The following is a 115,343-nucleotide window of genomic DNA, read 5'->3' as shown; positions in this document are numbered from 1 at the left end:
ACGCAAATAAATTATACTTTTGTTTAAAATTTAGCCTTTTCAAAACGTTCAAAAAACCGTAACATAGCGCCCGTTTTGACTAGCCGAACATTTATTGTTCAACAAAAGGGCCTATTAACTCATGCAGATTGGTCAATATGTATTAGACAATAATCTCATGTTAGCACCTATGGCAGGTGTTACTGATAGACCCTTCAGACAAATGTGTAAACATTTGGGTGCTGGGCTTGTGGTGTCAGAAATGCTGTCATCCAATCCTAAGGTTTGGAATACAGACAAATCAAAGCAACGGATGGATCATACGGGTGAATCAGGCATTCGCTCTGTACAGATCGCCGGCGCAGATCCACAGCTTATGGCTCAAGCGGCACAACTAAATGTTAGTAATGGCGCTCAGATTATTGATATCAATATGGGGTGCCCTGCTAAAAAAGTGAATAAAAAGATGGCTGGGTCTGCTTTATTGCAATACCCCAAATTGGTTGAAGAAATTATTCAATCAGTGGTTAATGCTGTCGATGTGCCTGTTACGCTGAAAATTAGAACGGGTTGGAACCAAGATAATCGGAACGGTGTAGAAATCGCGAAGATTGCCGAAAACAATGGTATCCAATCTTTGGCAGTGCATGGACGTACTAAAGCCTGCATGTACAAAGGCAATGCGGAATTCGAAACGATTGCTAAAATAAAACAATCAGTTTCAATACCTGTTGTTGCAAACGGTGATATCACCAGTGCTTTGAAAGCAAAAGAAGTACTGGATATGACCAATGCGGATGCATTGATGATAGGTCGTGGAGCCCAAGGTAACCCTTGGATATTTCGCGAAATATTACATTATCTGAACACCGGCGCAGAGCTTCCCGCGCCAACTATTGATGAGGTTCGTAGCGTCATGCTTGAACACGTCAGTAATGTTCACCAGTTTTATGGTGATTTTATGGGAGCCAGAATAGCCCGCAAGCATGTGGGGTGGTATTTAGCAGATCACGACAAGGAACGCGTATTTCGAGCTAAATTCAATGTAATCGAAGATGCTCAAGAGCAACTCGACCAATTGAATACGTATTTTGAAAAACTGGCAGAGTGTCATTCAATGTCACCTGCTGCTTAATTTTTTATCAACTAAAGAGCACGATGTTTATGTTCGATCAAAATGTGACTTCACCTTTCACTACTACAGTGACAACTCCATCTCAAACTCAAGCTCAAAAGCCTTTGAGAGATTCTGTTAAACAAGCTGTTAATAAGTATTTAAGACAGTTAGATAACACTGACGTCGAAAATGTTTATGAATTAGTTTTAGCTGAGGTGGAAGCGCCTTTATTGGAAGAAATAATGACTTTCACTCGCGGTAACCAAACTCGCGCAGCTATCATGATGGGTATCAACCGTGGTACGCTTCGTAAAAAGTTAAAGCAATACGGAATGAACTAATGATTGGGTTTACCCACATCATGTTTCAAGTAACAATTTAATCTAAAGAGCACCTCAGGGTGCTCTTTTTGTTTTCGCTATACCTGACTATTTGGTCAATTTAATCTTCACACAATCAAGAGTAAAAGAATGACATCTGCTAAACCCATCCGCCGCGCACTATTAAGTGTTTCAGATAAAACCGGCATAGTTGAATTTGCCACCTCTCTAGTTGAACAAGGAGTTGAACTACTATCCACTGGTGGTACAGCCAAATTACTTGCTGATGCAGGTTTAAACGTAACAGAAGTATCTGATTACACAGGTCATCCAGAAATTATGGCCGGCAGGGTTAAAACACTACATCCAAAAGTACATGGCGGCATTTTAGCCCGTCGTGGTATTGATGAAGCGGTTATGCAAGAAAATGACATTCAAGCGATTGATTTAGTTGTCGTCAATTTATATCCCTTTGCAGCAACTGTAGCCAATGAAGGATGCTCTTTAGAAGATGCCATCGAAAACATCGATATCGGCGGCCCTACAATGGTTCGCGCAGCGGCAAAAAATCACAAAGACGTTACTATAGTGGTAAATGCTAAAGATTATCAGCGTGTGTTATCTGAAATGGCTGAAAATGAAGGTTCACTGACCTACAAAACACGTTTTGATTTAGCCATTGCAGCATTCGAGCACACTGCAGAATACGACGGCATGATTGCTAACTATTTTGGTGCGCGTATCGATTCCAATGAATGTGGTGATGATTGTGAACATCAACACAGTGAATTTCCTCGTACGTTCAATATGCAACTAAGCAAAAAACAAGATCTTCGTTATGGCGAGAACAGCCATCAATCGGCGGCGTTTTATGTAGAAAATCAGATTCAAGAAGCATCCGTTGCCACAGCAAAACAACTTCAAGGTAAAGAATTGTCGTTTAATAACATTGCCGATACTGATTCTGCCCTTGAATGTGTCAAAGAATTTTCAGAACCCGCGTGTGTCATTGTCAAACATGCGAATCCTTGTGGCGTTGCACTAGGTGATGATTTGTACACGGCTTATGATAGAGCATACAAAACCGACCCTACTTCAGCCTTCGGCGGTATTATTGCATTTAACCGTGAGTTGGATGCTAAAACCGCGCAAGCTATCGTTGATCGCCAGTTCGTTGAGGTGATTATAGCTCCAGTGGTGAGTAAAGAAGCTATCGAGATTGTCGCAACGAAGAAAAACGTACGTTTATTAGAGTGTGGTGATTGGTTAGGTCAGTTAACCGATGGTTATGACTTTAAACGTGTAAACGGTGGTTTGCTAGTACAAGAGCGCGACTTTGGAATGGTTGAAGAGCAGGATTTGACCGTTGTCAGTAAACGCCAACCAACTGCACAACAGCTAAAAGATTTGATGTTCACTTGGAAAGTGGCTAAGTATGTTAAATCAAATGCCATCGTTTATTGCAAAGATAGCATGACAATAGGCGTGGGCGCAGGACAGATGAGTCGTGTCTATTCAGCTAAGATTGCCGGCATTAAAGCTGCTGATGAGAACCTAGAAGTAAAAGGTTCAGTAATGGCATCAGATGCATTCTTCCCATTCAGAGACGGTATCGATGCGGCTGCGGCAGCAGGTATTGTCGCTGTCATTCAGCCTGGCGGTTCTATGCGTGATAATGAAGTTATCGCTGCTGCAGATGAACACGATATTGCCATGGTATTTACCGGTATGCGTCACTTTAGACATTAAGCGCGAATAATCGAAAAATCCGGCATTAGCCGGATTTTTTTTGTCTGTAGGCGGATGCTTTAGCGCCGCAGATTTACGCCGACATGTCGTATTCCCTTCCATGGCCTGAAGGCCATGCTACAAGAATGAAACACTCTGTAGGCGGATGCTTTAGCGCCGCAGATTTACACCGACATTTCGTATTCCCTTCCATGGCCTGAAGGCCATGCGACAAGAATGAAATCTTCTGGTCCGTGGAACATTGCTGTTGGCTAACAAAATGAAGAATTTTGCAAATTACACAGCTAAGTAGTATTTTTGACTAATAAATCGTACTAGAAACCAATAAATTAACATCGGTAATATTTAACCAACTGTTTTTATTATGAATTTTAATTGGTATTCAATTTGCTTTTGTAGACATTAAAGCACACAACAACAGTTTTAAAGAGGAATATATATGGACATTTTACTAGTATTTGTTTTACCGATCGTCATTTTAGGAATGATATTTGGGCATAGACAAAAAATGATGGACGCTAAAGTGAAATTAGAGTCAGGCTCTGGCAACCTAGCCGCTTTAGAGGCTGAACTTAAATCAGTAAAAGAGCGCCTCAATACCCTTGAAGCAATAGTTACCGATGACAAATATCAACTCAATCAAGAATTTTCCAAATTAAAAAGTGCTAATTAGTATCCTCGAAGCCAATTGAAGATAAAAAGCGTGCAGTTAGACACGCTTTTTACGCTTTTATTCTGTACAATTCATCGCAATATTAAGCTCTACTCCTTACTCAATCAGTTAATAAGATAATCTATTCATGAAAATACTTATCATCGGCGGCGGTGGTCGCGAACACGCTTTAGCATTCAAATCAGCTCAAAATGACTATGTAGATACTGTTTATGTGGCACCAGGTAACGCTGGTACCGCTATAGAAGACAAATTGGTCAATATCGATATCCAAGCAGATGATGTGAACGGTTTACTCGAATTCGCCGTGCAAAATGCCATCGATTTAACCATAGTAGGACCTGAAGCACCTCTAGTTCTTGGCGTAGTGGATGCATTTCAAGCTAAAGGGTTAACCATATTTGGACCATCGAAGGCTGCGGCACAATTGGAAGGCTCTAAAGCCTTTACGAAAGATTTTTTAGCACGCCACAAGATCCCTACTGGTGATTATCAAAATTTTACTGAAATTGAACCTGCACTGGCATATTTGAAACAAAAAGGTGCACCTATTGTCATCAAAGCCGACGGCTTGGCTGCTGGTAAAGGCGTTATCGTTGCTATGACCGAGCAAGAAGCTGAAGATGCGATTCGCGACATGTTAGCTGGAAATGCCTTTGGAGATGCCGGTAGCCGTGTGGTCATAGAAGAATTTCTAGACGGAGAAGAAGCCAGCTTTATTGTTATGGTAGATGGTAAAAACGTCCTATCATTCGCCACCAGCCAAGACCACAAGCGAGTTGGCAACGGCGATACAGGTCCTAACACTGGTGGCATGGGTGCTTACTCACCAGCGCCAGTAGTCACGCCTGAAATTCACCAAAGAATTATGCAAGAAGTTATCTATCCAACGGTCAATGGAATGGCAAGTGAAGGAAATCCTTATTCAGGTTTTTTATATGCCGGACTGATGATTATGGCTGACGGTACGCCTAAGGTAATTGAATACAACTGCCGCTTTGGAGACCCAGAAACTCAGCCCATTATGTTACGTTTGCAATCAGACATAGTTGCACTTTGTTTGCAGGCTACAGCTGGCAAACTTGATCAAGCAAGCATCGATTTTGATCATAGAGCTGCAGTAGGCGTGGTACTCGCTGCAGGTGGGTATCCTGGAAGTTACGCAAAAGGTGATGAAATTCAGGGGTTGGATCTAGCGTCACAAACTGAAGGCAAAGTGTTTCATGCCGGTACTCAGCTAGTAGATGGTAAAGTTACCACTAATGGTGGACGAGTATTGTGCGCCACCGCCTTAGGAAATTCAGTGACGGAAGCGCAAAAGAATGCCTATAATTTAGTCCATAAAATAAACTGGGACGGTATGTTTTATCGTGATGATATTGCCTACCGAGCCATTGCCAGAGAACAAAGTTAAATTGGACACTAAAGATAACAAACCAGGCAAACAGGGTGATCCTCTCCATGGCATCACCCTGAAAAAAATGCTTGAAGAACTGCAGAAAGAATATGGATTTGAAGGCTTAGGCTGGCGCATAAAAGTGAAATGCTTTATTGAAAATCCGAGCATGAGCTCAAGTTTGAAGTTTTTACGAAGAACGCCTTGGGCTCGTAAGAAAGTCGAAGAGCTATACTTATCGACCTTCTGCAAATAACAAATTTTCGATAGTAAGTGCCCGCTTATTAATCCACATATTAAGGGTCGCCGCTACGCTTCGCACGTCATAGAGTGCGTTGTGAATGTGGCCCTGTAATGATAATCCATGAAAATTAGCCAGCGCACCGCTGGATTGCTCGAAACCCGCCAAACCTAATTTACGCGCGATAAATTGTAAATTATGAAAACCTTGCTGAAACTCTGGCAGCTCAACAGCATACAATTTGCAATTTTGTTGCAACACAGACAGATCATTGCCCCAAGAATACACTGGGAGTTTCCCCTGCCCACAAAAGTGATGGAACTGCGTCAATGCAGATGTGAAGTCTACGCCCAGTTCGTCAATCATGTTCTGTTCAATACCAGTTAGGTCTGTAATGTAATCACTGAGTTGCGGATTGATAGTTGGCTTTATCAACTCATTGAAGCTAGCTAATATGGAAACTGAAGATGCGGATACAGAGAGTTTTACTGCGGCCAGCTGAATCAACTCCCGTTGCTCCCAGCTTTTTGACCAGTTGCGCTGTTTCGACCCAACCCAAGCGGTAAATTCAGTATCAAAAAGTACACATTCAAAAACTTGCATCAATCTCCACAGAGCATATAGTTAAATTAGTCTATAAACTTATAATGTAGTACAAATGCACAAAGTCAAATTATTATGTTAAACCAGATTGTAATAGGTTCTGTCATCATCATTTTGACGATTATCGTTCAAGTGATTTTTTTAGGTATTTTATCATCTCGTTTTGATCAAATACGTAAAATGGATTCCAAAGATTATAGACATATTAAAAGCCCTATTATCATTATACTGTCGGTCCTATGGATAGTGCTGGGGCTGACCATAGACATGTGGATTTGGGCTTTTGCATTTCTGTTAGTTGGCGAATTTAGTGAATTGGAAGAATCCCTTTATTTTGCCATCGCGTCCTTCACAACCCTAGGATTTGGAGATGTGATTTTAAGCCAACAATGGCGAATTATGGGCGCACTCAGCGCCGTAAATGGGCTTCTTGTGTTCGGACTGAACGCCGCATTTCTAGTGGAGCTGATGGGCATAACCTGGGGTAAGTCCAGACGTAAATAGAAATAAAGACACTAGGGGAAATTGAAGTGCAAACAAAAACACTATTTGAAACCTTTGCTGTTATAAAACCAGATCTCAGCGTCACCACAAAAAATCTTAGCGATTCAATTTACCAAGAATTAGACGATGAGTTTTCCTCTTTTAAAGGTCATTCATTAGTCTCTGCTCATGAGTTTAATGAAAACTGGCAATCTTGGGAAAAGCACCCAGCAGGGGATGAAATAGTCATACTTTTATCTGGTCAATGTGAATTAATCATCCGCTTTGATAAAAAACAGCAACAGCGTGTTTTGAGCCAACAAGGTGACTATGTCGTGATTCCAAAAAATCATTGGCATACGGCGCGGATATCTACTCCCACTCGCATATTGTTTATCACTCCAGGGCAAGGAACGCAAAATACGACAACACCTTTTTAAGACAAAATTCGAATTGAATTAAATTTTGTCTAAGTAAATGACTTGACCATTGGCCTTAGCTTGCTTATAAATAGTGGTCCTTACTCCTCAAAACGTTCACTATGTCTGTAAAACATCCAATTATTGCAATAACAGGTTCCTCTGGAGCAGGTACAACTACGACGACCAATGCCATCAGGCATATTTTTCGTAATTTAGCTGTCAATGCGGCCTCTGTGGCGGGCGATAGTTTTCACCGTTTCACTCGTCCTGAAATGGAAGTTGAAATACGTAAAGCGCAAGAACAGGGTCGGCATATTAGTTATTTTGGTCCAAAAGCCAATGACTTCATTATGCTCGAAAAACTGTTCGCTCAATATGGAGAAACAGGCTCGGGTCAGCATCGCCAATATTTGCACACATTTGACGAAGCGGTGCCGTTCAATCAAATGCCTGGAACATTTACGCCGTGGCAAGATTTACCCGCAAACACCGACTTATTATTTTATGAAGGGTTACACGGAGGCGTTACCACTCCCGAAGCCGACGTGGCTAAACACGTTGATTTGCTGGTAGGCATGGTACCCATTGTGAACCTAGAGTGGATCCAAAAAATTATTAGGGATACCACTGACCGAGGTCATACCCGTGAAGCTGTGATGAGCAGTATTGTGCGAAGTTTAGAAGACTACTTTCACTATATAACCCCACAGTTTTCTAATACCCATGTGAATTTTCAGCGGGTTCCTACAGTTGATACCAGCAATCCATTCAGTGCGCGAGAAATTCCGACCCAAGACGAAAGTTTTGTAGTGGTTAGATTCCGCCGCGAAATGAAAAATGTAGACTTCCCGTATTTGTTAAAAATGATCGATGGCTCTTTCATGTCGAGAATTAACACATTCGTGGTACCTGGCGGAAAAATGGGTCTGGCAATGGAATTGATCTTGTCGCCACTTATTGAAGAATTATTGGAACGTAAACGTAAAGCCGGTTTCCAAATGGATTGGGTGACGAATAAGTAGTGGACGATTCAACCAATTCGCTCCGTTGGGGAATAATTGGATGTGGCAATGTCTGTGAAAAGAAAAGTGCTCCGGCTTACCAACAGGTCGACGGCTTTAGGCTGCAAGGAGTAAGTGCTCGCACACCTGGAAAAGCATTAGATTTCGCAACACGACATAATGTACCCAATCATTATACATCTGCACAAGCACTCATAAATGATCCCAATATAGACGCCGTTTACATAGCAACTCCACCTGACAGTCACTGTGAGTTAGCATTAAAAGTCGCCAGCGCAAATAAAATTTGCTGTATAGAAAAACCGATGGCATTAAACTTCCGTCAATGCCAACAAATAGAGCGCACCTTTGAAACTCAAAAGCTGGCGCTTTTTGTTGCTTATTATCGCCGTTCATTACCTGGTTTTGTGCAAATTAAACAAGCAATAAGTAGCGGCAAAATCGGTCAAATTAGACAAGTTTCATGGCATTACAGTAGACCGCCATCAGATAATGATCTACGCCAAAAACCAAACTGGCGCACAGACAAAAATGTTGCCATTGGTGGGTACTTCGAAGATCTTGCCAGTCACGGTTTAGATATCCTTAGCTTTCTTCTTGGAAGGGTTCAACACGCACAAGGGATTTGTACGAATCAACAGGGGCTATACACTGCCCATGACGCTATTGTGGCTAACTTGCTGTTTGAAAACGGTGTGACAGGCAACGCCAGTTGGAATTTTGCTAGTCACCTTTATCAGGATAAGGTGCAGGTTTTAGCTGATAAGGGCAGCATAGAATTCGCCATTTTTGGTAATCAGCCGGCTAACATATATACCAAGGATGGCAATGAAACCCTAGCAATGCCGACGCCCGCTCCAATTCAAGGTCCGTTTGTTCAAGCCATGGCCGACCATTTACGAGGCGTAAGCAAACATCCTAGTCAAGCTGCAAGCGCCAGCCACACCAATTGGATAATGGACAAAATTTTGGGTGTATTGTAAAAAAGTGACTTTAACAATCACAGCGATTCAGTAATTTACCGCGCTGATATCCCTTCCACAAACAATTTGTAACACTCCACTTAACATTGTTACTTAGCTAATCTTTTGAATTCCCTACTATTCATTTATAGTGGTGTGATATTCGGTTTATTTCCTTTTGAGGCTCGACATGGGACAAGAAACACAAAAAGTATTGGTTGTTGATGATGATATGCGCCTGCGAAGCTTACTAGAACGCTATTTAGTAGAGCAGGGATATCAAGTGCGTTCAGCCGCCAACTCTGAGCAGATGGATCGTCTTCTGGAACGTGAAAACTTTCATTTGTTGGTACTCGATTTAATGTTACCCGGTGAAGATGGCCTATCGATCTGTCGTCGTTTACGTCAAAAAGAAAACGAAATACCGATTATTATGCTAACTGCAAAAGGTGACGAAGTAGACCGTATAATTGGGTTGGAGATGGGCGCTGACGACTACCTACCTAAACCATTTAATCCACGGGAATTATTAGCCCGAGCAAAAGCCGTATTGCGTCGTAAAACCAATGAAGCGCCTGGCGCGCCCTCGATGGAAATGCAGGTGGTGGAGTTTGGTAAATACAAATTAAACCTAGCTACCCGTGAAATGTTTTCAGATGGCGAAGCGATCACCCTAACAAGTGGCGAATTTGCAGTGTTAAAATCCTTGGTTACTCATCCCAGAGAACCTTTGTCTAGAGACAAGCTAATGAATTTGGCCAGAGGCCGTGATTACAGCGCATTGGAGCGCAGTATTGATGTGCAAGTTTCTCGTTTACGCCGCATGTTGGAAATAGATCCGGCTAACCCTCGCTACATTCAAACCGTTTGGGGGTTAGGATATGTGTTTGTTCCCGATGGCGAAGCACAGTAATTGCCCCAACTCATTAATATCTGGGTTGAATAGTCACTGGTGAGAATCTTTCCTAAAAGCGCATTTGGCCAAACCGTTTTATTAATTGGCGTATTGTTACTGATTAATCAGGTAGTCTCTTATCTGTCAGTGACCTATTATTTTATTCGTCCAAATTATCAACAGATAAACTCGTTAATCGCCAAACAAATTAACATGGTATTTTTGGAAGAGGTTGATTATCTCAATCCGAAAACCCAAGACAATATCTTTAATGCCACAAACATTCGAATCTACACAGAAAAACAAGCCATTGAAAGTGGACTTCAACAGGCCATTTATTATCAATTTTTCTCTCGACAAATTTCTGATTTACTCGGTGGAGAAGCAGACGTTAGGATCTCAGCCTCAGAGCCGTTCTTAATTTGGGTCAATCCTCCACAAGACGCTAACGTGTGGATATCCATTCCCATGGCTAGCTTCACTGAAGGCGATATATCCCCCTTAACTATTTATTTGATAGTAATCGGTATTTTGAGTGTGGCAGGTGGTTGGATTTTTGTTCGCCGCTTGAATAAACCGATTCACGCCTTACAGGTTGCCGCATTAGAGGTGGCAAAAGGTAACGTGCCAGCGCCATTAAAAGAGCAAGGTGCAAGCGAACTGATTGCGGTAACCAGTGCATTTAATCAAATGTCTAAGGGAATTAAGCAGTTAGAGGATGACAGAGCGTTATTAACCGCGGGTATTTCACATGATCTGCGCACGCCGTTGACACGAATACGTTTAGCCAGTGAAATGCTACCTGATGAACAATTATGGATAAAAGAAGGCATTGTTCACGACATCGAAGACATGAACGACATTATCGATCAATTTATTGATTATGTTCGACAAGATACGCGGGAGCGTCGTGAAAAATTGTCGTTAAACGAATTGATTGAAGATGTGGTTCAAGCCCGTAATATTCAAGAAAATCACCATATCGATACCCACTTATCTGAATTACCAATGCTGATGATTCGACGAGTCGCAATCAAACGCGTGCTAGATAACCTGATTGAAAATGCGTTTCGTTATGGCAGTCAAAATATACTGATTACCAGCGGACATGACAAACGCAACAGACAAGTATTTTTTGAGGTGCGAGATTACGGTCCAGGTATCCCTGAAGAAAATATTGAAGACTTATTTCAGCCTTTTTCTCAAGGGGATAAAGCCAGAGGTAGTGGCGGTTCTGGACTGGGATTGGCAATTATCAAACGTATTGTAGGGCTGCATAAAGGTAAAATCGAACTCAGTAATCATTCTGAAGGTGGGCTACGGGCAAGAGTCACCCTACCCACAGACTAACCGATTAAGCCATTGGCAAATTGATGGATGACGCAAGCTTTCAATGCTTTGCTCTAATAATTCAAGGCAGTAGGTTTGTTGTCATGTTTACGACAACCCTACTCCTTGGTATGACCGCCAATCTCGGTGTTTTATTGGGTGCTTCTAGCTTGCCCTAATCGCCAACAATAGCGCGATAACTATGAGCAAAATTTGCAGGTAAAATAACGTCTCCCGCATCGAAAACAGTTCCATCGCTGGCTTGCCATTTTAGTGCTTTACCGGTGCTGGAACCCTTTGGTAAAACAAAGCTGTTCAAATCACTGTTAATTTTAAAAATATCTTCCCCAATGAACCTCAAGCCAGCAGGCAAATCCACATGGCTTAGGCGGTTAGCAAGAAACGCTTTGTGCCCAATGGACGTAAGCCCAGCAGGTAGATCCACACTGGTTAAGCGGTTATCTCTAAACGCACTATCCGCAATCGACGTAAGCCCCGCAGGCAAGTCTACGCTGATTAAGAAGTTTACATTAAACGCACTCTCCTCGATGGTCGTTATTCCAGCAGGCAACGTTAAATTGACTATGCGGTTATTTTGGAACGCAAAATCACCAATGGATGTAACCCCAGCGGGCAAATCCACGGTGATGAGGCTGTTATCTCGAAATGCGCTGCTCTGAACCGACGTCAGCCCAGCAGGCCATGTCACGCTGATTATGCTATTGGTGGCAAACGCGCTTTGTTCGATAGTGGTCAGCCCTTCAGGCAAATCCACACTGGTTATATTGTTGAACTCAAAAGCAGCATCGCCAATGGATGTCAGCCCAGCGGGTAATTCTATTTTGCTTATGCGGTTATTCTGAAAAGCGAATTCGCCGATGGATTTAAGCCCGGCAGGAAAAACCACACTGGTTAAGCCATTTGCTTGAAAGGCATTACCGCCAATCCCCTTTATCTTTTGTCCGTCGAGCATGTCAGGAATAATAATATCCGGTTGATGATTATTGCCATTAATGTCAGTAAGAATAGATGAGGTAATTAGTCCATCGACTACCGTCACATCTGTTGTTTTGAGGGTATAAGGTGTTTGTGAATTGGCTACAAAACTGAGTGCAAACAAAACGATTGCACTGAATATCATTCTACTCATCTTCATATTCTATGATCTCCTAGTAAGCTGTATTTGAAGTGTTGGGAAGGTATCGCCTCTAGGCCATATCAATTTATTCGAGAACATAAAGTGCGATTTCAACTTCATGAAATGACTATATAATCGGGTCACATTTTCATATGACCCCGATTATTCTCAATTAAATATCAAATAGTTAAGGCTATTGAACTGACATTTTACCAGTGGTAGCTAGCACCAAATGTAATACGACGGTCTGTCAGTCCTTGGAAACACAATAAAGAACCCTCAGTAACACAGGATTGCTCGACTTCTGATTCCGTTAAGTTCACCGCTTCAATGCCAATGTTCAATTGCTCAGTTACATCATAACTAACGCTGGCATTAAGTTGCCCTCTGTCTTCTTGTACAACCATGAATCCCCAAGGGTAACTAGATGTACTACCAAAATCTTCTGAACGATAAGCTTCACGCCATGTATAACGCATACGTGCTGAAAGACCGTACTTTTCGTAATACAAGGTGAAGTTATACGCATTTTCAGAAAGATCCGGTAATCCATGCAAAGCAGAAACATCGATATCATCTATCCCTGTTGAAGCTGCAAAGACCGCATTCGCGCGATTTGTGGCATTATCAATTGCTTCACCACCATCGAACTTTTGGATGGTGTAGTTAGCTAGAATACCAAAACCCGATGCCCAACCTAACTCATCTTCAAAGCCAGATAGATCATACTGGACAGCCATTTCAATCCCTTTTTGAGTAGTTTTCCCGGTGTCATTGATGGTAGTCGACCAAGGCACACAAACACCTACACCAACAGGACCGAATACATTGATATCAGCAATGGGATTCCAGATGCCGCCTTGCTCACACTCAGGACCGATAATGTCACGAAAACCAGTCTCAGGATCTTCATACGGGTCGTTTTGTTGACCAACGTGTAAGTCTTTACGTGTTTTATGGAAGTAACCTATGCTCACAACACTTGCTTCTGCAAAATACCACTCAGCAGAGATATCAAATGAGGTTACTTCTTCAGGGACTAAGCCAGGATTACCCACTGAAACGGCTGGGTTAGGGCTTGTTGAATAGGTAACTGAAGTTGAAAGGTCGTTAAAGTCAGGTCGGCGAATATCTTTTCCCCACCCCGCGCGCAGAACGATGTCGTCTGTTACATCAGCAACAATGTTGATTCTGGGTAGTAGGAAATCATAGTCACCAACGGTTGTGACCTGTGAAATAGTAGGGTCGCCATTAGCATCTGTGGTAATTGAGTTACCTGTTGAAGCCACTTCGGTTTCTAAATAACGAACACCAAAATTACCGCGTATGTATTCGGTTGAGAAGTTTGCCTGCGCGTAAATAGCGTCAGTAGTTTCTTCAATATCAAAGAATGCGTTAACTTCTGAAGTGGGTGCAGTAATGGGAATGGAACCACCATGTGCAGTAACCGCTTCATTGAGTATGCGTAACACCTTGTCTTGATCGGCCGTTATCATTTCAGGATTTACCATAAGGAAATCTTTAACAAATAACTCTCTGCCATCTGCATCACCAAAGTTATCAGGGCCTGCAGTAAGAAGCTCTGCGAACAAATCACCTCTCGGGCTATCTGAATAATTTCTTAAACTAACGTTGGCACGAATTTGGTCAGTCATACTAGTGGCTTTACTATGACGATAACCAAGGTCAAGTGTGGTAAACACAGACCAATCTAAGTCATAGACAAAATCAGCTCGAAAAGCGTCTTCAGTGTTTTCGGTAAGATCTCGCGCTGTGTCTACTGACCGTAACATATAGTTAGCTGGGTCCATCATGTCTGCTACACTTGGTGCGTTTGCCGCATCAAATGCAATACCAAAAGCGAGTGAGCCACCGGTTAAGTCATATTCGAATGGGGTTCCATTTTCATTAGATGAATTAACCGCTGCATTAGGGTTGATAAAGTTAAGAGTGGTGTTAATTCTTGGATTGGTGGATTCAGAATTAGAGGATGCCACCTCTACAGTGACTTTTAAGTTTTCACCTTGCCATTCACCGCCAAGCCTAAATATTTCACTCTTGGTTACACGTGAACTAGTATCGCCTGCAAAGCGCAAGTTGGGATCGGCACCGCCATCTTCTACCGGAATAACACCTTTTAATGCCGCTTGGATACTGCCGAGATTTTGGCCATCTAAATTACCAAAGTTAACGGTTTCAAATTCACTAGGCACGGAAATACCAATCAGGTCACTGACCCCAGATGCCTGTGCAGATATACTTTCTGCGTAGCGCTGTTGATCATTGATAACGGCATCAAAGTAAAATTTCATATCCGCATTGGGAGCCCATTCTAAGGAGCCAGCAAAATTCTTTGTTTCGTATTCATGGTTATCGTAATCTTGGTTAAGAAATTGAATTCCTAAAAAATCAAACTCTTGCGCATTTACAGTACCTCCGTCTGAAGTAACAACGTTGTCTCGGTCAACTCGAGGACGGAATGCAGTCACGTCTTGCTCAGCATAACTAGCGCTAAAAACAATACCAAATTCACCGATGTCGGTTTCCCAATTGTCGCCGTAGGTTCCTGACAATCGAGGCTTCACACCATCAGTAGAAAGACTACTGGATTCACCTTGCACTCTTACTGAGGCTAATGTCTCATTTAATTGCAAGGGACGAATGGTGCGTAAGTTAATAGTGCCACCCACAGAACCTTCGATGGTTTTTGCATCAGGTGCTTTGGTGACTTCAACACCTGCAATTATTGAAGCAGAAACATCTTCAAAGTTAATGCCGCTTCGACCAGCCCCTGAGCCAACCGTAGAAACACCATTAATTTCCGTTCGGTTTGCGTTGGTGCCACGGATCTGCACGCCTGTGCCCACACCCGCAGAACGCGTAATTTGTATACCTGTGACATTTTCTAAAACCTCAGCAAGGTTTTGGTCAGGCAATTTACCAATATCTACCGCTTCGATAACTTCAACCAGATTATTTGATTCGCGTTTTTCTAAAAGTGCACTTGTAAGCGCACTGCGTATTCCGCTTACCTGTATAACTTCAAGCTCTTCATCAACTTGCGCTTCTTGCGCCAAAATGGTTGGTGCTGTCAGCATCGCAACTAACGCTGCACTGTATATTCCTGTATTTGTTCTACGACTCTTTAATACAGAACTTATTTTATTAAGTTTCGCTTTCATGTGGTCTCCATTTACTTGGTAGTGTCATATTTATTGTGTATGTCTTAGCTATTTGTAAATAAATTGTTGTAACGGCGGAGCCAACCAGTTTGTCGTCTGCGTATGCTGAGTGAGCACTGTGTATTCGTTATACATAGCAATTTTGGCCTCATACTAAGTCACCAATCTGATTGAGTATAGATGACAACAAAACCGGTTTACTAAACCGGTTTATTGAATTAAATTAACATAAAATTACAGAATGTCAATATTCGAGTAGTTAGGGGGTTAAGGAATTAACACGACGAGCAGATCGCCCAGAGAAATAAAATGCGCACAGCACACAAAAGACGTTAACGAATAAGTCAGGTTGGCTATAGCCCATCCAATAGATGTTGGTATTGTTCTGTGTTTAGTTGGCATAAGACCTCTTTTGAAAGCAGAGGTCTTGTCTGATGTAGATTAGCTTAGATTGATTATTGTTGCTTTGCTAGACGCGCTTAGGTTAGGCCCAAGAGCAGAATTTGCGTGGTTTTATTCAGCTTGCCCCCACAACGATTGCGAGTTTATGCACATCTTGCCATCAACAAATCCAAACCCACCGGGACGATCCTTAGCAATTAAAGCCGGGCCATCTAAATCCACAAAGTCAGCTTCGGCGGCCAACAAATAAGCAGGCGCCATTGCCAGAGATGAGCCAACCATACAGCCCACCATGATTTTAAGATTGTGTTGCTTTGCTAAGCGCAGTAGCCTCAATGCTTCAGTCAATCCGCCGGTTTTGTCGAGTTTGATGTTCACCGCTTGATATAGAGGAAGTAATCGCTCTAAGTCATCGCTGGTGTGGCAAGACTCATCGGCACAAATTGGAATACTCGACTTAAAATCAGCCAAAGCCTGATCATCACCACTGGGTAAAGGTTGTTCAATTAGGGCCACATTGCATTCCCTTAAAGGTTCAACCACCTTCTCTAACAACTCGATGCCCCAAGCTTCATTGGCATCAACAATAAACTCACTGTTTGGGCATACTGCATGGATTGCTTGCATCCTTGCAACCACATCTTGCTCATCAAGCTTCACTTTGATTACTTTATTTGCCGCTAACTTAGCGGCCGCTTTCGCCATATCATCAACACTATCAATGCTAATGGTTTGCGCACTGTGACAAGACGATAATTGCGGCATACCAGCTAACTCAGCGACACTGCGGTGCTGTTGTTTGCTGTGCAGATCCCACAGCGCGCAATCTAAGGCATTTCTTGCCGAACCTGCGGGTAACAAGCTGCTCAATTGGTGCAGCTGTTGTGTGCTGACAATCTGATCTTTGATACTTTCTAACTGCCTACATACAGCCTGTATTGTTTCGCCATAATGAGTATAAGGTACAGCTTCCGCCCAACCTCGATATTTGCCATCAGTTATAGAGACAACCACTACGTCGGCGGCGGTTTTTTCGCCACGGGAAATCCGAAAAGGAGTAATCAGTGGAAAACTTTCAGTAACAACGCGAATATCTAAACTCATAGCAAATTATCTACGATAGAAGTCACTCCGTGACGAATTGGATCACTACAGGGTAAACCGGTTTGCTGACTGATCTCTTTGCATATTTGTAATGCTGAATCAGCATCAACAGAAGATGTATTCACTGCAATACCGACAACCTGCGCTTGCGGATTGGTAAGTTGAGCAGCGGCTAAATTAAGTGCAATGGTTTGTTCAATAGAAGGCAATGCTTGATGAGTAAGCCCGCGCATATGTTGTCGACCTAGAGCATGACAAACCACCAGCGCATCTGGCTGTGAACCATGTAACAAGCCTAAGCTTACGCCAGCAAAAGCTGGATGAGACAAGGAACCTTGCCCTTCTATGATGTCCCAGTGATCAGCGCTATTTTCTGGACTAATCGTTTCTGCAGCGCCAGAAATGAAATCGGCAATAACACAATCAATGGCCACACCTGTTCCCGACACCAAAATTCCACTTTGTCCAGTTGCTCTGAAGGTGGCTGGAAGTTGCCTTCCCTGAATCTCTTTAGTGAGACTAAGAGAAGTGTACATTTTGCCAACCGAACAATCTGTGCCAACGGTCAAAAGGCGATTACCAAGACGTTTTTTACCTGTTCCCGTTCTAAACCGAGTGACGGGATGACGAATATCAATCAGTTGAAGATTAAGCTCGTCAGCCTTTTGCTGCAATACTGGAATATCGGTTAACTTATCGTGTAAACCGCTCACAATATCCATACCAGCATCCATTGCTTCGAGTATTGTAGGTATCCAACTTGAGTCAAGGAATCCTCCGCTATTAGCGAAGCCTAACACAAAGCTTTTGGCCCCTGCTTTAGCCGCCTCTTGAATATTCATTGATGGGCAGCCTGTAGTAACACTGCAACCTGGCAAGCGGTATTCAGCTAAGCATTTTTCAGGACTCCAATCAGCAGCACTTCGAGCCATTTTAATGCTAAGCGAATCCGTAGCGTCTCCTACAAATAGCAAATACGGATAGTTAATATTCATCAAGATTCCTTTAAAATAGATATCACTCCATATTAAAGATATTTTATGCGAACTAAATTAGTATGATTTAGGTGAGTCATAACTCCAGGTTATTGCTGGTTATAGACGAGGTTCAATTCGGCCCTGACAAAATCCAAAAAGTGTTCACAAATCCGAGATAGCGGTCGCGTTTCTAAATGTAGCCCTTTTATTTTGAAATCCAAAGGGGGATTAAACGGCGAGACACCGACATTATCAGTGATATTGCTGATTGCTGTGAGTTTATCAATAGTACAGCAGCCCATTCCTTTATCGACCAAACTTGCAGCGATGTAGTAGGTATCAACCTGCATATTACTGTGAGTTTCCATGCCCAGAGACTCGAAGCGACCTAAGACTAAATCACCGAGTGGGCCACTATCCCAGATGCTAATTAATTCCTGTTCCGCCAGAGACTCAACGCTAACAATTTTAGTGTCTGCAGGAAACGATTGTTTGGGATATAAAATAACCACTTCACTGCTGCCTAATTCAACTTCTTCAATTCCTGGTAGAGGAGGTGATGAATAAAGTAGCGCGAGGTCACACTTATGTTCTAACAAAGTTTGCAGTGCGTCATCATTGTGCATAGTTTGTAATTTAAACTGAACATGGGGGTGCACTTCCCTGAATTTAGCAATCGAACGAGGGATAACACCAAAACCAAGGCCAGGGGTTAATGCAATATCGATGACGCCACTATCACGGCGATTAATATTTTCTGCTAATGCGTTTATCGAACGAAGCTGTTTGTATAATTTATCGATTTCCGGAAAAAGTGTTTTCGCTTCACTCGTTGGAATAAGCTTACCTTTATTACGTTGGAATAAATCGAACCCCAATTGTTGTTCTGCATGAGATAGCACTTTAGAAACCGAAGGCTGAGATACATAAAGTAATTTAGCCGCGTTAGTAATTGAGCCTGTAGTGTAAATAGCATGAAAGACTTCGATATGACGTAAACGCATTAATTTTTCCAAGTTGAATAAATTTTAGGATACCATAGGGGATAATCTGGCAGCATAAATTTTAGCGTGCCCCAACCCCTATTTTAAACTTTAAAAAATTGAAAAATAGCCAGCGATAACACTCAAAAATAATCATAAGCGTACCGCGGACAGCAATACTCACCAAGTCAATTATTGGAAGCCTTTGTGTGTCAGCCCATAACCATAGGCTATAACTAGCAGATTTTTTATTAATTGTGTTCATAAACATAATTGTAGAGTGTAGTACTCGCAAAAATAATAACTTTCTAAGCAAATTAGGAAAGAACCTAGGAAAACAGATAATGCCAAAGACCAACACATCACACTATCGTAAAAGTAAGCTAAATATAGCGATACTTGCCGCTATCGGGTCACTTTCAATTTCCGGAATAGCTGCAGCGAATCAGCAAAACAGTCAAGATAATTTATCCATCGAAAAGCAGTCCCAACAAACTACTCTAGAACAAGTTGACTCAACCGTAGATGGCAATGAAAAATCTAAAGATGTAGAAAAAATCATTGTTGTAGGTTCCAGCATCAAGGGCGCAAATATAACAGGCGCTTTGCCCGTCACATTAATTGATGCCAGCGATATAGAAGCGATTGGCGCGACTTCTGGAATCGAATTATTTGCATCTATTCCAAGTAACGGCAGCGTTAATTTTAACGGTAATGACGTGGTTAGCGGCGTATACCAATCTCGCGGTGATGTAGCGTCAATCAACCTACGCAGTATAGGTACTGGTAATACCTTGGTGCTGTTCAACGGCCGAAGAATGGTACAACACCCTGGTACCCAAACTGAAAATTCAGTACCTGTTACAACCGTAAATATGAACTCAATCCCTGTACTGGGCATTGACCGAGTGGAGATTTTGCATGACGGTGCAGCCGCGATATATGGATCTGATGCCGTCGCGGGTGTGGTTAACACTGAGATGCGTAAAGATTTCGCCGGCTATAAATTTGACGTTCAATATGGTCAGGCTGAAAATACCAGTAGAGAAAAGTTAAATATAAATACCTTAGCTGGTTGGGACATTAACGATGGCATGACCAACATCACCACTGCAATCAACTATTATCATGGTTCAGAAGTGATGGCTTCCGAAATCGACTATGCCGCCGATGCAGATAAACGTAGCTTCTTAGTAGGAACGGACTGGGAAGGTGATACCAATTTCCGAAATACATCTACCACAACGCCTTGGGGAAGATTTGATGCAAGTCAGTCAGTTACAGGCCTAACCTCATCCGCAGGACGTTTTCATGTTGAACCTGTAGATGCAACCGATAGTAACCAACAATGTGTTCTAGCTAATGGTTTATGTTTAGATAGCGGCAGTATTACTACCAATACGCAAGCCTATAATACCAACAGTGTTCGCACCATGATCCCAGAAACTGAGCGTTTAAACACCTTTGTTTACCTAAATCATGAACTGAACGATGACGTTAGTTTATACGGTGAGTTAGGTTACTACTGGGCTGAATCAAACTCTCAACGTGCAGAAACTGCAACACTTACCTCAGCTCCGGTCACCATTGCCAGCACAGCTTATTGGAACCCTCTTGGTAGTGGTCCAAATAGAATTTCTGGCTATGACACCCCCGCTGAAGGTTTAGACATATCAATTAATGCCTACCGCGTAGTCGATGCGGGTACCCGTAATATCAATGTCGAAAATACATCTTATCGTGTACTAGGTGGTGCCACAGGTTCATACAAGGATTGGGAGTGGGATTCCGCGGCTTTGTATTCAAAAGCAAAAACCGTTGATACAACCCATAATCGTATTAGTCTAAGTTTGTTTCAAGATGCCGTGAATCGTCTCGATGAAAGTGCATATAACACTTTCTGTGGCGCAACCTGTAACTCACAAGAGACTATCGATAGTTTTCTTATCGATGTAAGTCGTTCTGGCGAAACAGCGCTGGGTTTAGTTGATTTCAAATTTTCCAATGCGAATCTATTTAGTTTGCCAGCAGGTAATGTTGGAGCAGCTTTTGGCACAGAATGGCGCTATGAAAGCTTCGAAAATATTTATGATGACCGATTAAACGGCACCACTGTCTATACTGATGATGTGACTGGTTTAGCATATGAATCAGACGTAATGGGCTCCAGTGGACAACCTAATGCGGATGGATCACGTAATGTTTTATCTGCCTTCGTTGAATTTGCAGGTCCGTTAATTAGTCCAGAAATGGAAATTCCGTTAGTCCATAAACTAGACTTCCAAGTAGCTGGTCGTTATGAGCGCTACAATGATGTTGGGGATGTATTCAAACCTAAAGCCGTTCTTAGCTGGTATCCTGTTGAATCACTACAGATTCGCGGTTCATATGCTGAAGGATTTCGCGCTCCTAACTTAGAGCAATTGCACACAGCAAGTACCACCCGAGTTAACTACCCGGTTGATTACTATCGTTGCCAAGCACAGATCAACAAAGGTGAGTTAGACAGTATCAGTCAATGCAGCAGTGGTGATAGCGCTGAGAACATTCGTTTGGGTAACACCGAACTTGATCCAGAAAAAGACTACAACTACGGCTTAGGATTGGTTTTTACACCTGAATTTATCGATAACTTAACATTGACCACGGATTACTGGCGCATAGAGCAAGAAGACTTAATTGGCATTCGCTCTTACCAAAATATTGCTGATCTAGATTATTATCAGCGCTTAAATGGTAGTTCTAACCCTAACGTTATTCGTGAAGAAGTGAACGCTGATGACATCGCTTTTTATGAAGGTTCTGGATTAGAAGCTGTGGGTGATATGAGTGAGATTATTGGTTTATTTGAAAACCTTGATTCGCGCACCACTGAAGGTCTCGATATTGGTGCTTACTATAAGTTAAACAATACCAGCATCGGTGACTTCTCATTTAAGTTTAACGCGGCTAAGTTGTTAAAAGCGTATCAATCAATCGATTCTGAATCCGCAAAATTACAAGAACTGGGTCTAACATTAGACGATGTGGGTGATTTAATTCAATTAGATGGCCGTCCTGAATGGCAAGCAAGTACTACTATTACTTGGCGCTATAATAATTGGGGAGCTGGGATCTACGGTAAATATGTAGGTGATTTCTACGATACCAGCGCCGTTAATGATAACTCAGGCGAGTTCTGGACAGTCGATAGCTGGACAACCTTTAGTATCTACGGTCAATATACTTTCGACCAAGGTTCATTAGAAGGTACAAAAATGCGTTTAGGTGTACGTAATCTATTCGACAAAGCGCCACCATTGGCCGATGAAACATACGGTTACGACGCCAGTCTGCACAGCGCTGAAGGACGTTATTTGTACCTTAATTTAAGCATGAGCTTCGATTAAGCAGCGTTTTTTTACACTTTAATCGGGCGACTTAGTCGCCCTTTTTCACTATAGAGTAATCCCTAAAATGTATAACAATTGCCGACTGCGGTTCTTTTCAATATTATTTGTAGCAATCACATCCTGTGCCGCTTGCACTCAAAAATCTGAATCAATCGATATGATTATCACAGGTAAAAATATTTATACTGGTAATGAGCAACCAGCATTTTCAGGTTATATCGGCATTGATAAAGGCAATATTTCTTTTATTAGCGATACGCTTCCTGCGCATATTACTGCCACACAAACCATAGATGCAGGTGACAACATCATAGCGCCAGGTTTTATTGATACCCATACCCATGCCTGCAATGATTTTGGTAAAGACTCCCCGAATACAAATGTGAACTACACCACCCAAGGTGTAACCACTGTTTTTTGCAATGTCGATGGTGGCGGTAGCGTTGATGTCGCGGCAAAACTTAATCAATATGAGCAACAAGGAATAGGCACAAATGTCGCCCTCTACGTTGGTCATGGCTCAATTCGTAAAGCGGTCATGGGCATAGAAGATCGGGCTCCAACCGATGCTGAGCTTGAGCAAATGAAAAGCCTAGTAGAACAAGCAATGAAAGCCGGAGCCTTAGGACTTTCAACAGGCTTGTATTATGTACCCGGTAATTACGCGATGACCAGTGAAGTGGTTGAACTAGCAAAAGTCGCAGCCCAGTATAATGGTGCCTATGACAGTCATATTCGCGACGAAAGCAGCTACAGCATAGGGCTGGTTAACGCAATTAAAGAAGTCATTCAAATTGGTCAACAAGCAGACATTCCCGTGCACGTTGCGCATATCAAATCATTAGGCGTTGACGTTTGGGGTAAAAGCGCAGAGGTGATCAAGTTAATAGACGAAGCTCGGCAACAAGGTATCGACGTTACTGCAGATCAATATCCTTGGCGCGCATCAGGAACCAGCGTAGCAGGTAGTTTGGTACCAAGATATATCATGGCAGGTAGCAAAGAAGCGTATCATGCTCGAATGGAAGATGACGCACTATGGCCAACCTTGAAATTAGAAATGGCTGAAAATTTAAGACGCAGAGGCGGCGCAGAGTCGTTACTCATTAGTGATCCCAAACGCCCCGACATACGTGGAAAAACCCTAGCCGAGGTTGCAAGTTTGTGGGAGATTGAGCCAATTGATGCAGCTCGTCAAATTATTCTAGAAGGTAATGCGCGGGTCGCCAGTTTCAATATGTCCGATCAAGATATGAAAGCTTATATGACGCAATCTTGGGTAATGACCTCTTCCGATGGCAGCACTGGCCATCCTCGAAAATATGGCACTTTCCCCAAAAAGTTTCGTGAATATGTTAAACAGAAAGGTTGGTTAAGCACCCAAGAGTTTATTCAACGCAGTAGTTATTTACCTGCTAAAACCTTTGGATTGACAGGCAGAGGCGAATTGAAAGCGGGTTACGTTGCCGATATCGTAATATTTAATCCTGAGACTTATCAGCAAAAAGCGAGCTACTTACAGCCTACCGAACTTAGTGAGGGAGTAGAATGGTTAATCGTTAATGGCCAACCTGTCATTGAACAAAGCGTCGTTAATCAGACCTTAGCAGGACAACCCATCCGTCAATCTTCAGCATCAAGGTAAAATAACCATGCAGAACTATTTTCTAGCGCTCGTGAGTGTTGCGCTTTTATTTACCGCTTCCGTTAGTCCCAGGGCCAATGCTGCCCCTCAGGCTGACAGCTTTTATTCGCCGTCGACGGTTTTCGATCCTAGCGTCACTACCCCTGAAGACTTTTTAGGTCATGGGTTAGGTCAAAAGATGGTCCAGAACAATATGCTGACAGCTTATTTTCGTCAGCTAGCGGCGCAATCTGAGCGAGTCAAATATGAAGTAATTGCCTACAGTAATGAAAATCGACCAATAGTTACTTTAACCATAACCTCCCCGCAAAACATGGCCAATTTAGCGCAAATTCAAGCGAACCACATGGCCATACAAACCCCTAGAGGTAAAAGTACAGTCAGCGCAGATATGCCAGTAATTAGTTGGATTAATTTTGGTGTACACGGTGGCGAAGTGAGCTCAACCGATTCAGCCTTGCCGATTGCTTATCATTTAGCTGCGGCCCAAGGGGAAGAGATCGATAACTTACTTAAAAACAGTGTCATTCTGCTCACTGCCAGTTTTAATCCAGATGGCAACAACCGTGAAGCGACGTGGAATTGGCAATATTCATCGAATGTCACGATTACCGATCCTAATCACGCTTTACATGGTTCTCCTTGGCCCTCAGGTAGAACTAATCATTACTGGTTTGATCTGAATAGACAATGGATGTTACAGCAACAACCTGAACCTGTGGGTTGGGTCAGTAAGTTTCATCAATGGCGACCAAACATAGTCGCAGACTTCCATGAAATGCGCTCATATAAGTCGTTTTATTTTCATCCTGGCGCACCGGATAGAGTGCATCCTCTGATTAATGATCGGGCCATGCAATTACTCAGCGATGTAGTGCAAGGACCGCGAGACTTCTTGGACAGCGAAGCTCAGCTATATTTTAATCAAGAGTCTTACGACAATTTTTATTTAGGCAAAGGCGCGACATATCCTCATTTGTTTGGCAGCTTGGGAATATTGTTTGAACAGGCTAGCTCGGCAGGTTTGCTCGACACGCCCCGAGGTGTGTTGTCATTTGAGGATAATATTCGAACTTATTACCATGTGGCCTTAGCGCTTCTGGAAAATGCCGCTGAAAAGCGCCAAGCACTGCTTTCATTTCAACAGGATTTTGCCAGCAACTCGGCTAAAATGGCCGCACAAGATGACATAAAAGCATACATCTACAGCGCCCCTGAAGATCCAGTAAGGTTGTTCCATTTCAATCAACTATTAACTCGCAACAAAATCCAGATCAAACCACTGACAAAAGATTTTGCTGTGAACGGTAAAACATTTCGTAAAAACGAAGCCTTTATCGTGGAGTCAAAGCAGGCCAATTATCGCATGCTTAAAGGTCTGTTTTCCAAGATAACCACCTTTGAAAATAATACCTTTTATGATGTGTCTGGATGGACATTGCCCCTTGCTTTTGGGATTGACTTCGAGCCTCTAACTCGCACTAGATATAAAGCTGGTTCAGCTATAACAGTCGAGTTCCCAACACAGCAACCACCAAGCAGGGCAAATGTCGCCTATGTTTTTGATTGGAGCCACTACAACGCGCCGAAAGTACTAAATACGCTACTGCAGCAGGGATATCTACCGCGTATTGCCACTGAACCTTTTAAGGCACAAACTGATAAAGGTATCCAAGCATTTGGACGGGGCAGTGTCATAGTGCCGGTGCTCAAGCAGATAGGTGCTAATGCAAACGTAAACGGCGAAAATTTATATAACATAATCCAGCAGGCAGCAATTCATGATGGGGTAAAAGCCTACGCATTAAACAGCTCCCATACCACCAGCATAGGTATGGATTTGGGCAGCAATAGTATTGACGCTGTCACTTTACCAAAAGTCGCACTGGTTATTGGGCCTGGAATGTCTCCCTATCAGGCTGGTGAGGTGTGGCACCTGTTAGATAAACGTATGCATATGCCTGTTGTTTTACTAGATAAAAGTAAACTTTCTAGTGCGGATTTGTCAGCCTATACCCACCTAGTCATGACGGATGGAAAATATTCAGATATCAGTAATTCGCTACAAGAGAAGATTTCAACTTGGGTAAGGAAGGGCGGATCTCTGGTTGGTATCGGTGATGGTGCGCGCTGGGCAGGAACAAAATTACTGGATATTAAAGTGGCTGACATTGGCAAAGGAAAATTAGCCTCACAATCGCGAATTGATTATTCAAATAAGGCAATGGTTAAGGCACAAGATATTATTGGTGGTGCGGTTGTGGCCGGTGATTTAGATATTAGTCACCCACTAGGTTACGGATATACCCGCCGCGAGATTGCCAGCCAACGTAGCGGTCTTTTAGCATTTGAACCGCCTAAAAATCCCTACGCCAGTGTAATAAAAATTGCCCAGAATTCACTATTAAGTGGCTACGCTTCTGCTGAAAACCAACAGCAATTAGCAGGCAAAACCAGCTTGGTAGCTGAAAGAAAAGGCAAAGGCAGTGTTATATTATTTACTGATGATCCTAATTTCCGCGGATACTTTTATGGCACAGAGAAGCTGTTTCTAAACAGTCTATTTTTCTCAACCCTATTTACGGCGCCTTAATCGGTAAAAACAGGCAAATCACAGATCAGGCAATCTAATATAAAAGCCTCCAAGTTATAACCTGTAGTTATGATTAGGAGGCTTTTTGTGAGGCCTTGATATTATCCTGCCGTGTTAGGCTTTAATTAATCGATAACTAGACGTATCCGTTGTTTTATTCATCATGCATTATAATAAATTAGCGCTTTACCTATTTGTTCTGGCTTTGTTCTCCGCGTTTTATATTAATACTTCTGTCACACCAAACTGGGTAGAACAGCAGCATTCTTACCCCACTTATAACAATGCATCAGGCGAACTTGTTTACACCATCAATAATCACCAGTTTGAAGTCAAAAACATCGTTGATTATCAACTCTCCCCATTGCGACAAAGCGCTTTAGATCAGTATGGTAAACCTGCGTTATCTGAGCAATGGGTAAGGATGCCTGACCAACAACTGGTGTTACTCAAGACCGCTTTCCATTTTGGTATTTGGTCGTTATTACCGGCCGTCATTGCTATTTCATTATGTTTGCTTACCAAACAGCCGATTCCTGCCCTATTAGGTGGCACAATTATCGGCGCACTCATGTTAGGTCGGTATGATATTACCGATAAAGTGCTGCTTCCAAGCATCGCCTCAGACAGCGCTGCAACCATTGTTTTATTGTACCTTTGGCTGCTTGGCGGCTTGATGGGAGTCTGGACTCGCACTGGAGCAGCACAAGCATTCGCTCAGGCGATGACCCGTCATTTTGTTAAGGGGCCGCGCTCAGCGAAGCTGATTACATGGATATTAGGCGTATTCTTTTTTCAAGGAGGAACAATAAGCACAGTATTGGTGGGGACAACGGTTAAGCCCTTTGCAGATGAAGCAAAAGTCAGCCACGAAGAAATGAGTTACATTGTAGATTCAACGGCATCGCCCATCGCGTCAGTCTTAGCCTTCAATGCTTGGCCAGTCTATGTGCAATCATTGATATTTGTGCCTGGCGTGGCTTTTCTGGCAACCGAGTCTGATCGAATCCGTTTTTTCTTCACCAGTATCCCTTTTAGCTTTTATGGAATTCTCGCGGTATTGGGTACGCTCTTGTTGTGCTTTAACGTCACATGGCATTGCGGTAGTCGAATCCGTACAGCCCGTTTACGGGCGCTCAATACTGGCCGCTTAGACGCAAAAGATGCAAACCCGATACATACTGATGAATTACAAAAATCGGAAGTGCCTAACCATTATTCGCCGAGTGTTTATGAATTTGCAGTGCCTTTGGTCACCTTAATTGCTATCGCAGTAGGAACCTTTATTACGCTAGGTTCGCCGAAAGTAAATTGGGCATTCGCTACAGCACTTTGCTTGTCTTGTGTAATGGCCTTATCACGAGGGATGACCTTAGACGAATTGCTTGGCGGCATTGGTAATGGTCTAAAATCAGTGGTCGTTGCTTCTGTGCTGTTGGTATTGGCGATCACAATTGGCGGTATCAATAAGGAAATTGGTGGTGGTTTATTTTTGATAGATTTACTAGACCATCAAATAGCATTTTGGATGTTACCTGTCATTCTCCAGATTCTAACCATGATCATTGCATTTTCAACCGGAACAAGTTGGGGTACATACGCAATTGCATTCCCTTTAGCCATGCCGTTAGCTTGGGCAATTGGCATCAATCAAGAAGTTGCTCACCCAGAAATTTTCATGGCGATTTGTTTTGCGACGGTTTTGAATGGCAGCGTATACGGTGATCAATGCTCTCCCATTTCGGATACAACCATTTTAAGTGCGATGACCACAGGTTGTGACTTGATGGACCATGTTAAGTCACAAATAATACCTGCTAGCATAGCCGCAACATGCGCAGCTATGCTTTGGACTTTATCTGCATTGCTGTTGGTTTAACCAACAGCATTCAAATATAGCAGTAGCGAACTATTGTGTCTGCGTAGGCTGAGCATGGCCTTCGTTATGAATTGCTTCGATATCTATCGCATCGAAACTGTATTCCTTGTGGCAGTATTGGCAATTCAACCTTACGGCACCATCTTCGGCCACAATATTAAGTAACTCTTGTTTATCAACATTTGCGATCGCCGCAGCACTGCGTTCTTTACTGCAGGTACAAGAGAACTTAATGTCTTGAGGTGGGTAAAGTTGGACTTCTTCTTGATGATAAAGTCGGTGCAATACTTCAGTGGCTGGCAGCCCTAACAATTCCTCAGCAGTAATAGTCTGGCTAATCGTAGTTAAGTGAATGAAGTCAGTGTGTTCAGACGCATCTGTCATTTCGCTACTGGTGGGCAAAACTTGCAAAAATAAACCACCAGCTCTATTTATTTCACCTTTGTGAGAGGTTTTTAAAATGACTTTGGTAGGCAGTTGTTCAGATTGGCTGAAATACCCTTCAAGACACTCTGATAAAGTCGGCTTGTCGATCGCCACCATGCCTTGATATCGCTCTCCCACTTCAGGAGTAATGGTAATAACTAACACTCCCTTAGGCATGAGTTCGGTTAACGATGTTGGAAGTTCAGCCGCTTCTGAGTCCCACCGTGCCACACCACGCAATTTTTGATCATGAGTACCATTTATTACTGCGTACTTAACCAAACCTTCACTTTGCAATTGCAAAGCAATATCACCTTTGAACTTTAACGTTGCAGTCAGCAAAGATGCAGCAGCCATTAATTCACCCAGTAATTGTTGAAGGACAGGGGGATATTGCTGTGAATTTAGAATTTCTTGATAACTATTTTCTAGTTGCACAAGTTCACCGCGTACGTTGGCGTTGTTAAAGACATAACGATGTAACTGATCAAAATGGGACATAAGATTCTCTTACTGCTGTTTAAATTGAATTATTTTGCGACGCTGCTTTTTATCCGGTCGTGTCTCTGGTCTCGGACTATGGAATGCGCTTAACTTGCGCGCCTCTGCATTTTTTTCACGTTGCGCGATGCTTTTTTCTGTTTCCGCGTAGAGTAATTGAGCTTGTGGTGCACTTACTCGTTTATCACTTAACCCTTCAACAATTACTTCCTTGCTATCGAATCCGGCAGGGAGCACAATTGTCGCACCCAATTCGACACTTCGACTGGCTTTTGCTCTTTGTCCATTATATTGCACCTTGCCAGATTGCACCATGTCTCGAGCTAAAGATCGGGTTTTAAAAAATCGAGCAGCCCAAAGCCACTTATCTAAGCGAACTATTTCAGTGTTTTTGTTGTCTGTCTTATTCTTCATATATAGAACCTATTGGGCTTAAGCTTAAAAACCTTAGAATTGTAATTATATGGTAATGTTAATCTTTAATAGTTGTGGCCCTTTAATCTACTGGTTATCATTGTCCCCGTTTAGCGACGATAATCGACCAAAAAGTGGTAAAAGATGAGCCTTAGTAGTACAAACTTAAGTCAAATATGGCTGCAAATTAGCAAATATCAATCACAGATTAATCTGTTGGTTGTTATTTTGTTGGTTCTGTATCTTTTGGCTTTTTTAGCTGAGATGACTTGGCGGCTAATTCCAGAGCCACAAAACACTTCAAATCAAAGTTTTCAAACTAACCAAACTGGCAATACTTCAAGCAACTCTGGCTCACGAGTGAGTTTGTCACAGTTGAAAAGTTTAAACCTATTTGGCGATTTAACCGCAAAAGAAGTCACCACGGTTAAACAAGAAGTAACGGAAGCACCTGAAACCCGCTTGAACTTAACCTTAACAGGTGTGGTCGAGACTGATGAGCCCGGTGTTGGTGCGGCGATAATTGAGAATCGCGGTTCACAGAATACCTATGGCATCGATGATGAAATTGATGGTACCAATGCAAGCTTAGTTGAAGTGTTCGCAGATAGGGTAATCATAAAAAATGGTCCTCGTCGCGAAACCTTAATGCTAGACGGGTTAGAATACTCAAAAGAAAGCCAAGCATACCAACCAGCTGTTGATACGACCGCTGATAATAGAATAGATGACAAAGAACAATATACCGAATTGACCCCTGAAATGGTGGAAACGACCAGAGAGATACGGCGCAACCCTGCCGGATTTACCGATTACATTATGGTCTCTCCGGTTCAAGGCCAAGATGGTTTAATTGCCGGCTATAAAATAGCCCCTGGTAAAAATCCAAGTTTATTTAAAGGTGCTGGATTTTTAGTCGGCGATGTCATTACCGAAATTAACGGCTTAGATTTGACTGATCCTGAACAAGCTATAGAAGCCTTAGCAGCATTAAATCAATCGGATTCGTTACAACTAACAATTAGTCGAAGTGAGGAACTTCTCACTTTGTATTTGGATTTCCCTGAAGGGGGAGAAGATTTATGAGGATTACCCCTATGACGCAAACAAGCCGTAGTAGATTTAGAGGCTTATGTTTGGCAGCATGTGCAATGCTTTTGACGATGTCGACGATGACATCCGCTAAAGAATATTCCCCCAATTTTAAAAATGCTGAGATTTCCGAATTCATAAATATTGTAGGCAAGAACCTGCAAAAAACCATAATCGTCAGCCCAGACGTACGCGGCAAAATCAGCGTACGTAGTTATGACTTGCTTAATGAAGAGCAATATTACCAATTTTTCCTCAACGTATTACAAGTATACGATTTTGCAGTAGTAGAAATGCCAAATGGCATATTGAAAGTAGTTCGAGCTAAAGACGCAAAAACATCTAATATTCCGGTTATTCAAGGTACCCCTTTTGATGGTGATGAAATGATCACCCGTGTGGTTCCGGTATACAACGTGCCAGTGCGAGAGCTTGCCCCGATTCTTCGCCAGTTGAACGATCAAGCAGGTGGTGGCAACGTAGTGAGCCATGACCCATCCAACGTCATGATGCTGACCGGCCGAGCGGCTGTGGTAAATCGCTTGGTAGAGATCATTGAGCGTGTGGATCAAGCTGGTGATGAAGAAGTTGAAATAGTAGAACTTAAATATGCATCTGCATCAGAGATGGTGAGAATTATTGAAAACATCAATAAAAATGCATCCAAAACCCAAACAACCGGTAAATCGGAGCCTCGTCTGGTAGCTGACGACCGAACCAATAGTGTAATAGTGTCTGGCGATAACAAAGGTCGCAAACGCTTAATTAACCTAATTACCAAAATGGATAAAGAATTAGAAACCAGCGGTAATACTCGGGTTATTTTTGTGAATTACGCTAAAGCAGAAGAGCTAGTTAAAGTTCTGCAAGGAGTAAGTGCTAGCATTCAAGCCGAAGAACAAGGCGGACAAAGCAGCAATACAAAAAGTAGAACATCTAACAACCGTGAAGTAAGTATCGATTTTCACTCAGATTCCAATGCACTTGTAATCACCGCAGAGCCTGACATGATGCGTTCGCTAGAAGAAGTCATTCGTCAGTTGGATATACGTCGAGCACAAGTAACCGTTGAAGCCATTATTGTTGAAGTATTTGAAGGTGACGGCACAACGGTAGGTGTTCAGTGGGCCAGTGAAGATGGTGGTGGTCAGCAATTTACAAATGGTGTTGTGGGGATTGGCTCGTTAGCAGTTGCAGCCGATGAAGCAGAAGATCAAACAACCACGACCACAGGGTTCGATGACGATGGTGACCCGTATTCATATGACTCTGTCACATCTGGTGATTTCACTTCACTAGCATCCTTGCTAGGCGGCGTTAACGGATTCTTAGTTGGTGTAGTGAAAGATGGTTGGGGGGCAGTACTACAAGCAGTAAGCACTGATACCAATTCTAACGTTCTCTCTACTCCACACTTAACCACCATGGATAATGAAGAAGCGTTCTTCATCGTTGGTCAAGAAGTACCTATTATTACCGGTTCTTCAACGGGTTCAAACAATGCCAACCCATTCCAAACTGTGGAACGACAAGAAGTAGGTATAAAACTAAAAGTGACACCTCAAATCAACGAAGGTGATGCGGTTCAACTATTAATTGAACAAGAAGTCTCTAGCGTCAGTGGTGCGACATCTGTTGATATTGCGATTAACAAACGGGAAATTAAAACCACAGTAATTGTGGATGACGGCGGTACAATTGTACTGGGTGGCTTAATCGACGAAGAAGTGCAGGAAAGTGTTTCCAAGGTGCCTATATTAGGTGATATTCCTTACCTAGGTAACTTGTTTAAATCCACCACTACCAGCAAGCGCAAACGTAACTTAATGGTATTTATTCGTCCGACCATCGTGCGAGATGGCGCGACTATGAATTCTATTAGCCATAAAAAATACAACTACATTCGAGCGCAGCAACTACAGCGTCAATCTGAAGGTATCCCTTTGATGCCTAATACTGATACACCTGTATTACCGGAGTGGGAAGATGAACTATCTTTACCGCCTTCTTTCGAAGAATACATGTTGAATAAAGAGCAGGAAAGCAAGAATTAATGAGTATTGAAACAGCTGAAAATGCTGAACTCAATCCAAATCTGTTAGACGCTGAAGTTAATTCTACGGAAATGGCTGATGAAGATGTGGTTCAACACAAGCAGTTAGCATTTAGTTTTGCGAAGCGTCATAAAGTGTTGTTGGATACCGGTGAAGAACCCGCTATTTTGTATCACACAGCAAGCACAGATTTTTCAATTTTCATTGAGGTACGTCGATTTCTGCAGGCTGACTTTCAATTAAAAGAAATTGCCGACGAGCAATTTGAAAACCTGCTTACCAAGGCGTTTCAGCGCGACTCGTCAGCGGCTAAACAGCTGATGGAAGATATCGGCAATGAAAGTGACTTATTCGCGTTAGCTGAAGAACTGCCTGATACCGAAGATTTATTAGAAAATGAAGATGATGCGCCTATCATCAAGTTAATCAATGCAATGTTAAGTGAAGCAATTAAAGAAGGTGCTTCTGACATTCATATTGAAACCTTCGAAAATCAATTAATAGTGCGATTTCGTGTAGACGGAGTGTTACGGGAAATATTACGGCCAAACCGTAAATTATCTTCCATGCTAGTGTCCCGTATTAAAGTCATGGCGAAGTTAGATATTGCCGAAAAGCGCGTTCCTCAAGATGGCCGCATTACCTTAAGAATAGCCGGACGCGCTGTGGATGTTAGGGTTTCAACCATGCCTTCGAGTCATGGTGAACGTGTGGTTCTGCGTTTATTAGATAAAAATAACGCCCGCTTAAATTTAACTGATTTAGGTATGACCGCAAAAAACCGTGAAATTTTTTCCGTTTTAATTCGCAAACCTCACGGGATTATTTTGGTTACAGGTCCTACTGGCTCAGGTAAAAGTACAACCCTATACGCTGGCCTTTCAGAAATAAATTCGAAAGACCGGAATATTTTAACCGTTGAAGATCCCATCGAATTTGATTTACAAGGCATCGGCCAAACCCAAGTTAATCCCCGTGTAGACATGACGTTTGCGCGAGGCTTGAGAGCAATATTACGGCAAGATCCAGACGTGGTCATGATTGGTGAAATTCGCGATCTCGAAACAGCACAAATTGGTGTGCAGGCCAGTTTAACCGGTCACTTAGTATTATCTACGTTACACACCAATACCGCCGCAGGAGCCATAACTCGACTTGAAGATATGGGAATTGAACCCTTTTTGTTATCTTCCAGTTTACTGGCTGTTTTGTCGCAAAGACTAGTAAGAACCCTTTGCCCTGATTGTAAAACGCCTCACCTTCCAAGCGAAGCCGAGTGTCAAATTTTAGGCTTAGAGCATGCTTCCAATAGCCAAAATATTTATAGTCCCAAAGGCTGTGCCGCTTGTAATCAAACAGGTTATCGCGGTCGGACCGGGATCCACGAATTACTGGTAGTTGACGAACCAACCCGTGAAATAATTCATAATGGTCATGGTGAGCAAGCCATAGAAAAACATGTTAGGAAAAATACACCGAGTATTCGCGAAGACGGCTGTAACAAAGTACTTCTTGGGTATACATCCTTAGAAGAAGTACTGCGCGTTACCCGGGAGGATTAACCGTGGCCGCTTATGCTTACAAAGCGATTACCCAATCTGGTCGCAATAAAAGTGGTGTTTTAGAAGGCGATAACGCTCGGCATATTCGACAACAGTTGCGAGAATTAGAGCTTATTCCGCTAGAAGTTGAGCAGGTAACGGAACAGCAACAGCGCGACAACAAAAATCGATTCACCTTGTTCACGCGCGGCATATCCGCCAGCGATTTAGCCCTTTTAACACGGCAAATTGCCACCTTGGTTGAATCTGCTTTGCCAATCGAGGAAGCACTTTTAGCGGTAGCAGAACAATGTGAAAAGCCCCGTCATAAAAATATGATGATGGCCGTTCGCAGTAAGGTAGTAGAAGGTCATTCTCTTGCCGATGCAATGGGAGAGTTTCCGCAAGTATTCGATGAGCTATTTCGAGCAATGGTTGCAGCAGGTGAAAAGTCAGGGCATTTAGACACAGTACTTAATCGACTGGCCGATTACACAGAAAAAAGTCAACGCACTCGCAGCCAAATTACCCAAGCACTGGTTTACCCTGCCATCATGCTATTTTTTGCATTTGGTATTATTTTCTTACTGTTGACCGTAGTAGTGCCTAAAATTGTAGGACAATTCGACAACATGGGTCAGGAACTTCCTGCAATTACCAGCATCTTAATCTCTGTAAGCACTTGGTTACAAAGCTACGGTCTGATTGCAATAGTGTTAATTGTTATATTGATAATCTTGATTCGCAGAATTCTCAAACAACCGCTTATGAAAAAACGTTATCACAAGTTTATTTTGGAATTACCTTTGATTGGTAAAGTATCCAAGGGCTTGAATACGGCGCGTTTCGCCAGCACATTAAGTATACTAACCGCGAGTGCAGTGCCGTTGTTAGAGGCGATGCGCATAGCCGGTGATGTACTTGAAAATTTGCACATTAGAGAAGCTGTAGCCGATGCGGCAATTAAAGTGAAAGAGGGCTCTAGTCTGCGTGGAGCCTTAGAAAAGACCAAAATGTTTCCGCCTATGATGATGCATATGATTGCATCGGGTGAAAGAAGCGGTGAGCTTCAGCAAATGTTAAAACGAGCAGCAGACAACCAAGATAGGGAATTCGAAGCCCTAGTTGGTGTCTCATTAAAAGTTTTTGAACCAATTTTGATTGTTAGTATGGCAGCAATTGTTTTGTTTATCGTACTGGCAATTCTACAACCAATTTTAGCGCTTAATAATATGGTGAATATGTAATGAAAATTAACAATCCTCGACAAGCTGGTTTTACCTTAATAGAGGTAATGGTGGTGTTATTGATTATTGGTATCATGGCGGGCCTAGTGGCACCGCAAATACTCGGTAACCAAGAAGAAGCTCAGCGAAAAGCTGCTGCTATTGATATTCAATCATTGGAAAGTGCATTGACCCGCTACAAGTTAAGTAACAACCGTTTCCCAACCACCGAGCAAGGGTTAGATTCTTTGGTTAACGAACCGACAATAGACCCTATTCCACGCAATTACCCAACCGGCGGCTATATTAATCGTTTGCCTAATGACCCTTGGGACAATCCTTATCAATTGGTTAGCCCAGGTGAAATAGGCGTGATAGATATTTTTTCTAATGGCCCAGATGGTGAACCAGGAACGGAAGACGATATTGGTAACTGGAATCTTGGCGATTACCTAAACTAAACATTGAGTTGCCCATAATGCGAGCACGGTCATTAAAGTACCATTCAGGATTTACTCTCATCGAGATCATGGCGGTGCTAGCAATTATGGGAATTGTTATAAGTGTAATTTCATTTAATAACTTCTCACCGACCCCTTCTGAAGAATTAGAAAAACAAGCGAAACGATTCCAGATAGTAGTGGATATGGCATCTGATTTTGCGGTGTTAAACCAGCAAGAGTTAGGTATTCGTATTGAACCTGAAACCGCTGAATATATATTTATGCAGTTAGATGAAGAACAAAATTGGCAACTACTGGAAGGCCAACAAGCGTTCGGTCGTTATCAATTACCAGAACCCTACTCTTTGGCGTTAGAGCTCGACGAATTACCTTGGATTGAAGAAGACAATTTGTTTAGCGACGGTATATTCGATGAATCTTTATCCTTTGATGAGGACCGCGTTGACATTGGCAGTGAAGAAGAAGAGAAAAAACTACCGCCACCACAAATCATGTTGTTATCCAGTGGTGACGTGACACCATTTAGTTTAACTATGATGTATGAGCCTGATTTTTCTAATGATGATCCCGTGTATTTTAAGCTGAATGCCATTGATAGTGTGCCCCTTGAAAGGTTGGGTCCTTTGGATAGTGACTTATGAACACTAACACTCACAACAAAGGTTTCACCTTGTTAGAAGTCATGCTGGCGCTACTGATCTTTGCGATAACCGGCACCGCTATCATGAAATCGGCCACTGACCATTTAAACGGTGTCAGCCAAATCGAAAATATTACCTTTGCCACTTGGGTAGCCAATAATCGCCTTACCCAAATCAACATCGAAAATAGCTGGCCCCTAAAAGACAATTTGAAGGGCGAAGAAAAGATGGCTGGTACTACTTGGTACTGGCAACAAAAATTATTGTCCACCCCGGATGAATCTTTGATCGGGATTGAAATCGTAGTGGGGACCGACGAAAATTTCGACCGCACGATAACCAGTGTGACCTCCTATATGGCTAAACCCAAGAGCACAATAAGATGATTGGTCAAAAGCAACGCGGCTTCACACTGATTGAAATTATGATTGCTGTGGCAATCTTCACTCTTATCGGTATCGCTTCCACCAGCGTAATGACCGCCGTTATCGACAGTGATGAATTATCTGAAAATCGTTTCGAAAAACTACAAACTTTGCAAAGAGCGATGCTCACCATTGAACGAGATATGCTTCAAGCGGTGCCCAGAGCAGTGCGCCTAGACGGTGAAGAGAACACGCAAGTTATGCACGCAGAAAAGAACTTCTTAGAAAGCGAAGCTGATGGTTTTGCCTTTGTGCGAGCTGGATGGCAAAACCCGCAACTAATGTTACAACGCAGCACCTTACAAAGTGTTGGCTACCGTATGCAAGAAGGTAGGTTAGAGCGTTTGTACGGTAATTACGTTGATAATGTAGTTGGTTATGAACCCAAAGTACGGGTTTTATTAACTAAGGTAGATGATTTTCAAGTACATTTTTTATTAAACTCTGGCGAAGATTCTGCCGACTCACAAAGCTGGGATGATTCTTATGCTCAAGATACCCTGCCAGTAGCCGTGAAGATTACCATCACCAGTCAAGAATTCGGCGTCATTGAGCGTAAGTTTTTAATGAGCAGCGCAGATTCGTGAATACTAGCTTGGCAAATTATTCAAAGCAGCAGGGGGTCGCTTTAATCATTGTTTTGATGATTGTCGCGCTGGTTGCGATTATTGCCACTGAAATGGGGTCAAGATTGCAACTTCAAGTGACTCGCGCAACCAACATTAAAGATAACAATCAAGCATTTTGGTATGCAATGGGGGCTGAGCAATTTGCGATTAAATCCATCGGTGAACTATTAGAGTCAAATCCTGATGTGATTTCATTAGAAGCTGGCTGGTCTGAACAATTTACCTTTCCTTTAGAAGGTGGCGGTATTCAAGCTCAGTTGACCGATATGCAAACCTGCCTAAATCTCAATGCCATCGACTCGGTAAATCGAGTACAACAAGGTAGCAGTCAAAATGGCAATGATGGCGATAACACTAACGGCGACAGCGAGGTTAAAAAGGCGCTACGTGGAAATAGCAGCGGTGATATCAATTCCGTCCCTGAAGAGGCCCTAGCGTTTGAACGCTTATTGACCAACGTTGTGCCAGAGTTAGATAACTATTCAATTGAAGTTGTCAGAGACTCGTTAATTGATTGGCTGGACCAAGATGACAACATGTCACAAAGCGGGGCCGAAGATGCCGACTATGCCGCGTTAGTAAACCCTTACTTAGCCGCAAACAACTTAATGGTCAGTAAGTCTGAAATACGTCTAGTTAACGGCGTTAAAGCCCAATGGATTAATGACCTGCTGCCGATGGTCTGTGTTATTCCAAATGTGTCAGAAATGAAAATTAATGTGAATACTGTAAAAGAAGACCAAGCTCCTGTATTAGCAGCATTAACAGGTGCACCAGTATCGGAAATTCAAAGCCTCATCAGTAATCGTGCACCTGATGGCTACCAAAATGTACAGGATTTCTTAGCGGAAACACTGTTTACCAATCACACATTAACCGAACAACAACAACGTTGGTTTGATGTAAAAACAGAATACTTTCTATTACATACCAAGACCCGTTACAATAACGCCACATTTGCTATGTCTTCCCTACTGAAAGTAGAAAATAACGACCAAGTGATTGTCATACGACGAGAATTTGGAGGAGTACTTTAATGGAACATCTGGTTATCCGCCTAGGCTCAACCACTAGTGACCCAGTCAATTGGTTAGTATGGTCTGGTCAAGAGCAGGAAATTATTGCCTCTGGCGTACTAGATAATGCGGAACAGCTTAATTCTTTATCTGAACGTGCAGGCAAACGTCCTATTACCGCCTTAGTCCCAGGTTGTGACTTTTTGTTGAAATGGGTCGCCATGCCAGCGAAGGCATCGCGAAAAGCGCTAACGGCGATACCATACATGCTTGAGGAAGATTTAAGCATGGATATTAGCGAACAGTTTTTTGCCTTAGGGGAAAAAAATGGCAACATGCAAGCGGTTGCAGTAGTTAGCAGAGATAAGATGGCAAACTGGCTAGAGGTTATCAAACAAGCCGGTTTGTACTGCAATAAAATGCTCCCCGATATACTTGCCCTTCCCTACATTGAAGATGCGTGGAGCTTAGTAACCCTTGGACAGCAAGCTATTATTCGTCAAGATCAATGGCAAGGTCTGCAAGGTGATGCAACTTGGTTATTGCAAGCCACTGAGCATTTTGCAAAACAGCAAACAACACCGCTAAAAGTAGCGAATCACAGTGACTTAGATATTTCTAACTTAGCCAACGTTGAACAAATCGAACAGCAGTTAGACTTACCCATGCAATTGCTTGCAACAGGTGCCTTAAAAACCACATTTAATCTGTTACAAGGCGAGTTTAAAGCTAAACAACAAAGTCGTAGTCAGTGGCGTCAATGGCGAGTTGCAGCGGTTTTAGCTATTCTCGCCCTTGTGGTTACATTGGTTGATAAAGGCGTGCAAGTTAATCAACTTAAACAACAAGGTGCGGATCTAACTAAGCAAATGCACGAGCAATTTGCCAAAGCCTTTCCTAATCAACCAAAACCCACAAGAATCCGTTTAGCGATGGAAAGAGAACTGGCTAAATTAGCCAACGGGGGCGGACAAACATCAATGCTAGCAATGATGTCACAACTCACCGAAGCCTTTCAAAATAGCGACGTTAAACCACAAACTATACGTTTTGATAGTGCGCGTTCAGAATTGCGACTACAGGCCGTTGCGGCAAACTTCGAAGCATTGGAACGATTTAAACGTTTAGCCCAAGAAAAAGGCTTTGAGGTACAACAAGGTGCAATTAACAACAAAGACAACCAAGTGATTGGTTCGTTATCGATAAGGAGCTGATATGAAAGATTTGTTGGATAAATTTAATCAGCTATCAGAGCGCGAAAGAATTTTAGTCGTAGTGTCGGGTTTGTTATTAATAATCGCCCTATTTTACTACTTGGTGTGGGCCCCTATTGACAATTCTTTGCAAACTCAAAGCAAGTTAGTCGCGACTAAACAAGCTGACCTAATATGGTTTAAGCAAAATGCAAATCGTGCAATCCAAATGCGCAGCGGAAATGGTAATGCATCTGTGTTTTCAGGCTCGTTACCCCAAGCAGTCAATCAAACTGCTGGGCGGGTGAAAATAGCAATTTCTAGAATGCAGCCTCAAGGCGAAGAGTTAAAGGTATGGGTAGACCAAGCCCCCTTTAACGATGTGGTGAGTTGGTTACAAAGTATGGAAAATCTTGGGATCCGCATCATCAATGTTGATTTAGCGGAAGCCAACGTGTCAGGAATGGTAAAAGTCAGAAGTTTGCAGTTAGGAAAATCATGAAGCAAGTTGTTAAGTGGAGTCTTCTAGGCATTTTAGCCTTTTTGATTTTACTCATTATTAAGTTACCCGCTAGCCAAGTTATTTACCGCGCTAACCAATCCAATGATCTGAGCATTGAAGGTGTGCAAGGAACGATATGGAATGCCTCAGCTAGTATTATCAGTGTTAATAACATTACCATTGAAGATGTTAGCTGGCAGGTGTCATTTTGGGATTTGTTATTTGGCCAAATGACGCTAGACATAGATGGCGGGGATTTACGCTCAAGTGACAAAGTCTCATTACAAGGCATCGTTAGCATTGATATGTTCGACCCAAGCCATGTTCAATCTTCCGATTTAACTGTGTATTTACCGGCAGATATGGCTATTGCCCAAGCCCCCTTACCAATAGCAGTAAACGCAGGAGGCCGCTTTAAAGTCTCTTTAACCGAACTAGATTATGCTGGAAAATGTATTGGTTTATCCGGCAAAGGCCAATGGTTGAATGCGGGGTTAGAAGGCTTGGTAGGGCTTAGTGAACCTTTGAGTTTAGGTAACTTTCAAGCAAATCTAAGTTGCATTGAGGATGATATTCTAGTCAAAATCACCCCACCCAATGTATTTAATTTAACCGCTGATGCTCGGATTCCAAGCACATTAAAAGTAAAATTAAATGGTCAGTTCAAACCCGACGATAGTTTACCCAAACAAGTTAGGGATGCCGCTCAGTTCTTTGGCCGTCCCGACAAACAAGGGTTTTATAAAATAAAATTTTAGGAACAGAGGGAGCATAAGTTCCCTCTATCGACCTTCCTTTCGCGATTTATTTTATCGGGTTGTTGTTAATATCATCGATTAAGAATCGGTAATCTTGAATACTCGTAAACTCATCAATATTGCGGATTTCACCTTGGCTATCTGGATTCTCAACAGCTAACAAGTGAGCAATCCCGAATTCTTTAGCTGCATGTAAAATCGGTACACTATCATCGACGAACAAAGTACTTTGCACATCAAACCCCAAGCGTTTCTGTAATTTTTGCCACAACAGCTGAGATTCTTTTGTTACCCCAAATTCATGGGTAGAAATCAAGGTGTCGATATGACTATCCAATTGAGTCTGCTCGATTTTTAGTGACAAGCTTCCCGGGTGCGCATTAGTTACTAGCACAACTTGTCTGCCACTGTTATGCAAAGCGTCGAGAAATGGCAAAGTGTCTTCACGCATACTGATCAAATGTTTAATTTGTCGTTTTGCCTCAATAATATCCATATCGAGCTTTTCCGCCCAATAATCAAGACAATACCAGTTTATCGTTCCCATCACCTTTTGGTATTCAAGGTGAATATATTCTTTTGCTTTTTCGAGACTGATGGCTTTTTTTTGTGCTATCTTTTGCGGTACAACTTCCATCCAAAAATGGTTGTCGAAGTGCAAGTCGAGCAGGGTTCCATCCATATCGAGTAAAACAGTTCTAATTTGGTTCCAGGGCAACATTGGCAAGTCAGTGATCCATGAGTTAAAGTAAGGCAAAATGTAGTATAAAGTGCAGTTCCTGAATAATGGAACTGCCGTAGTTTAACGTGATAGGTAAATGAATAAAATAGACCCGAATAAAACACTGCCCCAAATTCATCAACGAGAAATCGTCGCCAAAAGCGGTTTATTTCGTGTCGAACGCATAGATCTTGAATTTTCGAATGGCGCAACCCGTCAATTTGAAAGGATGGCTGGTTCAGGCAGTGGTGCAGTAATGATAGTCCCTTTCATCGATTCTGAAACCCTTTTGCTTATCAGAGAGTACGCTGCTGGTACCCACTCTTATCAATTAGGCTTCCCTAAAGGCTTAATTGATCCTGGCGAGTCAGCTCTTGAAGCTGGTAATAGAGAGTTAAAAGAAGAAGCTGGATATGGCGCGAACGTGTTAAAAGAGGTGCATACTGTCAGTATGGCTCCGACATTTTTTGATGCGAAAATGAATATTTTATTAGCTCAAGATCTATATGAATGCCGTTTAGAAGGGGATGAACCAGAACCTTTAGAGGTCATTCCATGGTCTATACACGAGCTAGACGCTTTACTGGCACGTGACGATTTTATCGAGGCTCGCTGTATCGCGGCTTTATTTTTAGTACAAAAATATTTGGCAAAAAATTCATCAGGGGAAAAATAATGGCTGTAGACCCTCGAAAAAATTTGTTAGAAATAGCTAAATTTGCGGCTAAAACCGCGGGCGAAGAAGTTTTAAAAATCTATGATAGTGGCGACTTCAAAGCATATGAAAAAGAAGACGAATCTCCAGTTACTTCTGCAGATTACAAAGCCAATGAAATTATCATGGATATTTTGTTAAAAGAAACCCCCGACATTCCAATAATGTCAGAAGAAACCAATAACGGTGACTTGGCACAGCGCAAACATTGGCAGCGCTACTGGTTAATTGATCCTATTGACGGCACTCAAGAATTCATAGCACGCAGTGGCGATTTTGCAGTCAATATAGCGTTAATTGAAGACAATGAACCTGTGTTAGGAGTTATCTATTGGCCGGCTGGAGAAACACTGTATTTCGCCAGCAAAGGACATGGCGCTTATAAATCTTGCTCACTAGAAAACAATAAACAGATCCATGTACGTAAATTTGAAGAGCCTAAGACAGACGTAGTAATGATCGCCATTAGCCGACGTCAGCCGCGGGAAAGAATAATGAACCATATGAGCGATATGCGTTCATATCAAACACTACCCTTAGGTAGTTGTTCCCTTAAAGCCTGCTTTATTGCAGAGGGGAAAGCAGACGTATTTTTACGAATTGGAGTGACTGGTGAATGGGATACCGGTGCTTCACAATGTATTGTAGAAGAAGCCGGTGGCTGTATACTTTCAGCTAACTTCCTACCACTTACTTATAACCGACGAGATACGACTGATAATCCAGACTTCGTTGTTTTAGGGGATCATCAGGTAAATTGGCAAGAAATAGTCGAATATAAATAAGGAATAGCAAATGAGAACACATAGTCTTATAAGTTTTGCCATATGCTGTGCGGCATTTGGGTCATTTTCCCACGCAAGTTGGACCCTTGATAATGATTCATCAACAGTGAACTTTATCTCCACAAAGAATGAGCACATCAGCGAAATTCATAATTTTACCAAACTATCTGGCAAACTAAGTGATTCCGGCCAGCTTCAAGCAGCGGTGCAATTGAGTTCAGTAGAAACCAATATAGCCATTCGTAACGAGCGTATGCAGACATATCTTTTTGATGTGAAAAATACTCCAGAGGCAACGATCACAGCTCAACTACCCGAATCAGTGATGGGCATGAGTGCAGGAACATCAGCAATGGTGACCCTTGATACGAATATTACGATCAAAGGCAAGTCTGCTCCTTATAGCGTTGAAATAAACATTAGCAAAGATGATGATGATAGCTTCCACGCTACAACGGTTAAGCCGGTTCTAATTAAAGCAGCAAACCATGATTTAGATCCTGGCATTGCTAAGCTACAAGAACTTGCGGGCCTAAAGAGTATCGGGTTAACCGTTCCAATGACGTTTTCTGTGACATTCAATCAATAGTCACCTGTAACGCGGGACAAACGCTCCCGCCTAAAAACCTGTAGCACCGGATTTATCCCGTGAAAAGATAAGACAAAAACAATCCCAAGCGCGGGGCAAACGCTCCCGCCTACAATCTAATTTTGGATCTGCTCCTTGGTCACAATATTCACGCTTTCGTGTAATTCAGAATACTGTACAAAAGCTTGCCCCGACTTAAGTTGCATCATGACGTGATTAACTTTTTGTTCAAGATCATATTCCATTTCGCCGTAATCGGTTCCTTCTTGAAGAACAAAGGCTTCAACTAAATTGTTCAAGGTTTCTGGAGCAATGTCACTTAAAGGAATAATCATTCTTTAACACCTTTGTGTATTGAAAAGGGCGCAATAAAATCAGAAATACGTTTATGGAACCATATGTTGGGCTTCCAAGGAGTACCTTGTAAAAATCCCACATGCCCGCCGGTGTCACTCAACTCCAATTGAACCGCGTCAGAAAGCTCGTGTTCTTTAGGTAAAACCGCCTCATTCATAAAGGGGTCATCAATAGAATGGAGAACCAAGGTGGGGGTTTCAATATGCTTGAGAAAACTAATTGCACTGCACTTTTGGTAATAATCTTCGGCATCAGCAAAGCCGTGTAATGGCGCGGTAACATTTTGATCAAAATCTCTAAAGTTTGCCAATTTGGCAACTTTTTTATCATCAATGGGAATCAAACCTTTATAGTCAATAAGTCGCATTTTTGAACGTAGGGTTTTCACCATACTTTTTAGCAAATAGCGTTGATACACTTTAGAAAAGCCATGGTTAATACTGTCAGCACATTCAGCCAATTTAAATGGTGTAGAAACGGCTACCGCTGCTTTTAAAAATTTTTGCGCCGGCGTTTCCCCTAAGAACTTGAGTAGCATATTGGCACCCAATGAAAATCCGATTGCCACTTTAGGTAAATCAGGAAATTTTTTATCCAACCAAGCCATAAAGTAACTAGCATCTTCAGTTTCACCTGAGTGATAAGCGCGAGGCGTGGTATTCAGCTCACCTCCACAACCACGAAAATGCATTAACACGGTTTGCCAACCTTGAGACTGCAATTCAGCCATAAGATCATTGGCATAATGAGATTTCACAGAGCCTTCTAAACCATGAAATAGCACCGCAATCCCTTTGTTATTTTCCTGTGATTCTGGCTGCCCCCAAACCACTTTTACGCTATCGCTGTCAGGCAGTTTCAGTTTTTCTACCCGTAAAGCTAAAGGACGACGACGCTGAATAAACCTTGGCCATAACGTTTGAACATGACGGTTTTTAGCCCAAAACGGCGCTTTGAAATCACTTCGTTTTATTCTATTTTTATTCGCTTCGGTGGCAAATTTATATTTATCGTTCATATCTCAAGATTAGTTTGATTACTAGAAATTGTGGCGGCCAGTTGTTCCACTATACACTTTAAATCAGCAGTATCTAGGGATTCAAGGGAGTCTAAATAATGGTAAAAATTAGATTTTCTTTTGGCATCTAGATTATGCTGATTGCAAAAACTGATAATCAGTGTTTGTTGTTGTTTTTCAGCTTCCAACTCCTGCTCTAACAGTTTTGCGTAAGTATTTGGCTTGTTCGTTTTGGCATCTATTCGTAAACGCCTAATGGTTTCCACTTGTGCGACTGAAGGGGCAATAAATTCTGATAACTCAACAAATTGAGATGAGCTTACCTGTCGATTATGGGTATCGAGATATGCACATATTAGCAGCAGATTTACGTTCATAGAATATTCATTCTGCAGATGCAGAGTTAAACGTTTTACTTCCGATTTAGCATAATGACGTAAAGAAAACTGCCAAAAATCCTCAGCTAACCAGTTGTTGTTCATCAAATTCCTGTTGTTTTAATTCGAGCTCTTCTTGAGCCTCCATCCACAGTATTTCGGCCTCTTCTAAGTCTCCTTTTATATTGCCCTGCTCAAGTAACAACTGTTTCAATTTAGCCTTGTTTTCATCAAGATAGAGATCAACATCAGTGAGTTCCGACTCGACTTTTGCAAGCTTCTCAGAACACTGATTCATCTTCTTTTCGGCGCTTTGAATTGCTTTACGCAATCCTTGTGTAGCTTGCCTAAACTCAGCTTCTAGTCGCTTTGTGTTCTTCCGATCAAATTTGTTCTCTACAGGTTTAACCGTTGAAGAATCTATATTCTTATTCGCGCTTTTCTGGCTAGCATCCTTTAATAACCAATCACGATAGTCTTCTAGATCACCATCAAAGGGCTGCACCTTGCCGCTATCCACTAAATAAAAATCATCGCAAACTGAAGTGAGTAGGAAACGATCATGAGAAACTAACACCATTGCCCCTTCAAAGCTCTGCAACGCGATATTAAGAGCATGGCGCATTTCAAGATCCAAGTGGTTGGTAGGCTCATCCAATAACAAAAGATTCGGTTTTTGATACACCAATAAGGCGAGAACCAAACGCGCTTTTTCGCCACCAGACATAGGCTCAACTTTTCCTAATGCCTGATCACCATGAAATCCAAAGCCGCCTAAAAAATCCCGTAATGCCTGTTCAGGGGCAAGTTTATCGAGTCGATAAAGATGATCTAACGCACTATCTTGAGGTCGCAAAAATTCAAGCTGATGCTGTGCAAAATAGCCAATGCTCAGCCCCGCAGATGTCATATATTCACCGCTCATTGGCGTTTTTTCGTTTGCCAACAATTTAATTAAGGTCGATTTACCTGCGCCATTTCGTCCTAACAATCCAATTCGACTGCCTGGGACCAAATTCAGATGTAAACTATCAATAATCACAGTGTCATCGTAACCCACTTGCACTTGTTCCATTTTTACCAATGGATTAGGTAATTTAGGAGGGGCAAAAAACTCAAATGAAAACTGCGATTGCGCGTGGGCTGGCAGCAAATCTTCCATTTTCTCTAATTGTTTAATCCGACTTTGCGCCTGCTTTGCTTTACTAGCTTTAGCTTTGAAGCGATTAATGAATGATTCAAGATGAGCGACTTTCGCTTGTTGCTTTTGATATTCCAAATCTTGTAGGCGTAATCGTTCTGCACGCTGACGCTCGAAAGACGCATAGTTTCCGGTGTAACTAATCAGCTTTTGGCTTTCCACACTGAGTATTTCGTTCACCGTATTATCAAGAAAAGATTTATCATGTGATATAAGAATCAATGTTCCTGTATATCTTGTTAGCCATCTTTCTAGCCAAATAACCGCATCTAAATCCAAGTGGTTGGTAGGTTCATCAAGTAGCAGCAAATCAGAATGACATAGCAATGCTTGAGCAAGGTTAAGACGCATTCTCCAGCCACCTGAAAAGTCAGTGACTGGTTTTGTAATTTGTTGGTGACTAAAACCTAGGCCAGCCAGAATGGTCGCGGCTCGAGATTCGATATCATAAGCCCCAGCGTGTTCCAATTGACCATGTAGCAAGGCAATTTTTTCACCATCATGATTTTCTTCAGCCGTTGCCAACTTCTGTTGTAATTGTCGATATAGCAAATCACCATCAATTACGTAATCTATCGCACTGCGATTTGACGCTGGAGTTTCCTGGGCCACTGACACAATTTGCCAATTTTTGGGTAATTGACAATCCCCCGCATCAGGATGTAACTCCTGTCGCAGCAAGGCAAATAAGCTAGACTTACCACAGCCATTAGAACCAATAAGCCCCACTTTGTGGCCTGGATAAATAGTCGCAGATGCGTGTTCGAGGAGGACTTTACTGCCTCGCAATAAAATCAGATCTGAAATTTGAATCATTTACGAAGAATACTAATCAAATTAGTTGAATTGGCGTATTATATACTTATACCGCTTGAAATTGCGCGTTTGTGCACAACTGAAAAGCTAATTATTCCATTCAAGTAGCAGATATCAATGACTAACAAAACTAAGAAACGCTTTGTCGCCGGTGCTATATGTCCAAAGTGTAAAGCGCAAGATACAATAATGCTGTTTTTCGAAAACAATGTCGAAAAGCTCGCCTGTGTGGAATGTGACTACACAGAATCACAAACTGAAAAGCAAGTTGACTCAGCCAAACGGCAAAATGAAAGCGTGATTGGTGTTTTCAAACCTTAAACGCATATTCGCGATTAGCTACCTATGGAAAATTGCGAATTCCACGAGATAGGTTTGGAAGGTCAAACCAAAAGGTCGAGGGTGTAGAGACTTGAAAGCAGCAGTGGCAATCGTCGCAGCACACTAAATTCGAAGCTCCTCATCCACAACATTCAACTCAATCCCTGATTATGCGGCTCTACATCTTACGGGTAAGAGCATAAACAAGTTAACTTCGCGGCATGTGAAGTTAGTAACATGGTCTGGTGCATTTACGTACTTAAGTAAATCACCTAACAAGCCAATGTTGTTCAGCAAACTGGCTTGAGGGAAATCGAGAATTAGTTAGAAAGTGAGGTAAACAAGATTCGATAATCAGCGCAACAACGAACCTTGTTGATAGGCAACTCTAATAATGAGGTGGCGGTGCTTCTTCACTGGAATCAGCAATATTTGACGGCTCAATCTGCTTCATTCTTTCGGTCATGTGTTTCAATTGAAATGCCATTCTATCAATTTGAATCTGCTGATCTGCGAGCGCTTTATTAAGTTGTTCTATGGTGTCTTCTTGAAACGCTAACTGCGTTTGCAGATGCGCTATTTCACTGTGTAAATCGGTACTCATTGTTTTACTAATCTTCCTGTTCAAATGGCCAATACTCGGCCAGCCCACTGCTACTTTCAGATAATAGCTGATTATTTTGATTGAAGCTCACAGCATACACTACTGCACTTTGTGGTTGTGTACCCTCCTTAGGGGTGACACGCCACTCTTGTACTTCACTGCCGGTCTCCACTGACCAAAGGTTTAACGCTCTGCCTGGTGATCCTGTGGCTAAATATTTTCCGTCTTCGGAAAACGTGGCGACACTGAATATTTTTTGGCGCTGTATATAAGATAATTGACTTATCTCTTCACCTGTTTGCACGTTCCAAATTCTTGCCCCGCGCTTGCTGTCTGCGGTGAATGCATAACGACCTAAATCATCTAACGCGACCTTAGTGACGCGACTTGAATGAGTGAAACGGTGTATCACTTGCCCGCTGCGAGTATCCCACAGGTAGGCAACATAGTCGTTGCCACCGGTCAGTGCGTAAAACCCATTTGGCGAAATATCAACACTATTTATTTTTTCTTGGTGTCCTAGAAACTCGAGGCGGCGTCCTGTGGCAGGTTCGAAAAACATGGCTTTTCCGTTACCTCGACCGACTAAAACACCACGGCCATTGTTGCTCACAGCAATATCGCGAACACTTGCTTCATCTATTCGCCAAAAACCTTCAGGTTCACCAGTGGATAGATTCCAAAGTGCAAAAGCTTCTCTATCGGCGGTCACCACATAACTGCTATCAGCAGCTATATGCACTATGCCAACGGTATTATTAACATGGCCTTCTTCTTGGTGACTCCACTTATATTTTTCTGTTTGTTCAACTAAATCCCAAACTAGAATTCCCTGTTGTGCTGTAGAGACTACCGCCAACTTACTATCCGCAGAAATATCTGCCGCATAAGTGCCTTCAATAGCATGTCGAATAGATTTATCAGGCTCACTGATCACGCCACTGCATGCGCTCAGTGCAAAAATACAGACTATCCAAATTAATTTAAATCGGTTTTGCAAAATTATTCGGTCCACAGTTTTGTGCATACTGTCTATTCAAGTTTGTGTATTAGGTCAGTTCGTTTAGTATATACCCAAGTCACCTTAAAATGCGCGTTTCACAACGATAGGTAAGGTTAATAGCTTACAATATAGTGGTTATTGCATCTGTTTTCCTGTCGTTTGTTGCTAGCAAGTTTATCCAGATAGATTTAAACTGCCCCGCAAATATTTTTGAGGACGTTGGACTTCTGCCCAACTTTTAAAAGACGCATTTGGACTTTTTGCTTGTGGAAATAAGCAAATTGATTTTTAGAAATTTTGGAGAAATTGAATGAAAAAGGCAGCTATTGCATTTGTCGTCGCTTCTGTTTTCGGCATAACTGCTTGTCAACAAAAAGCCGACCCGTTACAGATTGAAGAAGTTAAATTCACATCCGCAGAAGAAGAACAGGCTTATGCGTTTGGCGCAAGCGTAGGTGGTTTTGTTGAGCAACGTTTAGCCGCTCAAGAAAGTATGGGCGTTGAACTTGATAGAGCACTAATTTTGAAAGGCTTTGCAGCAGCCATGCAAGCACAATCTCAATTGGAACAAGGCGAAATTCAAAAATTGAATGCAGACATTGATAAAGCAATGCAAGCAGGTCAATTGCTACTAGCAGAGAAAAATATCGAAAAAGGCAAACAGTGGTTAGCTGAAAATGCCAAGAAAGAAAACGTCACTGAGACTGAGTCAGGCTTACAATATGAAGTTCTGATTTCCTCAGAAGGCGATAGCCCTTCAGCTGAAGATACTGTTCAAGTACATTACCGTGGTACTTTATTAGATGGTACTGAATTTGATTCGTCTTATAGCCGAGGTGAACCTGCTACTTTCCCACTTAACCGTGTGATTTCTGGTTGGACTGAAGGTGTGCAGTTAATGACTGTTGGTTCTAAATATAAATTTTATATTCCATCAGAACTTGCTTATGGCGAACGTGCTACAGGTAAAATCACACCAAACTCAACACTTATTTTCGAAGTTGAGTTGCTGGATATCTTAAATAAAGAAGCCGTTGAATAATAGAATATTCCTATTAGGTTAAATACATAAAAAAGCCGGAAGTCATTTTGACTTCCGGCTTTATTTTTTGCTATCAGCGTGATCCTTGCTGTACCTAGTTCCACGTTTTTTATTGGTCTTTCTAGTCGACCTTAAGGCCCGAAATAAACCCGGGTTTGTAATTAAATTGTACTACCTAATTGTATACACGGCTGAACAGGATTGATGTTCATTGCCGACGTTTTTATTACCGATAGGCCTCCTTAAAAAGTCACCTTCGATTTATTTACGTTATATAACAAAACACTGTAACATACTCGGTAGAAAAGCCAGCTACAGCGCAGGTTAAGACGACATTTTTTTACGATTTACTTTACGCTTCAGTGCGTCGCTTAACTATGTTTAATGATAGTCCAATTTTGTTTTTTTTCATGCAAAATTTAGCTGTTTCTTGGAACGTTTTTGACTAATAAAACAGCAGTTATAATTTATAGTTAGATCACTACTTGGCAACTATTGGCTAAGTCTTTGTATCCACAACAGTGTTTAATAAAAAAGAGGTTTTTTGCTTGAGAACCCCGTTAATTACCCGCAAGGGTTACCAACAATTACAGAATGAACTCGAACACTTATGGCGAGTAGAGCGTCCTGAAACAACGAAAAAGGTAACTTGGGCCGCAAGCTTAGGTGATCGCAGTGAAAACGCCGATTATCAGTACAATAAGAAACGTTTGCGAGAAATTGACAGACGCATTCGCTATCTCACAAAAAGTCTCAAACATTTAAAAGTAGTCGACTATTCACCACAGCAAGAAGGCAAAGTATTTTTTGGTGCCTGGGTGGAAATAGAAAATGAAGACGACAAAACCTTACGCTTACAAATTGTCGGCTACGACGAAATCTTTTCCCGTAAAGATTGTATTTCCATCGACTCTCCCATGGCGCGAGCATTATTGAAGAAGGAAGTTGACGAGGAAGCAACCGTGCGCACCGAGGCCGGTGAGTTCAATTGGTTAATAAAAAGTATTGAATATGAAAAATAACCACGGTTAAGTGTTTTTTATCTTCAGCTGCACTGTTAAAGTTGCGGCTGTTTATTTTTGGGCTCTAATTAGCCTATTTTCAGTTTTCCAAGGCGATAACGCCTTATCAAGGGTCTTGTATGATCATCGAAAAAATTGCTAGCGAACTCAGCGTTGAGCAGAAACAAGTTAACGCTGCTGTTGAATTATTAGACGGCGGTGCAACAGTACCGTTTATAGCTCGTTATAGAAAAGAAGCCACCTTTGGCCTTGATGACGCGCAGTTAAGAGCGTTAGAGCAACGTTTAGGCTACTTACGCGAAATGCAGGAGCGTATGGTGGTGATCCTGAAATCTATTGATGAGCAGGGCAAATTAACGCCAGAGTTGAGTCAAAAGATACGGGCGTCTGAAAATAAAACCGAATTGGAAGATTTATATTTACCATTCAAACCGAAACGACGCACCAAAGGGCAGATTGCCATAGAGGCAGGTTTAGAACCATTAGCCGACAAGCTGTTTGCTAATCAACAACTCAGTCCAGAAACAGAAGCTGAGAGTTTCGTCAATCCAGAGGCCGGTGTCGCGGATGTAAAAAGTGCATTAGACGGTGCCAAATATATTTTAATGGAACGCTTCTCTGAAGATGCTGCGTTACTGCAAAAAGTGCGTCGCTATTTACAGCAAAATGCACATATCCGAAGTACTGTGGTCAGTGGTAAAGAAAAAGAAGCAGCTAAATATTCTGATTATTTTGCACATAGCGAAAAAATCAGTAAAGTCCCCTCACATCGAGCTCTAGCCATGTTTCGTGGGCGCAATGAAGGGTTACTTCAAGTCAACCTTGATGCAGATCCGCAACGGGAAGAAAACGACCGCAGTGCTTATTGCGAAAGTATCATACGCGAGCATTTGAATTTGCAATTTAATGGTAAGCCTGCCGATGCATGGTTAGCGACTGTTGTGCAATGGACGTGGAAAGTAAAAATCCAATTGCATATGGAATCTGAATTGTTTGGTGCCATCAGAGAACAAGCTGAAGAAGAAGCTATTGGTGTTTTTGCTCGTAATTTAAATGACTTATTAATGGCCGCTCCGGCGGGCGCTAAAGTCACTATGGGTTTAGATCCAGGTTTACGAACGGGTGTAAAAGTCGCTGTAGTAGATACCACAGGTAAAGTTGTAGCGACAAACACAATATTTCCACATGTACCGCAAAATCAGTGGGACAAATCGTTACGTACACTAGCCAACTTATGCAAACAGTATAAAGTCCAGCTAATCAGTATTGGCAACGGCACAGGCTCAAGGGAAACCGACAAACTTGTGGCGGAGCTGATTAAATCAGCGCCAGAATTAAACCTACGTAAAATTGTTGTCAGCGAAGCTGGCGCCTCGGTTTATTCTGCATCTGAGTTGGCGTCTCAGGAGCTACCTGGGATGGACGTATCCTTGCGTGGGGCAGTGTCCATCGCTCGCAGACTACAAGATCCATTGGCTGAGCTTGTGAAAATTGAGCCTAAAGCGATCGGAGTAGGTCAGTACCAGCATGACGTTAGCCAGAGTAATCTTGGTAAATCTCTAGAGCATGTTATTGAAGATTGTGTAAATGCGGTAGGCGTCGATGTGAACACCGCATCTCCCGCACTTTTATCTCATGTATCTGGTTTGAACCGGACGTTAGCGCAAAATATAGTGATGTTTCGTGATCAACATGGCGCGTTTACCCAACGAAAAGATTTATTGAATGTTGAAAGATTGGGCCCAAAGGCCTATGAGCAGGCAGCTGGATTCTTAAGAATCGTTAACGGCAGCAATCCATTAGATGCCTCAGCGGTGCACCCTGAAGCTTACCCTGTGGTGAATGAAATCGTGGATAGAACAGCTTGCGCAGTGAACGACCTGATTGGCAACAAAGAAGTTCTTAAAGCGTTATCTCCCGAGACCTATACCAACGAGAATTTCGGTTTACCCACAGTCACCGATATAATCGCCGAACTTGAGAAGCCCGGTCGCGATCCCCGTCCTGAGTTTAAAACCGCTGCATTCAAAGAGGGTGTTGAAAAAATATCTGACTTGAAAGAAGGCATGATTTTAGAGGGTGTAGTCAGCAATGTTGCTAATTTCGGTGCATTTGTCGATGTAGGTGTGCATCAAGATGGTTTGGTACACATCTCCGCTATGACTAACAAGTTTATTTCTGATCCCAGAGAAGTGGTAAAAGCTGGTGACATCGTTAAGGTCAAAGTCATTGAAGTGGATGAGCAGCGTAAGCGAATTGCTTTCACCATGAAGTTAGATGACAACACTGCCAAACCTCAAGGGGCTAGAGACAATCATTCAAAAGCCGACAATAGAGGCACCCATAAACACGCCAAGCCGATTAAAAACCAAGGCCGAGATAATCATCGCAAAAAATCCCCCGCCCAAGGTAATGCTGCCATGGGTAACGCCTTTGCGGATGCGTTTGCTAAAGCGAAACAAAAGTAAGGTTTTTGATCTTAATTGCTAATTGTTAAGGTTGTCCTCACACATAGGGTGATACTTGTGTGCGAGGAAACTGACAACAAAAGTATTGTATGGATCAGTAGCCGGATATTGTGAGGTTAGATAAACAAAGAATATAAAAGTAAGTGAACACTTACTTTTTCAAAAAGACTAGGCGCTAAATTGCAATTGTGAAGATCGAGGTTCAGATACTTTCTGATAAAAATTTTCAATAACCGATACCCGCTGTAAAATTCCGCTATCTCTATTTTCAAGACGTTCACGGTTTTGCTCTAAGCTAGCAACATCGGCACTTTGGTCCAGCGAGCGAGTGGGTGGTTCAGCTGCAAACCCATCCACAATTTCATCTAAATTTGGGGTGTTTGCGGCAATAGGGTTTTCCGCAGACTCAATACCCTGTGAATTTAACGAGTCGCCTAGCTGTTGTTCTATATTGTTAGTGACGGCTTGTTTAGCACTCTCTGCTTTTTCTCGCGCAATATCAGAACGTGCTTCCGTCGCTATCTTAGTTGCTTCACTAGCAACTCGTAAATCTTGTGCGGAAGGATCAGCTGGAGCCAGCGCAGCAGCCCGTACTTGCTGCATTTTGCGGATGGTTTCTTCTGGGGTATCTTCCTCAGAAATGTCGATAGACACTTCCCCCCCAACAGCATATTGATTGCCATCAGGTCCATTTTCATATTCATAGGTAGGTGATGCAGCATATTGCCCACCCACTGCCGCATGTGCTTGTTCATGTGAACGTACTTCGGCATCACGGCTTTTAAGTTCTTCTATCTCTTGTTGATCTGCTAATTGTTGTTGTTGCTGTTTGCTTTCAGCATCTTCTTTGCCCGCACTAGGATCTTCAGCATTATCTTTGTCAGCTAAATTTTCTTGTGTGCGGTCATTTTGTGTTTGATTATTTTGTTGTGCTTGAGGTCGCTCATAGGTGACCTGAACTTGCTGACTGGGGGTTTTAACACGGTCTGACTCCGAGCCCAATCCACTTTCAGCCGCAGAATTTTCTGCATTACTAGTTTGCGGGATGGTTTCTCGTTGTTGATTGTCGCGCCGAGCAGCATCAGTACTGACATTATTCGTGGGGAATAATATTGCTGTTGGAGTTGGGGTGACAATATTCATCAGAAACGGCCTTGAGCCCTAAGCCAACTCATCAATGATACGACCGACCGTATCATTGGCCACTTCCAATACTTTGCCAGATGCCAAAGCATTGCGACTATTAATTTGAAGGGAAAGTAAGTTATCAGTCAAGGAGTCGCCGCCAGTAGGCAGTAGTTGACTAACTTGGCCTAACTGCTGAGTTGCAGCATTAGCTAACACGTCTTGCGGCGTTTGAGCTTGACTATTGCTTTGCGCAATACTCAGCGAAGCCTCAGTGATACCTTGCTGCGCACGGTTCAACCCAAGCGTCCCAGATATGATCGCTGAATTCACATTATTGCTTACATCAAATGCCATAGATAACCCCCATTACCTGTGCAAATTATAGCCTATTCCAATTAAATTGGAAACCTAGCTCGTTATGTTTAAGCATTTAAACAAAATAGCAATAAACTCATCCGGATGGGAAATGAAAGGCGCATGGGAAGCATGGGGGAAAACATGCGTAAAATCAGACAATTGCGAATTCTCAATGAGAGGGATCGCTTTGGCTGGCACTAAACTATCGAGGCGTCCATACAGGCGAAACGTAGGACACTTAATACCACCTACTTGTGCTCTTAAATCTGTGTTAGCTAGAATACTTAGCCCTGCCCGTAACGCAATATCATCTGGAATCGGATATTGCTGAATATGTGATTTGATTAATTTTATATCCTGTTTAGCAGATTCACTTCCCATCGCTTGAATCGCCATGAATCGGTCGAGTGTTTTACTGAAGTCTTGTTCCAGTTGACGTGTAAATGCCTGTAGAACATTTGCTTTTATTCCGGGCCACCCCTGTGCTTCGGAAAATTTTGGCGAACTAGCCACTAGCACTAAATTTTCGCATTGTTCAGGTCGGCTAATGGCAAGTTGTTGAGCGACTAAACCGCCAAGAGACCAACCGATAAAACTAGACTTGTCCGGGATGCAATCAGCAACCATACTGCAAACTGAATCTAAGTCATATTGAGCCGGTAATACATCTGCATTGCGCCCAAAACCAGGCAAATCAAGCAGAGTGATACGAAAATATTGTTCCAAAATGTGGCTAATAGGTTCCCACACACCGCTGTTGAGCCCCCAACCATGTAGTAAGACTAGATTGGGACCTTGTCCACGAGTTTCAAAAAAAAGGGAGTTGCTCATTGGGCTCTCATTTAATAAGGAATTTTATGGGACTAAGTCACTTTTACTTTACGTCAGCAAATATTAGCAAATGGCGCAATTTTAGTAAAAAAGTAACAACTTGGTTGGAACTAAATCAGCACTGTGTTTTATGTCACCAACCTAGTGGATATTTAATCTGCGATTATTGCGATAGTGATATTACATATTTCGAGCTTGAAAAATACCAATTCGACCTACTAAACAATGTTGCAGTGTGTTTAGGATTATCTTCTGCAAATTTCGACAGTTTAACTGCACTTGCCGAATACCAATGGCCGCTCTCAAACTTAATAACCCAGTTAAAATTTCACAACAAAAGCATCCATGCCAGAGGCTTAGCACAATTATTCTGTGCGCACGCTAGGCCACCACAATCCCAGTTACCACAAGCAATTATTCCTATTCCACTGCACACATCTAGGTTAGCGCAAAGAAAGTATAATCAAGCCGCCATAATTGCGTTAGAAATAGCTAAACAAAGCGGCATCCCCTGTTTAACCGATACCCTAGCGCGACCGAAAAAAACCTTAGCACAAACCGAATTGACAGCGCAGCAACGACAAAAAAACATTAAAGATGCATTTGCGATTAATCAGCCATTAACGAAGCAGGTTAATCATATTGCTTTGTTTGATGATGTTGTAACAACGGGAGCAACCTTGAGTTCTGCTGCCGAAGCTATTCGCAGCGAATATCCGCAAATGCAAATTGACGCGTGGTCAATTTGCATTACTCCGAAAAATAATAAACCTGACTAATCTTAAATTAATCAATAAATCCGGACATGAAAATTGCGTTCCCCATTAGTCGGCTAGTCCCGTACCAAACACCACGGAAATTGGGATTATTCACAAATCCAATGACTCGCCCCTTGCCAAATCGATGAGCAACGATGGCAGCTGAATCGGATATAAGATCTTGCATCTCATCAGAGGCATATCCAGCCATTAATGGCTTTTCGGCGTACTGAGCGACGGTAATAAAGGGTTTGTCGGGCATCATGAGTATGTCAGTAGTATTGCGAAACACCGGTAATAACGCTCGGCTATAACCAAACCCAAGGGGATGACTAATATCTAGTTTAGTTTCGAATACAGCCCCTGCAATACGTTGTTTTGCAGCAAATGCTTCTCTGTCAGCAAAACTAAGATTACTAGCATTGAAGGCATCCTGTATTTCCGATTTTTTCATGAAATTGGCTTTTAACCAGCCATTATCACTTAAAAATTTAGTTCCAGATTGTTGACCAATTAACACTCCGCCTTGATCAACCCATTCGGCGACTTTCTCAATGACATCGTCTGGCAATTTTGAGTATTTTCCACTGACCCATATCATGTGAGTGTAACTAGACATATCTAATCCAGATAGACGGTCCATATCAATAATAGATACAGGCATTCCCACTCGAGTATCTAAATAATGCCAAGTTTCACCTGCTTCATATTGATTGACACCTAAACCGCCAACAATCATCACTTTAGGCAAGGTAACCGGGGCCATTTTAGAACTTCCTAAATCAATACCTTGGCCTGTTAAACCACTTTCAATTGACCAAACAGGTATATTCAGCTCGGTAGATAAGGATTGAATTTTTGCAAACATATCGTCTGGCTGATTAAGCCCTGTAGGTATGACGATTGAACCTGATGAAAAGCTAATGGTTCCACTACTGGTTTTCGCCGAAAATGCCGTTTCTGCGGCACGGACTTTTATGCCACTTTGCAATAACCGCTGCAGTAATTTAGGCGCCTTGTAATCTTGCCAACTGAAGCCATATGCATAAGCCCCCGATTTCAAGGCTGGTAATTTATCTACTCTCAATTCAGCTTGCTTATCAGCATAAGAGAGTTTTCGGAAGTCGCCTTTGTCTACTTCAGTGTATTGAAGGTTAAAAGCTAAGGGTAAATTCCAATTGGAAACATCGTAAAAGGTATTATCGACAAAACGTTTACGAGTGGAGAATATCGATTTAACCAAACGGTATCTCGGCTGATCCGTTGGCACAAATATGCTGTCCACTGAGTGATAAGTCAGATCATCTATTTCAGCATTTTTGTTTAATGGATAATGTTCAATTTTATGTTGCTGTAGTATCTTCATCAGCTCATTAAAGCGACTTTTGTCATGACTTTCGCTGATTAAATAGCCTTTTACTCGATCATCTTTAATCAATTCTTTGGTTTCTTGATTGAAACTAGACTGATACTCAATAAGCGCTTGTTTATTCGCAAGTGCGCCTTTGAAGGTAGATAACGAAGTAGTGACCTGGTTTTGAATCGTATCTGAGAATGCAAGAGGTCCATTTACGGTATCTTGTAAATGCCCACGACTACTGGCTTGCTCAAATAAAATACCTATAGATCCTAGCGCATCGGGATAAGTTGAACCTTTCCCGTAGTAGAAGTCATCATAGGCTTCTTGAGTGAAATACAACTGTTTGCTGTCATCTAACGCAGCCGCATGGAAATTGGCCAAGGCCTCGGTGAGCTTGACGTTTTGTTCTGGTGTCCAAGGGTTTTTGCGCGACGAAATACCTGGTTGGAAAAAGAAAGTGCTGTTAGATCCCATTTCATGAAAGTCAGTTAATACATGGGGACGCCATTGTTGAAACTGCTTGATACGCGCACGAGATTCAGGATGGGTCAGCAATAACCAATCACGATTCAAATCAAACCAATAGTGATTTACCCTGCCTCTAGGCCATCGTTGACTTAGCTCTCGACTATTTGGATCAGATACAAGGTTTTGACTTTTATGCATATTCGCCCAATGAGCAAATCGCGCTAAACCATCAGGGTTAATAGATGGGTCTAGCAACACCACATTATTTTCTAATAATTTATCTACTTCAGGCCCTTGTGCTGCCGCCAAGTAGTAAGCGACTAGTAAAGATGCATTGGAACCTGACGATTCGTCACCGTGAACACTGTAACCCATCCAAAGTACCAGCGGGTCGCTACTGTTTGATTTGGCCCCTTGCTCAATCACTTGTAAATGACGTTTCTGGATGTCTTTTATATTTTTTTGGTTATCAGCAGAGGTGATAGTCATTAACAGCAGACGGCGATTTTCATGGGTTCTACCGGTGTCAGTTAAACTAACCCGATCGGACGTTTCAGCCAACACTTCCATATAGCGAACTATTTGATCATGTCTTGCATGCCAAGTTCCTACAGGAGTACCTAAGATATCAGCTGGTTTGGGAATATTCGTGTCATAACTAACGGCTTTTGGAAGATAATCTAAGTCAGTCAAAGCGGAAGCTGAAAACGATAAAAACAAAAAAAGTACAGTGGCGCAATAACGCTTTAAATTCATATAAAACTCTTTAAAGTAGATTTAATTATTATTTTGACTAACCAGTAAGGTTTAAAACTCACTCAGCTTCTACTAAAGTAGTAGAACACCTTGTTTGGTGTACAGTATGCCTCAATTCTTTGATAGTTAAAAATTTCATAACAGAATCACATTACTTGAGTGTTTTACTCAGGTATTTCTGTTAAACTGTTCGCCTAATTTTATAAGCATCAGGAATGATTGATGATTAATATTTCTGAAAGTGCACAAGCTCACTTCACTAAACTGCTTGAAAAACAAGAACCTGATTCAAATATTCGTGTATTCGTAGTCAATCCAGGCACGCCAAGTGCGGAATGTGGTGTTTCTTATTGTCCACCGGATGCCGTCGAAAAAACCGATATATTGCTTACATTTAATGGTTTTGACGCAGTCGTTGATCAAGAAAGTGCACCATTTTTAGAAGAAGCTGAAATTGACTTTGTAACAGACCAGATGGGCTCTCAACTTACCTTGAAAGCACCAAATGCAAAAGCCCGCAAAGTTGACAGTGATGCGCCCTTAGCTGAACGCATCAGTTATATGATTGAAGCGGAAATAAATCCACAATTAGCCAGCCACGGCGGCAAAGTTATGTTGATGGAGATCACTGATAAAGGTGAAGCCATATTGCAATTTGGTGGTGGCTGTAATGGCTGTTCAATGGTTGATGTTACTCTCAAAGATGGCATTGAAAAGCAAATGTTAGAAGCTTTTTCCGGTGAGATAACTGCTGTCAAAGATGCGACTGAGCATACTGCCGGCGAACACTCATATTACTAAAAATAGCACTTCACATTTTTAACGCTGGATAATGCTTAAAAACTGGCTGTATAAAATGGGCAGTAATCCCCACAAAAGTTGGGCTGATTTTAAAATCGGCCTAACTGTTTTTATTGCTGGGGTTATTTGCATTTTCGGCGGCTTAAAACTGTGGATTTGGTTACAGATACCCGGCGTTTTATTATTGGCGTTGGGTCTGATTTTCGCAGCCAAAGGTTACCTAGGCATATTCGCCAACCGTTTCTCGCAAACCCTTAGTCAGTTTGAGAAGGCGAGCGATAAAGCCAAACGAAATACCCAGAAAGACTAATACCTCTGGCTCCTAGAAAAGCAAGCATGGCTATCCATAACGCCCAATTCCCTAGATCTTGCCACAACCACCACACTGGAAAATACACCAATAGCGCACTAATCAACATGCTATCACGCATGGCATTGGCACGGGTCAACCCGACAAATACTCCATCCATTAAAAAGCACCAATGTGCCACTAATGGCAATAACCAGATAATAGGCAAAAACGCTCCCGCCGCCTTTTGCAAGGATTCTAAGTCAGTGAGCAGTTGAATAATATTATTACCCCAGATAACAAACACTAAGGTGTAAAGTATTGCAAAAGCACTCGACCAAAAAAGTCCTAAAGTGACATTTGCTTTCAGCAGTTTATCGTTTGACGCACCTTTGGCTTCACCCACTCTAGCTTCAACAGCAAATGCCACAGCATCCAACCCTAAAGCGATGAGCACAAAAAACTGCATTAACAGCGCATTAATCGCAGCCGTTTGAACCCCTAAACGAATACCTTGAAAGGTCATAAAAACTAAACAGGCTTGCAAAGCTAAGTTTCGAATCAACATTGCACTATTAAGACGGGTCAAAATAGCTAAACTTTTTAATCCTAGCCATTCTCGTTTAGGTAAAACACGGTCGGCTCTAAACACAAAGAACAAACCCATGATAGTAATACAATATTCGGCAATCACCGTAGCCGCTGCGACTCCAGCAACGTGCCAATCAAACACAAAAACAAAGAGTAAGTTCAAACCGATATTCAGTAAATTGGCAAATACTTGGCTGTACATCACCAATTTATTTCGTTGTTGGCCAAGTAACCAACCAATCAACGCCAAATTAGCTAATGCCGCTGGTGCACCCCAAATACGCACATTAAAATACTCAACGATGACTTGAGAAACCAATTCATTGGCATCTGAAAAGTGTAAACCGATAGCTAAAATTGGTTGCTGAAGTAGCAACAATAAAACAGCAATGATGCCAGCACTGAACATGCTTTGATAAAACACTTTGAAACTGGCCTGGGTCGACTTTTGTCCTTTCGCTTGCGCACTTAAGCCAGTGGCAGACATGCGTATAAAACCGCAAATCCAATAAATTTGCGTTAGTATAAGTGAAGCAACGGATGCGCCAGCCAAAACATGGGTTCCATTCATATGCCCAAGTACCGCAATATCTACAAATCCCATCAAAGGCGCGGTAATATTGGCCAATAACATCGGGAAAATTAAAGCAATCATTTCTAGATGCGCTGATTTTTGCCAGAATAGAGGCTTTGAAGCAGATGACGTTGGAAGATCAGACAATGATTGGGTCCAGAGCAAGTAAACAAATAAATTTACAGTATTATTTCATTTTTTTAGTACTGGGAGGGGTTTTATTTTCTGCCTTCAGTAAAGCAGTTAACGCAACGCCGTCTCATGGCGTTGTTCTACTATATCACCATGTCAGTACAGACACGCCAGCGAGCACCTCAATTAGCCCTGAGAAATTCTCTGAGCACATGGCTTATCTGCAAAAAAATCACAATGTAATCGCCCTGCAAACATTGATTGAAAGCATTCAAAATGACTTGCCATTGCCCGAAAATGCCGTTGCTATTACGTTTGACGATGGTTATCAAAATATTGCTGACAACGCACATCCGATTCTGCTGAAATATGGTTTTCCCTATACCATTTTTATTAGCCCCGACTTAATCGGTAAGCAAAATCACCAACTTGATTGGCCACAGATAGCTAAAATGAGTAAACAAGGTGTCAGCTTCGCTAACCATACCCGCATCCACAAACACTTGCTGATTGATAACCAACAACCGGACTGGTTGGATAAAACCATAGAAAATATTGAACAGGCCGAGCAGAGTATCAAGCATCATGCAGGCTTCGATTTGAAGTATGTTGCTTACCCATACGGCGAATACAATCAAGCACTTAGTCAAGCGCTTGTCAAAAAGGAGTTTATCGGATTTGGGCAGCAATCAGGGGCTATTTCTAAAAACAGTGATTTTGGCGCATTGCCGCGTTTCCCAGCTGCGGGGATATACGCAAACCTCGAAACACTGAAAGTCAAAATGAACAGCTTAGATATGCCGATAATCAGTAAGAGTCGAGCAGAACCGCAACTCAGTCTTAGCGAACGAACACCTTCACAAACCATTAAAGTCAAATTGGACGACATGCATACAAGCCAACTATCCTGTTATTTTGGCGGGCAACCAATAGATGTAAAGTGGCAAGACAATTCGTTTACTTATGCAATCGAAAAACCGCTGCCAAAGGGACGCTCACGGGTAAACTGCACGGCACCAAGTATCACTTATTCAGGTAAATATTACTGGTTTTCTCAACCTTGGTTTGTTCCTGATGAAAATGGTAACTGGCTCGATTAAACTCGCTATTGATGGGAATGTTTGTGGATGGAAATTAAATTAGAAAAGCCAATTTCTGCTCAGCTGATTGCGCTTTTAAAAGCACATCATCAAGAAATGTTTGAACATTCACCGCCAGAGAGTGTGCACGCTTTGGATGAATCTAAATTCAATGCCGATGATCTGACATTCTGGGGATTATGGCAGCAAGACGAACTAGCCGGATGTGGCGCATTAAAAGTCTTATCCGCCAAGCACGCAGAGATAAAATCAATGCGCACATCTAAGGCATTTTTACGCCAAGGGATCGCAGCAAAAATTCTCACTCATCTGATACGCGAAGCAAAACAACGAGGTTATCATCGCTTGAGTTTAGAGACTGGTAGCATGGAATTTTTTGCACCTGCCAGAGCCTTATACGCGAAAAACGGATTCATAGAATGTTCGCCGTTTGCCGATTACGTTGAAGACCCCCACAGTGTTTGCATGACCCTAGATATTCGCAGAGTAGACAGCGAACCACACAAAAGTTAGGCTAAAAAGTCCTTAAAAAAAGCCAATGTGCGCTGCCAAGCTAACTCTGCAGCCTCTTGGTCATAACGGCTCGTTGAGTCATTATGGAAGCCATGGTTAACCCCTTGATAGGTATGAGCAACATAATTTGCATTGTTCGACTCTAGTATTTTTTTATACTCTGGCCAACTACTGTTGACCCGTTTATCCAAGCCAGCAAATTGTATCATTATAGGTCCTTTCACCTTGGCTGCGATCTCGTCTTTCGCTGGTGTCCCGTAGAAAGGAACAGCCGCATCAACTAAGTGAGGCAAAGTACCAGCTAACATGTTGCAAATATATCCGCCAAAACAAAAACCAACTATGCCCAATTTACCATTGCTTTTCGCATGGATCTTTAAGAATCTAGCGGCCGCAATAAAATCCTGCTCAACCTTTCCTTTATCCAAGGAACGTTGCATTTTACGCCCTTCGTCATCATTGCCAGGATAACCGCCGAGGGGAAATAGCGCATCGGGCGCAAATGCGATATACCCTGACTTTGCCAAGCGACGAGCAACATCTTTGATATAAGGGTTAAGACCACGGTTTTCGTGCACCACCAATACGGTTCCGGTCTTTTCATTGAGCTCTTTGGGCACAGCCAAATAACCACGGCCTTTTCCATGCCCTTGGGGGGAATCAAATTCTAAATATGAAGCTGTAATATCAGGATCATTAAATGAAACTTGCTCGGCTTTTGCATAATTAGGAGTTAAAGAAGCAGCAATTGTCGATATCGCCAAGCCTGTAACGGCCAAACTTGATATTCGCGTTAAAAAAGTCCGTCTATCTATATCACCATGGGCGTATTCATCGTACCAATCGAAGGCTTGCTGGGGAATTTTAACCGTATTATCACTCATCAGTTTAACCTCTATATTTGGGCTGCTTATATAATTTAGGGTCACTTTACACTAAAGTTTTTTGCATGTGAACGTGGGGTAAAAAACCCAAGTTTGTTCCTTTCTCACTTGGATGAGATGTGGATTTTTGTACAAAGCCAAATTTAACGTATGCCTGAATCGCAGCTTGATTTTCTGCCATTACATCTAAAACTAGCTTTGTCTTGCCTAACTTTGTTGCCGTTTCCGAGCAATGTTCCAAAAGACTGGTTGCAATTCCTTGTCTGCGGCTTGAGGGCTCAACAGCCAAGTGTCCTATACAAAGATCGTGAAAAGTTGGCGCTTTCACTAGATAAGATAGATCTTCACTATTATTTAGAATGGCGGCAGTTTCTAAAGGTCCAAAATGTACAATTAAACTTGCTAAAGTTTGTTGTTTAAACAAATCGGTTATCGGTGCTTGCCAGTAGCTCACGCATCCACATAACAATCCATCTTGTATCGCAACAGTTTGATTTAAAAAACCAAACTGCCCCTCAGGAATTTGTAACGCGGTTTCTAAAAAATCCAAACAAATTTTTTGTTTTTCAGACAAGCTTAACGCTGTGTGATGGCCGGTGAGTAAACTCATTAGGTTGTCCGGACCAGACAAAAAAAGCAATTTGGCAAGAGTTTGATAATGACTTGCTTGGGCCCGCGTAATTAGCATGTTTTTAGAATTACATCATAGTAACGATTTTGGGCATATCTTCTAATATCTGTGAACCTTCACTCACAGGTATTGAACCAGGTTCCATTTTAGGTTTGAAACGGCCAACAACCTCGCCACGGGGATTGATAACGGTGATTGAAGCACTATGGTCGACTAAATAATTGGGATCGTCGGTGTTATCACTCATAGCGTACATCATGCCCATCGCTCTAACCAATGGAAATAATTGTTTATGCTCGCCAGATGTGGCCAAAAAATCAGGATTAAAGAAGTTAACGTATTCTTGTAAACGCTCAGCGCTATCACGTTTTGGATCAACTGATAAAAACCAAATTTTGACCGGATTTTCAGTTTTGATCGCCTGTAATTGCGGATAAATCCCTTTCAGTTCTGCCAGTGTAGTCGGGCAAATATCGGGGCAAAAAGTGTATCCAACAAACGCCAAGGTCCAATAACCCTTGAGTTGTTGATTATTAAATACCTCACCATTTTGGTCGTAAAGTTCAAACTCTGGCAGCGCTCGCTCCACCGGATATTTTTGAAGATACTTCACTTCTTCCACTTCCGGTGGCGCAATAACCACCGAAAAGTACAGGCCAGCAGCCAAAGCTACTACCGCGACTATGCCAATTAATAGGTTTTGTTTCATAGTGTGAATTTTAAATAATGGTCAACCAGTAATACTACAAAGAGTACCATTAAGTGAACAATTGAAAAACCAAAGGTTTTCATCGCAGTGTTTTCATTACAAGCATATTTCAATTTCCACGCATAGTACATGAAACCAACATTCAACAGGCCTGAACCTAATAAGTAGATGACCCCAGACATACCCGTTAGATACGGAAGTAAACAAACAATGGTTAATAAAAGGGTATACAGTAAAACCGAGGTTTTAGTGAACTCAACACCATGGGTAACCGGTAACATTGGAATTTCAGCCTTCGCATAATCTTTCACTCGATGTATGGCTAACGCCCAAAAGTGCGGTGGCGTCCAAGTGAAAACAATAAGCACCAGTAGCAGCGCGTGAGAATGAATTTCGCCGGTTACAGCCGTCCACCCTAATAATGGTGGAGCAGCTCCAGCCAATCCTCCAATCACAATATTTTGAGGGGTAGCACGTTTAAGATACATAGTATAAATAACCGCGTATCCCACCAAACTAGCTAAGGTCAACACAGCGGTTAATCGATTAACCCAAAGCTCAAGGCAGACAAATCCGGCTACACCGAGAACAATTGCAAATATAGTTGCACGCAGCGGACTAATTTTTCCTTTCGTTACGGGGCGATTAAAGGTTCTCGCCATCTTGCCGTCTATCTTACGGTCAACAACATGGTTGATCACTGCAGCAGATGACGACAGCAAGCCTATGCCTCCTAGACCAGCAATTAGCACTTGCCAATTCACCCATGTTTCAGTTGCTAAACACATACCAACCAGTGCGGTGAGTAATAACAACATCACCACTTTGGGCTTAGTCAACTCGTAATAATCACGCCAACTAGCTAATTGTGAAGATGATTTTGAATAATTTGCCTGAAGTGTTTTACTCACTTTGGTCTCCTAAGTCTTTCTGTACAGGGTGTAGCAAAGTTTCACCATAACTAACAGCAAACATGCCGCGACTGCATTGTGCAAAACAGCGACAAATAATGGCAGGCTAAATACCACGTTACTCACCCCAAGTATTACTTGTAACCCTAAAATCAATACCATGCTGACTGACAATTTCTTGATCAACTGTGAAGCTGCCGAGCTATATAAACGGATTGCCAACCAACATAAATAAATAAAAGTAACTATCGCACCGAACCTATGGGTCACATGCATAGTCATTCTTTCTGCCCAGTCGTGTACTCCGAACTCATAGTTATCTGCATGAGGAATGCTATACGCTCCGGCAAAATCGATACGGCTCACCCAGTCACTTTCGCAAAAGGGTAGCTCTGTACATGCGAGGGCAGCATAATTGGCGGAAGTCCATCCACCTAAGGCGATTTGAGCAACTAAGATCACAATCCCCAATGCGCAGAATTTAGCAAATCGTTTCATGTCCGAATCGCCACCTGGTATCCGATAAGGCGTAACGCGCAGATACAATAAATACAGGCAGGACAACACCGCAAAACCACCGAGCAAATGGCCCATAACAACTAAAGGCATCAAGTTGAGTGTGACTGTCCACATCCCTAAGGCAGCTTGAAAACAAACTAAACACAGCAAAAAGAAGGGTAATTTTACCGGACTGTGAAACGACCGTTTTACCAAACTAATTAGAAATATAAGCAGTATAAATAGACCCAAGGTACCAGCGGCATAGCGGTGAATCATTTCGTTCCACGCTTTATGGGCTTCAAATGTTCGTTCAGGAAAAGCATCCTGTGCAGCGCTAATATGAGACTCGGTAGCAGGTACGCTTAAATGTCCGTAGCAGCCAGGCCAATCTGGACATCCCAATCCGGCATCAGTTAAACGGGTATAAGCCCCTAACACAATAACCACAATTGCTAGCACCACTGAAGCCAGCACTAATTTTCTCATTGCTATCATTCCTTAACCAATGCGAGACAGCTTTAACAACTTGCGTAAATCGGCCAAAATATCGCGACTTTGTTGAATAGCATCTTCTTGTTGTAATTTTATTGGATACTTTAAAATGACATTTCCTAATGTATCAGCAATGAAAATACCATCTGTCGATGCATCTTTAAACACATTATTTACATTTTGCTCATCTGTACTTAACACTTTAATGTTCGGATGACGCTGCATATCAGTTAATTCAATTTTTTCACTTGTCTGATGGGCCAAAACCAAGGGCTCCACCCGGTCAGATTCCTTACCTAAAGCAACCCATATCTGGTTTAGGCTATAAAGGGCATTTTCACATCCCTGGGCGCATTCTTGCGGCATAACAAATAACAGTCGCCACAGTGGTTCTCTATCGCTAACAACAGAGCTCAAATCAAGGGGCGGCGTGAGCAGCTCACCCTTATTTGTGGAACCTTTGTTGAACCAATCGAAAGTTAACGCTAAGTAAGCTAAAACCACAGGAAGAACAAACACAATAAACATAATTAATGGCGTTTTAGACTTCTTTTTAACGGCTGCTTCAGACATCTTTTATGACCTTCCTTTTTCGTAATGCAACAATATAAATAACTGCGCAAGCTATAGCTAAACCAAACCACTGCATTGCATAGGCATAATGTTTTTCGGGCGCCATTACCACAGCAACCCAATTTCGGGTAAATCCAATGGGAAACTCAGGATCTAACTGCAAAACCACGGGTAAAACCTGTGTTCCGGTAAATTTTGCGATCAAGGTTAAATCAATACTTTGCAACAACATTGGCCATTTATCATCCATTTGTGCGGTTTCTGTGACCATTGGGTTCACTGTAGGCACAGAGCTAGTACCATAAAATACTTGTTCATAGGCAGGTAAATCAAAGCGTGGCAATTGATCGCGATATTGACCAGCTTTAACCCAGCCCAAATTAACCATTACATCGCCAAACTCGGTTCTGACAGGTATTAAAACTTGGTAGCCAACCTGTCCATTCTCGATTCGATTATCAAGCAAAAAAACCTTGTTGACTAACATTTTACCTTTAAATTGAAGGGGTAAATCTCGCTTATCTTGACGCGCTAAAAGATCTTCAATATTTAATGGATTAGAGGTTTTACGTTGCTCAATTTGTTGTATACGTGCCTCTTTATAGTGAGCTCGTTGTAGTTGCCATACTCCCAGAGAGCATAAGATTATAACTGCCAACAGAATGAAAAATGTGGCAAAGTAAGGATGCTTGGGATTATCCGGTCTATTGGCCATAACTTTGAGGAGTGATCGATTTTGATAGTAAAATTATTAGTCGGCGGTTTATTACTGTTTATGCTCTACAATCTTTTTCGCGCGATGATAATAATGTTAAAAAACGACCCTAACCAGCCTCCTATGAGTAAATTTATTGGCCGCAGGGTGATGACCTCTGCAATTATAGTGATTTTGTTATTATTGGCTGTGGCAACTGGATTGATAACACCGAATCCGCGCCCCTATTAAGGGACGCAGAACCGTGAGCGTAAATCTACAGAATGTATACAAAGAAAAATAACATAACCCAGACTACATCAACGAAGTGCCAATACCAACTGCCGGCTTGGAATGCAAAATGATTCTCTGGCGTAAAGTGACCTTTTAATACCCTTAAAAACAAGACAATTAAAATGATCGTACCCAAAGTAACGTGCATTCCATGGAAGCCAGTTAATAAGAAGAATGTATTGCCGTAAACGCCTGATTGCAGTGTCAGGTTCATTTCACGATATGCGTGCACATATTCTTCAACCTGCAGGGTTAAGAAGAAACAACCCAGTAAGATAGTCCCTCCTAAAAACGCAATTAGCTTGCCGCGCTGTTCCTTCTCTAGCGCCACATGAGCAAAGTGACAGGTGACTGAGGAAATCAACAAAATAATAGTGTTGTACAGAGGTAAGCCCATCCAGCCCATCGCGGTTGTCTCAACGCCACCAGGGGTTTTAGTCAACGGCCAAACTGCTTCAAAATTAGGCCAAAGAACCTCGGCAGTCATGGCATTGTTGCCAGCCCCATCAAGCCAAGGCATAGCGATTACGCGAGCATAAAATAGTGCGCCAAAAAAAGCCGCAAAGAACATGACTTCAGAAAAAATAAACCACGCCATACCTTGTCGATAAGAGCGTCCCAACTGAGCACTGTACATTCCTGACATAGATTCGTGAATCTGGTTTCTGAACCATCCCACTAACATGACCAGCAAAGTTACAATTCCGGCAGCCAGAATCCAGCCACCATAGCCACTTTCACCTTTGGTTTGTTCAACCACAAAATTTCCTGCGCCAAAGGCAATCAGAAATAATGCTACCGCGCCGACAATCGGCCAAGGGCTTTGGTCTGGAACATAATATTTTTCGTACACTTGTTGTTGCTGTTGTTGTGCCATTTTGATTCCTTTTATCCTTGATTCATTGCAACGCCTTCGGCACTTGCCGTTACGTCATACAAGGTATACTGAAGGGTAAAAAACTTAATATCTTTTGGAAGCTGCGGATCAACATAAAACTTCATCGGCATTATTGCTTCTTCGCCAGCACCAAGAGGCTGATTATTAAAGCAAAAACACTCGGTTTTATTCATATACAGAGCGGCAGTGCCCGGTGAAACAGAGGGAACAGCTTGTGCCACATAGTCTTTGTTGGTGGTATTTTTAACGTAAAAATCCACCTGATTCATTTCACCTGGATATACTTCCACTTTACGAGTTTGAGCCCTGAATTCCCAAGGCATTCCAGTATTGGTTCGGGTAATAAACTCAATGCTAATCGTGCGAGAACGATCTATCTCGATTGATTCGTATACAGCAGCTGTATCACTGGTTTTACCGTTAATTCCCGTCACCTGACAAAAAACCTCATAAAGAGGGACTAATGCAAATGCGAAACCAAACATACCAATCACAACAACAACCAGCTTTAAAGCCAGTTTGCCGTTGTTAGATTGGTTGTCGTTTGAACGCTCAGTCATGTCAAATCACGCTTACTTAATAACAGGAGGCGTATCAAATGTATGATAAGGAGCTGGAGACGGGATTTCCCATTCCAAACCCTCTGCACCTTCCCACACCTGGTCAGATACAGGCTCACCTTGTTTGCGACAGGCTTTAATAAGAAGTGCTAGGAATATCAGTTGCGATAAACCGAATGCAAAACCACCTAAGCTTATCCACTTATTGAAGTCAGCAAACTGAAGTGCATAATCCGGAATACGACGAGGCATGCCAGCTAAACCAACAAAGTGCATGGGGAAAAACAGAACATTAACGGAAATCAATGAACACCAGAAATGCCATTTAGCCAATGTGATATCGAACATCTTCCCAGTCCATTTAGGCAGCCAATAGTAGACCGCTGCCATAATCGAAAATATTGCGCCTGTTACTAATACATAATGGAAGTGAGCGACGACAAAATAGGTATCGTGATATTGGAAATCCACAGGCGTTATCGCCAACATCAAGCCCGAAAGACCACCAATGGTAAATAACACAATAAAGGCTAAGGCAAACAACATTGGCACCTCAAATGACAAGGAACCCCGCCACATAGTGGCTACCCAGTTGAAGACCTTCACCCCTGTGGGCACCGATATCAGCATAGTGGCGAACATAAAGAACAGCTCGGCCCCCACTGGCATCCCCGTGGTAAACATGTGGTGCGCCCAAACGATAAAAGACAACAACGCAATTGACGTAGTTGCATATACCATAGACGCGTAACCAAACAGTTTTTTACGGGAGAAGGTCGGCACAATTGCGGAAATAATACCGAATGCCGGAAGAATCATAATATAAACTTCAGGGTGTCCGAAGAACCAAAATATGTGTTGGAACATAACCGGATCACCGCCACCAGCAGCATTAAAGAAACTAGTGCCGAAGAACTTATCGGTTAGTACCATGGTCACCGCACCCGCTAAAACAGGCATAACGGCGATCAGCAAGAATGCAGTAATTAACCATGTCCACACGAACAACGGCATCTTCATCCAAGTCATGCCAGGGGCTCGCATGTTGAAGATAGTTACAATGACGTTAATCGCTCCCATGATGGATGAAATCCCCATAATATGGACCGAGAAAACGAATAACGCTGTGGTGTCATTACTGTATGTTGTAGACAAGGGCGCATAGAAAGTCCAACCAAATGCTGGACCGCCACCTTCCATAAACAACGAAGCTAACAAAATGGTAAATGCCATTGGCAAAATCCAGAAGCTCCAGTTATTCATTCTTGGTAGAGCCATATCCGGCGCACCAATCATCATCGGAACCAGCCAGTTGGCTAATCCGGTAAATGCAGGCATAACAGCCCCAAATACCATGATAAGTCCATGGACTGTCGTCATCTGATTAAAGAAATTCGGTTCAACTATTTGTAATCCAGGCTGAAATAATTCAGCACGAATTACCATAGCCATGGCACCACCAGTTAAAAACATGATGAATGCAAACCACAGATACAGCGTACCTATGTCTTTATGGTTCGTAGTAAATAACCAACGTTTTATGCCGCTGGGAGCATGATGGTGATGGTCATCGTGATCTAGTTCTGTCGTCGCTGTGCTCATAACCGCTCCTCCTATTGACCTGTAATTACGGCGTTAACATCTTTAGCTTGGACCATGTCACCGGTATTGTTACCCCAAGCATTACGTTCATAAGTGATAACTGCTGCCAGCTCACTCATAGTTAATTGTTTTGCAAAAGCTTGCATGGCAGTACCCGTCTTACCGTTTACAACGATTTCAATGTGCGCAGGCATATCAGCCAGAACCATTTGGCTTCCAGCCAATGCGGGGAAGACCCCTGGCAAACCTTGACCATTTGGCTGGTGACAAGCTGCACAAGCGCGCATATATACTTGCTCACCAGTGCTCATTAGCTCTTCCATGCTCATATTCATGGCCAACAATCTTTGCTCTTCTTCTTTCGCTTTGCGCTGTATTTCTTCTTGCGTGTTTATCCATTCTTCATATTCAGCGGGTTCTTTGGCGACCACAACTATTGGCATGAATCCATGATCTTTCCCGCAAAGCTCTGCACATTGACCGCGGTATACACCAGGTTCAATCACATTTGCCCAGGCTTCATTGATAAAACCGGGATTAGCATCTTTTTTAACGGCAAAGTCAGGAACCCACCAAGAATGAATCACATCATCCGACGTAACCAAGAAACGCACCTTTTTGCCTGTTGGAATAACCAAAGGACGATCAACTTCTAAGAGGTAGTTATGGCCTTTTTCAAACTTGTTGTTTATCTGTTCTTGCTGAGTTGCCATCACAGAATAATATTCAACGTCGTTTTCCATGTACTTGTAATGCCATTTCCATTGAGATCCAGTAACAAGAACAGTTACTTCTGAGTTTTCGGGATCTTCCATTGCAATCAATGTTTTAGCCGCTGGGAATGCCATTACGACAAGAATGATAAAAGGAATTATTGTCCAAGCGATTTCAACTTTCACACTCTCATGAAAGTTAGCAGGTTTAGCACCGCGAGATTTACGGTGGAAAATCATGCTCCAAAACATGACACCAAACACTAATACTGCAATGACTACACATATGAAAAACATGAGCATGTGCAGATCATAAACTTGTCCACTGATTTCAGTCGCGCCTTTGCGCAAATTCAATTGATACTGATCAGCAGTCGAAGTCGAATCTGCAGATACTGTAAATGCAATTAGACTGGTCAGTATTACCAATATGCCGGACCATATCTTTTTCACTCAACACCTCCTGTTGATTTAAGCCGTTCCCAAAGGAGCAAAGCAGAGTAAACAACCGCAAAAAACTCAGCTATGGTAAATGACTTGGGATCTAAATGTTATGAAGCTGTAAAAACCAGTATAAGAATTACTCAACTAAAGTCTAACGTCTAGTGTTTTTTGTTAAAATTATAAACAACCGGTTGATTTTCAATCAAAATAGGCAAAAAAGTTATTTTTTATATCAATTGCAAATAGCTTTGGTTACTAAAGATATTAAAATCGGTAATTTTCCATCCGCAAAAAACAAAAATGCTCGCTCGGAGAATAACTAGACATTCTGAAATGGATTTTTTAGGATATTTTTTGAACAGAAAATGTATTCACTGGCAGAATACAAAATAGAGAAATCGTGGTTCGCAGTTTTAGAAAACTAACATTCAAAATAATAAAAAAGGTGACCAAATAGGTCACCTTTTTTAAAGAACTTTGCAATCAACCGCGTAATTACATCCAATCAGCGTTGCGAATAACGCCCACAGCAATACCTTCAATATTAAAAGGTTGCGACGCTAGATCCACTTTAATAGGGTTAAATTCATCGTTTTCAGCATGCAGAATCACTTCTCTACCACGCTTTTCAAGACGTTTAACAGTAACGTCTTCATCGACTCTTGCCACAACTACCTGACCATTGTGAACATCGGTTGTACGATGAACTGCCAGCAGGTCACCATCCAAAATGCCGATATCCTTCATACTCATACCGCTTACTCTAAGCAAAAAATCGGCACTGGGTTTAAATAGATCAGGATCGACTTTGTAATGACATTCAACATGCTCTTCCGCCAATATAGGTTCACCCGCAGCAACACGGCCAATCAAAGGTAAGCCAACTTCTTCCAAATCATCTTCTAGGGGAACATTAAGTTTAATCCCTCTAGATGTGCCAGGTAGAATTTCAATGACCCCCTTACGCGCCAGAGCTTTTAAGTGCTCTTCTGCCGCATTAGCTGATTTAAAACCTAATTGTCGCGCAATTTCAGCACGGGTAGGTGGCATACCTGTAGCCAACATAGTGGCTTTAATTAATTCGAGAATTTCGCTTTGTCGTGGAGTTAGTGGACGCATAAACAGCCTGTTTTTCTATACAGTTTAACTGTCAGTATATACAGTTACAAAGATAAAACAAACTTTGTTTTTCATTTACTAAGTAATTTTCAAAGCAGTCTAATATTCCAGCTGAATGTGTGCCTTTTGATTTGTCGGCTTGCGTATTACAGCCAAATGAAGCAAGTCTGCAAAGCTTTTTTGTTGAGATTATTTTGCGTTTATTGGAAACCAATTTAATCTGCTTTTGAACTAGCTAGGAGAATCCGCCTCCAATTACTATCAGAAAATACGAGTCGCGAACTTCAACATTTGTCTGACAGCAGGTTATTCACCTAATTAGGGTGACTTTACATGCGCTAACAATATAAAATAGCAGTACGACTCAAGAGTCGTTAGTCTGCGTGTTTTGGTGTGCAAACATGAACAGAATTCCGTTCTTCATGCTATGCTTTTAACGATTTCGAAACCTCAAGGTGTTATATAATATGGATTGGCTGCATAATTTGCTGCTTTCGATTTTTGCTTTTCCCGTAAAATGGCTGGTCAAAGTCAATAGTATTCCAACAGACATTGAAAGTGAGCTGGGTATAGATAAAAGTAAACCTATAGTTTATTTGCTCAGAACTCACTCTATTACTGACCAACTTGCGCTTAAAATGTCGACTAAGAAAGTGGACTTACCCAGCCCTACCAAGAAAATTCTCATAGGTGGAGAAGAGCACAGCGCCAGTGTATTTCTTGAGCAACCTCAATCTGTTATTGGTAGGAAGATCAAAGGAACCAAAATAGCAGCAGATTTAACCCATTTATTCCAACTTCACAAAGACAACGCAGATCTCGATTTACAAATTGTGCCGGTTACTGTTTTTTGGGGTCGCGCGCCAGGCAGAAAATCCAACGGATTAGCAGATCTGTTAGCCGACAAGGCTTCACCGAGTTGGTTACGCAAATTTTTTATCGTGTTATTTTTAGGTCGCGATAATTTTGTGTCTTATAGTAAAGCTGTATCGTCTAAAGACATGACCAAATTACCTGGTACAGAGTCTGAAATCGCGCACAAATTAATTCGCCTAGCAGGCACCCACTTTCATCGCAAAAGACAAGCATTTAACGGCCCAATGCTGTTAGAAAAGCAAGAGTTATACAATTCGATTCTTGGTTCTGTGTCAGTTATCAATGCAATCAACGAAGAATCTAGACAAAAGAAAATTCCTTTGTCTAAAGCCAAAGCAAACGCTAAATCTTATATAAACGAAATTGCTGCAGATTATCGTGAAGGTTTGATCCGCTTTGGAGACAGGGTATTAACCCGTATTTGGAACAAAATATACGATGGGATCGAAGTTGGCCACGCCGACAAAGTGAGAAAATTGGCTCAAAATGGTCATGAAATTATTTACGTTCCCTGCCACCGCAGCCACATGGATTATCTGCTGTTAACCTACGCAATTTACCATCAAGGGTTAGTGACACCGCATATCGCTGCAGGCATTAATCTAAACTTTTGGCCTGTGGGCGGGATTTTCCGAAAGGGTGGGGCTTTCTTTCTACGCCGCAGTTTTGCCGGTAATAAACTCTATACTAGCGTGTTCCGTGAATATCTAGAGCTATTATTCAACAAAGGGTATTCAGTTAAATATTATGCCGAAGGCGGACGCAGCCGCACAGGAAGGTTGTTACCACCGAAAACGGGTATGTTGGCCATGACGTTACAAGCGATGATCAAAGGAGTGAATCGTCCAGTGAGTATAGTTCCGGTTTACATTGGATATGAACACGTCATGGAAGTAGGCAGTTATCTAAGTGAGCTAAAGGGCAATACCAAGAAAAAAGAATCTGTTTTTGGACTGTTTTCAGTGGTTAGAAAGTTAAAGAATTACGGCCACGGATTTCTTAATTTTGGCGAACCCATACAGCTCAATAACTTCCTTGATGAACAAGTACCTAATTGGCGTGATGCCCAAAATAGTGAAGTAGATAAAAAACCCAGTTGGCTTACTCCCACTGTCAATATTCTTGCTAACCAAGTGATGGTACGAATCAACCAAACGGCAGCCATTAGTGGTATGTCACTGTGTGCATTGTGTTTGCTCTCTGCCAAGAAAAACGCGATGGGCCAAAAAGAGTTAGAGCAGGCAGTCGACGATTATCTTCACCTCTTAAAGTTATCGCCCTACAGTGAACTGGTTAGCTTACCAGACAAAAACGGCCATGAAATTGTAGAGCAAACCCTGAAACTAGGGAAAATGAATGTATCTGAAGATAGTTTTGGCAAGATTATTTCGTTAGAGCAGCGCAATGCCGTTACCTTAACTTACTATCGCAATAATATTTTGCACCTGTTCGCCATTCCTGGATTAATTGCCGCTATCGTTTTTGCGCACAATGGAATCGAAAAAACTAAGCTGCTTGATCTGATTATGCGTTTGTATCCAATGCTACAACGTGAATGGTTTCTTTACATGTCTCCTGAGCAAGCACAGGAATACGTGGAAGGTCTGATTGAAAGCATGTTGGAAATGGGCATGATAGTCACCGTCGGAGGTAATTTAGCGCCTGCACATCCAACAGCGCAGTCTTTTTATTCGCTGTGGTTGCTAAATCGCTGCGTTCAAGAAACCTTGCAGCGTTATGCGCTAGTGTTATCTTTGTTAGCCAAAGAAAAGAAAATGAGTCGTGCCGCATTAGAACGTCAAAGTGCTAAATTTGCAGAACGATTAGCCGCACTCCATGGTATTAGTTCACCTGAATTTTTCGATAAAAACGTGTTAGCAACCTTTGTTAATGCACTTAAGGAAAATCAACTTTTAGCAGATAGCGAAGACGGGCAATTGCAACATTCAGAAACCAGTGAAAAATTGCGTCAAGATATCATTGCTTTGATTGCGCCAGAGATCGCTCAACGTCTAGAGAAGCTCTACGCATTGCAAAACTAATATGCTAGGCAACAAATAATAAAGGCTCCTACTTAGGCGGGCTATTGAATGAACTTGGAGCTACTACTGTTTTCAGTGGTAGCTTTTTTATCTCTAATCACCTTTAACCTCAATAAATATAATGCTTTATTTTCTTCAGGTTGGCATACTCTAAGAGGACTATTTTACAATTAGTCTAAATTTATCAATTATCTGTAGTAGCTTTCTTACAAGGATTAGTGATGTCTCAAATTAGGCATGTTGAAATAAAGAATTTTAGAGTGGTTAAACATTTGGTTTGGACACCAAACCCCGGATTAAACTGTTTAATTGGAGCTGGTGATTCTGGCAAATCGACAATTCTGGAGGCTATAGATTTAGCCTTAGGCGCTAGACGCTCTTATTCGTTTTCTGATGCTGATTTTAATGGATTAAACACAGATACTCCTATCGAAATATTTGTCACCATAGGACTACTAGCTCCAGATTTACTAAATTACGAAAAGTATGGGAAATTTCTAAGAGCATTCGACTTACAAAATAAATTACTACATGATGAGCCAGCTAATGGTTGTGAAACTGTTATAACAATTAGGTTAGTAGTAGACAAAGATCTCAATCCTGACTGGCTGTTATATTCTGATAGAGCACTTGCAGAAGATATTGAAAGGAGACTTCCTTGGAAGCACAGAGAGCTAATATCTCCAGCTCGTCTTGGCACAATATCTTCTCACCACTTAGGTTGGAGCAATAGATCTGTACTAAATAAGCTTTCAGAAGATAGCATAGACGTTTCAGATACCTTGACTCGACTAGGTAGAGCTACTCGTGACTCGTTTCGTGAGCAGAAAATAGATGGTATTGATGAAATACTTACTAAAGTTAAGACTATCGCAAATAAGTTGGGAGTTTCCGTTGAGCAATTAGAAGCTCAATTAGATGTAGGGAGTATTTCTTTTTCAAATGGTGCTATCAGTTTACATGGAGACAATAACACTCCACTGAAGCAATTAGGCACAGGCTCATCTAGATTGTTGATTAGTGGTCTTCAGAAAGAATCTAGTAGCTCTAATATACTGATTATTGACGAAGCTGAATATGGTCTTGAACCATTCAGAATAACAAGACTGTTGAATGAATTAGGTTCAAAAGATGCAGAACCTCAGCAACAAGTATTCATTACTACTCATTCACCATATGTTCTGAGAGAGTTACAAGCACAGCAATTATTTGTAGTCAGAAAACTGCAAGCTCCGTTGCCTCCACCGAATCCATCTTATTCGCATATTATTTACAGCTTAACGAACAGCTATGAAGATCAGTCAACGCTTAGGGTTTGTGCGGAAGCTTTCTTTAGTAAAGTTGTTATTGTGTGTGAAGGAAAAACTGAAATCGGCTTAGTTAAAGGTATTGACTTATATAGCCAATCGTTAGGTAGAGATAGCATTCAAGCGCAAGGTGTCTTTTGTACTGACGGTGGTGGTGACTCAATGTTTACTAGGGCTTTAGTATTCAAAAAACTAGGATATCACACCGTGATACTAAAAGATTCGGACAAGGATGCTGAACATCAACAACATGTTCAAACATGCATAAATAATGGTATAGGAATTTTTTCATGGGGCAATAATTTCGCTACTGAAAATGCGTTGTTCTCTTGTTGTCCATCAACGTGTATTCCTCTATTACTGAATTATGCTGTTTCACTGAAAGGTGAGCAATCAATAAATCAGCACATTTCTGACTTGTCTCAAAATAGTTATAACTTGCAGACTGCACTGATTACTGACACTCCTGATTTAAGAGTAATTTTAGGGAATGCCGCAAAGAAGAAGGGCTGGTTTAAAGATATAGAACCAGCAGAATATATTTCTCGAAGTATTATTGGCCCACACTATGACCAATTTCTAGCTCAATTTACTGCACCAATAAACCAACTCTTTCACAATGTTCGTAATTCGCAAGGCTAGTATATGATTAAAACTGTACTCGATAGCGGTAATGGAGCGGTAATAGCGCCAGCGGGTTGTGGTAAAACTCACCTTTTAACAGAGATTTTAGGGCAAGCTCTACCTGCACCATATCTGGTTCTTACTCACACCACCGCAGGTGTAGCAGCGCTAAAAAAGCGGCTAACAAAACTTAAAATTCCTACTAAAAATTGTGTTATTACTACAATTGATGGTTGGTGCATTAAGTTTGCTAATTCCTTCAATAACTCTTGCCCGATTCAATCTAGTGTCGATGTACCGGGAAAGTTCTATCCTGAATTAAGAAAATCGGTTTTAAGTTATTTAGCCTCTGGTGCAGTCAATGAAATCATTATTTCTACATACTCAAGACTATTAGTTGACGAGTATCAAGATTGTGATTTTGATCAGCACAATATTATTTGTAATTTGTCGAACATATTGCGAACAACAGTGTTTGGCGATCCAATGCAAAGGATATTTAACTTTAGAGGAGTGAAGCTTCCCAATTGGGAAACTGAGGTTTTAGTCAACTTTCCACTTATCTGTGAGTTAAACACGCCTTGGCGGTGGGAAAATGCTGGTACTAGCGACTTAGGAAGTTGGTTACTGGAAAGTCGTAGCCAATTGGCAAAAGGAAACAAAATAGATCTAACTACCTGTCCAAATTATATATATTGGAAATCGCTAACAGGTGACCACCGAGCGGATCACCAGCAGCAGGTCGATTCACAGTATGAAATTAGAAAGAACAATAATGACTCTCTTTTGATTATTGGAAATCCATATCGAGCTGAGTCTCGCCATAGCTTCGCTAGCTCAGTTAATGGTGTTGATGTTGTTGAAACTGTTGACTTGAAGGATGTAATCTTATTGGCAAATATTTTGGATAATTTCAAAGGAGAAACTTGTTTAGAACAGTTTTTGACTGTTATTACAACAATGATGTCAGGTACAGAGAAGGCTAAATTAAAACAAAGAGCAGAATCAATCAGTAATGGTCGAAATCGAACTCCAGCCTCTGCCATCGAATTAGCGTATATCCAAATGCTTGATTCGTTCTGCCCAGAAGTAGCTAATTCATTAGTCCTTGCGCTAGAAGAATCGGAAAATACCAGAGTCTTTCGAACATCAGCTTTCAGTGCTGTCAAAGAAGTGTTGCAACTAAAAGTTTCTAACCCAGCCTATACTTATATTCAATCGGCAGAAGTAGTTCGTGAATCGAGAAGGCATAATGGTGAAAACAGAGTTCCCTATAGGGCAATAGGAAGTACACTGTTGCTGAAGGGCTTAGAATCAGATCATGTTTTAATTCAAAATGCTGATGATATGAATAGCCAAAATTTATATGTGGCTTTATCTAGAGGCGTTAAGTCTATAACCGTATTTTCTCGCTCTCCAATTGTTGGTTAACTAAAATTACTATTTAGCTTTTTTGTTTAACAAGTGTATCTTTTCACGATTAAGGCTAAAGTTGAGTATGTCATTCGCAGTAAATATTTTGTTTGCTAAATTTAACCTCATTCCTGGGCTAGTTGGTTTTGGCATTAACTGGCGTTTACCCTTGTATTCTTCTCTCAAGCTACGTTCATTGGTAGAGCAATAATTGTGGTATATCCTTTTAACTTCCATTAGCTTTGCCATCCATTTTGGATTGTATCCTGAATATGCATTCCAGCGCTTTGAATTGGTTCCGCTAGTAACGGGCCGTTCATAGTAATTAATGTGTCTTCTTAAAATCTGGAACCAATTATCAACACCATTTAGTGATGCTGAGTTTAGTAGTGACGCAACCTTTTCAGGCTCAAAATTCTTAATATTTGTTAGCGGTAGAAAACCAGCGAACCTTGATAACATATTCGGACTCACAATCCATTCTGATTTACTTCCTTTGAGCGTGACGCGGCTACTTAACTGCTGACTCCAAAGCAAATTAAGACGTTCTTCTTTAGACATCTTAGGAAAGTCTTGCTGTAATTCTAAGTCTCTCTTTTTTATCAGTTCAGCAGTAGATTTATCTAACAATTGATTATTACCTGAACGCTCCGTAAAGACTTGAAAAGCCCTCATTGTTCCATCAGCAAGCCAGTCCTGAAATACACCAGAAATAGCAGTTTTGAACCCAGAGTCGTTATCAGCATACAAGTTAATATGCCAAGCGGTGCGAAGCATCTCTTTTATGACAGCGAAATGTGTCAACATACTATACGTTTGATTTACCAAGAGTCCTTGCGTTGGCATTTGCATTGCCACATCAGCATTTGTTTGACGAGCCATTTCTTCTACTTCGGCATCGTTTAAAACATACTGAGCATACCTACGATAATAACTCTCTTTGTCACTATCTTTTTTCTCTTTATGCTCTTTTTTAATATAATCAGAGTCGGTCGTGAAATCAAAGTTTAACGTTGAAGCAAACACATACCCTGAATGGTTATCAACTGTCGAAGTTACAACTAGAGGCGTTGGACGAGGTATATCATGATCTCCCCAATTTGTTGTATGGTGCAATCGATCTGTACTTAGATTTAAGGTTTTTGTAGCTACAGCATGATCAATAAGCTGTGAATGATAAGCATCGAAGGCCAAAGCTTGTTCATAGAAAAAATCAATTTTTCCGTAAATTACTTTGGCTGACATATCTAATTTTTCTTGCTCACGATTTATGATTCCTTTGTTCATGAGGTTAAGAAAGAGAGGTAAATTCCTATCTCTCATATAATGACGCTGCTGAGGGTCGAGCTTGACAGAAAACCTTGTATTACAAGATTCGCACTTAACTCTTTGCGATCCCAAGCGCTGCTCTTCAAGTTCTTGAACCGTTGGCTTACGACCTCTAGCAACTGACTTGCTCACTTGTTTTTTGATAACTTCTGTTGGCCTTGTTTTACCTGATAAAGTATATAGTTCAGGGTTACTGAAAATGCCTTGACCAACATTTATACATCGTGGCTTTAATACTGCCGTTCCTTTTCTTACTTCGTATGACTCAGGTATATAGTAATGACGCTGACCATAAGGAGTGCCGCTATCACCAGTATTTGGGCAGGATGGTTCCTCTTGTCTATTAATAGCAGCCAATCGCTCTAATTCTTTGCCAAAGCTTTGATTATTGATAATTACACAGCTTTGACCGCATAGCTTACAAGTCAGCAGGTACTCATTTTTATTCGTGGTTAGCTTATATCCATTTCTGAGTCCCTTTTTAGGCTTTCCATTTTGATATTTTTCTGGGTTTAAGGCCACAACGCCAAAGTTTGCACACTCACTATTCTTACAAAAATTTTGTTGGATAAATACTTCACCCAATTTACTTTTATATGCCCTAGGAATAGTTAATAGCTTGGGATCTCGATGAGGTTTTGAGTGAGGTGTACGTTCTAAAGGGGTTATTGTTTCATCTGTTAACTTGAAAAATAGCTCTGCACATAAACTAGCATCTATTAGAGCACCGTGAGTTTTTCGATGGCTTATATCAATACCGTATCTTTTACATGCATTGTCTTGACTAATATTTTTTTCAGAATTGAATTTGAGTTTAGTCAACTCCATCGCACAAGTAATTTGAGAGCAAATGTCATTAATTGAAGACGGGTAGTTAATTCGATTTAGCTCACTATTTATGAACTGGATATCGAATGAAGCATTGTAAATAACAAGGTGAGCATCCTTTATGAAATTTATGAAGTCTTCTGACACCTCTTTAAAGGTCGGTTTACCTACTAATTCTTCACCAGAGATTTTGTGAACTCTAAAAGCGCCTTTTGTAGATTTTTTGCCTTCAGGATTAATTTGCGTATTAAACACATGCCCTGTTTGTTTGCCATCTCTATATTCTATGCAGGCTAGGTCGATGATCCTATGACCACCTTTATGCGGGTCTAAGCCCGTTGTCTCTGTGTCTAAGAAGACATATCTCGTCATAATTCCCCCCGTTACTGAGAAATTATAGGTAATTTGAATGGTTTTTATAATATCTTGTTGAAATTTAAGTGCTAATTGTAGCAAAAACCAAAGTTAGTCAAGAAAAAATACTGGTTTTCGTTGATATAACCTATTGTTTTATAATAATTAATATATAAAAAAGCCACTGTAAAAAAGACAGTGGCCTCCAAGTTCATTCAGTAGCCCGCTACTTAGGAGCCTTTATTTTATACCAAACGCAATTACTTACCTAAATCGGATAAAAAGAACTGATAAGCGGGATTACTTGTCTGTTCATTATATTGGTAGCCAAGTTTATCTAAATGCTGGTCAAAGTCCGCTCTGGCGCCTTCGGGTAAATCAAAGCCCGCAAGCACTAAACCTTCCGCTGCACCATGATTACGATAATGAAACAAGGTAATATTCCATGACTCCCCAAGGGTATTCAAAAATTTCATCAACGCCCCTGGATATTCTGGAAACTCAAATGAGAAAATATGCTCATTGAGTAACGTGGGAGGACGGCCGCCTACCATGTAACGCACATGTAACTTTGCCATTTCATTTTCAGACAAATCAAAACATTGATAACCACTATCTGTAAGCAGCTTTTCTAATTGATGATACTCTTCCCGTCCAAAACGCAATTTTATCCCAACGAAGATATGTGCTTCTCCATCACTGGAATAACGGTAGTTAAACTCGGTAATAGTTCTGCCACCTAGCAACTCACAAAAACGTTTGAACTCACCTTTTTGTTCAGGGATTCTAACCGCAAAAACAGCTTCTTTTTGTTCGCCCAGTTCACATCGCTCAGACACATATCGCAAGGTATGAAAATTGATATTGGCGCCACACAATATGCCACCAATTTTTTTACCGGAAATTGAATGTTGAGAGAGATACTTTCGAATACCAGCCACAGATAACGCACCTGCTGGTTCAGCTATTACCCGAGTATCATCAAAAATGTCTTTGATTGCGGCACAAATTTCATCCGTATTGACAGTGATAACTTCATCAACAAATTGTTGGCATAATCGGAACGGTTCTGTACCTATGGTCTTCACTGCCACGCCATCAGCAAATATACCCACCGATGGCAACGCCACAGGTTCACCAGCTTGCAAAGCAGCCTGTAAACATGCAGATTCATCAGATTCTACCGCAATGATTTTCAAATCAGGTCGTAACTGCTTGAGGTAAACACTGATACCCGCAGCCAAACCTCCACCACCGACAGCAATGAATAGCATATCCAAGTCAGGTAACTGCTCAAGTAGTTCTCTACCAATGGTTCCTTGACCAACAATCACGTCTTCATCATCAAAAGGCGCAACCATAGTGTAACCATTGACTTCAGATAGGCGCAGCGCTTCGGCTTTTGCCTCATCGAAGCTGGTGCCATGCAGCACAACGTGTGCATATTCACCACCAAAACGTCTAACCGCATCCACTTTAATATCTGGTGTAGTTTCCGGCATCACTATTGTGGCTTGTATTTTTTTGATCTTGGCAGAATAAGCCACACCTTGAGCATGATTTCCTGCAGACGCAGCCACTACGCCGGCCTGCAATTGCTGCTGAGTCAAACAAGATAATTTATTGTAAGCACCGCGCAGCTTAAACGACTTCACCGGTTGTTGATCTTCACGCTTCAAGTAAATTTCATTACCTAAAGCAGTAGATAAACTGGTTAACCGATTCAGTTCGCTATTCACTGCCACATCATACACCGGTGACAGTAGAATACGCTTCAAATAATCATTAGCAGATAAACTCATTTAATCTTCCAATTTTGAAGCATCACGTACTCCGCCTTTATCGGCACTGGTGGCTAACAAGGCATATGCTTTAAGTGCCAATGAAACCTTGCGTTGACGGGTTGCCGGCTTCCATGGTTTAGCACTGTTATTCATGTTGTCACGGCGAGTTTGCAATTCAGCGTCACTGATATCTACGCCAATTTTGCGTGCAGGGATATCAATGATGATAGTGTCACCTTCTTCAACCAACCCTATACCACCGCCACTTGCTGCTTCTGGAGCACAGTGACCAATAGATAAACCTGAAGTACCACCAGAGAATCGGCCATCAGTGATTAGTGCACAAGATTTACCTAGGCCTTTAGCTTTAAGATAAGTGGTTGGGTACAACATTTCTTGCATTCCTGGACCACCTTTAGGACCTTCGTAACGAATAATCACAACGTCACCGGCAACTACCTTATCACCCAAAATAGCAGCAACCGCATCATCTTGGCTTTCAAAAATACGCGCACGACCAGTAAATTTATGAATCGACTCATCGACACCTGCGGTTTTTACAATACAACCATCTTCTGCAATATTGCCGAATAAAACCGCTAAGCCACCTTCCTCACTGAAAGCATGCTCACGATTACGAATACAGCCGTCTTCGCGATCTGTGTCGGCGGTAGGCCAACGACAATCTTGGCTAAAAGCTTTTGTTGTGCGGATACCAGCAGGGCCTGCTTTATAAAACTCGATCGCCTTTTCGTTGGCCGGATTTGTAATATCCCACTCAGCGATAACTTCACCAATAGATTTGCCCAACACATGAGGACAGTCATCATGCAATAAACCAGCGCGGTTTATTTCAGCTAAAATTCCCAATACGCCACCGGCACGGTGAACATCTTCCATATGGTATTTAGGTGTAGATGGTGCCACTTTACATAAATGTGGAACTTTACGAGATAGGCGATCGATGTCATCTAGGGTAAATGGAATCTCACCTTCTACCGCGGCTGCCAACAAATGCAAAATGGTATTGGTTGAACCGCCCATGGCGATATCCAAACTCATGGCGTTTTCAAACGCTTTAAAATTAGCAATATTGCGAGGCAAAACAGACTCGTCATCTTCTTTGTAGTAACGACGACAAAGCTCAACAATTTGTCTTCCAGCTTGTTTGAATAAACCTTCTCGGTCCGCGTGCGTTGCTAACATAGAGCCATTGCCTGGCAACGACAAACCTAAGGCTTCGGTCAAACAGTTCATCGAATTCGCCGTGAACATACCTGAACATGAGCCACAAGTAGGACAAGCTGAACGCTCCACTTCGTCACTTTCGTCATCAGTTACATTGTCATCCACACCGGCGACCATGGCGTCTACCAAGTCCAATTTGATAAGTTGATCTGAAAGCTTGGTTTTGCCGGCTTCCATCGGTCCGCCTGAGACAAAGATTACCGGTATATTTAAGCGCATCGACGCCATCAACATTCCTGGGGTGATTTTGTCACAATTAGAAATACACACTATGGCATCGGCACAATGGGCATTGACCATATACTCTACCGAATCAGCGATGATTTCTCGCGACGGCAAGCTGTATAGCATCCCGCTATGACCCATGGCGATACCGTCATCTACGGCGATAGTATTAAATTCTTTAGCAACACCACCGGCTTCTTCGATGCTACGAGCAACCAATTGGCCCATATCTTTTAAATGCACATGTCCCGGAACGAACTGAGTAAATGAGTTAGAAACGGCAATAATGGGTTTGTGAAAATCGCCATCTTTCATGCCAGTGGCACGCCACAAAGCTCTGGCTCCGGCCATATTGCGACCTTGAGTGGTTGTGGATGAACGTAACTTTGGCATGGTAAAACCCTCTAAATTGAAATCATTTCGACTAATTAAATATGTTTTTGTTTAAGCCTTTAAAAACAAAAACCCCCGCGTTTGATTGCGAGGGTTTTGGCAAAACTAAGAATACACCTACCCTCGCTGGGGCAACCCCCACGCGTCAATAATCACAATCAACACTTGCTCGATAGTTGTATAAAACATGGTATTCATATTAATAAGATCGTCACTGTTGTATAGAAATATCATGTAACCCCCCGCAGAATCAAGTTTTCAAAGGGTATATATTATTCTTTAGGCGTCGATTAATCGTTGTAAATGAAAATATTGTGATTAAACCAGCCAAGCATTTCAAAACTAGACTATAAACTGGACCTCGCTTTCTGGCACTTAGTAAAAACTTTCTCTAGTTTAATAACATAAGTTAGGCAGTACGTAGGGAAATGTAAATGTCATTAGCCGTTGTATACTCTCGGGCATCAGTGGGCATAGACGCGCCACTGGTAAGTATTGAGGTGCATCTAGCCAATGGTTTGCCAGCATTTAACTTGGTAGGATTAGCAGATGCTGCGGTACGGGAATCTAAAGAGCGGGTAAGAAGTGCGTTACTCAATTCAGGTTTTGAATTTCCTGCTAAACGAATAACAATAAACTTAGCGCCAGCCGATTTACCCAAGGACGGCGGGCGTTTCGATATCCCCATCGCGATCGGCATTATCGCTGCCAGCGGCTTAATTGCAATTGAACACTTAGAACATTTTGAGTTTGCAGGGGAGCTAGCGCTGACAGGAGACATTCGCCCTATCTCAGGCGCACTGCCGTTTAACTATGCCTGCCATAATGCTAAACGAACAGCTATTTTACCCACCGAAAATGCATCAGAAGCATGCTTAATTCAACATAGTAAAGTTTTAGCTTTTAACACCTTATCGCAACTGTATCTGCATTTATCTGGTCGCCAAACCGTGTCCTTACAACAACCACAAACCACCGCTAACACGCAGCAGTATGATTTTGATATGGCAGATATTAAGGGCCAACAGTTGGCTAAGCGCGGATTAGAAATTGCCGCAGCTGGAAGTCATAATATTTTGTTCGTAGGGCCGCCAGGCACTGGCAAAACCATGCTAGCCCAACGTTTACTGACAATTTTACCGGAAATGTCACAACAACAAGCTTTAGAAACTGCCACCGTCTATTCCATAAGTGGTCACGAAGTTGACCCTAAAACTTGGCGATTGCGTAAATTTCGACAGCCTCACCATACGTCTTCGGCAATTGCCCTTGTAGGTGGAGGCGGCAACCCTAAGCCCGGTGAAATTAGCCTAGCCCATAATGGTGTGCTGTTCTTAGATGAGCTGCCTGAGTACGAGCGCCGCGTATTAGATGTGCTTCGCCAACCGATAGAATCTGGGTTTGTTTCCATTTCTCGCGCGTCAAAACAAGTAAAGTATCCAGCTCAATTTCAACTGGTAGCAGCGATGAATCCCAGTCCAACTGGCAGTTTACGGGATGGAAGAAGCACTTCAGAACAAGTATTGAAGTACATTAATCGAATTTCTGGTCCGTTTTTAGACCGTATTGATTTGCAAGTTGATGTACCAAAATTAGCCAACAATGAGTTGTATTCTTGCGCTCAAAACACCGCTGAGAGCAGCGCTGAAATCAAAACCCGTGTACTTCATGCCAGGCAACAGCAAATGGAACGAGCTGGCAAGTGTAATGCTCAGTTAACGAATAATGAAATGGACATTCACTGCTCACTACATCATGAAGACCGTTTATTTTTGCAATCTGCAGTGGAACAATTAGGTTTATCGATGCGCGCGTTTCACCGAGTTATTAAAGTTGCACGCACTATTGCAGATTTAGCTTTAGAGCCGCAAATTACTCGAACTCATTTAGCAGAAGCCCTTGGTTATAGAGCGCTAGACAATATTATCAACGAATTGCGCTACTGAAACTCTGGTTGATTAAAGAACTCTTCAATTAAGGTTTCCGATTGCCGTGACTTTAAACAACATAGTCCAAGTTGATAGGGTTCGATATTGTTAATTTTTATGCGATTAACACGCCGACTCGCTAAGGAATTATCAAGGACCACTTGCGGTACAATGCCCAACCCACAACCCAGCCCAACCATACTAACTATCGCTTCATTGCCACCGACAGTACCATACACTTTAGGTCGAATACCCATTTCCGAAAACCAATGATGAACAATACGCTTTGAAGGTCCACCTTCAGGTAAAACAACTTTGTGATCACGCCAGTCCACCTGTTCAAGACTGGTGATTTGCGAATCTTTAGGGGAAATTAACAGCAGCGGAATCGTATCTATAGGTTGAAACTTGATATCTTTAGGCATGTCAGGTGCAAAAATCGCAATGGCTACATCCACTTCTTTATTGGCGACTTTTGAAACGGATAACCATGGATCCCCAGTAGTCAGCTGTACTTCGACTTGCGGATGTTTCTGTCTAAAAACATTTAAAATAGTGGGCAAATGACTTTGGCTAGCCGTGACTGAGCAATATAGTTTGATTTCACCGGTTAACATAGGGTTGAGCATATCAAGATCGGCTTTCAAACTATGCCAATTCGATAACACCTCCTGACTAAATGCCAACATTTTCTCTCCAGCCAGAGTCATTTTTACCTTTCGGTTATCCCGTAAAAACAGTTCCGCGCCACACTCTTCTTCTAAGCGCTGGATTGCCCTGCTCAGGGTCGATGGACTGACGAATAGCGCATTAGCGGTTTTACCAAAATGTAAACTCTGAGCGAGATGCTGGAATAATTGTAAAGAGCGAAAATCCATAACGTTTCATTTTTTGCAACACTGTATTGCGAATATATCATTTTATTCAACAGAGCGTAAGCAGTAGACTCTGTTCATCACAAGTCGTCACTGACTCGATAGAAGAATTAAACACATATTTCCGTTCACTAATTATCAACGGTAATGAATATTTTTATAAGTTGAAAAGACAGTAGGTACACAATGGCAAATTACTTCAATACATTATCTCTGCGTCAGCAGTTAGACCAATTAGGTCGTTGTAGATTCATGCAAAAAAGTGAGTTTGCTTCAGGTTGCGACGCGCTTAAAGGACAAAAAATTGTCATCGTTGGATGTGGTGCTCAAGGTTTAAACCAAGGTTTGAACATGCGTGATTCTGGTTTGAACATATCTTATGCATTGCGTCAGGCTGCAATTGATGAAAAACGTGATTCATACCAACGCGCTACCAGTAATGGTTTTGAAGTGGGTACTTATCAGCAATTGATCCCAGAAGCAGATGTTGTTTACAACCTAACACCTGATAAACAGCATTCAAGTGTTGTTGAAGCTGTTATGCCACTTATGAAGGATGGCGCAACACTCGGTTACTCTCACGGATTCAACATTGTTGAAGAAGGTCAACAAATCCGCTCTGATATTACAGTGGTAATGTGTGCACCTAAATGTCCGGGTACTGAGGTACGTGAAGAATATAAGCGTGGTTTTGGTGTACCAACACTGATTGCTGTGCATCCTGAGAACGACCCTCAAAACAAAGGCTGGGATATCGCCAAAGCATTAGCTTCTGCTACAGGTGGAGATCGTGCCGGTGTTCTAGAATCATCTTTTGTTGCCGAAGTTAAATCTGACCTAATGGGTGAGCAAACAATTTTGTGCGGAATGCAGCAAACAGCCGCGATTCTTGCCTATGAAAAAATGACTGCCGACGGTATGGATCCAGCCTACGCTGGTGCACTAATTCAATTCGGATTAGAAACCATTACCGAAGCACTTAAGATTGGTGGTGTAACCAATATGATGGATCGCTTAAGCAATCCAGCTAAGTTGAAAGCATTTGAGTTATCAAATCAATTAACTGCAATGTTACGTCCACTTTTCGAGAAGCACCAAGATGACATCATCAGTGGAGAGTTCTCCAAAACGATGATGGAAGATTGGGCAAATGGAGACGCAAATCTTCTTAAATGGCGCGAAGAAACGGGCCAGAGTGCGTTCGAGAATGCACCTGAGTACTCAGGAAAGATTGATGAGCAAACTTTCTTTGATAAAGGCATCTTTATAGTTGCCATGATCAAATCAGGCGTTGAACTAGCATTTGATGTAATGGTCGAAGCAGGAATACTACCTGAATCAGCTTATTATGAGTCGTTACATGAAACACCACTTATCTCAAATACAATTGCTCGTAAGCGCTTGTATGAAATGAACGTAGTTATTTCCGATACAGCTGAATACGGCAACTATTTGTTCGCCAATGCTGCAGTTCCACTATTGCGTGAAAAATTGATGTCAACTATCTCATCAGAGTTAGTCGGTAAAGGTCTAAGTAACACTTCAAATAGTGTCGACAACAAAGCATTAGTTGAAGCAAACAAAGCTATTCGTTCAAGTGGAGTTGAAGCCATAGGTGAGACTTTACGTGGATATATGACAGATATGAAAGCAATTGTTGATGTTGCCTAATTCATAGTGTCATAGACAGTACCAGTTTCTGTCGTTAGGTGCTTAAAACTAAGCCCTTTTTGCCCGGTCATTTGACCGGGCTTTTTCTATTTTGAAGAGTCGATAAGCTTAGTGTGAGTAATTACCTACTACTGATTAAGAATGTATATAATTTAAAAATATGTGATTTCTTTGTTTTATACTTGATGATATTTTAATCTATCGTAATAATGTGAGAAAATTATTATCCTTAAATATTTAAGAATTGTTTTGAACAATAAAAAATCCAGTTTTTTTGGCAAAAATAGTGAAATTAGGCTGGAAAAGTAACTAAAAGTCGTATTAACTCTACATCTTGATCAAAAAGATCGAACTTCTTTTAGCAATAAAAGCAGATAATAATAAATAGTCGCTAAAGCGATACAATAATAAAAACTAAAGTTAAAATATTTAATTTATTGATTTACATAAAATAAGCCGTAATTTGTAACCTTAAGTTGAATCATAAATTGATTCGAAGACACTTTTTAGTCTCTGATCAGAAACAAAATATTTAATTGAATTTTCCCGAGGCGTTATATATCGGGCTTTTAATCATTGGCCTTTTTTTTGCATTTGATGCAGGAAAATAGCGGTATCATAATAATAAAACATGTTCTAAGTGGAGAGCACTATGAATTCATCAATATCAAGATTCACTCAAATGGGCGACTGGATCTTCGAAGTGAAAATGGTTAGAGCACTTCGCGTAAAAAAGTATGGAGAGCCTTACACTGCTTTAGCGACATTGACAGCGAATGGGGAGTCAATGTACATAGATAGTCAACTTACCCGAGAGAATGATGACTTTTCCCGAAAAGACTTTCTAACATTTTATAAATTCTGCCAAGCCTTAGAAATGAAAAATGTAATTTATGATAAAGTCAAAAACGGCGTAAGACATCCTCGAGTCGTAGATATAGTCGAAAACGTCAAACCCTCTCCAATAGTGCGTCTAGTCAAATAATTCCAACCTATCAAAAGTAACAAAATAGAAAACAGTTAGATTGAATGTAGCATTATCTATTTTGTTATTTTACGGGTATTACAAACTGGTGCTTGCTCAGCACCATTTCCGGCAAATCGGAAGCAAATCAACGTAATCAAACCAAACACCATAAAGCCAATTGCTATGGGCGTAATGTCAGTTTTGACAAAACTGCCAATAAACATAGCAACGGGAACGGCAAATGCACTGCTAAGTGAACCTGTAATCGCTGCTCCTAAGCCCGCCACATGTCCTAATGGCATCATCGCCAGTGAATTAAGATTGCCAAACAGAACACCAATAAAGAAGAAATTAATAAACATAATTACGATAGTGACCAACAAAGGTGGCAGACCTTGATAGTGTAAAGTGGCAAGCACAAAAATCGTCGACATTACAATCGTCCCGTAAATCGCTAGGGTGCAAAGTTTACGCATTCCCATTGTCATCACTAAAGTACCGTTAATAAATGATGCAATGCCGATTGAGAAAGCCAGTACAGCGAAAATCAGGGGGAACATATCCCCTTGTGAGTAAAAATCTTCAAAGATGGTCTGAGACGCACTCAGATAAGCTAGGAACGATCCAAAAATACAGCCCATAGACAAGGTGTACATCATCACAGCTCGGTGAGTCAGAACATACTTACTTGATGCCCATAAGTCGGAAAATGCAAACGGCTTTCGTTTTGATTTAGGTAAGGTTTCAGGTTGACGACTGAAAAACCATATCGCCAAACCAAAACCGATAATCAAGAATGAAATAAATATTTCGCGCCAAGATGCGAAAATCAATATTGCTTTACCGAATGCCGGTGCAATCATTGGAACCAAGATAAATACCATCATGATAAACGACATCACTCTGGCCATGGCTTCGCCTTCAAATTGATCTCGAATCAGTGCAATACTGGCGATTCTGGGCCCAGAAACACCAAATGCTTGAATCACTCGGCCAAGCAACAACATTTCCATTGATTGCGAAAACAAACAAATTACCGTACCCAAAGCAAAAACGATCAAACCGGAAAGAATCGCCGCTCTTCGACCCTTGGTATCGGAGTAGGGACCATAATAGAGTTGCCCAAACGCCATTCCCAAAAAGAAGATGGAAATAATCATGTGAGTGTATTGCGGACTTTCACTGCCTAAATCACTGCCAATTTGATTGAGTGCTGGCAGCATGGCATCGATACTCAAAGCAACAATCGATGTCATAAATGCCATTAGGGTAACAAACTCAAACAATCCAAGTTTAGGTTTAGAGTGTTCGACAATCTCTTCAGTGGTCATTAGTACAATTAAATCCTTTTTGTAAAGAAGCTACATACAAAATTGTAGATAGACAGTTACAGATAGAGTTATGAGTGAAATTATATAGGAATAGTAGTTTCAATTTGAAGGCAAACGCTATAACCCAGATTAAAATCGTATTATAGCGTTCACATTTCCAATTGGTACTTGCTAAAAGTCATGGATAAAATAATTCATTTGTGAAGCAACGATTAATCTACGCTCAAATCCGTTACCAAACCATTTTTAAGGCTATAAACCCAACTGTGAATCTTTAATTTCTGTCCCCGGGCAAGGGCATCTCTTATAATTGAGTTACGCTTAACATTTTCAGTCTGTTCAAGCACATTGATTTCACAGAGTCGCGCCGATTTGGCAGCACCACTTAGTTTACTTAACTCTTTTTCATGTTTGCTGGCGATATCCCGAATGTGTCCCAACCAGTTGTCTACCAAGCTTAAATTTAGAGGCTCTTTTTGAATTGCCGCATCAATACCGCCACAACCGTAATGACCACACACAATGACGTGTTCAACTTTCAACACATCAATGGCGAACTGCAAAACCGAAAGACAGTTAAAATCAGTGTGCACAACTAGGTTAGCCACATTGCGATGCACAAAAACTTCGCCTGGGGGTAAGTCGACTATCTGATTTGCAGGGACTCGACTATCAGAACAGCCAATCCATAAAAATTTGGGATTTTGTTGTTGCGCCAATGACTCAAAAAAATGCGGCGTGACCTTTGTGGTCCTTTCCGACCACTTGCGATTATTTTCTAACAGCTGTTCGATTTCATTCATGGGAATTTACCTATAACTCAAGGTTACGCCATGATACAAAAAGCAACGCAGATCGCCTAGGAAAATAATCCGATAATGACGTTCTAAAGTTTATGATTTTTCACAACTTATAGGTAATCAAAGGATTTAACAGATGATTAGCAAAGGGGCTCTTGTCAGCGCCGTTCGACTAGACAATTGCATCAATGAATCACTTTTAGCATATTGATCTCAAGGTTAACCAAGGAAGAGTAAGATTAAATCAATTCCCTCAATGATTCGTCCATTGAGATTCAAACTCAACCAACAGACGTTTAAACTTAAGCTCTCTTTTGTGCATCCATACCCATATCAATGGCATACAAACAAGGTTCAGAATCAGCATTAACTTTGCTTTTCGCAGTAATTCTTGTTGATCAACGAAATCGCCAAAATACGCGATTAGCAAATAACTTATAAAGAACAATGGCGTGAAGTAACAAAGTACTTTGTTGACATAAGCAATTTTAATATTTTGCCGATATTGCAGTTTTACCCGCTCAATAAACTCTGAGGTTGTTGCAGATTCAGATTTAAAGCCCAGAGAGAAGCGTCGCAGCCATACAAGATAAAAGAACCAAACAAAAATAAATAGAAAGATACTCCAAATCCAAATTGTTTCGAAGGTAGACATTTTTCTGGGAAAAAAGAAGAACGCGATTGGCACAGCGATTGTCGCCAGCGCATCCATTAAAATATACAGATATTGCTTCATTCTCATCAACCACCACTGTCGTTTTAGTGATTGCGTGTCGACTTTAACCACATCTTGTTGCTGCCAGATTTTGTCTAAATCAAAGTCGTCATTATTCATGATTGATTGTCTCCATTAAGGATTTTTTGGCGCGATTGAGAATAACCCCCACATTGACTGGACTTATGCCACATACCTCAGCAATTTCTTGGTACCCCAACCCCTCCATTGACATTGTGACTATTTGTCTTGATTGCATGGGTAATTTGCGTACGGCCTTGAGCAATAGAGTGACTTTGGATTGCTCGGCTAATTGGGATTCAGGAGAGGTGTTATTGGTAGAATGGGGGCTTTCGATCTCACAATAACTTTCACTAAAAGGTTGTTTAGCGTGATAAGCAACGTGGGTTACCGCTTTATTGTGAGCAACACGTAATATGTAGGTTTTAAGGCTGCTATTTCCCTTAAAGGCTTTCAAGGATTGCCACACCGCTAAGCTGATTTCTTGCAATAACTCTTGTTGCAAGTGTTGGTTGGCCTCATAGCTTGATGCGACTCGGCTCAGTAGCGGCCCATATTCAGCAACAATGGCATTAAAATCCTTGCTCAACGGTAATTCCTGCAACCTAAATATTTAAAAACTAATGTATTAGTGTGTCGCTTTCAAAAAATATTACAAATATCTGTAATGTTTTTTAAAAGCCCAAGACTAAAGCATTAAACGGTGAATAAAACAGCGTTAAAATGTTAGCCAAAGCGATGGAAGTTTACATATCGCAACGGTCAAACTGAACAAATCATTACCCACTAACAATAGGAAAAGAACATGAGCGGATTAACAATCACATTGCTGGTCTTAGGCAGTATAACCTTATATTTAGCTGCGGCTTGGTTAGATACCAAACATAACTGGAAACTCATTGATTGGTTCAATGGAGATACACAAAATCCATTTAAAACCTCAAAAGAACAGCAATTTAAAACAACTATCAACCATAAAGATCAAGAAATTAAAGACTTAAAAGAACGTATACAAGTGCTCGAAAAAATCGTCACAGAGCCCGCCTATGAGCTCAATAAAAAGATTAATTCCCTTTGAAAACACAAATACCTGCGCAGTTCATCTTGTTAGTGGCTGCGCTATGTTTGTTTATGCCTAATCTTTAATCTGACGAGCCTTAAATGCGGCTATGCTCAGCGGCACTTTCCCCATGGCTATAGCGTTCCCCAGTAACACCACAAGTACACCAATCAAAGCAGGCAATCGCCACTGATAGCCTTCAAATAAAGTGGAAATAAACAACGCGACCAAAGGATACATTAACACCACATAAGCGGCCTTATCTGAGCCAATTTGCTGTACCAGCTTCATATATGCTCCAAATGCTAAGACTGAGCCGAACACCGCTAGAAATAAAAGCGAAAGGTAATAATCAACTGAGCTAGGAAAGACTAATTCAGCGCCATTTAAAAAAGCGTAGCCATACAAAAACACCAACGCATAAGTCATTGCCCAAAAATTCATTTGCAGTACTGGGGTGCCATGGTCAAGTATGCGTTCCGAAATCACGTTACCAAATGCAGCGCAAACAAAGGCAATACAAGCCAGCGTAATCCCAAGGGATAAAAACATATGAGTCTGTGCATGTTCAAATTGCGGCACAAAAATCATCGCCATTCCCAGCAAGCCAAAAGTTGCGCCAAGCACTACCTCTAAACGTATTGGCTTTTTTAAAAATAGACGACGCATAATGACATTAATATAAATAATGCATGAACTCATAAGCGCAACCACTGCGCTCACTAAATATTTCTGACTTTCATATAAAAAGCTGTAGTCGAGGGTGTAAAGGCTTAATCCCACTGCGGCCATCTTTATATGGATATGCATGGGTAATTTCAGTGACAGCTTTTTAAACCAACACACACACCCAAGTAAAATAGAAGCGATAGTAAATCGATACGCGACCGACAATACAGGGTCTACTTCACCTAATTGAAAGGTAATTGCTATCCAAGTTGAGCCCCAAATTAAAGTGCAGCTAATAAAAAGTTGAATATTTGACACTCAAAGGCTCTCATGCAAAATGACTAGGTAGGCATAGTAGCAAAACGTTTTCAAAGCGACTAATAAAGAGTATTCTGTTTAGAAATATTGTTTAAATTGACAAAGGGAATTGAAAAAATGAAAAAGTTGTTAGGTTTGTTAGTATTACTTTTAGTAATCCTCGCTGTGACTTTATGGATTCGTTCAGAAACTGTATTTGAAGATAACCAACTACAAATTAAACAATCGAAACAAGAGTTACCCTTAGATACAGATGCCGCTGTTGCGAGATTTGCCAAAGGCATCCAAATAAAAACAATATCCCACGACGATCCAGCACAATTTAATCCTCAGCCTTTCATTGAATTTAGGCAGCACATCAAACAAAGTTACCCACTTGTGCATCAAGCTTCCCAACAAAAAACATTTAGTGAACATAGCCTGTTATATTATTTTCCTGGCACAGACAACTCTCTCAAACCAGCTCTATTTATGGGCCATATGGATGTAGTTCCAGTAGACGATGCAACCCTAGATAAATGGCAACAACCGCCTTTTAGCGGCGCAGTAGTGGACGATATTATATGGGGAAGAGGCACCATAGACGACAAAGTAACGGTATTTGCGTTGCTGGAATCAATTGAACTGTTATTGCAACAAAATAAGCCTTTTAAACGAGGGATCTATTTAGCATTTGGTCATGATGAAGAAATAGGTGGCAGTCAAGGCGCTGTAAAAATTGCAGAATATTTACAACAACAAGGTGTAGAGTTTGAATTTGTGTTAGATGAAGGGGGCGCCATTACCGACGGTATCATGCCGGGCATAGAACAACCTGTAGCAATTGTTGGCGTTGCCGAAAAGGGATTTGTAAACCTCAGACTAACCGTCAATTCCGAAGGTGGGCATTCTTCGCAACCACCAGAACACACAGCATTAGGTATATTGAGTGAAGCCATTGTCAAAGTCGAAAATGCCCAATTTGATACCGATTTAACATTTAGCAAAATGACCTTTGATGCGGTTGCTACGCACGCACCACTGAGCAGTCGTTTACCTATGGCTAATTTGTGGTTATTAGAACCTGTTGTAAGCAATGTAATGCTAAAAACACCATCAAGTGCCGCAAGCATCCGCACAACTATTGCAGCAACCATGGCCAGCGGCAGCTCCAAATCTAATATTCTGCCCTCTCAAGCGTCAGCAGTGATTAATTTTCGAATACTGCCTGGAGATAGCATTGAAAGTGTTAAACAACATGTTATCAGTGCCATTGATGACGAACGCGTATTGATTAGCGACTTTATGGGCATTAACCCTTCAGGGGTTTCACCCACAGATAGCGTTGGTTTTAAGTTAATCGAAAAGCATATACGTCAGCTCGATAACGATGTACTAGTGGCGCCCTATTTAGTCGTTGGCGGTACAGACTCACGCTATTTCACAAGTCTGTCAGATAACGTTTATCGTTTTATGATGGTGCGCTTAAATCCAGAAGGTTTAACACGCTTTCACGGCATAAATGAACAACTACCAGTGCAAGATTATCTCAATGCGATTAGTTTTTTCCATGCAATGCTGCAAGAAACCAGTGGCATCGAAATGCCGCAAAGTAGCCATTAAGAGTAAGCCAAGGCTATAAATAGGAATAGACTAAATAGAAAAGCGGCGCGCAAATTAACCACCCTACAAAAGTGCATTTGAAAAAGCCATCACACGGCGCATCAAAGGTAAAAGATGTAGGTTGTTGCCGCGTTTCAGGAAAAGGTTTTAGCAGTCGATAGAGTTTGAAGAATCCCAATCCTACTAGGATTGGGACTACTACAATGGCAATAATGAATAGCACAAACATCCAAGTTTCAGGTGAGTTCCTGTGCATGCTAGATACTCAAAAACGCTATATTAACCGCGGATTTCACCGTCACCATAAACCACAAACTTTTCAGTGGTTAAGGATTCGGCCCCCATTGGTCCATAAGCATGCAATTTACTGGTAGAAATACCAATTTCCGCGCCTAAACCTAATTCACCACCATCTGAAAAGCGTGAAGACGCATTGGCCATAACAACAGCTGAGTCGACAATCCGAATAAACTCATTGGCCGCAGAATAATCTTGGGTCACTATCACTTCAGTGTGCCCAGAACCGTATAAACCTATATGCTCAATCGCTTTATCAAAATCTTCCACTACGCGCACTGCAATCTCCAGCGCTAAATACTCGGCATGCCAATCATCCACAGTGGCTGCTTCGGCATCTTTAAAATAACCGATGCTATTTTCACAGGCATGCACTTTCACTTTATGCTCAGACAACATTTTGGCGGCCATTGGTAAAAAGGTGTCGGCGACAGATTGGTGCACCAGTAAGGTTTCTAGGGAATTGCACACGCTAGTGCGCTGGGTTTTGCCATTTTCGAGAAGCGATAAACCTTTGTTTAAATCTGCTTGTTTATCAATATATAAATGACAAACACCTTTAAAGTGTTGAATAACCGGAATACGACTATTTTCAGTAACAAAACGGATTAAACCTTCTCCGCCTCGGGGAATAATCAAATCGATAGAATCATTTAACGTCATCAATTCATTCATTACACTGCGGTCGGTATTGGGGACAACCACCACCACATTCGGGTCTAATTGATGTTTTTCTAACGCCACCTGAATGCATTTTGCCAATGCCAGATTTGAATGAATCGCTTCTTTACCACCACGTAATATCACCCCATTACCGGCCTTAAGACACAATGCCGCGGCATCAATTGTCACATTCGGACGAGACTCATAAATCATTGCTATTACACCCAAAGGGATACGCATTTTACCGACGCGAATTCCACTTGGACGTTGTTGGACATGGCTAATTTCCCCCACAGGATCAGCTTGTTGAACGATTTCAAGTACCGCGCTGCGAATGGCTTCCAGCCGCTCTTCGGTTAAGCGTAAGCGATCTTGCATAGATGCATCGATTTGATTTTCCTGGGCTGCATCCAGATCTTTTTGGTTAGCACTTAAAATCTGCTCTTTTTGCACAATCAGTTGATCGGCTATTTCTGTCAGCAGGGCATTTTTTGCCTGACTTCCTAAAGACGAATAAGCTCGTGCTGCTTTTTTTGCTGCCACTGCTGCTGCAGCGATTGAAAATGTCATATAAATTTACTCACTTTTTATAACAGAACCATATCATCTCTGTGCACCACAGCTTCGCCAAAAGTATAACCTAGAACACTTTCGATTTTGCTGCTTCGCATCCCTTTTATACTGTTCAAATCAGATGAATTATACAATGCCAAACCCTTGGCAAGTGCGTTATTTTGATACTCGATGGTTACTGCATCGCCGGAACTGAACTGACCAATCACGTCGACGATGCCACTAGGCAACAAGGAAGCTCCTTTGTTAAGAATGGCCGTTTTAGCGCCCGAGTCAATGACAATTTTGCCACCACTTTTTAAGGTATGTTTTAACCATTGACGCCGCGCATTTTCCCGACTTGCAACAGGAATAAAACGTGTACCTTGGATCTTTCCGTCTAATAGTTGATCAAACACTTCGCCTTTTTGACCGTTAACTATTAGGGTTTGAATACCACTTTGTGTGCACTTTTGAGCAGCCTGGAGTTTGGTTATCATTCCACCTGTGCCCATTTTTGTGCCCGCGCCACCAGCTAAAGCAAACGTATTATCATCGATACAAGGTACTTCTGATATCAATTTAGCATCAGGGTTTGCACGGGGATCTTGATCATATAGGCCGTCAACGTCTGAACAGATAATCAAAGTGTCCGCTTGGGCGATAAGTGCTGTATAAGCCCCTAAATTATCGTTATCACCTACTTTGAGCTCATTCACTGCCACTGTGTCATTTTCGTTCACAATCGGCAAAGCTTGATGATTCAACAACTCGCGTAATGTATTTTTTATATTTACATAGCGAGTTCGGCTATGTAAGTCGTCGTAAGTTAACAATAACTGGGCACAGGGAAAATCAAAAAAGCGCGACCAGTTAGACATCATCTGCATTTGCCCGATGGATGCCATTGCCTGTTTTTCAGCAATAGACGGGGGATGATGAATAGGAATACTGCCGCGACCAGCAGCAACACTGCCAGAAGAAACCAAAATAACTTCTTTGCCCTGTTCTCGGCTTGCGGTAATAAAACGCGCGATTGCCAATAAATAACGTCCACTGCAATGCTGACCATCAGGCGCAATCAATGCGCTACCGACTTTTATAACAGCACGCTGCCACTCAAACTCATGCATCAGTTTTCTCTACTTAAATAATTATTCGTAGATTACGACAATTCACAAACTAAACAAGGCATTGGGGTTATAAGTTATGGAAAAATAGGAGGGTTAATCTTTAGCAGCCTTAGCTAACTGTTGTTTTAACCAAATTTCTGCGGTATCAACATCATCAAAAAACTCATAATGTTCCCCAGCGTTTTGATAAATCTCACCAATATGTTGTTTGGCGAAATTGGGTGAATCACAATCATTAACTAAAATTGCAGTGGCGATTCTATTCCGCTGCTTTTCAGCTCGTACAATCTCCGATAAGCGTTGCCCTGCGGCGTGCACATAGATACATTCGCCGTGCATAATGACAAGAACCGCCCAAGGTTCCTGAGCAAGCAGTTCGATCATTGGATCAGCTTCCTCACCAGATTCATCTAGTGATTCAAGATTCCAAGGACCAGTTCCCTCTAGTCGTAAGATTCGATCTTTGACGAACAAATCTAACGTACCGTGGGCCTCAAACATTCTATGCACAATTACGCCTATGCGGTTAATTTTATACCCGTTAGTCGAGTATATTTATTTTTTACCATTGATGCCAACATTTTAAGGATATACCTAATATCTCGATTAACTACTCTGACCTTTAATTAATATCGTTTTTATCCAAAAATTTGGCTAATACTCTCAGTTTAAGATAATCAAGAATCTCTTGTTCCTGATCTGCAATTTCACCATCGATAAGGCATATACCTTGAGCGAGCGCTAAGGCCTTTTTAGCATTAAAGGATAAGGGGTCCTTCAATGACATAACAAATTGTTTTGCTTCGCCATTTTCTACGACCTCTCTGACTTGATGAATGGATTGGCGCTGGAACTCTTCCATATCCTCCTCACCTTGCCAGTTAATGTGGTGAAATATAGAGTCGTAATAATCTTGTTCAGATAGGGTGATTTTGCCATCTATACGATAGAGCAACATACACAACTTTAATAACGCTTCATTGAAAGACTGTTCCATTTCAACTTTTACTCCAATTCATAATAAGAGTTTAATCTGCACTATTAAGGGGAGTGCACTTATGAGTAGAAGATGAAATGGGGACTAAATCTGTTTTTCCAATTCAGTTGAAAACTGTTAACTAGTATTTTTCTGCAGTAATTGATCTATCTGTTCACGTTGGTCAAGACAAAACAACACAACCACATCACCAGGTGATGATATCTGCAGTGCCAGTTTAGCCCCAGCCAAAGGTGAATCAACGCAGTCAATTATTGATTCATCAACACCTTTTTGCTGCAAATGTTTAGCAACGAGATCGAGCAGCTCTTTTGGTTGCCTGCCCCGTAAATATCGCTCTAATTCTGCGACTATGTAACGGTCGGCCTGCAATTTATAAATTTCATCGCTAAGCTCTTTAATATCCGCATCAGCTCTATCGCCAGCGTTACTGAACATAACAATATAGCGCTTTGCAGGGATGTGTTTTGCCGTGTTAATCATGGCTTTAACACTATGCGCATTATGCGCAAAATCGACCATTACTGTTGAGCCGTTATATGTATATAAATTGCCCCGTCCAGGATTATCCTTGGCTGAGCTACCAAAGCGCATTAAACCTTGCTTGATGGCTTGCAGTGGAATGTGTAAAGCCATACTCAGACCAATCACCCCCAAGGCGTTTTGGATATTGTGCTGAGCAGCCCCTTGCATAGTCATTGGAATTGACTTTACCTCTGCAATAGGGACAGGCGTTCCATCGGCTTGCATATACACAAATTGCTCATTATCGACAAATACACAAGGCAAACCAGCCTGCTGACTTTGCAGAATCAGAGGGTGTTTTGCATCTTCACTGAACCAACAAATTCGACAACTAACCTGCTTAGCTTGCTCAACCACCAATTTATTATCAGCATTGAGAACTAAAGTCCCAGAATTATCTAAGCCTTTCGCCACCACAAACTTTACTTCGGCCAATTCTTCAACCGTATTAATACCGTATTGTCCAAGATGGTCACTGGCAACATTGGTAATAAGCGCGGCATCCACATTATCGATTGGGATCCCGCGGCGTAAAATACCGCCCCTAGCTACTTCTAAAAAGGCCATCTCAGTGCGTTTGTCTCGCAACAGCATTCTTGCTCCACCAGGGCCCGAATAATCACCTTTATCAATAATTTCATCACCCACTTTGATAAAGTCAGTGGAAGTCACACCGGCACAAATTCCCGCCGCTTTAGCGATCTCGCTAGCCAATCGTACACTCGTTGATTTGCCATTGGTGCCGGTGATAAATGCACGGGGAATATCTTTGTATTGTTGCCAATCCAACGTTGCGCTTTGCGGCAGTTCAGCAATCGGCCAAACGTCAACCGTTGGCCCAGTGCCTAGACTAAATTCGTCGTCATCACTAATAGCAGTAACATTATGAGCATGGGCTTGAGCCATGAGATTTAACAACTCAGAATTTTGCTCCTGATTAAGCGTAATTTGCAATTGTTTAACTCGACTAGGCAAATCAATTTCTGGTTGCTGACAAAGTTGTGAAACGGTTAACTCCCAAGCAAGCTCAGCTAGGTCACATGCAGTATAAAGTGCATCCATAGGGGCGCTAAGTGCCATACTCGCACCGCCGGTGTAAAGCCGAAATGTATAGGTCTGCTGCCAGTTTATTTGCGGCAACAACTTATCGACCCAACTCTGCCAAGTGTTGATAACAAGATGACTATCAATGTCGTCGATAAAAACGTCTAAGATAGCCCCAGGTTTATCCCACAATAAGTTGGGACCGGTCAGTCGTCTGACTTCATCTAGCTCTAAACGCATTAATCTGAATCTTCATCACGTTCAACGACTAAGCGCACACCTCTTTCATCTTGAACGAGGGTTTGACCAGCATCGAGTTCAAATTTGTGTTCGACAGGTTCAAACAGTTTTTCCGGATAGTCACGAGAGGGCACTTCATCTTTTTGGGTCAAGTCACGATCCGCTTGGAAATGCACAATTTGTTTCCAGCAACGGGTAATGTTGTCGCCAAGAATAATCAACAAATCGCCTTTTTGACAATCAGCTAAAGCCTTATCGATAGCGTCTTTTTCAGACGGAATCACTTGTATATCGTCGTCAGACAATCCCTGTTCTAAATAGGTTTTGCGCAACAACTCTGGTATTTCATCATGACCTCGGCCACGACGATCATCGTCCGCTTTACAAACGATAGCATCGAAACCTTTGGCTGTAATAGTGGCCGCTTCAATCACGTCTTCATCCCGTCTATCACCCGGCATTGCAATAACCAATCGACGTTTTCCGGTGACATCTAAGCGCATCGCTAAATCGGTGATAGTTTGAATCGCCGCAGGATTGTGCGCGTAGTCCAAAATCACTTTAAACGGATGTTCGTCATAAATATTGAGACGGCCAGGCGCTTGATAGAATGAGGTATTGAAGATACGTAACCCTTGGCGAATATCTTCCAGTGAAGTGTTAAAACAATATGCCATTGCAGTCGCGAACATAGCATTTTGCACGTTATGCATTGCTTTGCCTTCAATGGTCGCAGGAATAAGGTGAGTCCATAACAGCGGGATATGTGAGCCCTTATCGTAAATGGTGATCATGTCACCATTAATACCTTTTTCCAAAACCACAGCCAAACCACCACTGCGGATATGCTCCCGCACCAAACCATGGCCAGAATCAGTGGTCACATAACAAATGCGCTTCGCGGTACAAAAGTCTGCCATTTCTAAACAGTGTCTATCATCTGCGTTAAGTACCACACAGTCTTTTGCCACTTCCACAACCACACGCTTAATCTGGGCAAGCTGCTCTAATGTGTCTATACCCCGCTGACCTAAGTGGTCGGCGCTGATATTCAAACAAGCACCCACATCACATTCGCTGTAACCAAGACCACGTTTGAGTATGCCCCCTCGCGCGGTTTCCATTATCGCGAAATCAACACTAGGGTCGCGCAACACAATTTGTGCTGAGGTGGGACCTGTCATATCCCCTTTTACGGTTAAATGACCGTCAATATACACCCCATCTGTCGAGGTCATTCCTGTGGTATAACCAACACTCTTCATTATGCTAGCTAACATGCGAGAAGTGGTGGTTTTACCGTTAGTTCCGGTAATTGCGGCAATTGGTATGCTTGAATGGGCACCAGGAGGAAACAACATATCCATCACTTTACCAGACACATCCCTAGGCGTGCCTTCACTAGGAGCAACATGCATTCTGAAGCCAGGCGCGGCGTTACATTCACAAATGCCGCCGCCAATTTCTTTATATGATTTACTGATATCATCAGTAAGGAAATCAACACCACCAATATCTAAGCCGATGGCTTTTATCGCCCGTACTGCCATATCTCGGTTGTCTGGGTGCACAGAATCTGTGACATCGATGGCTGTGCCGCCGGTAGATAGATTTGCCGTTGAGCGTAAGTAAAATTCCTGCCCTTCTTGCAACACCGTATTTTTGTCATATCCGGCTTCCGCTAATAAACGTTCAGCTTGATTATCCAATTCTAATCGGGTCAAAACTTTTTCATGACCTATACCGCGACGGGGATCTTTGTTCACAATATCCACCAGCTCTTCAATCGTGCTGCTGCCATCTCCCACCACATGACCTGGAACCCGTTTAGCCACCGCCACTAACTCGTCATTCACCACCAACATACGGTGATCAAAACCAGTTAAATAACTTTCCACCAGCACTGCTCGGCTAGTACCAAATTTCTGGGCTTCATTAAATGCGGTTACCACTTCCTCATCGCTAGTGAGGTTGATGCTGACGCCTCTGCCATGATTAGCATTAAGCGGCTTAATCACCACAGGGAAACCAATTCGGTTGGCCGCACGCACCGCTTGTCGTTCACTATAAATCATCAACTGTTGAGGTACAGGCAGACCTAAGTCATTTAAAAGATTGTGGGTGTCTTCTTTGTCGCAAGAAATTTCAACGGCGATATGTTTTGTTTCACTGGTGATAGTAGCTTGAATACGCTTTTGATATTTGCCGTGACCAAATTGCACTAAGCTGTAATTGTTTAAACGTAACCAAGGAATATCACGCTCTTCGGCAGCTTTAACCAAACTACCGGTACTAGGACCAAATTCTTTCTTCTGTGCCATACGCACGAAATCTTGAAGCTCTTGGCTGAAATCAAAATCATCATCAATATCGGCATCAATCGCAGACTGTACATTTTTAGGTAAAAGGTGAGTAAGTAGTCGCATACCCAAAGAGCCAGCCTCTAAACCAACGTCTTGTTGTTTGTATTGATACACAACGTTGTAGCAACCGGGTTTATCTAAACTACGAGTGCGACCAAAGCCCACAGGAGATCCCGCTAAGTTTTGTAACTCAAGGGCGACGTGTTCCCAAATATGTCCCATCCAAGTGCCTTCGTCATCGCGCAAACGACGGATAAAACCACCTTCTTCCTGGTAAGAACAACCGTGGCTGTGCAAACTTGGAATCGCATTGATTAAGCCATTGATGAAATCCTCACCTAATTTTACTGAAGGCCAATTCTCCAACTCGCCTAAATCGATTTGATATCGAATAACAGGAAAATTAGCGTAAACATTTGGGCCGACATAAACGTTTCTACTGAGGATCTTCATATATTTGGGCTTCCTTGTGTAAGTTGCTCTAAAACTATTAACAACACGCTAAACGTGAATCACATTGATGAAAGGAGAGTGAAAACAATACTACAAGTAACGGACTTAAGATAAGGATGTTTTAGCTTATAGAATTGTAGTAACTAGGCTATATAAAAACAGTGGTATTCGCCACTGTTTTTATATTCAGCATAAATGGAGGATTAAGCGAATGCTTGGCGCGTACTGATATTGTAACGACTGCCCGATGCGAGGATATGCACCTTTAAATTAAGTAAGGTCAAAGCATCACCTCTGCGTGCTTCAGCCATTGACGAATATTCGATATCCGCAGGGTCAACAACGGTTATTGCACCACTGCCTACCACTGTAAATTCATTATTCTCATCAATAAATGCGGCGGTATCTTCGTCTAATCCAATACCCACTAAAAACGGATTATAGGAAACAGCACTTAGCAAACGCGATAAACGATTGCGTTCATTAAAGTGTTGATCCACCACTACCGTGTTGATCAAGCCCATACCAGGCGCTAAATTCACCCCATCTTCAGTGGGCACAATACCAGTACTGCCACCGGTAATCATGTGTTGTGACACTATTGCCGCACCCGCAGAGGTGCCAGCTACATGCACACCTTTGGCATTAATTTGACGAATCGTCTTAGCAATGGGAGTACCACCTAATATGGTCGACAAACGCAATTGATTGCCGCCGGTGATAAACACAGCCGTGCATTTTAAAAGTTGTTCAACATAATCAGGGTTTTGCGCATCAGCGCGCTCGCGAATAGGTAATGAAATAGTTTTACCCGCACCTAGTTGGTGAAATAAGTTTTCATATCGTTCGCCGGTATCATCTAGTTGAGAAGCCGTTGGAATCACGCAGATCACTGCATCTGCACCCCCAGCGAGCTCAACAAATTTTGTCAGTATTTCAGGGTTATCTATTTTCTCTTCGGCGCCGCCGATGGGGATTACATAACCACGTTGCTGCCCTTCAATATTAGGAGACGGCATATTCAATCCTCAAACGTACCTTTTTTTACAAAAGATTTATCAAAAATGTGCCACACACCAAGTGCCATGACATGGCTGATGCGGGACGAATCGTCAAGTATAACAAGATCTGCGTCAAACCCAGCGTGTATCTTGCCTTTTTTATGAAAATTCATCAAAGAAGCCACATTTGAGCTGAAAAATGGCAGGCAGTCTTGCAGCGGCACACCATTATCGAGCAGTTCATATAGCACTTGGGTCATCGATTCTGAGTTGGCGAAGTCCATTTTGGTTAAATGTCCTTGTTTATCAAAACACGGTAAACAGCCACCGCCGTCAGAACTAATGGTGAGTTTGTCGTTTGGAAAGTCACTGGCGAGATATCGACTTAGCGCGTCCGCAGGTTCATAACCCTCACCATCGGTTTCAAATGCAGTTACGTCAATCCAACAACCTTGTTTGGTTAGCTCACAAGCCTCTTCAAACAAAAACCGCTGTCGATTTACATGGGTTGGATTAAATGTTCTGGCCGGTATTTCTGAGCCTGATAACGCTTCTCGTACCAAACTCAAGCCACGTTCGCCGTCACCTAAATGCAAATGCACAGTACCGGCCTTACCAGTCATTAATCTTGCCACATGGGCTTCAGAAGCGACTTTTAACAGTTCATTAAGGGTTGGTTGACTAGAGCGATGGTCGCTGATGGCTAATTCACCCACCGCCACTATGGGATCAACAAACACGATATCGGTTTTAATGGAACCGGTTAAGGTAGTGGGCGGTAAATGATAGCCCCCAGTGTAACAATAAGCAGATAAACCTTCCTCACGCAGACCGTACACCTGAGCAACCAAAGACTCAGTGCTGCGCGTTGTATCATCAGTACCTAAGAGTCCAACGGCCGTAGTAACACCTGCGCGGGTAAATTGGCTCAGAGGAACCGGTGGCACACGGGTGGCAAATCCAGCTTCACCGCCACCACCGGTAATGTGAGTGTGCGCATCTATTAAGCCTGGAATGACAGTCGCTCCTTGCAAATCGAGCTGCTGAACATCAAGTTGAGAATCAAGCTTAGGCAGACTATCGAAAATCTGTAAAATCCGTCCACCACCAACTAAAAGATGCCGAATTCCAAGGGCTTGGGGGGCAAAAAGGTTGGCATTTTTCAGTAGAATTAATGACTGCTTGTTCAACCCGATCTCCAAATAAAGTGTTGATGCCTAAAACTGGTGTTTTAGGGCTAAATCGTAAAAATCGGATTATACACTAGCTATAAGCGATAGTTTATCTCAGCCATAGAATTACTAGACATTTTACCGGATCGTAAGCCCCCTTGGTTTTGTAACCTGGCCTTTAGGCCATGGAAAGGTTCATTGTGCAAGCGGGCCTAAAGCACCCGCCTACAGGGAACGCTTTGTTAACGAATAATTACCACTCGCCGGTATTTTCCATCGATGCCCAAGGCTCTTGAGGGGCAAGAGCCTTACCTCGTTGCAGTAATTCAATGGAAATATTATCCGGTGAACGCACAAAGGCCATATGACCGTCTCTAGGCGGACGATTGATAACCACACCGGCATCACTTAGTTTCTGACATAAACCATAAATGTCATCAACCAAAAACGCTAGGTGTCCAAAGTTTCTGCCACCAGTGTAAGTTTCTGGATCCCAATTATAAGTCAGTTCCACTAAAGGAGCGTCATCTTTCTCTGCACGCTCTGCGTCTTCGGGAGCGGCTAAATAAACCAAAGTAAACCGACCTTTCTCATTTTCGATTCGCTTGCTTTCTTGCAAACCTAATTGCTCACAATAGAATTTTAAAGATGCATCTAAGTCTGCGACTCGCACCATAGTATGTAGAAATTGCATGAAAAACTTGCCTCTTGGGTAACGTTAAGCTTGTGTTTAATAACACCAATCTAGACAATATTGTCATTATTAACCGGCACCTCTAGTATGGTGGGTGATTTTAATTATTCAATCCTTTAGAGGGGTTGTTGCAAAGAAAATGGCAGTTTTAAACTCGCGCCTGTTTTAGCTGGATTACCGATCATTTCGTCATAAGGCGAGTCATGCACCATAACTGCCTGCAACACATCAATATCTGCAAAAGCCTCGCGAACTTGTTGAGTGCTATTAAAACGCATTAATTCGTTGCCGTTGTATAACATGCCTTGCTCATTACCAATCCGTAATTTAAGTAAATAAATACTCATTTCAAACGATTGTAATTCAAGTTCATCTATACTTTGGTTTTGGCTTATCAATTGTTGATATTCGAATTTCATCTGCACTTCTCGACTAATGACAACTCTAGCGTGGTTTAGGATATTTACGTTTAATCAGCAGATTTAGTTCATAGTCGCGAATAACGCTCAGTCGACTCTACAATTGATTGAACAACAAGCCCTTGTTTTTGATTGTTATATCCCAATCAAAATAGTAGAAACAAATAGTGACATGAGATTTGGAAGTAGTAGTATCTAAGAAGTGTTTATCTTTATCTGTATTTTTTAGTAAATGTCTGCCACTTAAAAGGAAGGCAATTACTTTAGCCGCTGAACAAATTGGCTGAAATAGATAAACAATTTACAGACTATTATTAAAAAAATTCAACGATTTGCTTCCTAGCTTGTCATAATATTATCTAGTTGCGTGTAATTTAGGAAAGAAAATGACTGACGAATCAAACCCCAAATCCATTAAGCCGCACATTATTCTAGCTGTGATTGTGATCTGTGTTGCAGTCATAGGTTATTTTGCTTTAAGCGGCAGTAATGAAACCGAAGAAGTCCCTGAGCCGATAATTGAAGCTCCCATTCCAGATCCAATCATTGACGAAAATGAGCAACAGCAATTCGACGAGTACGCTGTAGAAGACGAAGCTGAAATGATCGAAGAAGAACCTGTGCTTGTGGATTTACCGCCACCTGAACCGATTCCAGAGCCACTCGATACCAGCGATGCAGCGGTTAAAACATCGATTATTAGTTTAGCCAATTATGAAGCTGCGGCGAGTTTACTGGTAAATGATGACTTGCTTAGACGTTTTGTGGTTATGACCGAAAACGCTGCCAATCATAATATTGCGACTAATCATCAAGTAATAGTGCCGCCGGAACAAAAGTTTCGGGTGTATGAGCAATCTGATAAAAGTTTTATCGATGCAGCCAGTTTCAAACGGTACACGCCCTATGTAGAAACCTTAGATTCTATGGATACAGATTCGTTGATATCACTATACGAAACCTATAAACCGTCAATTACAGATATTTACGCTGAAATTGGCGATCCTGATGACGACTTTACCTTTGTATTAATGGATGCAATCAATCATCTGCTGGATACCCCAGAAGTTCCTGTGCCCATCGAAGTTTATACTGATAGTGTGATGTACAAGTTTGCCGATGACCGTTTAGAAAGTTTAACCGCCGTGCAGAAGCAACTGCTGCGCACAGGGCCAGAAAACATGCGTCGCATCAAAGCAAAATTGCGCGAAGTCAGAGATGCGTTGCAATAACAGCAATTCCACTAGGATGATTAAGGCTAGTATCTAATGGACTTATCTAAGCTACAAAGCCAACTTGCTCAGCAGCAGGGCAAAATACCGCCAGTAGAAAAGTGGAATCCAGATTTTTGTGGTGATATTGATATTCACATCAAGCATGATGGAAGCTGGTTTTATATGGGCACGCCCATTGGACGTAAACCACTAGTGAAATTGTTTGCTAGTGTTTTACGCAAAGACCAAGACGAATATTTCTTGGTCACGCCCGTGGAAAAAGTACGCATTAAAGTCGATGACGTGCCCTTCATTATCACTCAGTGGGACAAACAAGACGATTTACTCACCTTTAGCACACAAACTGACGATAGTTTTGTGGTCAGCACCGACAACCCAGTTGAAATACGCCAAGACGCAACGACTCAAGCAATGCTTCCTTATGTCAAAGTAAGACGTAACCTTTGGGCTCGCCTACATCAAAACGTATATTACCAACTTATCGAAATAGCCGAAGAAGTGGCCATAGATGGCAAGCAACAATTGCAACTTAGCAGCGGCGAATACACCTTTACTTTAGGCACATTTTAAACAAAAGTTTACAGTTGTTTAAGACGCTATTTTTGACCTGCTAAACAAATTAACCTAATGTTGATAACTCTTACAATATTGGCAGGGACTCCTTGATGATTAGCCGTAAATCTTTATTTTTAAAAACATCTTTTCTACTTATTACCACCGCGATAGTGAACGTTAGCCATGCCGCAACCATTATTCATGCTGGCAAGCTGATTGCTGCGGATAATAACGACGTTCAAAACAAAGTATCAGTGATTGTTGAGGGCAATAAAATTAGCCGCATCGAAAAAGGCTTCACCCCAGCAGGTGATAATGATGAAATCATAGATCTTTCAGAGTACACGCTAATGCCCGGCTTGATGGACATGCATACCCATATCAGCAGTCAATTTGAAGGCCCTAGTACCTACATGGAACCCTTTGTTTTAAATGAAGCAGATTTTGCGATTAAAGCCGTGGTCAATGCCAAGAAAACCCTAGATGCAGGTTTTACTACCGTGCGTAATTTAGGAGACGGCTACAATGAAACCATAGCACTGCGTAAAGCTATCGATAGTGGCAAAGTCCCCGGTCCAAGAATATTCACCGCAGGTCAGTCGATTGCCACTACTGGTGGACACGCCGATTCGACCAATGGGCAAGCAAAAATAATTCGCCGCGATCTAGGCCCAGAAGAAGGTGTTATCAATGGTGTAGCAGAAGCCAGAAAAGCGGTTAGACAGCGCTATAAAGACGGTGCAGACTTGATTAAGATTACTGCCACCGGTGGCGTTTTATCAGTGGCTAAAAGTGGCCAAAACCCACAATTTATGGATGATGAACTACAAGCAATTGTCGACACCGCAAAAGACTATGGCATGACAGTCGCCGTGCATGCCCACGGCAAAGAAGGTATGCGCCGCGCTATTTTGGCCGGTGTTTCGTCCATCGAGCACGGTACTTACATGGATAAAGAAATCTTCAAACTGATGAAGAAACACGATATTTATTATGTACCTACTATTATGGCTGGAAATTGGGTGGCAGAAAAAGCCAAAATTGACGGTTTCTTTCCTGATTTAGTGCGTCCTAAAGCCGCTAAAATAGGTCCACTAATTAAGGCAACCCTTGCAAACGCATATAAATCAGGGGTCAACATTGCTTTTGGAACAGACTCTGGGGTTTCGGCCCATGGTGATAATGGACTTGAGTTTGTGCTTATGGTCGATGCTGGAATGAAGCCCATAGAAGTAATTCGAAGCGCGACCTATCATGGCGCGAAGTTGCTCAATGAATTAGACACCTTAGGCACGATAGAAGCAGGTAAGTTTGCTGATATGGTTGCCGTACATGGTGATCCGTTAAATGACATAAAAGAGATGCAAGATATCGATTTTGTTATGAAAAACGGGGAAGTTTTTGTACATAAACAGTAATCTCGGGCATCTTTTTCAATCTTCTGGAATGAAATTTGGTTATGCTCGGGTCTCTAATTATAAGTAACAATAAAACCGTAAACCACTAAGTAATCAAACATATACATGGAGAAAAGAATGAAATTACGTTCAACAGCTATTGCTTTGCTTACCACCCTTGGGTTAACTGCAAGCCTACCTTCTATGGCAGCGCATCACGAAGTTGGTGATTTAATTAAGTCAGCTATGGCATCAGATGTCAGAACTGAGGCAGAGAAGGAACGGGACCGCAACAGAAAGCCTGTTGAAACATTGGAATTTTTCGGTCTTGAAGCTGATATGCGTATTCTTGAATTGTTGCCTGGCGGCGGTTGGTATACAAAAATACTTGCGCCAGTAGTGCGTGACAAAGGCGAATATTATGCTGCGATTGGGACTGGCAATATTAAAGAGTCCCTTAGTAATCAGCCTGGTTTCGACAAAATGAACATTGTCGCTGAAGAAGCAAAACTGTATCGTAAAGACGGGGCACGGTTCTATTCATTAGATTTAGATTCGTTCGGCGTGAAAGATCTCGATATGGTATTAACCTTCAGAAACTACCACAACTTCTCTGAAGAAGGCCGTAAAGCTATGAACGTTGCCGCATTTGAAGCACTGAAGCCAGGTGGTATTTATGCGGTTGTCGATCATACTGCACGACACATGGAGCCAGCAAACAGTTCAAATGGTAGACGTGTTGACCCAGTTTTAGCCATCAAAGAAATTATCGAAGCTGGGTTTGAATTTGTTGATTACAGCGACCTTCACTACCGCGAAGACGATGAACTAGAATATGAAGTAGGTGCAAAATCAGTAACCGGTAATACCGACCGCTGGACGATTAAATTCCGCAAACCGGAATAATTTCAGTACCAATCTCAAAAATGCAATATCTGTTGTAGGCGGGTGTTTTAACCCCGCGCAATTGTGCGATATTCCATGGCCTTAAGGCCGTGCTACGGGGAATGTCTCTTGTAGGCGGGTGTTTTAACCCCGTGCAATTGTGCGATCTCCCATGGCCTAAAGGCCATGCTACGGGAGCAATGTCTCTTGTAGGTGGGTGTTTTAGCGCCGTGCCATTGTGCGATATT

Annotated in this window: 104 protein-coding genes; 53 read left to right on the top strand and 51 right to left on the bottom strand. The window is 41.9% G+C overall.

Annotation, left to right across the window (positions count from 1 at the left end; genetic code table 11):
• Nucleotides 1-121: 121 nt before the first annotated feature.
• From dusB to KO530_RS07720, 6 genes are all read left to right on the top strand, one after another.
• On the top strand, nt 122-1,114 hold the full coding sequence (dusB, locus tag KO530_RS07745; RefSeq protein ID WP_216047840.1) for a tRNA dihydrouridine synthase DusB: 993 nt from the start codon (nt 122-124) through the stop codon (nt 1,112-1,114).
• Between the two features lie 29 nt (nt 1,115-1,143).
• The gene (gene fis / locus KO530_RS07740; RefSeq protein WP_040523552.1) at nt 1,144-1,437 is read left to right on the top strand and encodes a DNA-binding transcriptional regulator Fis; all 294 of its coding nucleotides are present in this window, start codon (nt 1,144-1,146) and stop codon (nt 1,435-1,437) included.
• A 129-nt stretch (nt 1,438-1,566) separates the two neighbouring features.
• The gene (purH, locus tag KO530_RS07735; RefSeq protein WP_216047839.1) at nt 1,567-3,165 is read left to right on the top strand and encodes a bifunctional phosphoribosylaminoimidazolecarboxamide formyltransferase/IMP cyclohydrolase; all 1,599 of its coding nucleotides are present in this window, start codon (nt 1,567-1,569) and stop codon (nt 3,163-3,165) included.
• A gap of 439 nt (nt 3,166-3,604) precedes the next feature.
• The gene (locus KO530_RS07730) at nt 3,605-3,838 is read left to right on the top strand and encodes a hypothetical protein (RefSeq protein ID WP_216047923.1); all 234 of its coding nucleotides are present in this window, start codon (nt 3,605-3,607) and stop codon (nt 3,836-3,838) included.
• A 127-nt stretch (nt 3,839-3,965) separates the two neighbouring features.
• The gene (purD, locus tag KO530_RS07725) at nt 3,966-5,252 is read left to right on the top strand and encodes a phosphoribosylamine--glycine ligase (protein WP_216047838.1); all 1,287 of its coding nucleotides are present in this window, start codon (nt 3,966-3,968) and stop codon (nt 5,250-5,252) included.
• The gene (locus KO530_RS07720; RefSeq protein WP_436792296.1) at nt 5,212-5,490 is read left to right on the top strand and encodes a VF530 family DNA-binding protein; all 279 of its coding nucleotides are present in this window, start codon (nt 5,212-5,214) and stop codon (nt 5,488-5,490) included. The genes purD and KO530_RS07720 overlap by 41 nt, the downstream gene beginning before the upstream one ends.
• On the opposite strand, the gene KO530_RS07715 is transcribed toward KO530_RS07720, so the two are convergent.
• Complete coding sequence (locus KO530_RS07715; RefSeq protein ID WP_216047836.1) at nt 5,470-6,078, bottom strand: 3'-5' exonuclease; 609 nt, start codon at nt 6,076-6,078, stop codon at nt 5,470-5,472. The genes KO530_RS07720 and KO530_RS07715 overlap by 21 nt on opposite strands.
• A gap of 75 nt (nt 6,079-6,153) precedes the next feature.
• Between KO530_RS07715 and KO530_RS07710 the strand changes: the two genes are divergently transcribed.
• From KO530_RS07710 to envZ, 6 genes are all read left to right on the top strand, one after another.
• Complete coding sequence (locus KO530_RS07710) at nt 6,154-6,582, top strand: ion channel (RefSeq protein WP_216047835.1); 429 nt, start codon at nt 6,154-6,156, stop codon at nt 6,580-6,582.
• A gap of 26 nt (nt 6,583-6,608) precedes the next feature.
• Entirely contained in the window at nt 6,609-7,001 is a 393-nt protein-coding gene (locus KO530_RS22220) for a cupin domain-containing protein (protein ID WP_216047834.1), read from the top strand.
• A gap of 101 nt (nt 7,002-7,102) precedes the next feature.
• On the top strand, nt 7,103-8,005 hold the full coding sequence (locus KO530_RS07700) for a phosphoribulokinase (protein ID WP_216047833.1): 903 nt from the start codon (nt 7,103-7,105) through the stop codon (nt 8,003-8,005).
• On the top strand, nt 8,005-8,988 hold the full coding sequence (locus KO530_RS22215) for a Gfo/Idh/MocA family protein (RefSeq protein ID WP_216047832.1): 984 nt from the start codon (nt 8,005-8,007) through the stop codon (nt 8,986-8,988). Before KO530_RS07700 ends, KO530_RS22215 begins: the two co-directional genes overlap by 1 nt.
• 169 nt (nt 8,989-9,157) lie before the next feature.
• A complete protein-coding gene (ompR, locus tag KO530_RS07690; RefSeq protein WP_216047831.1) occupies nt 9,158-9,880 on the top strand; it encodes an osmolarity response regulator transcription factor OmpR in 723 nt (240 codons plus the stop codon).
• A 39-nt stretch (nt 9,881-9,919) separates the two neighbouring features.
• The gene (envZ, locus tag KO530_RS07685) at nt 9,920-11,212 is read left to right on the top strand and encodes a two-component system sensor histidine kinase EnvZ (RefSeq protein WP_216047830.1); all 1,293 of its coding nucleotides are present in this window, start codon (nt 9,920-9,922) and stop codon (nt 11,210-11,212) included.
• 154 nt (nt 11,213-11,366) lie between these two features.
• On the opposite strand, the gene KO530_RS07680 is transcribed toward envZ, so the two are convergent.
• The 5 genes from KO530_RS07680 to KO530_RS07660 form a co-directional block, all read right to left on the bottom strand.
• Complete coding sequence (locus tag KO530_RS07680) at nt 11,367-12,347, bottom strand: leucine-rich repeat domain-containing protein (protein WP_216047829.1); 981 nt, start codon at nt 12,345-12,347, stop codon at nt 11,367-11,369.
• A 191-nt stretch (nt 12,348-12,538) separates the two neighbouring features.
• Nucleotides 12,539-15,511, bottom strand: a complete 2,973-nt coding sequence (locus KO530_RS07675) for a TonB-dependent receptor (RefSeq protein WP_216047828.1) — start codon at nt 15,509-15,511, stop codon at nt 12,539-12,541.
• A gap of 513 nt (nt 15,512-16,024) precedes the next feature.
• Entirely contained in the window at nt 16,025-17,017 is a 993-nt protein-coding gene (gene dgcA, locus KO530_RS07670) for an N-acetyl-D-Glu racemase DgcA (protein ID WP_216047827.1), read from the bottom strand.
• Nucleotides 17,014-18,012, bottom strand: coding sequence for an N-acetyltransferase DgcN (gene dgcN / locus KO530_RS07665; RefSeq protein ID WP_216047826.1), 999 nt, complete (start codon nt 18,010-18,012; stop codon nt 17,014-17,016). Before dgcN ends, dgcA begins: the two co-directional genes overlap by 4 nt.
• Before the next feature lie 89 nt (nt 18,013-18,101).
• Nucleotides 18,102-18,998 carry a LysR family transcriptional regulator gene (locus KO530_RS07660; RefSeq protein ID WP_216047825.1) on the bottom strand — a complete coding sequence of 299 codons (897 nt, stop codon included), beginning with the start codon at nt 18,996-18,998 and terminating at the stop codon, nt 18,102-18,104.
• 323 nt (nt 18,999-19,321) lie between these two features.
• Between KO530_RS07660 and KO530_RS07655 the strand changes: the two genes are divergently transcribed.
• The 4 genes from KO530_RS07655 (at nt 19,322) to KO530_RS07640 (ending at nt 28,486) form a co-directional block, all read left to right on the top strand.
• Nucleotides 19,322-22,366, top strand: a complete 3,045-nt coding sequence (locus KO530_RS07655; protein ID WP_216047824.1) for a TonB-dependent receptor domain-containing protein — start codon at nt 19,322-19,324, stop codon at nt 22,364-22,366.
• Between the two features lie 67 nt (nt 22,367-22,433).
• A complete protein-coding gene (locus KO530_RS07650) occupies nt 22,434-24,014 on the top strand; it encodes an N-acyl-D-amino-acid deacylase family protein (RefSeq protein ID WP_216047823.1) in 1,581 nt (526 codons plus the stop codon).
• Nucleotides 24,015-24,021: 7 nt separating this feature from the next.
• Nucleotides 24,022-26,607, top strand: coding sequence for a M14 family zinc carboxypeptidase (locus tag KO530_RS07645; protein ID WP_216047822.1), 2,586 nt, complete (start codon nt 24,022-24,024; stop codon nt 26,605-26,607).
• A gap of 163 nt (nt 26,608-26,770) precedes the next feature.
• Nucleotides 26,771-28,486, top strand: a complete 1,716-nt coding sequence (locus KO530_RS07640; RefSeq protein WP_216047821.1) for a Na+/H+ antiporter NhaC family protein — start codon at nt 26,771-26,773, stop codon at nt 28,484-28,486.
• 30 nt (nt 28,487-28,516) lie between these two features.
• Here the strand turns inward: KO530_RS07640 and hslO are convergent, their stop codons facing one another.
• Entirely contained in the window at nt 28,517-29,413 is an 897-nt protein-coding gene (gene hslO / locus KO530_RS07635; RefSeq protein WP_216047820.1) for an Hsp33 family molecular chaperone HslO, read from the bottom strand.
• A 9-nt stretch (nt 29,414-29,422) separates the two neighbouring features.
• A complete protein-coding gene (hslR, locus tag KO530_RS07630) occupies nt 29,423-29,827 on the bottom strand; it encodes a ribosome-associated heat shock protein Hsp15 (protein WP_216047819.1) in 405 nt (134 codons plus the stop codon).
• A 144-nt stretch (nt 29,828-29,971) separates the two neighbouring features.
• On the opposite strand from hslR, the gene gspC reads away from it, so the two are divergent.
• From gspC to KO530_RS07570, 12 genes are all read left to right on the top strand, one after another.
• A complete protein-coding gene (gspC, locus tag KO530_RS07625; RefSeq protein WP_252728978.1) occupies nt 29,972-30,913 on the top strand; it encodes a type II secretion system protein GspC in 942 nt (313 codons plus the stop codon).
• An 11-nt stretch (nt 30,914-30,924) separates the two neighbouring features.
• Nucleotides 30,925-32,973: a type II secretion system secretin GspD gene (gene gspD / locus KO530_RS07620; protein ID WP_216047818.1), complete on the top strand. Its 2,049-nt coding sequence runs from the start codon at nt 30,925-30,927 to the stop codon at nt 32,971-32,973.
• A 71-nt stretch (nt 32,974-33,044) separates the two neighbouring features.
• Nucleotides 33,045-34,535, top strand: coding sequence for a type II secretion system ATPase GspE (gene gspE, locus KO530_RS07615; RefSeq protein ID WP_216047914.1), 1,491 nt, complete (start codon nt 33,045-33,047; stop codon nt 34,533-34,535).
• A gap of 2 nt (nt 34,536-34,537) precedes the next feature.
• Nucleotides 34,538-35,761: a type II secretion system inner membrane protein GspF gene (gene gspF, locus KO530_RS07610; RefSeq protein ID WP_216047817.1), complete on the top strand. Its 1,224-nt coding sequence runs from the start codon at nt 34,538-34,540 to the stop codon at nt 35,759-35,761.
• On the top strand, nt 35,761-36,201 hold the full coding sequence (gene gspG, locus KO530_RS07605) for a type II secretion system major pseudopilin GspG (RefSeq protein ID WP_252728976.1): 441 nt from the start codon (nt 35,761-35,763) through the stop codon (nt 36,199-36,201). The genes gspF and gspG overlap by 1 nt, the downstream gene beginning before the upstream one ends.
• Before the next feature lie 17 nt (nt 36,202-36,218).
• Nucleotides 36,219-36,845, top strand: coding sequence for a type II secretion system minor pseudopilin GspH (gspH, locus tag KO530_RS07600; RefSeq protein ID WP_216047816.1), 627 nt, complete (start codon nt 36,219-36,221; stop codon nt 36,843-36,845).
• On the top strand, nt 36,842-37,231 hold the full coding sequence (gspI, locus tag KO530_RS07595; protein WP_216047815.1) for a type II secretion system minor pseudopilin GspI: 390 nt from the start codon (nt 36,842-36,844) through the stop codon (nt 37,229-37,231). Before gspH ends, gspI begins: the two co-directional genes overlap by 4 nt.
• On the top strand, nt 37,228-37,857 hold the full coding sequence (gspJ, locus tag KO530_RS07590; protein WP_216047814.1) for a type II secretion system minor pseudopilin GspJ: 630 nt from the start codon (nt 37,228-37,230) through the stop codon (nt 37,855-37,857). Before gspI ends, gspJ begins: the two co-directional genes overlap by 4 nt.
• Entirely contained in the window at nt 37,854-38,936 is a 1,083-nt protein-coding gene (gene gspK, locus KO530_RS07585; RefSeq protein ID WP_216047813.1) for a type II secretion system minor pseudopilin GspK, read from the top strand. The genes gspJ and gspK overlap by 4 nt, the downstream gene beginning before the upstream one ends.
• Nucleotides 38,936-40,129, top strand: a complete 1,194-nt coding sequence (gene gspL / locus KO530_RS07580; RefSeq protein ID WP_216047812.1) for a type II secretion system protein GspL — start codon at nt 38,936-38,938, stop codon at nt 40,127-40,129. Before gspK ends, gspL begins: the two co-directional genes overlap by 1 nt.
• Nucleotide 40,130: 1 nt before the next feature.
• Complete coding sequence (gene gspM, locus KO530_RS07575; protein ID WP_216047811.1) at nt 40,131-40,610, top strand: type II secretion system protein GspM; 480 nt, start codon at nt 40,131-40,133, stop codon at nt 40,608-40,610.
• Nucleotides 40,607-41,368 (top strand): type II secretion system protein N, encoded by a 762-nt coding sequence (locus tag KO530_RS07570; RefSeq protein ID WP_216047810.1) that lies wholly within the window; start codon nt 40,607-40,609, stop codon nt 41,366-41,368. The genes gspM and KO530_RS07570 overlap by 4 nt, the downstream gene beginning before the upstream one ends.
• 46 nt (nt 41,369-41,414) lie before the next feature.
• On the opposite strand, the gene yrfG is transcribed toward KO530_RS07570, so the two are convergent.
• Nucleotides 41,415-42,095 (bottom strand): GMP/IMP nucleotidase, encoded by a 681-nt coding sequence (gene yrfG / locus KO530_RS07565; RefSeq protein ID WP_216047809.1) that lies wholly within the window; start codon nt 42,093-42,095, stop codon nt 41,415-41,417.
• A gap of 91 nt (nt 42,096-42,186) precedes the next feature.
• On the opposite strand from yrfG, the gene nudE reads away from it, so the two are divergent.
• The 3 genes from nudE to KO530_RS07550 are packed head-to-tail and all read left to right on the top strand — an operon-like array spanning nt 42,187 to nt 44,178.
• Complete coding sequence (gene nudE / locus KO530_RS07560; RefSeq protein ID WP_216047808.1) at nt 42,187-42,765, top strand: ADP compounds hydrolase NudE; 579 nt, start codon at nt 42,187-42,189, stop codon at nt 42,763-42,765.
• A complete protein-coding gene (gene cysQ / locus KO530_RS07555) occupies nt 42,765-43,589 on the top strand; it encodes a 3'(2'),5'-bisphosphate nucleotidase CysQ (protein WP_216047807.1) in 825 nt (274 codons plus the stop codon). The genes nudE and cysQ overlap by 1 nt, the downstream gene beginning before the upstream one ends.
• A 10-nt stretch (nt 43,590-43,599) precedes the next feature.
• Nucleotides 43,600-44,178 carry a YceI family protein gene (locus KO530_RS07550; protein ID WP_216047806.1) on the top strand — a complete coding sequence of 193 codons (579 nt, stop codon included), beginning with the start codon at nt 43,600-43,602 and terminating at the stop codon, nt 44,176-44,178.
• A gap of 116 nt (nt 44,179-44,294) precedes the next feature.
• Here the strand turns inward: KO530_RS07550 and KO530_RS07545 are convergent, their stop codons facing one another.
• Genes KO530_RS07545 through KO530_RS07530 form a run of 4 tightly spaced genes read right to left on the bottom strand, consistent with a single transcriptional unit; the run spans nt 44,295 to nt 47,947 of the window.
• A complete protein-coding gene (locus tag KO530_RS07545; protein ID WP_216047805.1) occupies nt 44,295-44,513 on the bottom strand; it encodes a YheU family protein in 219 nt (72 codons plus the stop codon).
• A complete protein-coding gene (locus KO530_RS07540) occupies nt 44,510-45,553 on the bottom strand; it encodes a hydrolase (RefSeq protein WP_216047804.1) in 1,044 nt (347 codons plus the stop codon). The genes KO530_RS07545 and KO530_RS07540 overlap by 4 nt, the downstream gene beginning before the upstream one ends.
• Nucleotides 45,550-46,035 carry a TIGR02444 family protein gene (locus KO530_RS07535; RefSeq protein ID WP_216047803.1) on the bottom strand — a complete coding sequence of 162 codons (486 nt, stop codon included), beginning with the start codon at nt 46,033-46,035 and terminating at the stop codon, nt 45,550-45,552. The genes KO530_RS07540 and KO530_RS07535 overlap by 4 nt, the downstream gene beginning before the upstream one ends.
• Nucleotides 46,013-47,947 carry an ATP-binding cassette domain-containing protein gene (locus KO530_RS07530; RefSeq protein WP_216047802.1) on the bottom strand — a complete coding sequence of 645 codons (1,935 nt, stop codon included), beginning with the start codon at nt 47,945-47,947 and terminating at the stop codon, nt 46,013-46,015. The genes KO530_RS07535 and KO530_RS07530 overlap by 23 nt, the downstream gene beginning before the upstream one ends.
• Nucleotides 47,948-48,064: 117 nt before the next feature.
• Here KO530_RS07530 and KO530_RS07525 point away from each other — a divergent pair, with 117 nt between their 5' ends.
• Nucleotides 48,065-48,268, top strand: coding sequence for a YheV family putative zinc ribbon protein (locus KO530_RS07525; protein WP_216047801.1), 204 nt, complete (start codon nt 48,065-48,067; stop codon nt 48,266-48,268).
• Nucleotides 48,269-48,656: 388 nt separating this feature from the next.
• Here the strand turns inward: KO530_RS07525 and KO530_RS07520 are convergent, their stop codons facing one another.
• Both KO530_RS07520 and KO530_RS07515 read right to left on the bottom strand, forming a co-directional pair.
• Nucleotides 48,657-48,872, bottom strand: coding sequence for a SlyX family protein (locus KO530_RS07520; RefSeq protein ID WP_216047800.1), 216 nt, complete (start codon nt 48,870-48,872; stop codon nt 48,657-48,659).
• Between the two features lie 7 nt (nt 48,873-48,879).
• Nucleotides 48,880-49,899 (bottom strand): WD40 repeat domain-containing protein, encoded by a 1,020-nt coding sequence (locus KO530_RS07515; RefSeq protein ID WP_216047799.1) that lies wholly within the window; start codon nt 49,897-49,899, stop codon nt 48,880-48,882.
• 286 nt (nt 49,900-50,185) lie between these two features.
• Between KO530_RS07515 and KO530_RS07510 the strand changes: the two genes are divergently transcribed.
• The 3 genes from KO530_RS07510 to KO530_RS07500 all read left to right on the top strand — a co-directional run bounded on the left by KO530_RS07510 (nt 50,186) and on the right by KO530_RS07500 (nt 54,407).
• The gene (locus KO530_RS07510) at nt 50,186-50,917 is read left to right on the top strand and encodes an FKBP-type peptidyl-prolyl cis-trans isomerase (RefSeq protein ID WP_216047798.1); all 732 of its coding nucleotides are present in this window, start codon (nt 50,186-50,188) and stop codon (nt 50,915-50,917) included.
• A 548-nt stretch (nt 50,918-51,465) separates the two neighbouring features.
• Nucleotides 51,466-51,939: a transcription elongation factor GreB gene (greB, locus tag KO530_RS07505; RefSeq protein ID WP_216047797.1), complete on the top strand. Its 474-nt coding sequence runs from the start codon at nt 51,466-51,468 to the stop codon at nt 51,937-51,939.
• Nucleotides 51,940-52,058: 119 nt separating this feature from the next.
• The gene (locus KO530_RS07500) at nt 52,059-54,407 is read left to right on the top strand and encodes a Tex family protein (protein ID WP_216047796.1); all 2,349 of its coding nucleotides are present in this window, start codon (nt 52,059-52,061) and stop codon (nt 54,405-54,407) included.
• Between the two features lie 168 nt (nt 54,408-54,575).
• Here the strand turns inward: KO530_RS07500 and KO530_RS07495 are convergent, their stop codons facing one another.
• The 3 genes from KO530_RS07495 to bioH are packed head-to-tail and all read right to left on the bottom strand — an operon-like array spanning nt 54,576 to nt 56,723.
• Complete coding sequence (locus tag KO530_RS07495) at nt 54,576-55,550, bottom strand: putative metalloprotease CJM1_0395 family protein (RefSeq protein ID WP_216047795.1); 975 nt, start codon at nt 55,548-55,550, stop codon at nt 54,576-54,578.
• Between the two features lie 18 nt (nt 55,551-55,568).
• Complete coding sequence (locus KO530_RS07490) at nt 55,569-55,889, bottom strand: hypothetical protein (protein WP_216047794.1); 321 nt, start codon at nt 55,887-55,889, stop codon at nt 55,569-55,571.
• 54 nt (nt 55,890-55,943) lie between these two features.
• Complete coding sequence (bioH, locus tag KO530_RS07485) at nt 55,944-56,723, bottom strand: pimeloyl-ACP methyl ester esterase BioH (protein ID WP_216047793.1); 780 nt, start codon at nt 56,721-56,723, stop codon at nt 55,944-55,946.
• A 26-nt stretch (nt 56,724-56,749) separates the two neighbouring features.
• Here bioH and KO530_RS07480 point away from each other — a divergent pair, with 26 nt between their 5' ends.
• Nucleotides 56,750-57,502 carry a ComF family protein gene (locus tag KO530_RS07480; RefSeq protein ID WP_216047792.1) on the top strand — a complete coding sequence of 251 codons (753 nt, stop codon included), beginning with the start codon at nt 56,750-56,752 and terminating at the stop codon, nt 57,500-57,502.
• Between the two features lie 7 nt (nt 57,503-57,509).
• Here the strand turns inward: KO530_RS07480 and KO530_RS07475 are convergent, their stop codons facing one another.
• Complete coding sequence (locus tag KO530_RS07475; protein WP_216047791.1) at nt 57,510-60,065, bottom strand: M14 family metallopeptidase; 2,556 nt, start codon at nt 60,063-60,065, stop codon at nt 57,510-57,512.
• A 222-nt stretch (nt 60,066-60,287) separates the two neighbouring features.
• Between KO530_RS07475 and nfuA the strand changes: the two genes are divergently transcribed.
• Nucleotides 60,288-60,866 carry a Fe-S biogenesis protein NfuA gene (gene nfuA, locus KO530_RS07470; RefSeq protein ID WP_216047790.1) on the top strand — a complete coding sequence of 193 codons (579 nt, stop codon included), beginning with the start codon at nt 60,288-60,290 and terminating at the stop codon, nt 60,864-60,866.
• Nucleotides 60,867-60,897: 31 nt separating this feature from the next.
• Nucleotides 60,898-61,176, top strand: coding sequence for a hypothetical protein (locus tag KO530_RS07465; RefSeq protein ID WP_216047789.1), 279 nt, complete (start codon nt 60,898-60,900; stop codon nt 61,174-61,176).
• Here the strand turns inward: KO530_RS07465 and KO530_RS07460 are convergent.
• On the bottom strand, nt 61,121-62,467 hold the full coding sequence (locus KO530_RS07460; RefSeq protein ID WP_252728974.1) for an MATE family efflux transporter: 1,347 nt from the start codon (nt 62,465-62,467) through the stop codon (nt 61,121-61,123). The genes KO530_RS07465 and KO530_RS07460 overlap by 56 nt on opposite strands.
• On the opposite strand from KO530_RS07460, the gene KO530_RS07455 reads away from it, so the two are divergent.
• Together KO530_RS07455 and KO530_RS07450 are read left to right on the top strand one after the other, a co-directional pair.
• Nucleotides 62,467-63,552, top strand: a complete 1,086-nt coding sequence (locus KO530_RS07455) for a polysaccharide deacetylase family protein (RefSeq protein ID WP_216047788.1) — start codon at nt 62,467-62,469, stop codon at nt 63,550-63,552. The genes KO530_RS07460 and KO530_RS07455 overlap by 1 nt on opposite strands.
• A gap of 27 nt (nt 63,553-63,579) precedes the next feature.
• The gene (locus tag KO530_RS07450; RefSeq protein ID WP_216047787.1) at nt 63,580-64,065 is read left to right on the top strand and encodes a GNAT family N-acetyltransferase; all 486 of its coding nucleotides are present in this window, start codon (nt 63,580-63,582) and stop codon (nt 64,063-64,065) included.
• Here KO530_RS07450 and KO530_RS07445 read toward each other — a convergent pair.
• The 7 genes from KO530_RS07445 to KO530_RS07415 all read right to left on the bottom strand — a co-directional run bounded on the left by KO530_RS07445 (nt 64,062) and on the right by KO530_RS07415 (nt 69,481).
• A complete protein-coding gene (locus KO530_RS07445) occupies nt 64,062-64,949 on the bottom strand; it encodes a dienelactone hydrolase family protein (RefSeq protein WP_216047786.1) in 888 nt (295 codons plus the stop codon). The two genes, KO530_RS07450 and KO530_RS07445, sit on opposite strands and share 4 nt — an antisense overlap.
• Before the next feature lie 46 nt (nt 64,950-64,995).
• Nucleotides 64,996-65,559: a GNAT family N-acetyltransferase gene (locus tag KO530_RS07440; RefSeq protein ID WP_216047785.1), complete on the bottom strand. Its 564-nt coding sequence runs from the start codon at nt 65,557-65,559 to the stop codon at nt 64,996-64,998.
• 88 nt (nt 65,560-65,647) lie between these two features.
• Nucleotides 65,648-66,289 (bottom strand): SCO family protein, encoded by a 642-nt coding sequence (locus KO530_RS07435; protein WP_216047784.1) that lies wholly within the window; start codon nt 66,287-66,289, stop codon nt 65,648-65,650.
• A complete protein-coding gene (gene cyoE / locus KO530_RS07430) occupies nt 66,286-67,200 on the bottom strand; it encodes a heme o synthase (protein WP_216047783.1) in 915 nt (304 codons plus the stop codon). The genes KO530_RS07435 and cyoE overlap by 4 nt, the downstream gene beginning before the upstream one ends.
• A 9-nt stretch (nt 67,201-67,209) precedes the next feature.
• Nucleotides 67,210-68,187: a COX15/CtaA family protein gene (locus KO530_RS07425; RefSeq protein WP_216047782.1), complete on the bottom strand. Its 978-nt coding sequence runs from the start codon at nt 68,185-68,187 to the stop codon at nt 67,210-67,212.
• Between the two features lie 12 nt (nt 68,188-68,199).
• Nucleotides 68,200-68,766: a hypothetical protein gene (locus KO530_RS07420; protein ID WP_216047781.1), complete on the bottom strand. Its 567-nt coding sequence runs from the start codon at nt 68,764-68,766 to the stop codon at nt 68,200-68,202.
• Complete coding sequence (locus KO530_RS07415; protein WP_216047780.1) at nt 68,759-69,481, bottom strand: SURF1 family protein; 723 nt, start codon at nt 69,479-69,481, stop codon at nt 68,759-68,761. Before KO530_RS07415 ends, KO530_RS07420 begins: the two co-directional genes overlap by 8 nt.
• Before the next feature lie 21 nt (nt 69,482-69,502).
• Here KO530_RS07415 and KO530_RS07410 point away from each other — a divergent pair, with 21 nt between their 5' ends.
• Nucleotides 69,503-69,712 carry a DUF2909 domain-containing protein gene (locus tag KO530_RS07410; RefSeq protein WP_216047779.1) on the top strand — a complete coding sequence of 70 codons (210 nt, stop codon included), beginning with the start codon at nt 69,503-69,505 and terminating at the stop codon, nt 69,710-69,712.
• Between the two features lie 25 nt (nt 69,713-69,737).
• Here KO530_RS07410 and KO530_RS07405 read toward each other — a convergent pair whose 3' ends face one another.
• The 5 genes from KO530_RS07405 to lexA form a co-directional block, all read right to left on the bottom strand.
• Entirely contained in the window at nt 69,738-70,631 is an 894-nt protein-coding gene (locus KO530_RS07405) for a cytochrome c oxidase subunit 3 (protein ID WP_216047778.1), read from the bottom strand.
• Nucleotides 70,632-70,642: 11 nt separating this feature from the next.
• Nucleotides 70,643-71,212 carry a cytochrome c oxidase assembly protein gene (locus KO530_RS07400; protein WP_216047777.1) on the bottom strand — a complete coding sequence of 190 codons (570 nt, stop codon included), beginning with the start codon at nt 71,210-71,212 and terminating at the stop codon, nt 70,643-70,645.
• Nucleotides 71,213-71,224: 12 nt separating this feature from the next.
• On the bottom strand, nt 71,225-72,814 hold the full coding sequence (gene ctaD, locus KO530_RS07395; protein ID WP_216047776.1) for a cytochrome c oxidase subunit I: 1,590 nt from the start codon (nt 72,812-72,814) through the stop codon (nt 71,225-71,227).
• An 11-nt stretch (nt 72,815-72,825) separates the two neighbouring features.
• A complete protein-coding gene (coxB, locus tag KO530_RS07390; RefSeq protein WP_216047775.1) occupies nt 72,826-73,980 on the bottom strand; it encodes a cytochrome c oxidase subunit II in 1,155 nt (384 codons plus the stop codon).
• A gap of 486 nt (nt 73,981-74,466) precedes the next feature.
• Nucleotides 74,467-75,090, bottom strand: coding sequence for a transcriptional repressor LexA (lexA, locus tag KO530_RS07385; RefSeq protein WP_216047774.1), 624 nt, complete (start codon nt 75,088-75,090; stop codon nt 74,467-74,469).
• A 467-nt stretch (nt 75,091-75,557) separates the two neighbouring features.
• On the opposite strand from lexA, the gene plsB reads away from it, so the two are divergent.
• The 3 genes from plsB to KO530_RS07370 all read left to right on the top strand — a co-directional run bounded on the left by plsB (nt 75,558) and on the right by KO530_RS07370 (nt 81,370).
• Complete coding sequence (plsB, locus tag KO530_RS07380; RefSeq protein ID WP_216047773.1) at nt 75,558-78,008, top strand: glycerol-3-phosphate 1-O-acyltransferase PlsB; 2,451 nt, start codon at nt 75,558-75,560, stop codon at nt 78,006-78,008.
• Nucleotides 78,009-78,229: 221 nt separating this feature from the next.
• On the top strand, nt 78,230-79,957 hold the full coding sequence (locus KO530_RS07375) for an ATP-dependent nuclease (protein WP_216047772.1): 1,728 nt from the start codon (nt 78,230-78,232) through the stop codon (nt 79,955-79,957).
• A gap of 3 nt (nt 79,958-79,960) precedes the next feature.
• Nucleotides 79,961-81,370, top strand: coding sequence for a UvrD-helicase domain-containing protein (locus KO530_RS07370; RefSeq protein ID WP_216047771.1), 1,410 nt, complete (start codon nt 79,961-79,963; stop codon nt 81,368-81,370).
• A 9-nt stretch (nt 81,371-81,379) separates the two neighbouring features.
• Here the strand turns inward: KO530_RS07370 and KO530_RS07365 are convergent, their stop codons facing one another.
• The 3 genes from KO530_RS07365 to ilvD form a co-directional block, all read right to left on the bottom strand.
• Nucleotides 81,380-83,965, bottom strand: coding sequence for an exonuclease domain-containing protein (locus KO530_RS07365; protein WP_216047770.1), 2,586 nt, complete (start codon nt 83,963-83,965; stop codon nt 81,380-81,382).
• A gap of 158 nt (nt 83,966-84,123) precedes the next feature.
• Complete coding sequence (gene ilvA, locus KO530_RS07360; protein WP_216047769.1) at nt 84,124-85,665, bottom strand: threonine ammonia-lyase, biosynthetic; 1,542 nt, start codon at nt 85,663-85,665, stop codon at nt 84,124-84,126.
• Nucleotides 85,666-87,513, bottom strand: a complete 1,848-nt coding sequence (gene ilvD / locus KO530_RS07355) for a dihydroxy-acid dehydratase (RefSeq protein WP_216047768.1) — start codon at nt 87,511-87,513, stop codon at nt 85,666-85,668.
• Nucleotides 87,514-87,947: 434 nt separating this feature from the next.
• On the opposite strand from ilvD, the gene KO530_RS07350 reads away from it, so the two are divergent.
• On the top strand, nt 87,948-89,459 hold the full coding sequence (locus tag KO530_RS07350) for a YifB family Mg chelatase-like AAA ATPase (RefSeq protein WP_216047767.1): 1,512 nt from the start codon (nt 87,948-87,950) through the stop codon (nt 89,457-89,459).
• On the opposite strand, the gene ilvY is transcribed toward KO530_RS07350, so the two are convergent.
• The gene (ilvY, locus tag KO530_RS07345) at nt 89,453-90,319 is read right to left on the bottom strand and encodes an HTH-type transcriptional activator IlvY (RefSeq protein ID WP_216047766.1); all 867 of its coding nucleotides are present in this window, start codon (nt 90,317-90,319) and stop codon (nt 89,453-89,455) included. The genes KO530_RS07350 and ilvY overlap by 7 nt on opposite strands.
• Before the next feature lie 183 nt (nt 90,320-90,502).
• Between ilvY and ilvC the strand changes: the two genes are divergently transcribed.
• Entirely contained in the window at nt 90,503-91,987 is a 1,485-nt protein-coding gene (gene ilvC / locus KO530_RS07340) for a ketol-acid reductoisomerase (RefSeq protein WP_216047765.1), read from the top strand.
• A gap of 652 nt (nt 91,988-92,639) precedes the next feature.
• Nucleotides 92,640-92,972: a hypothetical protein gene (locus KO530_RS07335; RefSeq protein WP_008846084.1), complete on the top strand. Its 333-nt coding sequence runs from the start codon at nt 92,640-92,642 to the stop codon at nt 92,970-92,972.
• Between the two features lie 56 nt (nt 92,973-93,028).
• Here the strand turns inward: KO530_RS07335 and KO530_RS07330 are convergent, their stop codons facing one another.
• The 4 genes from KO530_RS07330 to KO530_RS07315 all read right to left on the bottom strand — a co-directional run bounded on the left by KO530_RS07330 (nt 93,029) and on the right by KO530_RS07315 (nt 96,410).
• A complete protein-coding gene (locus KO530_RS07330) occupies nt 93,029-94,285 on the bottom strand; it encodes a multidrug effflux MFS transporter (RefSeq protein ID WP_216047764.1) in 1,257 nt (418 codons plus the stop codon).
• A gap of 212 nt (nt 94,286-94,497) precedes the next feature.
• Nucleotides 94,498-95,088: a carbonate dehydratase gene (gene can / locus KO530_RS07325; protein ID WP_216047763.1), complete on the bottom strand. Its 591-nt coding sequence runs from the start codon at nt 95,086-95,088 to the stop codon at nt 94,498-94,500.
• Nucleotides 95,089-95,338: 250 nt separating this feature from the next.
• Entirely contained in the window at nt 95,339-95,920 is a 582-nt protein-coding gene (locus KO530_RS07320) for a hypothetical protein (RefSeq protein WP_216047762.1), read from the bottom strand.
• Nucleotides 95,913-96,410 (bottom strand): RNA polymerase sigma factor, encoded by a 498-nt coding sequence (locus KO530_RS07315; RefSeq protein ID WP_216047761.1) that lies wholly within the window; start codon nt 96,408-96,410, stop codon nt 95,913-95,915. The genes KO530_RS07320 and KO530_RS07315 overlap by 8 nt, the downstream gene beginning before the upstream one ends.
• Before the next feature lie 216 nt (nt 96,411-96,626).
• Here KO530_RS07315 and KO530_RS07310 point away from each other — a divergent pair, with 216 nt between their 5' ends.
• Nucleotides 96,627-96,899, top strand: coding sequence for a hypothetical protein (locus KO530_RS07310; RefSeq protein ID WP_216047760.1), 273 nt, complete (start codon nt 96,627-96,629; stop codon nt 96,897-96,899).
• A gap of 57 nt (nt 96,900-96,956) precedes the next feature.
• Here KO530_RS07310 and KO530_RS07305 read toward each other — a convergent pair whose 3' ends face one another.
• The gene (locus KO530_RS07305) at nt 96,957-97,868 is read right to left on the bottom strand and encodes a DMT family transporter (RefSeq protein ID WP_216047759.1); all 912 of its coding nucleotides are present in this window, start codon (nt 97,866-97,868) and stop codon (nt 96,957-96,959) included.
• Between the two features lie 117 nt (nt 97,869-97,985).
• Between KO530_RS07305 and KO530_RS07300 the strand changes: the two genes are divergently transcribed.
• Nucleotides 97,986-99,470 (top strand): M20 family peptidase, encoded by a 1,485-nt coding sequence (locus KO530_RS07300; RefSeq protein ID WP_216047758.1) that lies wholly within the window; start codon nt 97,986-97,988, stop codon nt 99,468-99,470.
• Between the two features lie 279 nt (nt 99,471-99,749).
• On the opposite strand, the gene KO530_RS07295 is transcribed toward KO530_RS07300, so the two are convergent.
• The 10 genes from KO530_RS07295 to KO530_RS07250 form a co-directional block, all read right to left on the bottom strand.
• Nucleotides 99,750-101,000 carry a glutamate-5-semialdehyde dehydrogenase gene (locus KO530_RS07295; RefSeq protein ID WP_216047757.1) on the bottom strand — a complete coding sequence of 417 codons (1,251 nt, stop codon included), beginning with the start codon at nt 100,998-101,000 and terminating at the stop codon, nt 99,750-99,752.
• Nucleotides 101,001-101,017: 17 nt separating this feature from the next.
• A complete protein-coding gene (gene proB / locus KO530_RS07290; RefSeq protein WP_216047756.1) occupies nt 101,018-102,115 on the bottom strand; it encodes a glutamate 5-kinase in 1,098 nt (365 codons plus the stop codon).
• 93 nt (nt 102,116-102,208) lie between these two features.
• Entirely contained in the window at nt 102,209-102,625 is a 417-nt protein-coding gene (locus KO530_RS07285) for a hypothetical protein (protein ID WP_216047755.1), read from the bottom strand.
• A gap of 112 nt (nt 102,626-102,737) precedes the next feature.
• Entirely contained in the window at nt 102,738-103,112 is a 375-nt protein-coding gene (locus tag KO530_RS07280; RefSeq protein ID WP_216047754.1) for a TerB family tellurite resistance protein, read from the bottom strand.
• Nucleotides 103,113-103,229: 117 nt separating this feature from the next.
• Nucleotides 103,230-104,921, bottom strand: a complete 1,692-nt coding sequence (locus tag KO530_RS07275; RefSeq protein WP_216047753.1) for a Mur ligase family protein — start codon at nt 104,919-104,921, stop codon at nt 103,230-103,232.
• Nucleotides 104,921-107,737: a cyanophycin synthetase gene (gene cphA, locus KO530_RS07270; protein ID WP_216047752.1), complete on the bottom strand. Its 2,817-nt coding sequence runs from the start codon at nt 107,735-107,737 to the stop codon at nt 104,921-104,923. The genes KO530_RS07275 and cphA overlap by 1 nt, the downstream gene beginning before the upstream one ends.
• Before the next feature lie 203 nt (nt 107,738-107,940).
• The gene (locus KO530_RS07265; protein WP_216047751.1) at nt 107,941-108,756 is read right to left on the bottom strand and encodes a cyanophycinase; all 816 of its coding nucleotides are present in this window, start codon (nt 108,754-108,756) and stop codon (nt 107,941-107,943) included.
• 2 nt (nt 108,757-108,758) lie between these two features.
• The gene (gene iadA / locus KO530_RS07260) at nt 108,759-109,928 is read right to left on the bottom strand and encodes a beta-aspartyl-peptidase (protein ID WP_216047750.1); all 1,170 of its coding nucleotides are present in this window, start codon (nt 109,926-109,928) and stop codon (nt 108,759-108,761) included.
• 235 nt (nt 109,929-110,163) lie between these two features.
• Nucleotides 110,164-110,604, bottom strand: coding sequence for a VOC family protein (locus KO530_RS07255; RefSeq protein WP_216047749.1), 441 nt, complete (start codon nt 110,602-110,604; stop codon nt 110,164-110,166).
• Nucleotides 110,605-110,720: 116 nt separating this feature from the next.
• The gene (locus KO530_RS07250) at nt 110,721-111,023 is read right to left on the bottom strand and encodes a DUF6482 family protein (RefSeq protein ID WP_216047748.1); all 303 of its coding nucleotides are present in this window, start codon (nt 111,021-111,023) and stop codon (nt 110,721-110,723) included.
• A 386-nt stretch (nt 111,024-111,409) separates the two neighbouring features.
• Between KO530_RS07250 and KO530_RS07245 the strand changes: the two genes are divergently transcribed.
• The 4 genes from KO530_RS07245 (at nt 111,410) to KO530_RS07230 (ending at nt 115,116) form a co-directional block, all read left to right on the top strand.
• On the top strand, nt 111,410-112,255 hold the full coding sequence (locus tag KO530_RS07245) for a DUF3014 domain-containing protein (protein WP_216047747.1): 846 nt from the start codon (nt 111,410-111,412) through the stop codon (nt 112,253-112,255).
• 36 nt (nt 112,256-112,291) lie between these two features.
• Nucleotides 112,292-112,828, top strand: a complete 537-nt coding sequence (locus KO530_RS07240) for a DUF1285 domain-containing protein (protein WP_216047746.1) — start codon at nt 112,292-112,294, stop codon at nt 112,826-112,828.
• Nucleotides 112,829-112,923: 95 nt separating this feature from the next.
• Entirely contained in the window at nt 112,924-114,231 is a 1,308-nt protein-coding gene (locus KO530_RS07235; protein WP_216047745.1) for a metal-dependent hydrolase family protein, read from the top strand.
• Nucleotides 114,232-114,348: 117 nt separating this feature from the next.
• Nucleotides 114,349-115,116 (top strand): class I SAM-dependent methyltransferase, encoded by a 768-nt coding sequence (locus KO530_RS07230; protein ID WP_216047744.1) that lies wholly within the window; start codon nt 114,349-114,351, stop codon nt 115,114-115,116.
• Nucleotides 115,117-115,343 lie beyond the last annotated feature (227 nt).

It is taken from the genome of Aliiglaciecola lipolytica, assembly GCF_018860635.1.
GTDB classification, from domain to species: domain Bacteria; phylum Pseudomonadota; class Gammaproteobacteria; order Enterobacterales; family Alteromonadaceae; genus Aliiglaciecola; species Aliiglaciecola lipolytica_A.
This window is presented reverse-complemented; position numbering and strand designations above follow the sequence as displayed.

What these genes read in the sequence shown, in the direction of transcription:
- dusB (WP_216047840.1), top strand. Translation starts at nt 122, where the DNA reads ATGCAGATTGGTCAATATGTATTAGACAATAATCTCATGTTAGCACCT.
- fis (WP_040523552.1), top strand. Translation starts at nt 1,144, where the DNA reads ATGTTCGATCAAAATGTGACTTCACCTTTCACTACTACAGTGACAACT.
- purH (WP_216047839.1), top strand. Translation starts at nt 1,567, where the DNA reads ATGACATCTGCTAAACCCATCCGCCGCGCACTATTAAGTGTTTCAGAT.
- KO530_RS07730 (WP_216047923.1), top strand. Translation starts at nt 3,605, where the DNA reads ATGGACATTTTACTAGTATTTGTTTTACCGATCGTCATTTTAGGAATG.
- purD (WP_216047838.1), top strand. Translation starts at nt 3,966, where the DNA reads ATGAAAATACTTATCATCGGCGGCGGTGGTCGCGAACACGCTTTAGCA.
- KO530_RS07720 (WP_436792296.1), top strand. Translation starts at nt 5,212, where the DNA reads ATGATATTGCCTACCGAGCCATTGCCAGAGAACAAAGTTAAATTGGAC.
- KO530_RS07715 (WP_216047836.1), bottom strand. Translation starts at nt 6,078, where the DNA reads ATGCAAGTTTTTGAATGTGTACTTTTTGATACTGAATTTACCGCTTGG.
- KO530_RS07710 (WP_216047835.1), top strand. Translation starts at nt 6,154, where the DNA reads ATGTTAAACCAGATTGTAATAGGTTCTGTCATCATCATTTTGACGATT.
- KO530_RS07700 (WP_216047833.1), top strand. Translation starts at nt 7,103, where the DNA reads ATGTCTGTAAAACATCCAATTATTGCAATAACAGGTTCCTCTGGAGCA.
- ompR (WP_216047831.1), top strand. Translation starts at nt 9,158, where the DNA reads ATGGGACAAGAAACACAAAAAGTATTGGTTGTTGATGATGATATGCGC.
- KO530_RS07680 (WP_216047829.1), bottom strand. Translation starts at nt 12,347, where the DNA reads ATGAAGATGAGTAGAATGATATTCAGTGCAATCGTTTTGTTTGCACTC.
- KO530_RS07675 (WP_216047828.1), bottom strand. Translation starts at nt 15,511, where the DNA reads ATGAAAGCGAAACTTAATAAAATAAGTTCTGTATTAAAGAGTCGTAGA.
- dgcA (WP_216047827.1), bottom strand. Translation starts at nt 17,017, where the DNA reads ATGAGTTTAGATATTCGCGTTGTTACTGAAAGTTTTCCACTGATTACT.
- dgcN (WP_216047826.1), bottom strand. Translation starts at nt 18,012, where the DNA reads ATGAATATTAACTATCCGTATTTGCTATTTGTAGGAGACGCTACGGAT.
- KO530_RS07660 (WP_216047825.1), bottom strand. Translation starts at nt 18,998, where the DNA reads ATGCGTTTACGTCATATCGAAGTCTTTCATGCTATTTACACTACAGGC.
- KO530_RS07655 (WP_216047824.1), top strand. Translation starts at nt 19,322, where the DNA reads ATGCCAAAGACCAACACATCACACTATCGTAAAAGTAAGCTAAATATA.
- KO530_RS07650 (WP_216047823.1), top strand. Translation starts at nt 22,434, where the DNA reads ATGTATAACAATTGCCGACTGCGGTTCTTTTCAATATTATTTGTAGCA.
- KO530_RS07645 (WP_216047822.1), top strand. Translation starts at nt 24,022, where the DNA reads ATGCAGAACTATTTTCTAGCGCTCGTGAGTGTTGCGCTTTTATTTACC.
- KO530_RS07640 (WP_216047821.1), top strand. Translation starts at nt 26,771, where the DNA reads ATGCATTATAATAAATTAGCGCTTTACCTATTTGTTCTGGCTTTGTTC.
- hslO (WP_216047820.1), bottom strand. Translation starts at nt 29,413, where the DNA reads ATGTCCCATTTTGATCAGTTACATCGTTATGTCTTTAACAACGCCAAC.
- hslR (WP_216047819.1), bottom strand. Translation starts at nt 29,827, where the DNA reads ATGAAGAATAAGACAGACAACAAAAACACTGAAATAGTTCGCTTAGAT.
- gspC (WP_252728978.1), top strand. Translation starts at nt 29,972, where the DNA reads ATGAGCCTTAGTAGTACAAACTTAAGTCAAATATGGCTGCAAATTAGC.
- gspD (WP_216047818.1), top strand. Translation starts at nt 30,925, where the DNA reads ATGACGCAAACAAGCCGTAGTAGATTTAGAGGCTTATGTTTGGCAGCA.
- gspE (WP_216047914.1), top strand. Translation starts at nt 33,045, where the DNA reads ATGGCTGATGAAGATGTGGTTCAACACAAGCAGTTAGCATTTAGTTTT.
- gspG (WP_252728976.1), top strand. Translation starts at nt 35,761, where the DNA reads ATGAAAATTAACAATCCTCGACAAGCTGGTTTTACCTTAATAGAGGTA.
- gspH (WP_216047816.1), top strand. Translation starts at nt 36,219, where the DNA reads ATGCGAGCACGGTCATTAAAGTACCATTCAGGATTTACTCTCATCGAG.
- gspI (WP_216047815.1), top strand. Translation starts at nt 36,842, where the DNA reads ATGAACACTAACACTCACAACAAAGGTTTCACCTTGTTAGAAGTCATG.
- gspJ (WP_216047814.1), top strand. Translation starts at nt 37,228, where the DNA reads ATGATTGGTCAAAAGCAACGCGGCTTCACACTGATTGAAATTATGATT.
- gspL (WP_216047812.1), top strand. Translation starts at nt 38,936, where the DNA reads ATGGAACATCTGGTTATCCGCCTAGGCTCAACCACTAGTGACCCAGTC.
- gspM (WP_216047811.1), top strand. Translation starts at nt 40,131, where the DNA reads ATGAAAGATTTGTTGGATAAATTTAATCAGCTATCAGAGCGCGAAAGA.
- KO530_RS07570 (WP_216047810.1), top strand. Translation starts at nt 40,607, where the DNA reads ATGAAGCAAGTTGTTAAGTGGAGTCTTCTAGGCATTTTAGCCTTTTTG.
- nudE (WP_216047808.1), top strand. Translation starts at nt 42,187, where the DNA reads ATGAATAAAATAGACCCGAATAAAACACTGCCCCAAATTCATCAACGA.
- cysQ (WP_216047807.1), top strand. Translation starts at nt 42,765, where the DNA reads ATGGCTGTAGACCCTCGAAAAAATTTGTTAGAAATAGCTAAATTTGCG.
- KO530_RS07550 (WP_216047806.1), top strand. Translation starts at nt 43,600, where the DNA reads ATGAGAACACATAGTCTTATAAGTTTTGCCATATGCTGTGCGGCATTT.
- KO530_RS07545 (WP_216047805.1), bottom strand. Translation starts at nt 44,513, where the DNA reads ATGATTATTCCTTTAAGTGACATTGCTCCAGAAACCTTGAACAATTTA.
- KO530_RS07540 (WP_216047804.1), bottom strand. Translation starts at nt 45,553, where the DNA reads ATGAACGATAAATATAAATTTGCCACCGAAGCGAATAAAAATAGAATA.
- KO530_RS07535 (WP_216047803.1), bottom strand. Translation starts at nt 46,035, where the DNA reads ATGAACAACAACTGGTTAGCTGAGGATTTTTGGCAGTTTTCTTTACGT.
- KO530_RS07530 (WP_216047802.1), bottom strand. Translation starts at nt 47,947, where the DNA reads ATGATTCAAATTTCAGATCTGATTTTATTGCGAGGCAGTAAAGTCCTC.
- KO530_RS07525 (WP_216047801.1), top strand. Translation starts at nt 48,065, where the DNA reads ATGACTAACAAAACTAAGAAACGCTTTGTCGCCGGTGCTATATGTCCA.
- KO530_RS07520 (WP_216047800.1), bottom strand. Translation starts at nt 48,872, where the DNA reads ATGAGTACCGATTTACACAGTGAAATAGCGCATCTGCAAACGCAGTTA.
- KO530_RS07515 (WP_216047799.1), bottom strand. Translation starts at nt 49,899, where the DNA reads ATGCACAAAACTGTGGACCGAATAATTTTGCAAAACCGATTTAAATTA.
- KO530_RS07510 (WP_216047798.1), top strand. Translation starts at nt 50,186, where the DNA reads ATGAAAAAGGCAGCTATTGCATTTGTCGTCGCTTCTGTTTTCGGCATA.
- KO530_RS07500 (WP_216047796.1), top strand. Translation starts at nt 52,059, where the DNA reads ATGATCATCGAAAAAATTGCTAGCGAACTCAGCGTTGAGCAGAAACAA.
- KO530_RS07495 (WP_216047795.1), bottom strand. Translation starts at nt 55,550, where the DNA reads ATGAATATTGTCACCCCAACTCCAACAGCAATATTATTCCCCACGAAT.
- KO530_RS07490 (WP_216047794.1), bottom strand. Translation starts at nt 55,889, where the DNA reads ATGGCATTTGATGTAAGCAATAATGTGAATTCAGCGATCATATCTGGG.
- bioH (WP_216047793.1), bottom strand. Translation starts at nt 56,723, where the DNA reads ATGAGCAACTCCCTTTTTTTTGAAACTCGTGGACAAGGTCCCAATCTA.
- KO530_RS07480 (WP_216047792.1), top strand. Translation starts at nt 56,750, where the DNA reads ATGGGACTAAGTCACTTTTACTTTACGTCAGCAAATATTAGCAAATGG.
- KO530_RS07475 (WP_216047791.1), bottom strand. Translation starts at nt 60,065, where the DNA reads ATGAATTTAAAGCGTTATTGCGCCACTGTACTTTTTTTGTTTTTATCG.
- nfuA (WP_216047790.1), top strand. Translation starts at nt 60,288, where the DNA reads ATGATTAATATTTCTGAAAGTGCACAAGCTCACTTCACTAAACTGCTT.
- KO530_RS07465 (WP_216047789.1), top strand. Translation starts at nt 60,898, where the DNA reads ATGCTTAAAAACTGGCTGTATAAAATGGGCAGTAATCCCCACAAAAGT.
- KO530_RS07455 (WP_216047788.1), top strand. Translation starts at nt 62,467, where the DNA reads ATGATTGGGTCCAGAGCAAGTAAACAAATAAATTTACAGTATTATTTC.
- KO530_RS07450 (WP_216047787.1), top strand. Translation starts at nt 63,580, where the DNA reads ATGGAAATTAAATTAGAAAAGCCAATTTCTGCTCAGCTGATTGCGCTT.
- KO530_RS07445 (WP_216047786.1), bottom strand. Translation starts at nt 64,949, where the DNA reads ATGAGTGATAATACGGTTAAAATTCCCCAGCAAGCCTTCGATTGGTAC.
- KO530_RS07440 (WP_216047785.1), bottom strand. Translation starts at nt 65,559, where the DNA reads ATGAGTTTACTCACCGGCCATCACACAGCGTTAAGCTTGTCTGAAAAA.
- KO530_RS07435 (WP_216047784.1), bottom strand. Translation starts at nt 66,289, where the DNA reads ATGAAACAAAACCTATTAATTGGCATAGTCGCGGTAGTAGCTTTGGCT.
- KO530_RS07425 (WP_216047782.1), bottom strand. Translation starts at nt 68,187, where the DNA reads ATGAGAAAATTAGTGCTGGCTTCAGTGGTGCTAGCAATTGTGGTTATT.
- KO530_RS07420 (WP_216047781.1), bottom strand. Translation starts at nt 68,766, where the DNA reads ATGTCTGAAGCAGCCGTTAAAAAGAAGTCTAAAACGCCATTAATTATG.
- KO530_RS07415 (WP_216047780.1), bottom strand. Translation starts at nt 69,481, where the DNA reads ATGGCCAATAGACCGGATAATCCCAAGCATCCTTACTTTGCCACATTT.
- KO530_RS07405 (WP_216047778.1), bottom strand. Translation starts at nt 70,631, where the DNA reads ATGGCACAACAACAGCAACAACAAGTGTACGAAAAATATTATGTTCCA.
- KO530_RS07400 (WP_216047777.1), bottom strand. Translation starts at nt 71,212, where the DNA reads ATGACTGAGCGTTCAAACGACAACCAATCTAACAACGGCAAACTGGCT.
- ctaD (WP_216047776.1), bottom strand. Translation starts at nt 72,814, where the DNA reads ATGAGCACAGCGACGACAGAACTAGATCACGATGACCATCACCATCAT.
- lexA (WP_216047774.1), bottom strand. Translation starts at nt 75,090, where the DNA reads ATGCGTCCACTAACTCCACGACAAAGCGAAATTCTCGAATTAATTAAA.
- plsB (WP_216047773.1), top strand. Translation starts at nt 75,558, where the DNA reads ATGGATTGGCTGCATAATTTGCTGCTTTCGATTTTTGCTTTTCCCGTA.
- KO530_RS07375 (WP_216047772.1), top strand. Translation starts at nt 78,230, where the DNA reads ATGTCTCAAATTAGGCATGTTGAAATAAAGAATTTTAGAGTGGTTAAA.
- KO530_RS07370 (WP_216047771.1), top strand. Translation starts at nt 79,961, where the DNA reads ATGATTAAAACTGTACTCGATAGCGGTAATGGAGCGGTAATAGCGCCA.
- ilvA (WP_216047769.1), bottom strand. Translation starts at nt 85,665, where the DNA reads ATGAGTTTATCTGCTAATGATTATTTGAAGCGTATTCTACTGTCACCG.
- ilvD (WP_216047768.1), bottom strand. Translation starts at nt 87,513, where the DNA reads ATGCCAAAGTTACGTTCATCCACAACCACTCAAGGTCGCAATATGGCC.
- KO530_RS07350 (WP_216047767.1), top strand. Translation starts at nt 87,948, where the DNA reads ATGTCATTAGCCGTTGTATACTCTCGGGCATCAGTGGGCATAGACGCG.
- ilvY (WP_216047766.1), bottom strand. Translation starts at nt 90,319, where the DNA reads ATGGATTTTCGCTCTTTACAATTATTCCAGCATCTCGCTCAGAGTTTA.
- ilvC (WP_216047765.1), top strand. Translation starts at nt 90,503, where the DNA reads ATGGCAAATTACTTCAATACATTATCTCTGCGTCAGCAGTTAGACCAA.
- KO530_RS07335 (WP_008846084.1), top strand. Translation starts at nt 92,640, where the DNA reads ATGAATTCATCAATATCAAGATTCACTCAAATGGGCGACTGGATCTTC.
- KO530_RS07330 (WP_216047764.1), bottom strand. Translation starts at nt 94,285, where the DNA reads ATGACCACTGAAGAGATTGTCGAACACTCTAAACCTAAACTTGGATTG.
- can (WP_216047763.1), bottom strand. Translation starts at nt 95,088, where the DNA reads ATGAATGAAATCGAACAGCTGTTAGAAAATAATCGCAAGTGGTCGGAA.
- KO530_RS07320 (WP_216047762.1), bottom strand. Translation starts at nt 95,920, where the DNA reads ATGAATAATGACGACTTTGATTTAGACAAAATCTGGCAGCAACAAGAT.
- KO530_RS07310 (WP_216047760.1), top strand. Translation starts at nt 96,627, where the DNA reads ATGAGCGGATTAACAATCACATTGCTGGTCTTAGGCAGTATAACCTTA.
- KO530_RS07300 (WP_216047758.1), top strand. Translation starts at nt 97,986, where the DNA reads ATGAAAAAGTTGTTAGGTTTGTTAGTATTACTTTTAGTAATCCTCGCT.
- KO530_RS07295 (WP_216047757.1), bottom strand. Translation starts at nt 101,000, where the DNA reads ATGACATTTTCAATCGCTGCAGCAGCAGTGGCAGCAAAAAAAGCAGCA.
- proB (WP_216047756.1), bottom strand. Translation starts at nt 102,115, where the DNA reads ATGCATGAGTTTGAGTGGCAGCGTGCTGTTATAAAAGTCGGTAGCGCA.
- KO530_RS07280 (WP_216047754.1), bottom strand. Translation starts at nt 103,112, where the DNA reads ATGGAACAGTCTTTCAATGAAGCGTTATTAAAGTTGTGTATGTTGCTC.
- KO530_RS07275 (WP_216047753.1), bottom strand. Translation starts at nt 104,921, where the DNA reads ATGCGTTTAGAGCTAGATGAAGTCAGACGACTGACCGGTCCCAACTTA.
- cphA (WP_216047752.1), bottom strand. Translation starts at nt 107,737, where the DNA reads ATGAAGATCCTCAGTAGAAACGTTTATGTCGGCCCAAATGTTTACGCT.
- KO530_RS07265 (WP_216047751.1), bottom strand. Translation starts at nt 108,756, where the DNA reads ATGCCGTCTCCTAATATTGAAGGGCAGCAACGTGGTTATGTAATCCCC.
- KO530_RS07255 (WP_216047749.1), bottom strand. Translation starts at nt 110,604, where the DNA reads ATGCAATTTCTACATACTATGGTGCGAGTCGCAGACTTAGATGCATCT.
- KO530_RS07250 (WP_216047748.1), bottom strand. Translation starts at nt 111,023, where the DNA reads ATGAAATTCGAATATCAACAATTGATAAGCCAAAACCAAAGTATAGAT.
- KO530_RS07245 (WP_216047747.1), top strand. Translation starts at nt 111,410, where the DNA reads ATGACTGACGAATCAAACCCCAAATCCATTAAGCCGCACATTATTCTA.
- KO530_RS07240 (WP_216047746.1), top strand. Translation starts at nt 112,292, where the DNA reads ATGGACTTATCTAAGCTACAAAGCCAACTTGCTCAGCAGCAGGGCAAA.
- KO530_RS07235 (WP_216047745.1), top strand. Translation starts at nt 112,924, where the DNA reads ATGATTAGCCGTAAATCTTTATTTTTAAAAACATCTTTTCTACTTATT.
- KO530_RS07230 (WP_216047744.1), top strand. Translation starts at nt 114,349, where the DNA reads ATGAAATTACGTTCAACAGCTATTGCTTTGCTTACCACCCTTGGGTTA.